This is a genomic window from Archangium gephyra (assembly GCF_049060025.1).
Lineage (GTDB): Bacteria > Myxococcota > Myxococcia > Myxococcales > Myxococcaceae > Archangium > Archangium gephyra_A.
The window spans coordinates 1-113,618 of record NZ_JBMEQQ010000002.1 but is presented as its reverse complement, the minus strand read 5'-3'; the positions used below and the strand labels follow the sequence as shown (position 1 = coordinate 113,618).

Below are 113,618 nucleotides of genomic sequence, written 5' to 3'. Positions count from 1 at the left end.
CCGCTCCATGCCCTTGTACCCGAGCTGCTGCGCGGCCTGCGTCAGCTCGTCGCGCTTCTGGGTGTTGCCCGCGTAGTGGTAGGCGATGGCGAGGTTGGCGGCGATGACGGGATCCTTCTTGTCCAGCGCGTAGCCCTGCTCGCCGAGGGCGACGGCCTCGTCGATGAGGCCCAGCTTGATCGCCACCACCGTCATGCTCGAGTAGGTTTGGGCGTAGGACGGGTCGACGGCGAGCGCCTGCTGGTAGGTGGCCATGGCCTTGTCGTACTGCTCGCGCAGGCGGTAGAGCCGCCCCTGGCCGGTGATGGCCTCGATGCGGCGGGGATTGAGCTCCAGCGCCTTCGCGTAGGCCGTCTCGGCCTCGTCCAGCTTGTTCTGGTCCAGCAGGGCATGGCCGAGGATGGTCCAGGCCACCTCGTCGCGCGGCGCGTCCTGCAGGTGCGCGCGAAGACGGGTCACCGCCTCCTCCACCTGGCCGCTCGTGTACAGCGCCGAGATCTCGCTCAGCCGTTGCTCCGGGGACTTGCCGGGGCAGGAGTCACACGCGGCAAGCAGGAAGACACAGGCCAGGACCAGCAAGCGCTCAGCGGACATGACGGACTCGGAGGAACGAGAGACGGGAATGGGCGGGGACTATCGCGCCGGGGTGTGGTTCCACACAATGCAAGGGCTGGCCCCGAGGACAAGGAAGCTGTCGGCCATGTGCCATCCGCACCCGCGGGCTGGGAAAAGATTTCACCCTCGCGGGAGATCCCTCCACCCCGCGCCCCCACCCCCGGCCCGCAACCCCGCGAATCCACGAGGCCCGGCGCTGGCACGCGCGCTGCTTTGAGCCGGAGCAGGAAGGTGACTGGTTGGGGGAGGCGGGGAAATGAAGGAAGTGGCGAAGCGACACCTGGATCCGGTCTGTGGCAAGCACCTGGAGGCGCCCGAGGGCCGTCCCTCCACGGAGTACAAGAAGCGCCGGTATTTCTTCTGCTCGGAGCGGTGCCGCACGGCGTTCCAGCAGCGGGCGGAGCGCTTCCGGATGAACGACCTGGCGCGAGCCGGCGCGTTGCTGACGCCGGGCCGGGTGCGCTGGGGCATCGCCTGAGCCGTCAGGCCGCGATGCGCAGATCCTTGAGCTTGAGCGACAGCCGCCGCTGACCGCGGAAGGTGTCGAAGCTGGCCTGGAAGGCCAGGTCCACCGGGCCCTCGGTGAGCGCCAGCCGGTCCGCCATGCCGAAGCCGATGGCATCCACGGCGGGCGCGTCCACCAGGGCCAGCTTGAGGTGGCCGGCGCCTCCGGACTTGTGCGGGAGCACTCGCGGGCGGGCCACCTGGTGGCGCAGCACGAGCACGGGCTCGGGATTGCCCTGACCGAAGGGCCCCAGCTTCTGCAGCGCCTCCACGGCGCGCTCGTCCAGCTCCTTCACGCCCACCACCGCGTCCACCTTGCAGCGGGGGATGAGGTCCTCGGGCGTCAGCCGCTGCCGGGCAATGCGCTCGAAGGACTCGCGCAGGGCGGGCAGGTGCTGCGCCTCGATGGTGAGGCCGGCGGCGTGCTTGTGCCCACCGAAGCGGGCGAGCAGATCCGAGCAGCCGCTGAGCGCGTCATAGAGGTGGAAGCCCTCGATGCTGCGCGCCGAGCCCTTCCCCACCCCGTCCTTCACGCCGACGATCACCGTGGGACGGTGGAAGCGCTCCACCACGCGCGAGGCGACGATGCCGATGACTCCCGGGTGCCAGCCATCCGCGTAGAGGACGAAACCGCGCGTGTGCTCGGCCCGCTCCTGCGCCTGGGCGAGCGCCTCGGTGAGGATGCTGCTTTCGATGCCCTGCCGCTCGGCGTTGGCCCGGTCCAGCACCTGCGCCAGCGAGCGCGCCGCGTCGAGTGACTCGGAGCACAGGAGCTGCAGGCCCAGCGAGGCGTCATGGAGCCGGCCGGCGGCGTTGATGCGGGGCCCGAGTCGGTAGCCCACCTGCCCGGCGGTGACGGGGCTGTCCGCCTCCAGGCCGGCGACCTCCTTGAGGGCGCGCACGCCGAAGCGGCGGCCCGCGGACAGCTCCTGGAGACCGTGGTGGACGAGGATGCGGTTGGCGCCGGTGAGCGGCACCACGTCCGCCACGGTGGCCATGGCCACCAGGTCCATCAGCGCCTTGAGGTTGGGCTCCTTGCGGGTGGCGAACCAGCCGTCCTCGCGCAGCTTCTTGCGCAGGCCCATGCAGAGGTTGAAGGCCACGCCCGCGGCGCACAGGTGCTTGGTGGGGTACTCGCAGCCGGGCTGGTGCGGGTTGAGCACCGCCACGGCCGGAGGCAACGTGGCCGGCACCGTGTGGTGATCCACCACCACCACATCCAGGCCCAGGTCCCGAGCCCGGGAGATCTCCGCCACGGAGGTGATGCCGCAGTCGAGCGTCACCAGCACCCGGGTGCCGTCCGAGGCGATCTTCTCCACCGCCTGGAGGTTGAGGCCGTAGCCCTCGTCCATCCGGTGGGGGATGTAGGTGGCCGGCCGCGCGCCCAGCTCCCGGAGGAACAGGGCCATCAACGAGGTGGAGCACACGCCGTCCACGTCATAGTCGCCGTAGAGGGTGATGTGCTCCTTCTCGCGGATGGCGCGGAAGAGCCGCTCCACGGCGGCGACCATGCCCTTCATCCGGAACGGGTCGGGCAGATCGGCGAGCTTGTCGGACAGGAAGGCCGAGGCGGCCTCGGGGGTACGCAGGCCCCGGTGCACGAGCACGCGCGCGGAGAGCGGATGCAACCCGAGCTCAGCGGCCAGCGCTGCTGCGTGCTCCTGGGGTACCTCCGGCATCATCCAACGCACGTTCGCCTACCCTCCTGGGATGCCCCGCGGGGGGCTCCGGGCCACAACACCCACAGTCTACTTTGGAAGTCTGTCAGAGGAAACCCGACCTGCCTCTCGTTCCCCTCTCCACACAGCGGACGAGCGGACGAGCGCTCCTGGGATGCCCTCCCGGCGCAGGCGTCGCGCGGGATGAACAGCTTGCGATGCACGACAGTGAACAAGGAGGGCTGCATGGCACGCAGGGGCATCCGGTTGGCGGCGCTGGCGCTGGGGTTGGGGGTGGCGGGTACCGCGATGGCGCAGGACAGGCAAGGAGATGTGAACGTCTTCGTGGACGGAGGCGTGGGCGGGTACACGGGCGACCTGGGCGAGCTGTCGGCGACGGGGCCCACCTGGGGTGTCACCCTCAACCTGCAGCCCTACAAGATGCTGGGCTTCGAGGTGGGGTACGACGGCTCGAAGAACGACGTGACGGACGACCGCTTCCGCGCCGCCGAGGCCCCCTCGTTCATCCGCCACGGTGCGACCACCCTGCTCAAGGTGTCGCCGCCCTTCGAGAAGGTGCGCCCCTTCGTGGGCGCGGGGCTGGGCGTCTCCTACGTATACGTGCGGGGCGCAGGCGCCGGGGACAGGTACAGCTCGGACCTGATGCAGGAGGTGCCGCTGGCGGCGGGCCTCGAGTTCAACTCCGGGGCGCTGACGGCGGGCATCCGCGGCACATGGCGGGTGCTGGTGGACGACAACTTCGCCGACGGAGCGGTGCCGGGGGATGCGAGCGGCGCGCTGGTGGACGGCACCCTCACGGTGGGTGGCCGCTTCTGACGCGGTGCCCCTGAAACGCCGAAGGCCCTCGTCCCCGCGACATCGCGGAGCACGAGGGCCTTGGCGTTCGTCCTGCCCTGCCTGACTCAGGCCGTCTTCGGCTCGTCCAGGTTGGTCTTCTGGCGGGCCTGGCGGGCGGCCTCGCGCTCATCCAGCCAGATGGTGAGCGGGCTGGCGATGTAGATGGTCGAGTACGTGCCCACGATGATGCCCACGAGCATCGCCCAGGCGAAGTCGCGGATCTCTCCCACGCCGAAGATGAGCAGGCCGATGAGGGAGAGGGCCGTGGTGCCGGAGGTGAGGATGGTGCGGCCCAGGGTGTCGTTGATGGCGATGTTGATCACCTCGGCGAACGGCTTGCCCTTGAACTTGGCCATGTCCTCGCGGATGCGGTCGTAGATGACGATGGTGTCGTTGACCGAGTAGCCGACGATGGTGAGCAGCGCGGCGATGGCGGTGAGGCCGAACTCGGCGCGGCTGAACAGGTAGAAGCCGGCCACCATCACCACGTCGTGGAGCATGGCGAGCAGCGCGCCCGGGCCGAACTTGAAGTCGAACCGGAACGCCACGTAGATGAGGATGGCCATCATCGAGTACAGCAGCGCGGCGACGCCGCGGTTGCGCAGCTGCTTGCCGACCTGCGGACCCACGTACTCCACGCGGCGCATCTCGAAGTCCGGCTCGCCCTGCACGCCCGCCGTCAGCGCGGCGCGGATGCGGTCCGCCATGCCGCTGGCGACGACCTGGTAGTCGAAGCCGCCGGCCTGCGCCGCGCCCAGCTCGCGCACCTCCTCCACACCCGTGCCCGTGGCCTCCACCGCCTTGCTGATCTGCTCGGCGGGGAGCGCCTGCTCGGAGCGCAGGTTGATGATGCCGTTGGCCAGGTCCGGGTAGATGCTCTTCATCGGCCCCAGCGCCTGGAGGGACTCCTTGGCCTTGGCCGCGCTCTCCTCGGTGAGCTGGGTGACGCCGCCCAGCCGCAGGAGGAACGAGTTCTCGTCCGCCGCGCCGATGCTCTGCACCGACACGTCGGGCAGCCCGCCCGCCTCGGCGCGCTTGCGCACCTCCGCGGCGCTGGTGGGCTTGTTGAACTGCACCTCCACCACCGTACCGCCGGCGAAGTCCACCCCGAAGTTGAAGCCCCACGTGGCGATGCCCACCAGGATGATCAGGTTGAGCACCGTGGAGATGAAGATCGCGGGCTTGCGCTTGCTAATGAAGTCGATGTTCGTCTTGTTCTTGAGGATTTGCATCTGCTGTTCCCCGGGGCCTTCTAGACGGACAGCGTCTGGGCGTTACGGCCTTGGACCAAGTAGTTCATGAAGACGCGCGTCACGAGGATGGACGTGAAGAGCGAGGCCAGCAGACCGATGATCATCGTGGTGGCGAAGCCGCGCACCGGGCCCGTCCCCGTGAAGAAGAGGATGAAGCCGGCGATGAGCGCGGTGACGTGTGCATCGAAGATGGTCCAGAAGGCCCGGTCGTAGCCCTGCTCCACCGCGACGCGCACCGTCTTGCCATGGCCGAGCTCCTCGCGGATGCGCTCGTTGATGAGCACGTTGGCATCCACCGCGACGCCCAGGGTCAGCGCGAAGGCGGCGAGGCCCGGCAGGGTGAGCGTGGCGTTGAAGAGCGCCAGGCCGGCCAGCATGAGCAGGCCATTGAGCACCAGGGCCACGTCGGCGATGAGGCCGGCGATCTTGTAGTAGATGGCCATGAAGGCGATGACGAGCAGCAGGCCCACGATGGAGGCCAGGCTGCCCTTGCGGATGAGCTCGTCACCCAGCGAGGCGCCCACCTGGCGGATTTCACCGGTGGTCACCGGCGCCGGCAGCGCGCCCGCCTTGAGGGCCAGCGCCAGCGTCTGCGCGTCGGCCAGCCACACCTCGAGGGGACGGCCACCCGAGCGGCCCATGGTGATGCGCGCGCGGCCGCCACCGATGCGCTCGTTGATGCGCGGGGCGGACTGCACGTTGTCGTCCAGCACGATGGCCATGCGCCGGCCCGTGCCCTTCTCGGTGAGCAGCTCGAACTCGCGGGCACCGGCCGCGTCGAAGCTGATGTTCACCTCGGGCTCGTTGAGCTGGCTGATGTTGGCATCCGCGCCCGTCACGCTCTCGCCCGTGAGCGGCACTTCCTTCTCCACCAGGTAGGTGCGGTAGCTGTCGCACACGCCCTTGCGCGTCGCGCTGGGGATGCACTCGAGCAGCACCTGGCGGTCCGCCGGCGTCGTGGGCTGCACGTAGGCCAGCAGCGCCTCGCGGTTGGGGCCCATGAGCTGGGGGAAGCCCTCGGAGGTGTCCAGGGTGATGTTGCTGCCCTCCGGCGGCGGCGTGTTCGTGAAGGTCTGCCGGAAGAAGTCGGTGGTGTCGTCCACCATGCGGAACTCGAGCTGCGCGGTGGTGCCCACCAGCTCCTTGGCCCGCTCGGGATCATTGCGGCCCGGCAGGGAGATCTGGATGGCATCGGTGCCCAGCTTGCGCACGTCCACCTCGGCCACGCCCCACTTGTCGATGCGGCTGCGGATGATGAGCATCGCCTGATCCACGGACTCCTCGCGGAAGCGCGTCACCTGGCCCTCGTCCGGGGTGAGCACCAGCGTCGGCCCGTTGCGCGACACCTTGACGAAATCGGTGAAGGTGGCGAGCACCTCCTTCTCGATGGCGTCCATGGTCTTCGGGTCCGCGGCCGTCAGCGAGAGCTGCAGCGCCTCGGGATCCGTGTTCACGGACACCTGGCCGAGCTGCTTCTCGTTGATGTAGCGGGCGATCACATCACCCCGGCGCTCGGTCCGCTTCTGCAGCGCCGTCTTGGTGTCCACCCGCATCACCATGTGGATGCCGCCCTGCAGGTCCAGCCCCAGGTTGATGCGGTACTTGGCGGGGGGAGCCCACGCGGGCATCCTCTCCTCGAGCAGGGCCAGGTTGTTGCGCTGGCTCCTCTCGAGGACGAACAGCGAATAATAGGAGGGGATGAGGAGCCACACGGTCAGCAGCGTCACGCCGATGACCAGGCCCAGCCTCCAGTACCAGCCGCGATCCATTACTTCTCCTCCTTCTTATCTTCGGTCTTGGCGGCCGGAGCCGTCTCGCCCGGCACCACGTACCGGCCCGCCACGGAAGTCTTGAGCACGCGGATGCGCACCCCGTTGGAGACCTCGAGCGTCACTTCGCGCTCGGCCACCAGGTAGATGCGCCCGATCATCCCGCCCTGGGTGATGACCTCATCGCCCTTCTTCAGCCCGGCGACCAGCTCGCGGTGCGCCTTGAGCTGCTTCTGCTGCGGCCGGATCATCATGAAGTACATGATCGCGAACAGGCCGATGATGAAGACGATGTTCATCGCACCGCTGGGGCCGCCCGCCGCCTGGGCCAGGATCAGAAAGCTGTTAGCCACAAACCGCCTCGTCGATTGGAGAGGGTTCCGCCCACGCCGCCGTCCACCACTGGACAACGGACAAACCGGAAAGGGGGGCCTCTTAGCAGCAGGCGCGCACCCCGGGCAAGTGAACGGCGAGGAAGCCCCGGCCTTTCCGTACCGCGTCAGGCCCGTTTGCCCCCCCTCCGGACCCCAGGAACCGGCCGTCTGGATGGCCGCCGGGGTGTACCGCCAACGCCTACTTCGAGCGGGTGCGCTCGGCCTCCTGGGCCCGGGCCTTGTCCCGGAAGTCCCGGGCGAAGGCGGTGTAGCGGTCCTCGGCGATGGCCCGGCGCACCTCCTTCATGAGGTTGAGGAAGTAGTGGAGGTTGTGGAGGGTGTTGAGCCGCATGGCGAGGATTTCGCCCGCCACGAAGAGGTGGCGCAGGTAGGCGCGGCTGAAGTTGCGGCAGGTGTAGCAGGAGCAGGCGGGGTCCGCGGGCCGGGGATCCTTGGCGTAGGTGGCGTTGCGGATGACGACCTTGCCCTCGGAGGTGAAGAGCAGGCCGTTGCGCGCGCAGCGGGTGGGTAGCACGCAGTCGAACATGTCCACCCCGTGCTCCACGCAGGTGACCAGGTCCACGGGCGTGCCCACGCCCATGAGGTAGCGCGGCTTGTCCCGGGGGAGCAGCGGAGCGGAGAAGGCCACCCCCTCGTGCATGGCCTCGGGCGTCTCCCCCACGGAGAAGCCGCCGAGCGCGTAGCCGGGCAGGTCCACCGCGCACACCTCCTCGGCGTGGGCCTTGCGCAGGTCCTTGTTCAGGCCGCCCTGGACGATGCCGAAGAGCGAGGAGCGCTCGCGGCTCCAGGCCTTCACGCACCGCTGCAGCCAGCGCGTGGTGCGCGCCAGGGACTTCTCCATGTAGGCGCGGTCCTCGGTGGAGGGCGGGCACTCGTCGAAGGCCATGATGATGTCGGCCCCGAGCGTCTCTTGAATCTCGATGGAGCGCTCGGGCGTCAGCATGATGTGGCGCCCGTCCAGGTGCGACTGGAAGGCCGCACCCTCCTCGGTGATCTTGCGCTTCTCCGCGAGGCTGAAGACCTGGAAGCCGCCGCTGTCGGTGAGCATGGGCCGGTCCCAGGAGACGAAGCGGTGCAGGCCGCCCATCTCCCCCACCAGGTCGTCTCCGGGGCGGAGCATCAGGTGGTAGGTGTTGCCGAGGATGATCTGCGCATCCAGCGTGAGCAGATCATCCGGGCCCACCCCCTTGACGCTGCCCACGGTGCCCACGGGCATGAAGATGGGCGTCTCCACCATGCCATGGGGGGTGTGCAGCCGCCCCCGGCGAGCACGCGAGCCCGAGGCATCCTCGTGCAGCAACTCGTAACGCACCAGACTCGGTGGGACCCGGGTGTCACCCTTCTCCTTGCGCGGCTCTCCCATTGCGTCGTGTCTCCTACTCCGTCACCAACATCGCGTCGCCGTACGAGAAGAACCGGTAGCCGGCGGCGACCGCCTCCCGGTAGGCCGCCAGGGTCTGCTCCCGGCCGAGCAGCGCGCTCACCAGCACCACCAGCGTGGAGCGCGGGAGGTGGAAGTTGGTGAGCAGCACGTCCACCTGCCGGAAGCGGAAGCCGGGGCGGATGAAGAGCGTCGTCTCGCCGGGCCCGGCGCGCAGGGCGCCCGAGTCCGGGTCCGTGGCCGATTCGAGGGTGCGCACCACGGTGGTGCCCACCGCCACCACGCGGCGGCCCTCGGCCTTGGCGGCATTCACCGCCCGGGCGGTGGCCTCGGGGACGAAGTAGCGCTCCGGGTGCATGTGGTGCTTCTCGAGGTTCTCCTCCCGGACGGGGAGGAAGGTGCCGGGCCCCACGTCGAGCGTCACCTCGACGCGGTGGATGCCCCGGGCGGCCAGGGCCGCGAAGGTGGCCTCGGTGAAGTGCAGCCCCGCGGTGGGGGCGGCCACCGCGCCCGAGGCCCGCGCGTACACCGTCTGGTAGCGCTCGGCGTCGGCGGCCTCGGGGGCCCGGGTGATGTAGGGCGGCAGCGGCAGGCGGCCAGCCTTCTCCAGGGCCTCGGCGAGCGAGGTGCCCGGCGCGGCGAGGAAGCGCACCCGGTACTCCCCTCCTCCGAGCGCCTCCAGCACCTCGGCCTCGAGGCCCTCGGGGAAGGACAGCCGGGCGCCGGGCTTGAGGCCCTTGGAGGCCTGGCCGAGGCAGATCCACTCGAGCGCCTCGGTGGCGCCGCTGAGGGCCTGCGAGGTGAGCGTGGAGGCCGCCGGACGGACGACGAGCAGTTCCACCCGGCCGCCGGTTCCGCTCTTGCTCCCGAGCAGGCGGGCGGGGATGACGCGGGCGTCGTTGACGACGAGGAGGTCGCCCTCGCGCAGCAGCTCCGACAGGCCGGAGAAGTGGCGGTGGGCGCGGGTACCCGAGGAGCGGCTCACCACCAGGAGGCGGGAGGCATCGCGGGACGCGAGGGGCGCCTGGGCGATCTGCGCCTCGGGGAGCTCGAAGTCGTAGTCGGAGAGCAGGGAGGACACGGGAGGAGGCGCTTGTAACAGCCTGGGCGCCCCGACGAAACGGGATGTGTCAGTAGAGCTGCTGGAGCTCGGTCCCCGGGTAGTAGTGCAGGAGGATGTCGCGGTAGGTGAGGCCCTCGTCGGCGAGCGCCTTGGCGCCCCACTGGCAGAAGCCGGCGCCGTGGCCGTAGCCGCGGCCGATGAAGTGCCAGGAGCCGCCGGTGCGCTCAACGTCGAACTCCAGGCTCTTGAGCTTCGTGTAGCCGAGCTTGCGCCGGAATGTCACCCCATCGAGCGAGGCGCCTCCGGAAGTGGCCACCCGGTTCACCCGCTCGGTGGAGGTGCGGGAGGTGACGCGGAAGCCCTCGGTGGACTGGCCGAGGGCGGCCTGTAGCTCCGAGTCGGAGACGGTGGCGCTCCAGCGGCTGGCGGGCAGGCTGCCGCACGGACAGTCCACGGCCCGCAGGTAGGGGAGATTGCGCTGGAGGGCATCCTGGCCGGACTCGGTGCGGCCGCCGCAGGAGGCGTGGAAGTAGGCCTCGATGGGGGCGAGCTCGTAGGTGAGCACCTCGCCGCGGGTGGCCTCGACGGCGGCGAGGGAGCGCGGGTCCTCGCGATTGACGCCGCCGTAGACCTGGTGGAGCACGCTGCTGCCCATGTGGAAGGGGGCGCCGTAGGTCTCCAGCTTCTTCTGGAGGGCGTAGGTACGGGCGGCCACGGCCTGGGCCTTGAGGGCCTCTGGGGGGAAGGAGACGGGCATCTCGCTGCCGAGCACGGCGGCGAGGTAGTCCTCGAGGGGGATGACGTTGATGAGCTGGAGGCCGTCCTTGTAGAGGCGCACGACGACATCGCCGCGGACCTGCATGTCACCGGCGCGCAGGGGCGAGGAGCCGGGCACGCCGGCGTCCCGGGCCTCCAGGCCGGCGCGGAAGCGGACCGCATTGCCCATGACGGGGGCGCCGTTGAGCTCCAGGCGGGAGCCGCGGCGGCGCACGACGGCGCTGTCCTGATTGAGCGGGGTGAAGCGGGCGTCCTCGGTATCGGAGCCGAAGGACAGGCCCTTGCCGCTCACCCGCACCTGGCCCTGGGAGTCGCTCATGGAGATGCGCATGGTCTCCACGGCGAGGGCGTGGAGGGGCGAGAGCAGGAGCAGGAGGAGTGCAACAGGACGCAACATGCGGCAAGTGTAGGGGGTGGTGCTCGTGGCTCAAGAAATCAGCCGGGGGATGACGGAGAATGCCGCCCCCGTGTCCCCTGCCCCCGACGCTTCCCGTCTTTCCACCGCCGAGCTCGTCGCGGCGCTGCGAGCGCTGCCGTATCGCCCGTCCGCCTTTCTCATGACGCGGCTGGTCCAGGGCCGTTCGCTGAAGGAGAGCGCGGCCTTCTACGGCATCACGCCGGAGGCCTTCCGCGTGCACCTGCTGCGTGCGGGGCTGGCGCTGACCGCCGCGGCGGCCCTGCCCTCCCGGGAGCCGGAGAGCGACGTGGAGGAGGACGTCTGGGCGCGAGGGTTGACCGAGGCATTGGAGCGCGAGACGTCGGCGGTGCCTCCGGCGTTGGCGGAGACGGTGGAGGTGTGCCGGAGGCTGCGAGCGTTGGGGCCGGAGGTGGCGAAGGCGTTCGAGGAGGCCGAGCGCGAGCAGGAAGAGTCACCGACGGGGCAGCGGGAGGAGTGGCTGAGACGGCTGGCGGTGCTGGTGCTGGTGGGGCTGACGGCGTTCCTGTACTGCAACCGCCCCGAGGAGACGCCGGAGCGGCGTGTCCAACCGCGGTCCATGGAGCGCTGAGGCCCTGGACGGAGGGGGTGGTGACGCATAAGGGAGGGGCATGCGCATAGCCACCCTTGCCCTGCTCACTCTGGCCCTCGTGGGATGTCCCAAGCAGGTGGACACCCGGGTGGCCGGCTCGGACGATGACCAGCTCACCACCTACGAGGCGCGGCTCGAGGAGCTGCTGACGCGGGGCGCGGGGGAAGAGCTGTCCTGTTCGGAGCAGTGCACCCTGTCCACGCAGACGTGCGACGTAGCGGAGGGCCTGTGCGCGGTGGTGGAGCGCCATCCGGATCGGATGGATCTGCCGCGGCGATGCGCCCGGGCGAGGGAGTCGTGCGCGGAGAAGACGGACGGCTGCACGCGCTGCCGGAACCGCTGAATCCACCTGCCCGGAACCGCCTGTTCCCCTCCCGGCCCCCTCTCCCCTCTCCCCTCGGGAGAGGGACGGGGTGAGGGTGCCACGAATCCCGGGTTGGCCCCGTGGAGTCGAGCCTCGGGCCACCGGATTACCCGTGGGCCCCGGACCTCCCGTACGATGGAAGGGCCCATCCAGGAGCCCTCATGTCCCGCCGTCTGTCCGTGCTGTTGCTGTCGACCTGGCTCATCACGCCGAACCTCGCGCTCGCGGGGGAACTGACCCCCGAGCAACTCGCGCGCATCCGCCGGGCCGAGAAGGCGGCGGTGGACAAGGTGAACGCGGCGCACGGAAACAAGAAGTCCTCCGAGCTGAGCGCGGCCGAGCGGCGGGAGATGATCCGGGAGCAGCAGGAGGCCGTGCAGAAAGTGATGGACGAGCACGGGGTCACGGCGAAGGACTACGCGCGCCAATCAGCCCGGATGGGACCGAAGCAGAACGAGCAGGTAGCGGCCGCGGAGAAGGCGCTGGAGGAGAAGGAGAAGGCAGCGGCGAAGTCCCCGCGGGACAAGGAGCCGGGGGAGATCCAGATCCAGCAGGGGATCAACGAGGAGAACCCGGTGATGCTGGAGGAGCAGGAAGGCGCGGCGCCGGTGGTGGAGCACGGCCTTCCGGTGGGAGAGGAGCAAGCCCCGCCCGTGGAGGAGTGAGCGCCCTGCCCTACCCCCAACGCCGGGCCTGCCACACGGAGTCGTAGGGGCAGGAGCAGTCGGTCTGCTCGGGCTCGGGGTAGGCGTAGCGCTCGCCCTTGTAGTTGCGGAAGACGGTCTCGTGCTCGCCGCGCTCCAGGACGTAGTCGGGCTGGAGCGTCACCTTGCCGCCGCCGCCGGGGAGGTCCACGGCGAGGTGGGGAACGGCGAGCCCGGTGGTGTAGCCGCGGAGCTGCTGAAGGATCTCCATGCCCTTGGAGATGGGGGTGCGCAGGTGCTCGCAACCCTGGGCCACGTCCATCTGGTGGAGGTAGTAGGGGCGGACGCGGATGCGCAGCAGGGCGTGGGAGAAGCTCCCGGATGATGCGGGCATCCGAGTTGAGCTGCCGCATGAGGACGGCCTGGTTCTCCACGGGGACGCCGTGGTCCACGAGCCGCTCGCAGGCCTCGCGGGCCTCGGGGGTCACTTCCTTCGGGTGGTTGAAGTGGGTGACGACGTAGATGGGGGCGTAGCGGCGCAGGAGCCGGGCCAGCGAGTCGGTGACGCGCATGGGCAGGCACACGGGCACGCGGGTGCCGATGCGCACCATCTCCACGTGGGGAATCTCGTGGAGGGGGGCGAGCAGCTCCTCCAGCCGCTCCTCGGAGAGGAGGAAGGGATCTCCGCCGGAGATGAGGACATCGCGCACCTCGGGGTGGCGGCGGATGTACTCGAGGCCGCGGCGCATCTGCTCCTTGGTGAGCTCGGCCTCGCCGCCCTTGGTGATGCGGCGGCGGGTGCAGTGGCGGCAGTAGACGGAGCAGGTGTCGAGCGCGAGGAAGAGGACGCGGTCCGGGTACTTGTGGACGATGGCCTCTTCGGGCCGGGTCTTGTCCTCGCCGAGGGGGTCCGCGAGCTCACCGGGGCGGATGCGGGCCTCGGCGCGCACGGGGATGGACTGCATCCGGATGGGGCAGAACGGATGGTCCCGGTCGATGAGCGACAGGTAGTACGGGCTGATGCCGATGCGGAACAGCTCGGAGGTCTCCTGCACGCCGGCGCGCTCGTCGGGGGTGAGGAGGACGTACTTCTCGAGCTGCGCGAGGCTGCGCACGGCGTGGCGCTGATGCCAGCGCCAGTCGGACCACTCGGCGTCGGTGGCGTCGGGAAAAAGGGAACGGCGCCCGGCCTCGGAGGCCGGACGCGCGGGAGCGCCCTTGGAGGGCGGCACTGGGGGGAGCATTACGCCGCCTTGGCCTGATCACGCCACCACTGCTGACCGGACTCGGGCAGCGTGTAGATCGGGTCGAAGTACTCGTACTTGCGCGAGAGGGCGTCGGGGTCATTGCCCTCGATGCCGGTGCGGTAGTTCTTGGTCCAGTAGGAGATGCCGCGCTCGTGGTCGTACTCGGAGATCTGGTGGATCCACCGCTTCCCGACGAAGGGCACGTCGCAGACGATGCGCGGGGTGGCGAAGCCGGGCATGTACCCCATGATGTCGTGCTGGAGCTTCTGGGCCTCGGCCACGCTGAGCCGCCAGTGCTCCGAGTTGGGGATCATGTCGCACATGTAGAAGTAGTACGGGAGGATCTTCGCGTGATCGAGCAGGGTGAAGCACAGCTCGAGGAGATCCTTGGGGGTGCTGTTGACGCCGCGCAGGAGGACGCCCTGGTTGCGCACGTCGCGGAAGCCCATGTCGAGCAGCTTGCGGACGGCCTTGCCGACGAGCGGGGTGAGCTGACGGGCGTTGTTGACGTGGGTGTGGAGCGCGAGGTCCACGCCGCGCTCATTGGCCTTCTTGGCGAGCCGCTCCAGCCCCTGGAGGACGGAGTCCTGGAGGAAGTGCTGGGGGATGGCCATGAGGCCCTTGGAGGCCAGGCGGATGTCGCGGATGTTGGGGATGTCGAGCAGGGCGCTGACGAAGGGCTCGAGGGCCTGGATGGGGAGGTTGGCGATGTCCCCGCCGCTGACGACCACATCGCGGACGGTGGGCGTCCGGCGCAGGTAGTCGAGCATCTGCTCGTAGCGCTCCTTCTGGCCGATGTTGAAGCGGTGCTTCTGGACCTGGGGAACGTCGTTGCCCACGAGGTCCATGCGGGTGCAGTGGCCGCAGTACTGGGGGCAGGTGGGGAGCATCTCCGCCAGCACCTTGGTGGGGTAGCGGTGGGTGAGCCCTTCCACGGCCCACATGTCGGCCTCGTGGAGGCTGTCGCGGCTGGCCTTGGGGTGGTTGGGCCACTCGGGGTGCCGGTCGTCGAAGGCGGGCAGCATGTAACGGCGGACCGGGTCGTTCCACAGGTCCGTCTCGTCCATGGTGTTGAGCATCTGGGGCGGGACGAGGATGGACATCGTCGCCCGCTCCTGCTGGTCGCGCTCCATGCTGGCCAGGAGGTCATCCGGCAGGAAGTGGCCGAGGGCGGCCTTGAGCTCCTTGAGGTTCTTGACGGTGTTCTTGCGCTGCCAGACGGAGCTTCTCCCACTCGGCCTGGGTGACGGCCTTGTAGCCGGGGAGGCGACGCCAGTCGGGCTCCACGAATTCACGGCGGAGCGGATAGGAGAAAGGCTGCTCTGCGGGTCCGGCCGAGGCGGCCTTGCCGCGGATGGGCGTCGTGGTCATGGCGATCCACCTTGAAAGGGAACCGGGGCCCGGAAGCCGGAAGCCCGGATGGAGGTCCCTCTTTACCCAACATTGGAAAGAGGGCAACGAATGCGTGACTACTCGAGGGGGATGTTGATGAGCTTGGCCACATCCCCCTCGGAGATGGTGACCTTCTGGGGCTTGCTCTGCTTGCCGCCGAGCTTGAAGACGACAGTGCGGCTGCCCACCGGGAGGAGCAGCGGATTGCCGAGCGCCACGGGGGTCTGCCGGCCGGTGTTCTTGCCGTCCACCCAGATCTGGGCACCCGGAGGACGGGAGCTGCAGGCGAGCTTGCCCTTGGCCACCGAGCGGGAAGAAGACCGGGTGCTCTTCTCCTGGGAGGACGGCCTGGAGACGGTGCGCTCGGGGGCGGGGGCGGGCTCCTCCTTCTCGAGCTCGAAGGGCACCTCCACCTCCGTGTCGCCCTCGGAGCGGAACTTACCGGAGAACCGCTTGTAGCCGGCGCGCGTGACGGTGAAGGCGTAGGTCTTCCCGATGGTGAGGTTGGCGAGCTTCGCATCGGGCGTCTTACCCACGCGCTTGCCGGCCACCTCGATCTCCGCGCCGGAATCCCCCACGAACACGGCCTCGAAGGTGGTCGGCTTGGGCGGCTCGACGGCCGCGGGCCGGGTGTCCGTCCCCTGCTCCGGAGTGGAGCCGGTGGCGGACGCGGTCTGGGGAGCGTTCTGCTCGGACGGGGAACCGGATGGCGGTTCCTCCTGGGTGCCAGTTCCCGTACCGGTCCCCGTGGCGCTGGCGACCTGGGGATCGTTGGCCGCTGGCGTGCCGGTCTCATCGGGTGGAGGCTCGGCCTCCAGCCTCACGGTCAACACCTGGGCGCGCTGGCCCTTGGTGACGGTGACCATCTGCTCCGAGCGCAGATGGCCTGGGGCGGTGGCGGTCAGCTTGTGAGCGCCCTCGAGCAACTCGATGACCTGGTTCTGGGCGACCAACTTCCCGTCGATCCGGACCTCCGCGCCCTGGGCGGGCTGGACGGAGATCATCACGCTGCCAGTGTTGGGTCCGGAGAACACCACGGCGCCCAGGATCGCGAGCACGAACAGCACGGCCCCCGCGGCGATGCCGATGATGGCCTTGGAAGGCAGCTTCTTGCCGCCCGGGGCCGCGGCGGCACGCGGAGCCTTCTTCTGGGGCGTGGGCTTCGACTTCTGGGGAGCGGGCTCCTCTGCCTCCTGTGGGAGGGTGATGGGGCCGGTCGTCTCCACTTCCTGGGGATCGTCCACCTCACCAGGAGAGTGCTGCTCTCCGTACTCGTCCGAAGCCTCTTCCTCGGACAGGTGCTGCTCGTCCTCGTGATGGGAGGAGTCCTGCTCCTGCTCCAGGGTCAGCCGCCTGCGATGGCCGGTGGGCATCGGGCTGAGCATGGTGCTCCCCGATTCGACCTGCCCGACGCGGGTGGCATTGGACTCCTGGGGCTCGGGGCGCGCCGTGGGAGCGGGTCCGACGACGGTAGCGCCCGCGTAGCCCTCCCCTTCTTCGTCGCCGATGACGACCTGCTGCCTGCCGCCACGGCCTCTGTCGCGAGCAGAAGGGGCCGGGGCGTCATCCTCGGGGGGGTAGCTCGTCTCACCCGTCAGGGTGTCGTCGACCAGCACGCTCGACGAGGACCCGGAGCTGGAGGAATCCGGCCGTGGGACCACCAGGGACGGGTCGAAGATCTGCGTCTTGTCGCCCGCGCCATCGAGCTCCGCCAGCTCGTCCTCGGAGGGGGGAGGCACGTAACCGCTGCTCACCGCGGGCTGGGCCGGCGCCGTGGGAGCGCGGCCAGTCAAGGGCATCGCGGGGAGGGACTGTTGCCGGCGCGGCGCGCGGGACAGTTCTCCGGTGACGCCGGTGGTCTCGATCTGCTCCGGGCGCTCGACGGAGGCGTAGCGCTCCATCTTCTCGGCCTCGCGAACGATGTCCTCCGCGAAGGCCTCCTTCATGTAGGCCGAGAGATGTTTGGACGAGTAGATGGCATCGCCGGCCAGGAGGAAGCGCATCAGATCCTCCTGGAGATCCGAGGCCCACTGGTAGCGATCCTCCGCATCACGGGCGAGGCCCTTCATCAGGACCTTCTCGAGCCCCGCCGGGATGTTGGGGTTGAACTGCCGCGGCATGGGCACGTCGGCGTTGCGAACCTTCTCCAGGGTGGAGAAGTCCGACTCACCGACGAAGAGCCGCTCGCCCGTCAACATCTCGTAGAGGATGACGCCCACGGCGAAGACATCGCTGCGGCGATCGATGGGCAGGCCGCGGACCTGCTCCGGGCTCATGTAGCCGAACTTGCCCTTGAGGATGCCGGCCTGCGTCTTTTGCGACCGGTTCGCCGCCTTGGCGATACCGAAGTCGATGATCTTCACCTCGCCTTCGTACGAGATGAGGATGTTCTGCGGAGAGACGTCGCGGTGGATGATGCCCAGGTCCTGTCCGCGCGCATCCTTCTTGCGGTGCGCGTAGTCGAGGCCCTCGCACATCTTCGAGGCGATGAAGACGGCCTGGGCGGTGGGCATGATCTCCTTGCGCCGCCGGTAGCGCTCCAGGAGCGTGCGCAGATCCCGCCCGGCCACGTACTCCATGGCGATGAAGTAGGTGTCCTCGTGCTTGCCGAGCTCGTCGATGCGCACGACGTTGGCGTGGTTCAGCTCGACGCTGATCCGCGCCTCGTCGATGAACATCGTGATGAACTCTTCGTCCTCGGCCATCGTCGGGAGGATCTTCTTGATGGCGAGGATCCGCTCGAACCCCTCGACGCCGAAGGCCTTGGCCGTGAAGACCTCCGCCATGCCGCCAACGTTGATGCGCTCGAGGAGGAGGTACTTCCCAAATGAGGTCGGCTTCTTCATTGCGTGGATCCGCCCGCACCCGGAAGGCCACAGTTCCGCTCAGGGGGGAGCAGTGGGTGGAAAACCGGACGAACCCGGGACTTTAGACGGAGCACGGACGGGGAGTCAAACCACCCCCGACGGCAGATTCCTCAAGAGTTCCAGCCACTTGAACCATTCAAGCTGTCTTGTGAGGACTGCCGCGCGACTGCCGGCCGGCCGCTGTGCCCGGCCCCTCTCAAGCAGAGTCACGAGCTGCCGGACCTGGCCCAAGCCCAAGCGCCACGGAGCACCGGGCAGGAGCCCGCAAAGGCGAAGGCCCCGAGTCCTCACGTGTGTGAGGACTCGGGGCCTTCAAAAAAAATCCGGCAGCGACCTACTCTCCCGCGCGGTTTCCCGCGGAGTACCATCGGCTCTGGAGGGCTTAACTTCCGTGTTCGGGATGGGAACGGGTGGGACCCCTCCGACATTGCCACCGGAAAACATGTGACGCGTGCATACAAAGGGTAGTTTTCAATTTCTAGCTGGAGAAGCTGGTGCCTTCTTCCGGGCCCGGCGCCGCTCTTCGGGAGCGCGCTCGGGGCCTCGACCTTGGACTCGAATCCCTTGTTGCCCCCCCGTTGAGGTGGAGCTCGTGAGAGATTGAGGTAAAGTAAGCCGCACGACCAATTAGTACCGGTTAGCTCAACGCGTTACCGCGCTTACACACCCGGCCTATCAACGTCGTAGTCTTCGACGGGTCTTCAGGGGCTTGCGCCCGGGATACCTGTTCTTGAGGTCGGTTTCCCGCTTAGATGCTTTCAGCGGTTATCCAATCGACACATGGCTACCCAGCGATGCCTCTGGCGAGACAACTGGTACACCAGCGGTGTCTCCAACCCGGTCCTCTCGTACTAAGGTCAGAGCCTCTCAAGTATCCTACGCCCACAGCAGATAGGGACCAAACTGTCTCACGACGTTTTGAACCCAGCTCGCGTACCGCTTTAATTGGCGAACAGCCAAACCCTTGGGACCTGCTCCAGCCCCAGGATGCGATGAGCCGACATCGAGGTGCCAAACCTCCCCGTCGATGTGAACTCTTGGGGGAGATAAGCCTGTTATCCCCGGAGTACCTTTTATCCGTTGAGCGATGGCCCTTCCATTCAGGACCACCGGATCACTATGACCTGCTTTCGCACCTGCTCGACCTGTCGGTCTCGCAGTCAAGCTCCCTTATGCCATTGCACTCGACGCCCGGTTTCCAATCGGGCTGAGGGAACCATCGCGCGCCTCCGTTACATTTTGGGAGGCGACCGCCCCAGTCAAACTACCCACCAGACAGTGTCCCAACTCCCGCTAAAGGAGCATGGTTAGACACCAGAATCCGACAGGGTGGTATTTCACCGTTGCCTCCACCGAACCTAGCGGCCCGGCTTCAAAGGCTCCCACCTATCCTACACAGTCGAACCCTAGTGTCACTGTCAAGTTGTAGTAAAGGTTCACGGGGTCTTTCCGTCTTGCTGCGGGTAAACTGCATCGGCACAGCTATTTCAATTTCGCTGAGTCCCTCTCCGAGACAGTGCGGAAGTCGTTACTCCATTCGTGCAGGTCGGAACTTACCCGACAAGGAATTTCGCTACCTTAGGACCGTTATAGTTACGGCCGCCGTTTACTGGGGCTTCGGATCATCGCTTCGCCTTGCGGCTGACGAATCCCCTTAACCTTCCAGCACCGGGCAGGAGTCAGACCCTATACGTCGGCTTCTTGCCTTCGCAGAGTCCTGTGTTTTTGGTAAACAGTCGCTACCGCCATTTCTCTGCAACCTCTCTCGGCTTCGGCTGTACGCCTACACCTACCAGAGGCCCACCTTCTTCCGAAGTTACGGTGGAAATTTGCCTAGTTCCTTGGAGGAGAGTTCTCTCAAGCGCCTTAGGATTTTCTCCTCACCCACCTGTGTCGGTTTGCGGTACGGACACCCTGTAGACTCCCCGCGGAACTTTTCTTGGAAGCCGAGCATCAACGACTAATCCCTTGCGGGACGCCATGGGGTCTCGGGGATAGCTGCCGCGCCTTTTCATCGTACGCGACACCCCTACGCCTTTGGACTGGCACAACCACCGGCCAGCTCGTCTAGCTTTCTCCGTCCTTCCTCGGTTCAACGTCTACAAGATGGCGCAGGAATATTAACCTGCTTTCCATCACCTACGCCTTTCGGCCTCGGCTTAGGTTCCGGCTAACCCTGGGAAGATTAACTTGACCCAGGAAACCTTGGGTTTACGGCGAGGGGGTTTCTCACCCCCTTTATCGCTACTCATTTCGGCATCAGCACTCGCAACCACTCCAGCAGCCCTTGCGGTCTACCTTCGCCGTAGTTGCAACGCTCCCCTACCACTGCATACGCCTGACGTATGCAATCCGAAGCTTCGGCGCTAGTCTTGAGCCCCGTTACATTTTCGGCGCGGCCTGTCTCGACCAGTGAGCTATTACGCTTTCTTTAAAGGATGGCTGCTTCTAAGCCAACCTCCTGGTTGTCAATGACCTGCCACATCCTTTCTAGTGTTCACTTAGACTAGACTTGGGGGCCTTAGCTGTCGGTCTGGGTTATTCCCCTCTTGCCAATGGACGTTATCACCCACTGACTGCTTCCCGGGCTAACAATTACTGGCATTCGGAGTTTGGTACGGTTTGGTAATCTGGTGAGACCCCTAGCCGTTCCAGTGCTCTACCTCCAGTATTGAATTACCCAAGACGATACCTAAATATCTTTCGGGGAGAACCAGCTATCACGGAGTTTGATTGGCCTTTCACCCCTACACACAGCTCATCCCAGAAATTTTCAACTTTCATGAGTTCGGTCCTCCATGAGGTGTTACCCTCACTTCAACCTGGCCATGTGTAGATCACCCCGCTTCGGGTTATAATGCACGCAACTGTAGTCGCCCATTTAGGACTCGCTTTCGCTCCGGCTCCACCTATCGGCTTAGCCTCGCTACGTACATTAAGTCGCCGAATCATGATGCAAAAGGTACGCCCTCGCACTGGGTTGCCCCGTAGTGCTCGGACTGCTTGTAGACATGCGGTTTCAGGTTCTTTTAATTCCCCTCACTGGGGTTCTTTTCACCTTTCCCTCGCGGTACTAGTCCACTATCGGTCGCCAAGGAGTATTTAGCCTTACCGGATGGTCCCGGCTGATTCAGGCAGGATTGCACGTGTCCCGCCCTACTTGGGTAACCCGCTCGGCCTCCACCAGTTTTCGCGTACGAGACTGTCACTCTCTTTGGTGTACCTTTCCAGGTACTTCCGCTAACCGGCAAAGGTCCTACCGCGGACCCGCAACCCCGCTGCCACTTGCGTGACATCGGTTTAGGCTGTTCCCGTTTCGCTCGCCACTACTCCGGGAATCACTCATTGTTTTCTTTTCCTCAGGGTACTGAGATGTTTCACTTCCCCTGGTTCGCTCCTTCGGCCCTATGTATTCAGGCCGAGGTAATGCGGTTTTCACCGCACTGGGTTTCCCCATTCGGACATCTCCGGCTCAACGTTCGGTTGGCAACTCCCCGGAGCTTTTCGCAGCCACCCACGTCCTTCTTCGCCTCTTGGCACCTAGGCATCCACCGCACGCCCTTAGTAGCTTACTTACCTTAATCTCTCGCAAGCCCGCCTCACGGCGAGACTTCAACTGACTCGAGACCAAGGTCCAGGCCCCAGCTCTTCGCTGCGGACCCGGAAGAATGCATTTGCTTGAGCCCACCTGCTTCCAGCGCGCCTGGCCTCTCGGCTCAGTCTCGCTTTCGGCTGGTGAGTCGAACTTCTCTCAGCAGAAATTGAATTCTACCCTTCGTATGCACTTGTCAAAGAACGCTCTGAGGACTTCTCAGAAACTTGTGGAGCTGATCGGGATCGAACCGACGACATCTAGCTTGCAAAGCTAGCGCTCTCCCAGCTGAGCTACAGCCCCGGAAATGCGTCGTGGTACTCCAACCTGCCGGCTGTCATCGCTTCACCCGTCTTCCCCGCTGGGAAACTGGTGGGCCTAGGTGGACTTGAACCACCGACCTCGCGCTTATCAGGCGCGCGCTCTAGCCAGCTGAGCTATAGGCCCAGTTGGTGAGTTACCCGTTCAGCTACTTCTCTTTCAAAGAGCCAAGTCGCGTGGACTCGGTCCCTCAAAACCAAACAGCAAGCCCAAAACGATTGCGAAACGTTGACCTGGTCGACCTATGGCAGCTTGCGCTGCTGGTGCACCCTGCTGCGCCGAAGCGCGCGCCGTGCACCCGGTCTCCTTAGAAAGGAGGTGATCCAGCCGCAGGTTCCCCTACGGCTACCTTGTTACGACTTCACCCCAGTTACCGACCACTCCTTGGGCACCCCTTGGTGGGATGACTTCTGGAGCAATCGACTCCCATGGTGTGACGGGCGGTGTGTACAAGGCCCGGGAACGTATTCACCGCGGCGTGCTGATCCGCGATTACTAGCGATTCCGCCTTCATGGAGTCGAGTTGCAGACTCCAATCTGAACTGAGACCGGTTTTATGCGATTAGCTCCCCCTCGCGGGTTGGCGACGCGTTGTACCGGCCATTGTAGCACGTGTGTAGCCCTGGTCATAAAGGCCATGAGGACTTGACGTCATCCCCACCTTCCTCCGGTTTAACACCGGCAGTCCCTCTAGAGATCCGCTTGCGCGGCAACTAAAGGCGAGGGTTGCGCTCGTTGCGGGACTTAACCCAACATCTCACGACACGAGCTGACGACAGCCATGCAGCACCTGTCTCTTGGTTCCCTTGCGGGCACTCCCTCATCTCTGAGGGATTCCAAGGATGTCAAGACCAGGTAAGGTTCTGCGCGTTGCGTCGAATTAAACCACATGCTCCACCGCTTGTGCGGGCCCCCGTCAATTCCTTTGAGTTTTAGTCTTGCGACCGTACTTCCCAGGCGGAGAACTTAATGCGTTAGCTACGGCACCGCGGGGGTCAACACCCACGACACCTAGTTCTCATCGTTTACGGCGTGGACTACCAGGGTATCTAATCCTGTTTGCTCCCCACGCTTTCGCGTCTCAGCGTCAGTTACCGTCCAGGTGGCCGCCTTCGCCACCGGTGTTCCTCCCCATATCTACGAATTTCACCTCTACTTGGGGAATTCCGCCACCCTCTCCGGCACTCAAGCTCTGCAGTTTCGGGCGCACTTCCTCAGTTGAGCTGAGGGCTTTCACACCCGACTTGCAAAGCCGCCTACACGCGCTTTACGCCCAATAATTCCGAACAACGCTTGCACCCTCTGTATTACCGCGGCTGCTGGCACAGAGTTAGCCGGTGCTTCTTCTCCCGGTACCGTCAAGCCTGAGGATGTTAGCCTCAGGGTTTTCGTCCCGGTCGAAAGTGCTTTACAATCCGAAGACCTTCATCACACACGCGGCGTTGCTGCGTCAGGCTTTCGCCCATTGCGCAAAATTCCCCACTGCTGCCTCCCGTAGGAGTCTGGACCGTGTCTCAGTTCCAGTGTGGCTGATCGTCCTCTCAGACCAGCTACCCGTCGTTGCCTTGGTGGGCCATTACCCCGCCAACTAGCTGATGGGCCGCGGACTCATCTGGATGTGATAGCTTGTATACAGAGGCCACCTTTTCCCTCAGGAGCCGAAGCTCCCGGGGGCTTATCCGGTATTAGCCAATCTTTCGACTGGTTATCCCAGACACCCAGGCAGATTATCCACGTGTTACGCACCCGTGCGCCGCTCTACTAGGATTGCTCCATTCGCGCTCGACTTGCATGTGTTAGGCACGCCGCCAGCGTTCGTTCTGAGCCAGGATCAAACTCTCCAATTTTAATTTGAAGTGTTTTGAACCGGCATCGTCAGGGTCCGGCTAAGGAACTCCCGACTTCGCTGTTCAGGGCACCCCGGAATCGACTCACGCCGACTCTCTTGAGGCGCCATTTAGAATTGACTGCGGTTTCCGCAATCGTCTTCTTCTTGGGCTTGCTATTTGGTTTTCAAAGACCGAGCCGCTTGTTGCTGTTGCGACTGTGTGCTACCGTCCTGCTTGCTGCTGCGCTGCACCCCATTCAACCCCGGGGGCTGCACTCTTTATTTCGAAGCGGCTTTTCTGTCAAGCGGCCGTTGCCGCTTCGTTTTCACCGCTTCGCCTCGTCTGGATTCAACACCGCGCTTTCGCGCTTTGCTTCTTCCTTTCGAAGGGGCGCGGAATCTACTTCGCTTCCGCGTCTCTTGTCAACTCGCTTCGTCGACTCTTTCTTCCACCTCACTGCGACTTTCGCCGTTTCGAGGGGAGGCGGCTTCTACCACCACCGCGTTGGGAGTCAACTTCGCTCGCCGACTTCGTATTTCGTCTTTCACTGCTTCGTCCGGGGCCTCCGTCGCCAGTGCGACTTCGCCTTTCCGTCCGAGGGGCGCGGCTTCTACCGCCTCGCCCGGTCTGGAGTCAACCGCTGATTTCCGCCGGTTGATTCCGCTCGCCGTCCGCTTTTTTCAGCGGTGCTGGCGAGGTTCTCAGTATCTATGACCGCCTTGTGGACTTGTCAACTTCATCGACCCGTCCCATCCGGCTCCGGCTAGCCGCTGCAACCATCATCTGGCGCGGCGATGCCGACCTTCGGTCTTATTGCTGATCAAAAGAACAAGCCCCGCTTCGCTGGAGTGTCACCTGGGTGACACCGCGCCGTGGGGTGAGGCGGCTTATCCACCAACCGATCAGGCGGCGCAAGCTATTTCACCTGCGCCCTCCCGTATGCCCCGAGTTGGACTCTCCGTCGCAGTCTCGACGGCACCATCCAGAGCCAGGACTTCCCGCTCCGAATCCCGGCGGTGTAGGGGAAACCCTCCCGGCCGCTCGCGCCATTCCCGCCGGTCAGCCCCAGAAACTCAGGGCGTGGCCTTCTCCAACTTCAGCTTCGAGAGATCCACCCGCCCCCGCCGGCTGCGCTCGGCGATGACCACCGCGTGCAGGTCTCTATAGGCGCGCTCGAAGTCGTCGTTCACGATGATGTAGTCGTACGAAGCGACTCCCCGCTCGATCTCCGAGCGGGCAGCCAGCATCCGGCGGCGGATGGTCTCCTCCGCATCCGTCCCGCGATCGCGCAACCGCCGCTCGAGCTCATCCATCGCCGGAGGAACGACGAAGACGAGCACCGTGTCAGGCTGCTTGCGCTTGATCGCAAGCCCGCCCTGGACGTCGATGTCGAAGATGGCCACGCCCTTCCGGGCTCGCGCCTCGTCCACCACCGACTGGGAGCTGCCGTAGAAGTGCCCGTAGACCTCGGCCCATTCGACGAACTCCCCCCGCTCGATCCGCTCCTGGAAGGCGGCGACGTCCACGAAGTGGTAGTCCACCCCATCCTGCTCCCGGCCTCGGGGTTTCCGGGTGGTCACGCTGACGGAGAAAATGGCGTCCGGCAGCTCGGCCAGCAGGCGGCGCGCCAAGGATGTCTTCCCCGTCCCCGATGGCGCGGAGAGGACGAGCAGGAGACCGGGCTGGAGAGGAGTGGGCTCGTTCATTCGACGTTCTGGACCTGTTCGCGGATGCGCTCGACTTCTGCCTTCATCGACACTACGCGCGAGGAAATCTCCGCGTGCTGGCTCTTCGAGCCCGTGGTGTTCACCTCGCGGTGCATCTCCTGCACGAGGAAGTCCATGCGGCGGCCGGACGGCTCGCTCCCCGCCATGAGCTGACGGAACTGCTCGAGGTGACTCGCCAGCCGCGTCATCTCCTCGGCAATGTCCGTCCGCTCGGCGAAGACGGCCACCTCCTGGGCGAGCCGCTGCTCGTCCACGGAGATGCCTCGCGCCAGCTCGGCCACGCGCTCGGCCAGCCGCTGGCGGTATTCGTCCACCGACCTCGGCGCCAGTTGGGCCACCTCATGGCTCCAGCGCTCGATGAGCCCGAGCCGCGCCTCCAGGTCCGCACGGATGGCCTCGCCCTCCACCTGGCGCATCTGCTCCAGCGCTCCAATCGCCTGGGCCAGCGCCTCCTGCACCGCCTGCGTGGCCGCCTCCACGTCCATCCCCCGCTCCTCCAGCCGCATCACCCCCGGCTGGTTGGCCACATGCGTCCAGGACACCTCCGCCATCATCCCGAGCGCCTCGGCCACCTGGCGGTAGGCCCGCGCGTACTCCCGCGCCAGCCCGATATCCACCACCGGCACCGTCCCGGCCGCCGTCGCCGTCTGCCTCTTGATGAAGACCTCCACCGAGCCGCGGGCGAGCCGGTCCTTCACCTGCTTCACCAGCACCGACTCCAGCGCCGCCAACTCCCGCGGCAGCCGCGCCTTCACCTCGCAGAACTTGTGGTTGAGTGAGCGCAGCTCGACGGAAAACTCCTCGTCACGCACCCGCGCGCGCCCTGCTCCGAATCCAGTCATGCTCTTCAGCATTCGCGGCTTGCTAGGCGCTTCCGGCCAACAGGTCAAGCCACCTGCGCGGATCCTCTCTGCTATGGTCCGCCCCCCGATGGTCTGGCACAAGCGGCTCGAGTTGTGGGCGAAACTGGCACTCGCTCTGGTGGCGTCCGCCCTCCTCTGGCGTCCCGGCCGGCGGCGGACGCCGGGAACTCCCCTCCCCTCCCCCCGGCGCGTCCTCCTCGTCCGGATCGACAACCGGGTGGGGGAGGCGCTCCTCACCACTCCCCTCCTCACGACCCTCAAGGCGGCCCCCCAGCCCCCGGAGGTCCACGTCCTCGTCCACTCCAAGGTCGCCCGCGTCATCGCCGGCCATCCCGAGGCGGATCGCATCATCCCCTTCGACCGGCGCCGCCTCTGGCTCGGCGCCCTCGCCCCCGGCATCCGCGCCCTCCGGCGCGAGCGCTATGACGTCGTCGTCGACTGCTCCAACTGGTCCACGCCCTCCGTCACCTCCGCCCTCATCTCCCGGCTCGTGGGGCCTCGCGCCATCGTCATCGGCCCCCACCAGTGGCCCGTCCGGTATCTCCACTCGATCTCCGTCCCCGCCCGCTCCGATACCACCCGCGAGGTGCTCCAACGCGTGCACCTGCTCTCGCCCCTCGTGCCAGGCGCTCCCCGCGAGTCGATGTCCTTCCGCACTCCCCATGTCAGCGACTCGTTCCGCTCATGGCTCGAGGCCGGCTCCGGCTCGCCCCGTGCCGTAGTCAATCCCGGAGGGAGACTGGGATGGAGACGCATTCCTCCCGAAGCCTTCGCCGCCGCAGCCCGCGCCTTGGTCGCCTCCGGGCGTACCCCCATCGTCACCTGGGGCCCCGGTGAGGAGGAGCTCGCCCGCTCCGTCGTCGCCTCCGCCCCGGGCTCCCAGCTCGCCCCTCCTACCAATATCGATGAGCTGGCCGCCCTCATGCGCTCCGCAGGCCTCACCGTCTGCAACAACACCGGCCCCATGCACCTGTCCGTCGCCGTCGGCGCCCCTACCCTCGGACTCTTCTTCCGCATGGACATGGCCCGCTGGGGTCACCCCCTCCCGCCCCACCGCATGGTCGACCTGACTCCCGTCGTCGACTCCGGTGGAGACCTGCCCGCACGCGTCTTCGAGGAGGTGAGCGCCTTCGCGCAGGGGCTCACGACCCGGAATTCAGTTTCCTGAGCCGGGATGAGGACGGGATTCCTCGGGTAGGAGCACCGGGACTCCGTCACGGATGGGATACGCGAGGCTACAGGCCGCGCAGCACAGCTCGGCCGGAGTGGTGCTCCCGGAATTGGAACCCGGGGGACCGATACCCTCACCCCGACCCTCTCCCTGAGGGAGAGGGAGGGTTGTTGGGCGGGTTGTCGTGGGTGGTGTTGGCGTGAGCGGACCCTTGCACCGGGGGCACGCCAACGTCGAGAGCAACCAGTCGGGGAGCCTCATTTGCCTCACCCCTACTTCGTTCCGCGTTCCGCCTGCAGCCGCTGCGCGAGATCCGTCGTGCTGTGATTCTTCGGGTCTCCCGCCACCGCGACCCGGCCCCCGTAGGCCCTCACCTCATCGCCCTCGGGAATCGTGTCCGGCGTGTAGTCCGTCCCCTTCACGTGCACGTCCGGCTTCAGCGCCCGGATGATGTTCCTCACGTTCGGCTCGTCGAACACCATCACCCGATCCGTACACGCCAGCGCCGCTACCATCTCCGCCCTCTCCCCCTCCGGAATGTGCGGCCGGCCCGGCCCCTTGTACGCCCTCGTGGATGCGTCCGAATTCACCGCCACCACCAGGCAGTCCGCCAGCTCCTTCGCCCCCTCCAGATAGCGCACGTGCCCGACGTGGATCAGATCGAACACCCCGTTGGCCAGCGCCACCGTCTTCCCCTCCGCCCTCCAGCGCTCGCGCTGCTCCACCACCTCCGCCAGCCGCTGCACCTTGTCCAACGTCCTCACCGCGCACCCCGCAGCTCACCCAACAGCTCGTCCCTCGCCACCGTCGCCGTCCCCGGCTTCTGCACCGCCAGAGCCCCCGCCACGTTCGCCAGTCTCGCCGCGTCCCCGAAGCTCCCTCCCGCCGCCAACCCCAGCGAAAACGCCGCGATCACCGTGTCCCCAGCCCCCGTCACGTCCACCGCCTCCTTCGCCCCATGCACCGGAATCACGTCCAACCCACCCTTCGCATCGAAGAGCGCCATCCCGTGCCGGCCCCTCGTCACCAACAGCGCCTGGCACTTCAGCCGGCGCACCACCTCGTGCCCCGCCTCCACCAGGTCCGCGTCCGTCCTCAACGGCCTCCCCACCAGGGAGTGCAGCTCCGGCTCGTTGGGCTTGCACACCGTCACTCCGGTGAACGCCGACAGGCTGTAGCGGCTGTCCACGCACACCGGCAGCCCGTCCGCCGCCAGCTTGCGCAACGCCTCCCTCATCTCCTCCCCCACCACCCCCGCTCCATAGTCCGACACCACCACCGCATCCGCGTCCTTCGCCGCCTCCTCCACCCGCTTCACCAACGCCCTTCTCAGCTTCGGCGGCAACGGTCCCCTCTGCCCGCGATCCAGCCTCAACATCTGCTGCCGCGTCGTGTTCACCCCTCCCGCCAGGATGCGCGTCTTCGTCTCCGTCTCCACGCCCTTCGCACTCACCGCGCTCAGCTCGATCCCCGCTTCATCGAACAGCTTCCGCAGCGCCCTCCCCATCTCGTCCACGCCCAGCAGCCCCACCGCCGTCACCTGCCCCGACAGTGAACGCACGTTCGCCGCCACGTTCGCCCCGCCCCCCAGCTTCACCTCCGAGGACTCGTGGCGCACGATCAGCACCGGAGCCTCCCGGCTCACCCGGTCCGTCTGTCCGTAGATGTAGTGGTCCGCGACCAGGTCCCCCACCAGCAGCACCCTCCGGCGCGCGAAGGCCAATGCAAACTGAGCCAAGGGGGGAGATGTCACTCGGGCGGGCAGGACGGCAGCCATGGCGGCGCGTTGTCCCACAGCAACTTCCCTTCCACAAGCCGACCTTTTCCTACCCGAGCCCGAGCGCCCGGCGAAGGTGCGACTCGCCCTCGAGCACCTCCACTCCCAGCCGCACCGTCCACGTCTCGAAGCCCCCAGGCAGCCGCACCCGGTCCTTCTCCGTCGTCACCACCCGCGCCCCCAGGCTCGCCGCCCGGCTGCTCACCTCGTGGAGCTCCCGCTCGCTGAAGCGATGGTGGTCCGGAAAGAAGGCCGTCCCCCTCACGTCCGTCCCCAACTCCCCCAGCGTCCGCAGAAAGCCCCCCGGCCGAGCAAGCCCCGCCAGTGCCAGCACGGGTTCTCCCGACAGCGCCTCCACCGGGTGGAGCACTCCCGCCGGATCCACCCACGCCGTGGGCCGGTAGCGCGTCCTCACGCTCGGCGCCGGTAACGGCGGCAACTCCGGCCCGGGCACCGCCGCGGCTCGCACCCAGAAGAGCGTCGCCCGGCTCAACCCCGAGAGCGGCTCGCGCAACGGGCCTCGCGGCAACATCCGTCCGTTGCCGAAGCCCACCGCCTCGTCCACCACCACCACGTCCTCGTCCCTCGCCAACCTCCGGTGCTGGAAGCCGTCGTCGAGCAGCACCACCTCCACCCCGAACTCGTCCCTCGCCCGCTTCGCCAGCCCCCGCCGATCCGCCCCCACGAACAGCCTCGCCTCCGGGCACCGGCGCGCCAGCAACAACGGCTCGTCCCCCGCCTCCTCCACCGAGGGCAACGGCCCCGCTCCCGTGAAGGTCAGCGGCTCCTTCGAGCGCCGCCCATACCCTCGCGTCAGGATGCCCACCCGCTTCCCCTCCCGCACCAGCAGCTCCGCCAGGTACAGCACCGCCGGCGTCTTCCCCGTCCCTCCCACGTTCAGGTTTCCCACCGAGATGACCCGCAGCCCCTCCACCCGCTCGCCTCGCAGCACCCCCGCGTCGTAGAGCGCTCCCCTCAGCCTCACCCCCGCCCCGTAGCCCCACGCCAGTACCCCCAACGGCGCCAGCATCGCCTTCCGGCTCCAGGGCTCCGGCCTCTCCGGGTAGAACACCCGCTCGATGGCCGTCGGCCCCTGCTGTCCCGGGGACTCCGCGCTCACCGCTCCGCCCTCGCCTGCTCGTACAGCGCCAGCACGTCCGCGGCGATCCTCGCGTTGCCCGGGTGCTCCACCAACGCCCTCGCCCCCGGCTCCGAGGCCGCGGCCACCGCCTCCGGCGTCAGCTCCTCCACCAGCGCATCCGCCAACGCCGGCAGGTTGCCCTCGTCCACCGCCACCACCCTCACCCCACACGCCCTCGCCTGCGCCGCCGCCCTCGCGCTCCAGTCGTTCCCCAACCCCAGCACCCACACCTCGTCCAGCGCCTTCAGCCAGCGCGCGAAGGCCTCCCCCTTCTGGTACCCCGCGAACGTCACCCCCTCCTCCAGCCCCAACCTCCTCACCTGCTCGCGCACCGGCTCCACCAACCCTCCATCCCCCACCAGCACCAGCCTCGCTCCCGCGTTCTTCTCGCGCAGCCTCGCGAAGGCTCCCACGGCCAGCGCATGTCTCCTCGAGGCCTGGAAGGTCGACACCATCCCCACCAGCGGCGTCCCCGTCAGCCCCAGTTCCCTCCGGAGTCCCTCGCGGTCCTCCGCGGGCCGGAACATCGCGTCCACCAGCGGCGGCAACACCCGCACCCGCTTCCCCACCAGCTTCGTGATCAGCGACGACGACGGCACCGTGTACGCGTCCGCCGCCGGCAGCGACGCCCTCAGCGACCTCGGCGCGTGCACCGACCGGATCAACACCGCGCCCCCCGGCCTTCCCCACCTCGCCACCAGGTGATCGTGCGTGAAGTGCGCGTGCACCACGTCCACGCTCCTCCCCTTCAGCCTCCTCGTGTCTCCCCACACCCTCCACGGCCTCGACTTCACCGACAGCTCCAGCCCGCCCTCGTCCAGCAGCCCCATGGCCTGGAACCTCGGCACCGAGGGCTCCTCCGACGTGACCTCCGTCCGCAGGCGATCCACCGCCACCGTCACCTCGTGCCCCGCCTCCCGCTGCGCCAACGCCAACAGCGCCACGTTCTCCGCGGGGCCACTCCAGAACGGGCTCGCGAGCAGATGCAGGATTCTCATCGCCGGTCTCGCTCCTTGCTCTCAGTGGCCATCACGGTGACGGGCACCCTCACCCCGTCCCTCTCCCGGAGGGCGAGGGGTGATTGGGCGCAGTGGGAGGATTGGGCGCAGGGGGCGGATTGGGGGACTTCGCCAGTGCGCTCGCCATGTGCTCCACGTTGCGCTGACTCGCTCCGGAGATCTGTCTCACCGTCGCCCTCGCCAGCTCCCCCAGCGAACCCACCGTCTCCGGCTTCGCCAACAGCTCCGTCATCACCCGGTAGAGCTGCTCCCCATCCTTCACCTGGATGCCTCCCCTCCCCACCAACACCTGCACGCTGTCCCGGAAGTTCTCCATGTGCGGCCCGAACAGCACCGGCTTCCCCTGCCCCGCCGGCTCCAGGATGTTCTGCCCACCTCTCGTCGTGAACGACCCGCCCACGAATACCAACGTCGCCAGCCGGTACGCCCTCGACAGCTCCCCAATCGTGTCCAGCACCACCACCTGCCCGCCCTCCTCGTTCCCCTTCGAGCGCAACCCCACGCTCAGCCCCGCCTCCTTCACCAACCCCGCGATCCGCCCCGCCCGCTCGATGTACCTCGGCGCGATCACCAGCCTCAGGTCCGGGTGCGCCTCCAGCAGCTTCCGGTACACCTCCAGCAGGTGCTCCTCCTCGCCCTCGTGCGTGCTGCCCGCGATCCACACCCGCTCCCCCACCCGCAGCCCCAGCGCGCTCCGCAGCGTCTCGTCCTCCTGCCCCTGATCCGCCGCCGCCAACGCGTCGAACTTCGTGTTCCCCGTCACCATCACCCGCTCGCCCGGCGCCCCCAGCCCCAATACCCGCTCCGCCTCGTCCTCCCCCCGCATCAGGAACAGCTCCATGTCCTTCAGCGGGTTGCCGATCAGCCCGAACAACAGCCGGTACTTCCCCTGGTGCGCCGGCGAGAAACGCCCGTTCGTCAGCACCACCCGCCCTCCCGCACGGCTCGCCGCCCGGATGAGGTTGGGCCAGATCTCCGTGTACTCGAGCACCAACAGGTCCGGGCCAATGGCCTTCACCGCCCGCCGCGTCGCGCCCCACAGGTCGTACGGCGCGTACACCACCCCGTCCACCTGCTTCGCCAGGCGCTCGCGCCCCATCATGTAGCCCGAGTTCGTCATCGTGGAGAGCACGATGCGGCACCCCGGAAAGCGCGCCCTCAACGGTCCGAACATCGGAGAGAGCGCCAGCAGATCTCCCGCGCTCGCCCCGTGCATCCAGATGGTCGGCCCGGGCCCTCGCGCCGGCAGCTCTCCCTCCGCGTAGAAGCCCAACCGCTGCCGCAGCCCGTGCCGCGTCTTGCGGTGCAGCGACAACACCGGAAACAGCACGGCGAACAGCACATAGCTGGCGAGGACGTAGAGCAGGCGCATGGCAGCCTCAGCCGCGTCCCTCTACCAGATGCCGCCCCTCCCCACAGCACACATCCCCTCCGGATTCCGCCTCCCCTGAAAACCTTGAACTCTAAATCTTTCTTACAATTTATTAAAACATGAAAGATGTAATTTGTCAGGAATCCTTGAAAATGTCAGCCCCATCAGGCACACTGATTTCATCCTTGAGGCACAGGGATCAGGAGGCAGCACAGTGGCAAATCGCATCCGTGGAGTGATGGGAGTCGCGGCCCTGTCGTTGATGATGGGCGCCTGCACCGAAGGCAGCACGACCGACAACAACAAGCCCGGGGCGGTCCGGACGCTGGCGTCCGCACTCGGCAACAATGTCGTGGACGCGGATGAGTCGGGCACGGCCCGCTTCATCACCGGTGACCTGGGCAGCCTGCCCGAGCTGGCCTCCCCCGAGGCGGCCTTCACCGCGGACCTGGGCCCGGCCCTGGCCGGCATCGCGCCCCAGTTCAAGCTGGACGCGGGCAACCTGACCCTCACGCGCGCCTACACGGATGCGCAGGGTGACACCCACTACCGCTATGCCGTGAGCCACAACGGCCGCGCCATCTACGGCGGTGAGCTGCGCCTGCACGCCCGCGGCGGGAAGATCTTCGCGGCCAACACCAACGTTCGCGGTGACCTGGTGGGCCCGGCGAAGGCCACCGTGGCCCCCGAGGCCGCCATGGTCGCGGCGGAGCAGGACCGCGAGGCTCCCGAGGGTTCCCGCATCGCGGGCTCGCCGGAGCTCTTCTACTACCGCAACGGCGACAAGCTCGAGCTGGTCTACGAGGTGCGCCAGACCGGTGAGCAGGCCGACGGTACCCCCGTGGACGACTCGGTGCTGGTGAACGCCGCCGACGGCTCCGTGCTGCTGCGCGTCCCCCACGTGCACACCGGCATGAACCGCAAGCTGTACGACGGCAAGACGCTGTCCACCCTGCCCGGCACCCTGACCCGCAGCGAGGGCCAGGCCCCCGTGGCCGACCCGGTCGTCAACACCAACTTCGACCACCTGGGCACCGTCTACGACTGCTACAGCAGCCTGTACGGCCGTGACTCCATCAACAACGCGGGCGCCACGCTCATCAGCACCGTGCACCACCGCGTCAAGTACGTGAACGCCTTCTGGGACGGCACCCAGATGGTGTACGGCGACGGCGACAACGTCACCGCCTCCAACCTGGCCAACTCGCTGGACGTCACCGCCCACGAGCTGACCCACGCCGTGACGGACAACGAGTCCGACCTCATCTACTCGGGTGAGTCCGGCGGCCTCAACGAGTCCATGTCCGACATCTTCGGCGCCGTGTGCGAGTGGTACGGCGACGGCAAGGTCGTCAGCACTCGCACCTGGCTCATCGGCGACGACGTCTGGACGCCGGCCACCCCGGGCGACGCCCTGCGCTACATGGCCAACCCCACCCAGGACGGCGTGTCCCTGGACTACTACCCGGACTACTCCTCGGGCGTGGACGTGCACTACAGCTCCGGCATCTCCAACCTGGCCTTCTACCTGCTGAGCCAGGGCGGTACCCACCCGAAGGGGAAGACCACCCAGGTGGTGGCCGGCATCGGCATCGAGAAGGCCTCGCGCATCTTCTACAAGGCCAACGTGGACCTGATGACGCCGAGCACCACGTTCGAGCAGGCCAAGATCGCCACCGAGCAGGCCGCGCAGCAGCTCGGCTACGACGCGGCCACCATCGCCTCCGTCTCCAACGCCTGGAAGGCCGTGGGCGTGGGCGTGCCCGTGCCTCCCCCGGTCAACACCCCCGTGGAGAAGAACACGCCGGTGACGGACATCTCCGGTGCCCGCGGCGCCAAGGCGTACTACAGCTTCCAGGTGCCCGAGGGTGCGTTCGACCTGAACGTCAGCATCGCCGGTGGCACGGGTGACGCGGACATGTACGTTCGCTACGGCAACGCGCCGACCACCACCCAGTACGACTGCCGTCCCTACAAGTCCGGCAACGCCGAGAGCTGCGCCTTCGCCGCTCCCGCCCAGGGCACCTGGTACGTCATGCTCAACGGCTTCAGCGCCTACTCCGGCGTGACGCTGACCGTCACCTGGAAGGGTGGCTACATCCCCATCGAGGGCGGCGTGCAGCTCGACGGCCTCTCCGGCGTGCCCGGCTCCGATCAGGTCTACAAGCTGGTGGTTCCCGCCCGGAAGAACGGCGACACCAACAACGTCCACGTCCGCATCTTCGGCGGCACCGGCAACGCCGACCTCTACGTGCAGCACGGCTCGGCGCCCAGCCTCTTCGAGTACGACTGCCGCGACGTGAAGGAGCACAACTCCGAGAACTGCAACCTCAACAACACCCGCCCCGGCACCTACTACATCAAGATCTTCGGGGCTCGCGGCGGCTACCAGAACCTCTCGCTGCGCGCTGACTACAACTGAGTTGATCGCGCGGTGACACAGCGGCCGCTCCCGTTCACCCGGGGGCGGCCGTTTCACTCTTGCGGGTCAGGGAACCTTGGGGCTCGGCAGGACCTTCACCGGACTCGGGACCAGCCAGGGTCTCCACTGCGTTCCGAAGAAGCGTCCCGGTGCTTCCACCCACGCCTCCACCTGCACCGCCCCCTCCTCCACCAGCTCCACCGACCTTCCATCCGGTCTCAGCCGCCCCGCCCCTCGGACTTCGACTCGGACCTTCTCACTGGCTCCTGGCGGCAGGCGCACCGTGAGCACGTCCCCCACGTGGGCCTCCCGGCGCTCCGCCTTCAAGCCCTCCAGCGCGAAGCCCTCGGGCTCCCCCAGCGCCCGGAAGGCGCAGAGCGCCCCGCCACCCGCCAGCCCCTTCACCACCTGCTCCGCCGCGGCCCGCGCGTCCTCGGGGAGTTTCCCCACGTCCGGCAGGTACATCGCCAACGCCCGGAAGACATCCTCGTAGCGCGGCAGGCCGTGCGCGTCGTGTGAGCACAGCGCCACCCGCGGCTTCTCCCGCTCGAGCGCCAACAGCTTCTCCATCGGCTCGGGGCCCGGCTCGACCAGAAGCATCACCCCGTGCACGCCATTGCCGAAGGACGCGCCCACCGCCGGCAGCAACCGGCTGAACGGGTTGCGCATCGCGTCCCGGAAGAACGTGTCCGCCGAGTACAGCTCGAAGCCATCCGCCCGCCGCGCCGACTCCTCGTGGAGCCACGGGTTGCGCTTCTGCACCGGGTGCGCCAGCACGCTCACCCCACCCGCCTTCTCCACCGCCGCCTCGGCCTCCCCTCCGTCCATCCACTTCTGGAAGCCCTCCAGCGGGCGCCGCAGGCCGAACGCCACGAGGTGCCCATGCGCCGTGGACAGCTCCACCCCCGGCACCATCAACACCCCGTCCACGAAGACGGGCTCCCTCGGGCCCACGTCGTTGTGGTCCGTGAGCACCACGAAGTGCAGGCCCGCCGCCTTCGCCGCCGCGGCCACCTCCTCCACCGTGCCCCGCCCGTCCGAGCGCAGCGTGTGCACATGGAAGGCTCCGCGCACCCACCCGGCTCCCTCCGCCGGGGACGCCACCACCGGGTACTCCGCATACGAGGCCGCCAGCGTGAAGAAGCCGGCCACCCCCAGCAGCAGCAGCACCAGCCCCAGCAACGCCCGGAGCAGCTTGCCCACCACCACCGCGGGCTTCACGCCGCGCCCCGCTCCGGTGCCGCCGTCTGCAGCGCCCACAGCGCCGCGTAGCGGCCTCCGGCCTTCAGCAGCTCCGCGTGGCTGCCCCGCTCCACCACCCGCCCCGCCTCCACCACGCAGATGAGGTCCGCCTCCACCACCGTCGACAGGCGGTGGGCGATCACCAGCGCCGTCCGCCCCGGCAGCACCGCCGCGAGCGCCGCCTGCACCTCGCGCTCACTCTCCGGATCCAGGCTGCTCGTCGCCTCGTCCAGCACCAGCACCGGCGCCTTCGACAACACCGCCCGCGCGATGCACAGCCGCTGCCGCTGGCCTCCGCTCAGCTTCACTCCGCGCTCACCCACCCGCGTCTCGTAACCCTCGGGCAGCGCCCGGATGAAGCCGTCCGCGTTCGCCACCCGCGCCGCCGCCTCCACTTCCTCTCGCGTCGCGTCCGGCCGCGCATAGCGCAGGTTGTCCAGCACGCTCCCCGAGAAGAGCAACGGCTCCTGCGTCACCAGCGCGAACTTCGCCCGCACGCTCGCCGCCGTGTAGCCGTCCACGTCCACCCCGTCGAAACAGAGGCGGCCCTCCTGCGGACGCTCGAAGCGCAACAGCAGGCTGGTGAGCGTGCTCTTCCCTCCGCCGCTCGGCCCCACCAGTGCCACCACCTTGCCCACCGGCAGCTCCAGCGTCAGCCCGTCCAGCGCCCGCCGCTCCCCGTAGGAGAAGCGCACGCCCTCCACCTGGATGCCCCGCCGCGGCGCCGGTGCCTCCACGGCCCCCGGCACGTCCTCCACCGGATGGCGCAGATCCAGCAGCGAGAAGAGCCGCTCGCCCGCCGCGCCCGCCTGCATCGCGAACTGCGTCACCCGCCCCAGGTCCTTCACCGGCTGGTACACCAGCACCACCGCCGTGAGGAACGACAGCAGGGACTCGGGCTCCATCGCATGCGTGGCCGCCGCGTAGGCCAGCGCTCCCGCCAACGCCGCAGCCGCCAGCACCTCCATGATTCCCGGCACTCCGCCTCTCGCCCACGCGGCCCGCACCAGCGCCTCCTCGTGCGCCTTCGCGTGCGCCGAGAAGCGCTCCAGCTCCGCCGCCTGGCCGTTGAAGGCCTGGATGGTGCGCATGCCCCCGAGGCCCTCCTGGAGCTGCCCCGCGAGGTGGCCCAACTGCACCTGGCCCTCCCGCGTGCCCTTCAGCGCCTTGCGCGTCAGCTTCGAGGCCGGCAGCGCCGCCAGCGGCAGCACGCACAGCATCAACCCGCCCAGCACCGGACTGATGGACAGCGCCACGCCCGCCAGCACCACGATCTGCACCGTGTCCCGCAGGTACGAGCCCACCGTGTACATCGCCGCCTGCTCCACCGCCTGCACGTCCGAGGAGAAACGGCTGAGCAGATCTCCCATCCGCTCGCGCGCCAACTGCGCGGGAGACAGCGCGGTGAGGCGGACGAAGAGCGCCCGCCGCAGGTCCGCCACCACCTTCTGGGCGAAGAGGCCCATGAAATAGAACTGCCCGAGATACCCCACGCCCTTCACCAACCCCACCGTCAGCACCACCACGGGGAAGCCCCAGAGCACGGCCTCGCGGGGGAGGCCCGACAGCCACGGCACCGGCTGCGCGCCACCAAAACCCTCCGCGCCACCCGACAGCAGGAAGCGCAGCGCCGGGCCCATCAGGTACGCGTACGCCCCCGTGGCGAGCCCCAACACCGCCATGCACGCGAAGGCCGCCACCAGCACCCCCACGTGCGGCCGGGCGTACCCCAACAACCTCCACAACGACTTCCCCATCACGAAATCACCGGCCCACCTTGCGCAGCGCGGCCTTGGCGAGCTGGGCATTGGGATTGAGCTCGAGCACCTTCAACAGCTTCTTGCGCGCCCCGGACGCGTCCTCCATCTCGCTGTCGATGATGGCCGAGATGATGAGCGCCCGCTCCAGGTACGGGTTGAGCGAGAGCGCCTTGCGCAGCACCTTCTGCGCCGCCTTCGCCCGGTCCTCCTTCGGCCCCGTGCCGGCCAGGAACGTGGCCCACGCCAGGTACGAGTAGTACTCGGGCTCCTGCGGGTTGAGCGTCACCGCCTCCTCGAAGTGGATGAGCGCCGAGCGGAACTGCTTGCGCTTCAGCGCCGCCTCCCCGCGCCGCAGGATGATCTCCGCGTCCACGTTCACCGTGGTGGAGCGCCCCACGTCCATGCGCGACATGAGGTACTGCAGGTACGCCTTGCGCTTCTCCTCCACCGACAACACCCGGTACGCCGCCGACAGCTTCTCCTGCACCGACTCCAGCAGGTCCTTCATCTCCGAGGTGTCGAACTCGGCGTAGCTGTCCGGATGGAAGTGCGTGGCGAGCTCGTGGTAGGCGCGCTCCACCGCCTCCGTGTCCGCGGCGATGTCCAGCCCCAGGCAGCGGAAGTAGCTGCCGGTGATGATCTTCACCGCGCCGTCCCGCAGGCTCGTCTCCGTCTCCGGCGGCAGCGGCTTGCGCTTGCGCGGGGCGATGGACTCCGGCACCGCCACCACCTCGCCGGGACCGCTCGCCACGGGCGTGGGCGAGAAGCTCACGCAGCCCACCAGCTTGAGGAACCACAGCAGCGAGTACCCGCGCCGCAAGTCCCCCCGCCCGTGCGCCAGCAGATCCCTCAGCGGGATGCGCCCGTTCACCTGCATGGCGATCTTCAGATCGTCCGTGTTCAGCCCCAGCTCGGCCAGATCCTTGCCGAACTCGGGCGTACGCACCGGGTACTCCGCCTGGTGCGCGCGCAGCGGCGCGGCCATCACCTTGAGCGGAATGGCCCGCCGCGCCCCATCGAGGATCGGCGCCAGCGCCGGCGTCTCCACCGTGGCCACCTCGGCCTGGAACTCGTCGCCCGGATAGAAGGCGTAGCGGCCCTCGCGCATGCCGATGACCTGGGCCAGCCGGTCCGTCGTGTAGTCGCGCAGCAGGTGCAGCAGCTCCTCGCCCGCCGCCTCCACCCCCGCCTCCGCCAGCGCCGAGCCAATGCGCATTCCCGAGCCCAACGCCTGCACCACCCGCTCCGCCTGCGCCTCCGTCACCACCTGGCGCTGCAGCAGGTAGCTGGGCAGGGCGTCCTGCCGCGCGCTGGAGTCGTAGTTCACCGCGCCGCCCCGGGCGAAGAACACCCGCCGCGTCAGATCCCTGTACGCCACCACCAGCACGCCATCGCGATGCAACCGGTGCAGCGACACCAGCAGCGCCGGCAACGGGAAGCCCTTGAGCTCGCCGCTGACCACCGCCGGACGCGCGAGCAGCGCCCGCACGCCCTTGAGCGGCGCCCCGTTCTGCGCGGCCACGTTCGCCAGCGACTGCAGCTTGCCCACCAGCTCGCCGGGCTTGAGCGGATCCGCCACGTAGGCGTTCACCTTCAAGTCCAGCACCGAGGCCACTCCACGCGCCCGGCCCAGGTGGCCCTTGTCGATGGCCACGATGGGCACCCGCGCGCCCTGGCTGTGGTTGCGGATGAGGTGGCCCACGTGCGAGCCCTCCAGGCGCGGCAGGTCCACGGACACCACCACCATGTCCGGGTTGTCGGCGACGAAGTGCTCCATCGCCGAGCCGGGGTCACTCACCGCTCGCACGGTGTACCCGGCTTGAGACAACAACCCGGTCAGATGCTCCAGAGTGGGCGGATGGCTCTCGGCCAGAAGAAGCGTCTTCAAGGGCCGCCGAGTGTACACATTCGGCCCGCTCGCATCAGGGGTATCCGTGCTCCCTCGCTCCCGGCGCCCTCTTTCTCCGTCGCGGGAACCGCTTACCCGGTTGCCCAGGAAGAAGCCGGACGCTCCCAGAGTGAAAGAGTTCAGGGAGAGCACCGCGCGGACCGTCCATGTGCAGGAGTACGGGCTGCTTGAAAGTGCCACCTGGACACCCCCACCTGCGAAAAGCTGGATGGCGGACAGCGAGCAGCCGAGCGACTGAACCCGGAGCGAGAGATGGAGACGGAGAGCACCCCCTGGCGCGGCTACACCCTGCGGCGGGCCCGGCCCGAGGAACTGGCCGTGCTGCCGGAGGTCGAGCACCTCGCCGCGCAGCAGTTCCTCCAGTCAGCACATCCCTTCGCGGCCCGGTTGGAGAGCCAGTCCCTCGAGCAGCTCCGCGAGTACCAGCGGCACGGAGGCGTCTGGGTGGCCGCCACAGCGGAGGGAGGCATCGCGGCCTTCGTCCTCGGCAAGGAGGTGGATGGCGCGGCGTACATCGCGGAGCTGGACGTGCACCCGGCCCATGCGCGCCAGGGACTGGGCCGCGCCCTCTTCGAGGTGTTGAAGCGCCACGCGCGCGAGCGGGGCTACCGGGCGATGCTGCTCACCACCTTCCGGGACGTGCCCTGGAACGCGCCCAACTACGAGCGCTGGGGCTTCCGCATCATGCGGGACGACGAGGTGGGCCCCGGGCTGCGCGCCATCCGCGAGCACGAGACACGCATGGGACTCCCCGAGGCGAGCCGCGTCTGCATGGTGCTCCCGCTGGAGACGGCCCCCGGCGCGTGACGGGCTCCCTCGCCTGATTCACCGGCAGAGCAGGCTCCCGCCCTGTCCCGCCGGGCAGCCCTCGCCAGCGCAGTACTTCGGTCCGCTGTCCACCGCCGCGGTGCCGGACTGATCATGCGGCACGCTCACGCGGCAGCTTCCGGCACGGCTGTTCCCCGAGGCATCCGCGACGGTGTAGTGCACCGTGTACACGCGGCCGTCGGACCTACCCTCGCGCTCGGCACGCAGCCGCACGGACGTGGTGCCCCCGGTGACGTCCACGTCATCGCAGGTGCGGCCGTCTCCATTCCCAAGACCGTCCTCCACCTCGTCCGAGGTGACGCGGGTGATCCGCCCGTACTGCTCCAGGGGCAGCTCTCCCGAGCACGCATCGCGGGCACTCGCGGCGCACTGGGCGAGCGAAACGGTGACGTACTGGTGGTTGGGTGGCCACAGCGTGAGCCCCTTCTCCGCACCCGGCGTGGGCGGCTGGGTGTCCCGCACCGTCACCGTGAAGCCACACGAGGCCTTGTTGCCAGAACCATCCATGGCCGAGCAGACCACGGGCGTGGTGCCCCCGGGGAAGGTGGAGCCCGAGGACGGAACGCAGGAGGGGACCACCGGGCCGCAGTTGTCGGAGGCCTTCGCCGCGTAGGTGGCCACGACGCCACCCTCGGCGCACTCCAGCACCCGTGACGCCGGACAGGACAGGGACGGAGGCGTGCCGTCCACCACGGTGACGGTTCCCACGCACCGGGCGCTCTCTTCTCCATCCGAGGCCACCAGCGTCACGGCGTGCGCGCCGAGCCCGAATGGGCCGGGAGGCGACTCGGAGACAGTGAGCGGCGCGGGCCAGTCGTCCGGGTCGTAGCTGCCCGCGTCGACGCTGGCGCTCCCCTGACAGGCCGCATTGGCGGGCACCGAGACGTCCCGGCACAGCGCCACCGGCGCCTCATTGAAATCACACGAGAGGTCCACCATGCCGGAGTCGAGGTTGTTGTGCTCGTTGCACTCACTGTCCCGGCCCACGCCGGTGCCGTCGTCGTCCACCACCACGGTCACCTCCACGAAGCTCTCCATGGGCGTGTGCAGGGACATCGTGCGCTCCGTGGAGGTGTACGGCTCCAGCGGCTCCGTCAGGGTGACCACGTCCAGCAGCGAGCCCATCGCGTAGAAGGCCACCTTCAGTCCCGCTGGGGCCACGGCGTCGCCCAGGTTCTCCACGCGAGCCTCCAGCTCGAGCGCCCGGGTGTCGCGATTGCAGAAGGCGCTCACGAGGGACACGGTGAGGTCCGGAGCGGCGACCATGCGGGGACTCCAGGCATTGGAATGAAAGGTGTCGAGCCCCACGGCGTACGCCGGTTGGTTCCACACGTCCCGGGTGTCCCTCCAGCCCTCGTTCCGATCCCGGAACACGGCCGTGGCCACCACAATCTCCGCGCTGCCATCCGCATCCACGTCCGCCACGAGCGGCGTCTTCTGGTGGACCGTCGCCCCGAGCGGAGACTGGAAGCGCAGGGCTCCCGTCGCACCGTCGCGGATGTACAGGGAGCCCTCGTCGTTGAGCACCACCTCCACCTGCCCATCCCCCTCGAAATCGAAGGTGGTGGACCAGACCTGGCCCTGGCTGTCGAGCGCCACCGTCCACTTCAGGGTGCCGTCGGTCTCGAAGACGGCGTAGGACTCCGCGCCGCCCACGCCCACCTCGGGCAGGCCGTCACCATCGAAGTCCGTGATGTTGGGGGCATAGAAGCTGGCGCCCTCGAGCGTGGCCGTCCACCGGTGAGTGCAGTCCGTGTCGAACAGGGAGACCTGCTCGCCGTGCGCCACGACGATCTCCCCCTCGGGATCCGCGTCGAAGTTGCCCACCCCGGCCCAGGCGTTGCTCACATCCGCCGTGATGCACTGGAGGCTCCCGTCGAAGCGGTACACCGCGGGGCCGTTGAGCACCTCCTGCGTCCCATCGAGGTCGAGGTCCACGCCGAAGGCCGTGGTCCCCGGGATGGAACCGGTCCACTTCAACGCCCCGGTGTGGCCGTACACACGATGCCCGTCGAGGATCTCCAGGAGCCCGTCCCCCTCGAGGTCCGCGAGCGACAGCTCGCCCCCGTACTCCACCCGCGAGGGCTCCGGGATGCGGAACAGGAGGGTGCCGTCGCCACGGAAGCAGAGGATGTCCAGCGAGCTCTCCGCCAGGGTGCACAGCTCCACGCCGCCGTCCCCGTCGAGGTCGCCCGCCGCGAGGCTCCGCGCGGCCTGGGTCCTCAGAGAGGGCTCCGCCACCGCCCACAGCTCCTGGCCGGTATCCCCCCGGATGGCGCGGAGGACCGCCGGCCCGGAGCCAGAGAGCACCGCCTCTGCCGGGGCCGAGTTGAACACCACCTCCGGAATCCCATCGGCGTTCACATCCACCACCACCGGATGCGCCAGCACGCGGTGGAAGTCGGGCAGCACGGTGCTCCCGGTCCACTCCCACTGCGGCTCCGGCTGGAAGCTCGGCGTGTAGGGCGCGTCCACCACACAGGCCGGGCCCGTCTCCTCGGGCTGCCACTTCTGGGACTCCGGAACCGGCGCCTCGGTCCTGCAGGCGGCCAACAGGGACGCGGCGAGCACTCCGGCACAGCGTGTCTCCCAACGCATGGAATCCGCCTCCGGCTCCGCCCGGCGATGCACGTCCCGCCAGGGCGCGGGCACGCAGGCTGCTCATGCGTTCCGGAGCCCCCTACTGGCTGGAAGTCCGAGGCTCACGTGCACGGCCAGACGTTGCGCACGGGACGCGGAAGTTTCCAGACGGGACAGCCGTACCGGAGGCGTGTAGGACTGTCCCCAGCACCCATGATCGAGCTCCTCCTCCACAACCCGCTCCTGCTGCTGTTCGTCGTCATCGGTATCGGTTACCCGCTGGGACGTGTGCGCGTGGCGGGCAGCTCGCTCGGCGTCGCCGCGGTGCTCTTCGTCGGCATCGCCATCGGCGCGCTGCACCCCGACCTCAAGCTGCCGGAGATCATCTACCTGCTCGGCCTGGTGCTCTTCGTCTACACCATCGGTCTGAGCAGCGGCCCGTCCTTCTTCCGCTCCTTCGGGCCCCGCGGGTTGAAGTCCAACCTGCTCGTGCTGGGCATGCTGGCCCTGGGGCTCGGGCTCACGCTGGCCGCGCAGCGCGTGCTCGGGTTGCGGCCCACGCTCGCCGGTGGCCTGTTCGCGGGCTCTCTGACGAACACCCCCGCGCTCGCCGCCGAGCTCGAGTTCCTCAAGCTGCGCGCTCCCCACGACGCGCAGGCCCTGGCGGATCCGGTGGTGGGCTACTCCATCTCCTATCCGTTGGGCGTCATCGGCGTGCTGCTGGCCATCGCCCTCACGCAGCGACTGTGGAAGGTGGACTACCGCGCCGAGGCCGAGCGCACCCGGGAGCCCGGCTCCGTCAACCAGCCGCTCGAGACGCGGGTAGTGAAGGTGCTCCGCGCGCCCGACGAGCCCCTGGGCGCGCTCATGCAGCGCCTGGGCTGGGACGTCGTCTTCGGCCGGCACCAGCGGGGCAGCGAGCTGGACATCGCCGACCTCTCGACGCGGCTGCAGCCGGGGGACCTGGTCACCGTGGTGGGCCCCGCGCAGGAGCTGGACGAGGTCACCGCGGGGCTCGGCGAGGTGAGCCAGGAGCCGCTGGCGCATGACCGGAGCGTGCTCGACTACCGGCGCATCTTCGTCTCCAACCCGGAGGTGGTCGGGCGGCGGCTGGCCGAGCTGGAGGCTCCCGGGCCGCTTCAGCGCGGTGGCCACCCGGTTGCGGCGCGGCGACGTGGACATGCTCGCCCAGGAGGACACCGTGCTCGAGCCGGGCGACCGGCTCCGCGTGCTCACCCGGCGCGACAAGCTCGACGAGGTCAGCCGCTATCTCGGCGACTCGTACCGCGCCATCAGTGAGATCGACATCCTCAGCTTCAGCCTGGGGCTCGCCCTGGGGCTGCTGCTGGGCTCGGTGCCCATTCCCCTGCCCGGCGGCGTGGACCTGAAGCTGGGCTTCGCGGGCGGCCCGCTCGTGGTGGCGCTGGTGCTCGGCTGGCTGGGACGCACGGGCCGCTTCGTCTGGGGCCTGCCCTACAGCGCCAATCTCACCCTGCGGCAGATCGGCCTGGTGATGTTCCTCGCCGGCGTGGGCACCCGCTCCGGCCATGCCTTCGTCTCCACCCTGACGCAGGGCGGAGGGCTCGCGCTGCTCGTCGCGGGCGGACTCATCACCTTCACCGTCTCGATGGCCACGCTCGTGCTCGGCCACAAGGTGCTCGGCATCCCCATGAGCGTGCTCACGGGTCTGCTGGGCGGCCTGCAGACCCAGCCCGCCGTGCTCGGCTTCGCGCTGGAGCAGACGAAGAACGATCTGCCCAACGTGGGCTACACCACCGTCTATCCGCTGGCCACGGTGGCCAAGATCATCCTCGCCCAGGTGCTGCTGGCGATGCTGCTGTGAGGCCTCATCCCCAGGAGATCTCGTACTCGCTATCGAGCGGATCCACCTGGTGGCCGCGCACCCTCAACCGGTGGACCTTCGTCTTCTCTATCAGTTCCAGCAGCACGCCTTCGTGGAACGGATAGGGAATGAAGGTGCGCTTCACGCCGAAGCGGGCATGCGCCGGCGCCACCCAGGTCAACTCGTACCTGCCAAAGCTCAACGCGACCCGGTACACCACGGGCAGGCAATCCAGCAGGCGCCGGGCATCGCCCCCGTGCATCACCCCCATGGCCCTGCCCGCCGAGGACTCCCGGAAGTCCGCCGCCGCCCTCCGGCCGATCCGCCGCAGCGCCTCCTCGATGTCTCCATACTTCGCCGCGAGCAGCTGCACGGCGGTGGAGACCATCCGGAGATAGGTGGCGATGGGGTAGTTGAAGAGCTCCACGAAGCTCTTCTCGCCACTGGCCTCCAGACAGTGCCGCGCCGTCTCCGCGCCCCCGAAATCCTCCATGGCCTTCAACAGGCCGATGCAGAACACGCCACGCGCGGTGTCACTCGGCGTCGCGAGGGAGATCCGCCGCGCGAAGTCCCGCTCCCAGTGCTCGCGGGTGAACCGCGGCACGGTCCCCTGACCCTCCTGGCTCATGCGTCGTCCCCCATGAGTTGACGAATCGGGTACCCCACCCCACATGTGGGGGCATATCGGAGCGCATCAAACCGCGATTTCCCAGGACCGCGTCACGGAGTCAGGAAGCGGCGATAAGCAAAACTTCAGCGATGCGTCAGGTGCTCCCGCTCAGAGCGCGAGGTACATCAATTCCTCGTCGACGAACCTGTCGCCAATCCGCAGGGCGCGCTTCTCCACGCCGTAGGACTGGAAACCCAAGGCGAGGTACAGGGCCCGGGCCGGGCCGTTGTCCACCACCACCTCGAGGTGGAGCTGATCGACGCCGCCCATCTTCCTGGCCGCGTCGATCGCCGCCTCGAGCAGGCGCCTGCCGATGCCTCGCGACTGGTGCTCCGGCGCGACGTACATGCCCCAGATGCGGGCCTTGTGCGCCGCCTTGCGGAAGGAGTCGCGCCGCAGGCCCGTCATGCCCACCAGCTTGTCGTCCACGAAGGCGCCGAGCACGAGGTTCGTCGAGGGAGACTGGCTGTCGAGCCGGGCCCGTACCACGTCGAGGGGGACGTTCTCCTCTTCCTCGGGGGAGGAGGCGAAACAGGCGGGGTGCTCCCGGAGGGCCCGGAGCCGGAGCGACCAGAAGGCCGCCGCCTCCGCGGGGAGCAGTGTCCGGATGATCGGGTCGGTGGGAGGCGCCATGACCGGGAGCCTGCTGCGTCCGGGGGGGCGCCGTCTACCCTGGCCGTTTCCCGTGCGACACCTGGGTAACGGGAGCCTCCGGGCGCGGGCGCCGACACGGTTGGAGCCTACCGGAAGTTCCGCCGATCCTGCCTGAATCCCCGCTCTCCCATTCATCGGGGTCCCGACGCATCCTTTGAATCAATCGCCCGCCTCCCGCGGGCCGCCCGAGGACACGTCATGGCTCACGAACACCCTGCCCACTCCGTCCACCACGTCGTGCCGGGCTTTGGCGCCGACCGCGCCGCCCACTACGACGCCCAGGCGTCCGTCAACCTCGCCGGCGCCCAGGCGATGTACGAGCTCGGCGTCAGCGCGCTGACCGCCCAGCTCGACGGCCAGGACACCGCGTCGCTGCTCTTCGTGGGAATGGGCACGGGCGCGGAGTTGATGCCCTATTCCCGCTTCGGCGTGCCGGGCTGGCGCTTCACGGGCGTGGATCCCTCCGACGCCATGCTCGCCGTCGCCCGCCAGCGCCTGGAGGCCGAGGGACTGCTCTCGCGCACCCACCTGCACGTGGGCGAGCTGCACACCTTGCCGCCCGGCCCCCCGTTCGACGGCGCGCAGATGATGGGAGTCCTGCACCATGTGGAGGGCGAGGAGGCCCGCCTCGAGCTGCTGCGGGAGGTGACCCGGCGGCTCAAGCCCGGAGCGCCCCTCGTCCTGGGCTGCCGCGTCGGCAAGGATCCCGAGCTGACGAACGTGGAGCTGCGGCGGTTGCGGGCCTATGGAGTCCCCCCGGACCAACTGGAGCGTCGGCGCCAGCTCTTCTCGGTGATACGGCCCATCGAGTCCGAGGCCGCCCTGTTCGCGATGTTGGCCCGGACCGGACTGGTGGCGCCGCGGACGATCTTCGTGTCGCTGCAGTTCAAGGTCTTCCTCGCGCGCTTCGAGCCCGGAACCGCGGGCTGAGACTCCGGCGACTTCTTCTGGCCCCGTGGAACGCCGGCAGAAGATGGAGAAGCTCCTCCTGCTCAACGCGGGCCTGGACGTGGGCTACATCGCCTTCGGGGGCTTCCTCCTGGAGCGAGGGTTGCGCACGGACTCGGCGCAGTTGCGCGGGTGGGGCAAGAGCCTGCTGCTGCAGGGCGGTTTCCTGCTGCTCTTCGACGCGGTGCTGTGGGGACTCAACTGGCGCCTGAACTCGCAGCTCACGGCGCGGCTGGTGCCCGCCCCGGACGGCGTGGGGCTCCTGCTGACGTGGCCTTGAGCGGCGCTTCGGGTAGGATGCGCGCCGCTTCTCATGTCCACCGCCCCCCAGATTCTCGTCGTGGCCGGCGAGGCGTCCGGTGACGCCCACGCCTCCGAGCTCGTCGCCGCCCTCAAGGCCCAGCGTCCGGACCTCTCCTTCTTCGGCATGGGAGGCTCGCGTCTGGCCGCCCAGGGCGTGGAGCTGCTCTACGGCGCCCACGAGGTCAACGTCATGGGCATCACCGAGGTGCTGCCCAAGATTCCGCGCATCCTCCAGGTGATGGGCGGGCTGGCCCAGGCCGCCGCCGAGCGCCGCCCCGTCTGCGCCATCCTCGTGGACATCCCCGACTTCAACCTCCGGCTCGCCGCCCGCCTCAAGAAGCTCGGCATCCCCGTCGCCTACTACGTCTCGCCGATGATCTGGGCCTGGCGCCGCGGCCGGGTGAAGACGATCGCGAAGCTGGTGGACCGGATGCTCTGCATCCTCCCCTTCGAAGAGGACTTCTACCGGGAGGCCGGCGTCTCCGCCCGCTACGTGGGCAGCCCCGTGGTGGAGCAGGTCCCCGCCCCCGCCAGTGCCGCCTCCTTCCGCCAGAAGCTCGGCCTGCCCGTGGAGACACCCACCCTCGCCCTGCTGCCGGGCAGCCGGATGAGCGAAATCCGCCGCATCCTCCCCAGCATGGTGGGCGCGGCGAAGCAGCTCGTGGCCGAGCGCCCCGGACTCCAGGTGGTGGTGCCCGTGGCCCCCACCATCCCGCGCGAGGAGATCCTCTCCCGCTTCGAGGGCAGTGGCGTGCAGCCGGTGCTCGTGGAGGGCCGGGCCCCCGAGGTGGTGGGCGCCAGCGACGCGGCCATCGTCGCCTCGGGCACCGCGGCCCTGGAGGCCGGGCTGATGCAGCGGCCCCTGGTGGTGGTGTACCGCGTCTCGCTCGTCACCTACCTCGTGGGCCGGATGATGTTGAAGGTGGCGCACGTGGCCCTCGTCAACCTGCTCGCCGGCCGCCGGGTGGTGCCCGAGCTGCTCCAAGGCGACATGACCCCCGAGCGCATCGCCGGGGAAATCCGTCGCCTGTGGGTGCCAGGCACACCACGCGAGGAGATGCTGCAAGGGCTGGAGGAGGTGCGCACCCGGCTCGGCCAGCATGGCGCCGCCGCCCGGGCCGCCGAGGCCGTCCTGGAGCTGCTCCCCCCCGCCCAAAAAGTCTAGGAGCGGACCCCCTGCCGCTCTGGTATGTCCCGCCGCGCGATGAATCCAGCGCTGGTCTGCATCCCCACCTACAACGAGCGGGACAACCTCGAGCCGATCACCCGGGCGGTGCTCGCGGCCGATCCCCGCGTGGACATCCTCGTCGTCGACGACAACTCCCCGGATGGGACGGGGAAGCTCGCCGACGAGCTGGCGGCCAGGGAGCCGCGCATCCGCGTCCTGCACCGCGAGAAGAAGCAGGGCCTGGGCCGCGCCTACCTCCATGCGTTCCGCGTCGCGCTCGAGGCGGGCTACCAGTACATCATCGAGATGGACGCGGACTTCAGCCATGACCCGCGCTACCTGCCCACCATGCTGGACATGGCGCAGGGGGGCGTGGACCTGGTGCTGGGCTCGCGCTACGTGAGCGGCGGCGGCACCGTCAACTGGGGCGCGGGCCGCAAGGTCATCAGCCGGGGCGGCTCGCTCTACGCACGCACCATCCTCGGCGTGGGCGTGAGAGATCTCACCGGCGGCTTCAAGTGCTTCAACCGCCGGGTGCTCGAGGGCATCGACCTGGGCGCGGTGAAGAGCACCGGCTACGCCTTCCAGATCGAGCTTACCTACCGCAGCCTCAAGAAGGGCTTCACGGTGAAGGAGACGCCCATCATCTTCGAGGACCGCCGCGTCGGGCAGTCGAAGATGAGCCGGAAGATCTTCCTCGAGGCCCTCACGATGGTGTGGAAGCTGCGTCTCACCGTGTAGAGAGGCGCATGCTTTCCGAGCATCTCTCCCTGTTCCTCATGGCGCTCCCGGCGGTCCTCTTCGTGGTGGACCCGATCGGCGTGGTGCCCATCTTCCTGGCGATGACGTCGGGGGACTCGGAGGAGAAGATCCGCAGCACGGCGCGGCGCGCGTGCATCGTGTCGTGCGCGCTGCTGCTGTTCTTCGCCGTCTTCGGCGGGCTCATCTTCAAGGTGTTCGGCATCTCGCTGGGCGCCTTCCGGGTGGCCGGCGGCATCCTGCTGCTCATGACCGCGCTGGACATGCTGCGGGCCCGGCCCTCGGAAACGCGCACCACTCCGTCCGAGCAGGCGGAAGGTGAGCGCAAGGAGGACGTGGCGCTGGTGCCGTTGGCGATGCCGCTGCTGGCGGGGCCGGGCGCCATCGCCACCGCCATGGTGCTGATGGCCAAGGGCGGCGACAACCTGCTGTCCGCCGTGCCCGTGCTGGTGGCCATCGTGCTCACCTTCGTGACGAGCTACTTCGTGCTGCGCGCCGCCGGCTTCGTGCAGCGGGTGCTCAAGCAGTCCGGCGTGGCCATCCTCGAGCGCGTGATGGGGCTCATCCTGGCGGCCATCGCGGTGCAGTTCATCGCGGACGGCGGGAAGGACCTGCTCCGCTAGAGGCAGGAGCAGGCCCGCACGGCTCAGATGCTGGAGGACACCCAGGCGCCGCCTTCGTTCTTCATGATGGCGCCCTTGGCCTCGCCGCCCAGCGACAGCTCGTCCGGGGCCGCGCGCACGGCGTCGTAGATGTAGCCCCCCACCCGCGGCTGGAGGAAGAGCACCACCGCGTCCGAGGTGCTCGACTGCACCACCTGGTAGTTGGGCCCGCCGCACCTGGGCTCATCGCCCGCGAAGAGGCGCTCCAGCATGGCCTCCTCGGGCCGGCGCACGAAGACGAGCACCTGCGAGGGCCCGTCACGGCCGTCCGCCGCGATGCCGGCCAGCAGCGCCTGGGGCACCTGCTCCCGCATCAGCGTCTGGACCAGCTCGCACTTGCTGGCCTCTTCGTCCGGCTTGATGAGGGACGCACGCGAGTGCATGCAGCCGGGGGCGGCGAGGGCGAGCAAAGCGGGCAGCACGAGTCGCTTCATCCGTCGGTTCTCCTTGGGGGGGTGCATCACAGCTTCCGCCACTGGGGCGGGATGGGGGTGTTGGCCAGGGCCGGAGGCTCCACGGCCAGGATGTATTCGGCGCGCCGGTTGGCGGCCTCGTCCGTCTCGTCCTGCGTGGCCACGCGCGGGGACTGCTCGCCGAGGCCCTCGTAGAAGATGGGCAGCTTCAGGCCCCGCTTGCGCAGGTAGGCCGCGATGCTCCGGGCCCGCTCGAGCGACAGCTTCCGGTTGGAGTCCGTGTCCCCCACCGTGTCGGTGTGCCCGAGGATGTAGAGGCGCAGCTCCGCGAAGCGGCCGTAGCGCGTCACCGCGTCGGCGATGAGCGCGTGGCTGGCGTCCAGCTTCCGCCGCTCCGCCGCCGGCACCTCCGCGCGGCCCGAGGGGAAGTTGACCTCCTCATGCGGGATGTCCACCCGCCACGGGAAGAGGTCCATCGCCGTGTAGAAGTCCGAGGTGTCGAAGGCCTTGAGCGAGATGCGCAGCACCCTGCCCTCCGCCGCCGGCCACGTCACCTCCAGCGGCTTGCCCGCGGGCGCGCCGTCGAAGGGCACCTCGCCGTCGAAGGCCGTCTTCCCGGTGTCCATCAGCACCGTCACCTGCGCGCGCGCCGCGGGCCGGGACAGGGTAAAGCGCAGCTTGCGCCCCTCCACGTCCACGTCCTCGGGCACCACCGTCAGCTTCAGCGGCCCCAGCAGCTCCGTGTCGAAGGACAGGGGGATGGAGGCCTCCTCCGCGTCCGGGAAGCGCACCACCAGTTCCCCCTCGTAGTGGAAGCGGCCCTCGGGCTGCTCCAGCGGGAGGGCTCGCGTCACGCCCGGCTTGCCTCCGCCCTTCACCCGCACCTGCTGGCCGTCACCGCGCTCGAGCTTCAGCTCGAAGCCGGCGATGGGCTCCTCGATGTGCACCCGCAGCTCCGGCAGCCCCTTGCCCAACGCGGCCTGGGGCTGGAGCGACACGCGCACCGCATCCGCGAGCGCGCACAAGGGGGACAGGGTGAGGCACAGCAGCAAGAGGCGGGCGTTCATGCGTGGTGGCTACCTCCGGGGACGAGGCCAACCCTGGCCGGGGCGCGTGGCTCGTTGCAACGCGTACCCGGATCGAGACCCGGAGTAGTGTCCGGAACAGGCTCTTGGGAGGCGAGCATTCCACACAGGCGTGGAATGTGACGACCCTCACCCCAGCCCTCTCCCGGAGGGAGCGGGTGCAGGCACGGAGGGCAGCCAGGGGGCCGCGGGGCTCAGGGGACTCCGACGAGGGTGATCCCCGCCTTGTCCGCCCCCCGGAAGAGCTTCCGGCGCATCCAGCAGCACCGTCTTGCCCGCTTCCAGGGCCAGCACCTTCGCCCCCACTTCCTGCATGACCTCCAGGGTGCGCGGGCCCACCGCCGGGAGATCGAACCGCAGGTCCTGCCCCGGCTTGCAGCGCTTCACCACCACCGCCCCCGCTCCTCCGTACTTCCCACCCCGGCGGATGGCCTCGTCCGTGCCCTCCACCGCCTCCAGCGCCAGCACGTGGCCGTTGTGCACCACCACCGTCTGGCCCACGTCCGCCTGGCCCAGCAGCGTGGCCACCTCGCGCCCCAGCGTCACGTCCTTCTCCTGCGCCGCGTTCAGCCGCGGCCCCGCCAGGTGTCCCTCGGGGCACAGCGCCTGCGCCAGCCAGTCCGTGGGCGCCACGATGGTGATGCCGTGGGACTCGAAGTAGTCCGCCACCGCTCGCAACAGGGCGTCATCCCGGAAGCTGCGCAGGCGCGAGATGATGCGCACCGCGCCCAGATCCGGCCTCGCCTCCGTCAGCGCGCGCACCCGGCCGATGCCTCCGGCCATGGCCGCCCGCTTCACGCCTCCCTTCCGGAAGGCGCGGACGATGCGGTCCACCTGCCCCAGCCGCACCCACGTCAGCTCGGCGACCTCGGCCTCGAGCGAGGGCTCCGCCTCGCCCCGGTGGGCCACCGCGACGACCTCCAGCCCCTGCTGCCGGGCGGCGCTCGCGAACAGGAAGGGCAACCGTCCGTTGCCCGCGATGAGGCCGATGCGTTCCACGTTCACGTCAGCGTGTCAGCCCGCGCTTGCTCTGACTGACGAAGTTCACCAGGTACTCGATCTCCGAGTGCCCACCCATCTCCGTCTTGAGCTGGGCCACCGCCTCCGCGAGCTGCAGCTTCGAGCGGAAGAGGATCTTGTAGGCATCCTTGATGCGGCCGATCTGCTCCTCGGAGAAACCGTGCCGCTGGAGGCCCACCACGTTGAGGCCGGCCAGCTCCGCCCGGTCTCCCTGCGCCGTGCAGTACGGGGCCACGTCCATCACCACCATGGAGCCGCCCGCGACGAAGGCGTGCTTGCCCAGCCGGGTGAACTGGTGCACCGCGGACAGGCCTCCGAGGATGACGGCATCCTCCAGCACCACATGTCCGGCGAGCGCCACGCTGTTGGCGATGACGCAGCCATTGCCCACCACGCAGTCGTGGGCCACGTGGCTGTAGGCCATGAAGAGGTTGTTGTCACCCACCCGCGTCACCCCGCCTCCACCGGCCGTGCCGATGTTGAGCGTGGTGGACTCGCGGAAGGTGTTGCCATCCCCGATGATGAGCTGGGTGTCCTCACCGGCGTACTTCAAATCCTGCGGCGCCCCGCCGACCGCGGCGAACGGGAAGATGCGGTTGCGCGCACCAATCGTCGTCCGCCCGTCGATGACGACGTGGGGACCCACTCGCGTCCCCTCGCCAATCGTCACCTTCTCGCCGATCACGGCGTAGGGACCCACCTCCACCGTCTCGTGGAGGCGAGCACCGGGGTGGACCACCGCCATGGGGTGAACCTGAGCCATGGTGTCTCCTCCTTAGCCTCTCAGGACGCCTCGGCCGTGGAGCCGCCGCCGCCCGTGTCCTTCGTTTTGTTCTTGTCCACCACCGTGGCGAGGAATTCGCCCTCGGCCACCTTCACCCCATCCACCGTCGCCGTGCCCTTCGTCTTCCAGATGGCGCCCTTGTGGCGGATGACCTCGATGTTGAGCTGCAGCCGGTCTCCGGGGACCACCGGCTTGCGGAAGCGCGCCCCATCCACCCCCATGAGGTACGTCACCATGTCCTTGGGGTCCATGTTCTCGGTCTTGTACGCGAGAATGGCCGTGGCCTGGGCCAGCGCCTCCAGGATGAGCACTCCCGGCATCACCGGGTGCCCCGGGAAATGGCCGTTGAAGAAGTCCTCGTTCATGGTGACGTTCTTGTACGCCACCAGCTTCTGGCCGGGGACGATCTCCACTACCCGGTCCACCAGGAGGAACGGATAGCGGTGGGGCAGCAACTGCTGGATCTCCACGATGTCCATCATCCGCCCTTCTCCTTCTTCTCGAGCGTCTCGACCCTGCGGCGCAGGGTACGCACTTCCTTGAGCAGATCGCTGATCTGCCCGAGTGCGGCCGACATGCGCAACCATTCCCTGTGGGGTACGGCCGGGCTGCCACTGACCACCTGCCCGTCCTCCACGTCATGGGCCACGCCGGACTGAGCGCCCACCTTGGCCATGTCTCCCACGCGGATGTGGCCCACCACCCCCACCTGCCCCGCCAGCACCACGCCCATGCCCAGCTCCGCCGAGCCGGACACGCCCGCCTGCGCGCAGATGAGCGACAGCGGGCCCACCTTCACGTTGTGAGCGATCTGCACCAGGTTGTCGAGCTTGGAGCCACGGCCGATGACCGTTTCGCCGATCGTCGCCCGATCGATGGTGGTACAGGCGCCGACCTCCACGTCGTCCTCGATGCGGACGATGCCGGACTGGGGCACCTTGTAGTGCTCCGGGCCGTTGTCGCCCTCCGGGTTGAACGCGAAGCCGAAGCCGTCCGCGCCCACCACGCACGAGGCGTGCAGGATGACGCGCGCGCCCACCTGGCAGTGCTCGCGCACCGTGACGTTGGGGTAGAGCAGGCTGTCCTCGCCAATGCCCGCCCCCTCGCCCACGTAGACGCCGGGGAAGAGCACGGCGCGAGCCGCCACCGTGGCGCCCTTCTCCACCGTGGCGCCCGCCATCACCGTGGCCTGCGGGTGCACGCGGGCCTCGGGGTGCACGTGCGCCCCGGGCTTCACGCCCGCCTCGTGGGAGGGCCGAGGGTGGAAGAGGCTGGAGATCTTCGCGAAGGCCAGGTGCGGATTGGCCACCCGCACCAACGACACGCCCTCGCGAGGCTCGGCGTCCAACGTCACCAGCACGGCCGAGGCCCGGGTGGCCTCGAACTGCCGGCGGTAGCGCGGATTGCCGTAGAAGGAGAGCTCTCCCGGACCCGCCTCGGCGAGTCCGTTGAGCCCCGTAATCAAGAGGCCGGCATCCCCGAGAAGCTCACCGCCCACATGGGTGGCGAGCTCCTGGAGCCGGCGCGGGCTGGGTGCGTGCACGAAGAGGCCTTACTTCTTGGGAGCGTCCTTGGCGACCGGAGCGTCCTTCGGCTTGCCCGAGCCACTGTTGTAGGTGCGGATGACCTCGTTCGTCAGGTCATACTGGCTCAGCGCGAACACCAGGCCGGAGTCCCGCTTCTCGAAGACCAGGCCCAGGCCCTCGCGCTGCGCGATGCGGCCGATGACGTCATCGATCTTCCCGATGATGGGCTCCATCTCCTTGCGCTCACGCTCGGCGATCTCCGCGCGGCTCTTCTCGAACTTCTGCATCAGCTCCATGTACTTCTTCTGGAAGTCGGCGGCCTTCTGCGCGCGCACCTCCTCGCTCATGGCGCTGGCCTGCTTCTCCAGCGTCTCCTTCTCCTTCAGGAGATTCTGCTGCTCCTGGGCGATCTCCTTCTCACGGCCCTCCACCCACTTCTGGAGGCGGCTCTTGGCGGCCTTGCCGTCGGCCACCTCCAGGAGGACCCGCTGGTAGTCCACGTAGCCGACCTTCAGGTCCTGAGCGGTGGCCAGGGTCGGCACGGCGAGCGAGAGGGCAAGGGCCAGAACCGACAGTGTGCTTCGAAGCGACATGTGCGACAGCTCCTCGAGGGAAGGTTTGGAAAGTCCGACGTCCCGCCCCGCTCCCATGTTCAACAGCCGTGAAAACGGCCGCTTGGGAAGCGGGCGGGCCGCGTATCAGAAGAAATTGCCGATCGTAAACTCGAAGAGGACGGGCTCGTCTTCCGCACGCTTGTTGAGCGGGATTCCCCACTCGAAACGCAAGGGACCGACCGGCGAGAACCAGCGGAAGCCGAAGCCCACCGAGGTGAACAGGCCCAGCGGCAGTTTGTCCACACCCCGGGGATTGCGGATCTGGAAGAACGGCTCGTTGGTGGCGAAGGCGTTGCCCGCGTCGAAGAAGACGACGCCGCGGATGCCGGCCTTCTCGAAGACGGGGAACTCCAGCTCCAGGTTGAGGATGAGCTGCTTGTTGCCGCCCACGTTGAGCCGCTCGATGGAGGCGTCAGGAGAGCCGGAGCTGGGCGCCAGCAGCGAGGGGCTGATGCTGCGCAGCAGGTAGCCGCGCACCGAGTTGATGCCACCCAGGTAGTAGAGCTCGGAGATGGGCAGGGGCCGGTTGGGATCCAACTGCTGGATGTAGCCCACGGTGGCGTTCGTCTTGAAGACGGCGCCCAACGGCAGCGGGAAGTAGAGGCGCGAGTAGGCCGTGTAGCGGGTGAAGAGGAACGGCGAGCCGCCGATACCCAGGAAGGGCGGCGCGTACTCCACCGAGCCGTAGTGGATGAAGCCCTTGGAGGGGAAGAGGCGGTTGTTGCGCTTGTCGTAGGTGAGCGACAGGCGCACGGAGCTCGTCACGCCGCTGAGGAAGCGGTTGGCCAGCAGCACGCCACCGAAGTCCTGCGAGGCCGACACGTTCACGTGCTCTTGCGAGTAGCCCACGTTGACGAGCAGGTCCTCGAGCACCTGGTAGCCCAGCGACAGATTGCCGCCGGTGGACTGACGGGTGAAGTCGACGTAGTCCGCCTCCACGCGGAAGAAGTCGGCGGACAGCAGGAACTTGGTGTCCAGGAAGTACGGATCGAAGAACGAGAGCTGGACGAGCGAGCGCAGGCTGGAGATCTGCGCCGAGGCCGACACGCTCTGGCCCCACCCCAGGAAGTTGTTCTGCGACACCTGGGCCGTGAAGATGAAGCTCTCCACGTTGGAGAAGCCGAGGCCCACCTGGAAGGTACCGGTGGCCTTCTCCTTCACCTCCGCCTGGATGATGATGGAGTCCTCGCGGCTGCCGGGCCGCTGCGTCACTTCCACCGTCTCGAAGAAGCCGAGCGCCGTCACGCGCTCCTTGGAGCGGCGCACACCGGTGCCGCTGTAGAGCTCACCCTCGTAGACGCGCATCTCGCGGCGGATGACCTTGTCGCGCGTCTTGGTGTTGCCGACGATGTCGATGCGCTCGATGGTGACCTGCGGGCCCTTCTGCACGTCGAACGTCAGGTCCACCGTCTTCTCGTCCGCGTTGACGGCGGTGACGGGGTTGATGTTGGCGTAGGCGTAGCCGCGGTCGTAGTAGACGTCCGTGATGGCCTGGATGTCCTGGCCCAGCTCGGTGCGGCTGAAGTGCCGGCCCGTGCCGGACTTCATCAACGCGGCCAGCTCCTCCTTGGGGACCACCAGGTCACCGGAGAAGTCGATCTTCCCGATGTCGTAGCGCTCGCCCTCGGTCAGCTTGATGGTGATGAAGATGTCGCGCTTGTCGGCGGAGAGCGCCACGGTGGGCTTGTCCACCCGGACGTTGATGAAGCCCTCGTCGTAGTAGGTGGCCTGGATGACGGCCAGGTCGCGCTGGAAGGCCTCCTCGCGGTAGGTGCCCTCGCCGGTGAGGAAGGAGAGGTAGCCCCCCTCCTTGGTGATCATCACGTCCTTGAGCTGGGAGGCGGGAACCTTCTCCGCGCCCAGGAAGACGATGTCCTTCACCATCACCTTGGAGTTCTCGTCGATGACGAAGATGACATCGACCTGGCCGCCCTCCACGGGGGAGATCTGGTGGCCGACCTCGGCGAGGAAGTAGCCCTTGTCGATGTACTTCTCCTGGATCTTCTTCTGGGTGCGGCGCACCGCGTCCATGTCCAGGATGGTGAGGGCCTTGAGCTCGATGGCCTCCTTGAGGTCGTCCTGGTTGAGCTCCTCGTTGCCGCGCAGCTTCACGGCGCGGATGGAGGGACGCTCCTGGACGCGCACCACGTAGACGACGCCGCCGTTGGGCAGGCGCTGCGTCAGCAGTTGAACGTCGCTGAAGTAGCCGAGCGCCCAGACGGCCCGGAGATCCTCGGGGGTGAGGTCTTCGTCGAAGAGCGAACCCACCTTGGTGCGCAGGGCGCGGCGGACGGCCTCGGCCTCGACGCGGCGGTTGCCCTCGATGCGGATGTCGGTGACCTCACCCTCCCGGACCTCGCGGTCGGGGGCGGCGGGTGCATCGGAGGCGGGGGGCTCGGAGCCGGGCGTGGCGGGAGCGGGGGGAAGCGCCTCGGAGGGAACGGAGGCCGGTGGGGCGCCCCTGTCCGCCTGCGCGAGCACGCGACCGGGCATCACCGTCCATGCGGCGACGAGGAGCGGGACCAGGAACCTGAGAGTCAGAACGGGGAGCCTCAAGAGAGCGTTCGGCCAGTGAAGGGCGGGGCAATCTACGGGAGGAATTCGACGGGTCTCAATGAGAAATCGCGGAAAGGGTGGCCGGGACGTCAAGCCTCGGTCACCTGGCCGGCCACCAACCTCAGCCGGCGGGGCATGGAACGGGCCAGGACCTCGTTGTGGGTGACCACCACGGCGGTGATGCCCAGGTCCCGGTTCACCTCGCGCAAGAGCTGGTGGATGCCCTCGCCGGTGGCGGGGTCCAGGTTGCCGGTGGGCTCGTCGGCGAGCAGGACCGCCGGCTTGAGTACCAGGGCCCGGGCCAGGGCCACGCGCTGGGCCTCGCCGCCGGACAGCTCCCCGGGACGGTGCTCCACCCGGCTCCCCAGCCCCACCCGCTCCAGCAGCTCCCGCGCGTAGGCGTAGGACTGGGTCCGGTCCCGGCGCTGGATGAGGGCCGGCATGGCCACGTTCTCCAGCGCGGTGAACTCGGGCAGCAGGTAGTGGCTCTGGAAGACGAAGCCGATGGTGCGGTTGCGGAAGTCGGCGATCTCCGCGTCGTTCATCGCGAAGACGTTGCGGCCGTCGAAGCGCAGCTCGCCCGCGGCCGGAGTGTCCAGCGTGCCGAGCACGTGCAGGAAGGTGCTCTTGCCCGCTCCGGACGCACCGATGAGGCTCAACAGCTCGCCCTTCTCGATGTCCAGCGACACGCCGCGCAGCACGTCGATGCGCTTGCCGTGCAGGAAGTAACTCTTGAAGACGTTGTGGATGGAGAGCAGCGCCATCGTCCTCACTCCGCCTTCAGGCCTTCCACCGGCTCCACGCTGCTCGCCTTGAGCGCGGGATAGATGGATGCCAGGTAGGTGACCAGTACCGCGATGACCACCGCGAGCGCGGTCTGCACCGGCTCGATCTTCACCGGCAGCGCGGGGATGTAATAGACGGACGGGTCCAGTTTGATGCCCACCTTCAGGATGAAGTAGCACCACGTCAGGCCGGACAAGAGCCCCAGCAGGCCGCCCGCCACGCCAATCTGCAGGCCCTCGGCGAGGAATATCTTCACGATGCCGCCATCGGAGACGCCGAGTGCCTTGAGCACGGCGATCTCCTTGCGCTTCTCCAGCACGAGCATGATGACGGTGGCCACGATGAGGCCGGCGGCCACCACGATGATGATGGACAGGATGATGCCCATCACCAGCTTCTCCAGCCGGAGCGCGGAGAAGATGTTGCGGTGGATCTCTCCCCAGTCGCGCGAGCGGTAGGGGTAGCCGCCCAGCTCGCGGGACACCGCCTGGGAGATGCGCCGGGCGTCATCCACGTCCGCCACCTTCAGCTCGATGCCGCTGGGGCCATCGGTGCCGAAGAGCTTCTGCGCCTCGGCCAGCAGGATGTAGGCGAACTTGGCGTCGTACTCGTACATGCCCGAGTAGAAGATGCCCGCCACGCGGAAGGCGCGGCTCTTGGGGATGAGACCGGCGGGGCCCAGCTCGGCGCCCTGCGGGGAGATGACGTTCACCCGGTCCCCCACCACCACGCGGAGGATGGTGGCCAGCTCCCGGCCGAGGATGATGCCGGGCAGCACCTTGTCCGAGGCGCTCTTGGTGGACTTGCCGATGATCGGATCCTCGGCCTCTTCCTCCTCCTGCTCCTCGGGCTCCTTGCCGAAGCCGAGCGAGCGCCGGGGGGCGATCTTCGTGGGCTCCTCGAGGTGATCCAGGCTGCCGCCCGGCAGCATGTTCTGGCGCAGATCCAACACCGAGCCCACCGTCTCCGGGTCGATGCCCTTGAGGACGATGCCCTGCACCTCGTCGTCGGCGAGCACCATCACCGGGTTGTCGATGGACGGCGTCTGGCCCTCCACCCCGGGAACCTTGGCGATCTGCTCCATCAGCCGCTTGTACTCGGGCAACTGGCCCGCGTACTTCGACACCACCACGTGCGAGTGCGCCCCGAGGATCTTCTTCTGCAGGTCCTCCTCGAAGCCGCTCATCACCGACAGGACGATGATGAGGGCCATCACGCCCACGCCCACGCCGCCCACCGAGAGCGCCGTCATCATCATGGTGGGTGACTGCTCGCGCAGCTTGAGGCGGTTGAGCGCGGACGCGGCGGCGAGCGGATCCTTCAGGCCCAGGGTGCGGATGCGCGTGCGCTCCACGGCCGCCTCCACCGCGCGGATGATGCCGTAGACGATGAGCGGCGGGATGATGCCGAACATCAGCACCGCCAGCGTGCCCAGCAGCAGCGAGGGGCGGAAGACGCCCACGTGACGGCGCGCGACGAAGAGCTCGAAGCCGAGCCGCAGGTCCAGGCGCCCGCTGCCCGCGGCGATGAAGCCGGTGTTGATGCCCAGCACCAGCATGAGCACCAGCAGCGAGAAGACGAGCCAGTAGCCGATCATCGGGCGGCCCAGCATGTCCGCCAGGTACGTCACCTCCCGCAGCCGGTAGCCCAGCGAGAGCTGGAGATCCGGATTCTGGTCGATCAGCGTCAGCAGGATGGGCACGGGCAGGCCCAGGTAGATGACACCGATGGTGGCCTCGGGCATGGCCACCCGCCGCGCGCGCGAGGCCCCCACGAAGCCGCACGCGAAGGCGACCAGGGACGAGATGATCAACGACAGGGCGAAGGCGACCGTCGGCGCCAGCCCCTTCTCCCCGGCCGCTCCGGAGCCCCCACCACTGGACAGGAACGTCTGCAGGAGGATGAGCACCAGCTCGGCCAGCAGGATGCCGCCGCCGTAGGCGCCCAGGGTGCTCCAATAGAAGTCCCGGTACTGGGCCAGCCGCGGGTACAGCGTCGCTCCGGCGGATGGGCTCGGCCCCTCGGTGGAAGCCGGGGCACGCCGGATGCCGGAGGCGATGAGCGCCCAGCCCACCAGCCAGGCGGCCGCGCCCGCGATGACGTACTCCGGCCCGGCGAGCCCCACCGAGGCGGGCATGGCGGACTGCACCGTCGTCAGGCTCAGCGCGCTGAGCGTCTGCAGGAGCCCGCCCCAGCTCAGGGCGGTCAGGCCGAGCGCGGTGGATACCCGCGCCCAGGCATCCGTGAGGGTGATGGCGTAGCCGAGCAGCACGGCCCCCACGAGGGCCACGAGGGCGCCGCTCCAGATGAAGCTCCAGCGGTAGACGGTCTGCCGTTCGGCGTTCACGTGATTCCTTGCCTACTTCGCCAGCGGCTTGAGGAGGGGGAAGAGGATGACGTCGCGGATCGACGGCGCGTCCGTGAACAGCATGGCGAGCCGATCAATCCCGATGCCCTCACCGGCCGTGGGCGGCATGCCGTGCTCGAGGGCGCGGATGTAGTCCTCGTCGTAGTCCATCGTCTCCTGCTGGCCGCGCTGCTTGGCGTCCAGCTGGGCGAGGAAGCGCTCCTTCTGGTCGAGCGGATCATTCAGCTCGGAGAAGGCGTTGCCGATCTCCCGGCCGGCGACGAAGAGTTCGAAGCGGTCGGTGATGTCCGGGTTCTGGTCGTTGCGGCGCGCCAGGGGGCTGACGGCGGTCGGGTAGTGGGTGATGAAGGTGGGGTGCACCAGCTTCTGCTCCACGTGGTGCTCGAAGAGCGCTCCCACCAGCTCGCCGTGGTGCATGGTCTCCACGGCACGGCGCTCGGCGTCGCCATGCGACGTCTTGAGCAGCTCACTGCGCAGCCGCTCCGGGTCCGCCATGTCCTTGTCGCTCAGCGAGGGAACGACTTCCCGGATGGCCTCGGCCATGGGGATGCGCTTCCACCCCTTGCCGAAGTCCAGCACGTGCCCCTGGTAGGTCACCTTGGTGTCGCCCGTCACCGCCTTCGCCGCGCCCGAGAGCATCTCCTCGGTGAGGTCCATCAGGTCCTCGAACGTGGCGTAGGCCTGGTAGAACTCGAGCATCGTGAACTCGGGGTTGTGCCGGGTGCTGATGCCCTCGTTGCGGAAGTTGCGGTTGATCTCGTAGACGCGCTCGATGCCGCCCACCACCAGGCGCTTGAGGTACAGCTCCGGGGCGATCCGCATGTACAGATCGATGTCCAGGGCGTTGTGGTGGGTACGGAAGGGCCGGGCCGCCGCGCCGGACACCAGCGGGTGCATCATCGGCGTCTCCACCTCGACGAAGTCACGCGTGTCGAGGAAGTCCCGGATGAAGCGCACCAGCTTGTTGCGCTTGAGGAAGACCTGCTTCACGTCCGGGTTGGACACCATGTCGAGGTAGCGCTGGCGGTAGCGGACCTCGACGTCCGTGAGGCCGTGCCACTTCTCGGGCAGGGGCCGCAGGGACTTGGTGAGCGGCACGAACTTCGTGGCGGACAGGGTGAGCTCGCCCGTCTTCGAGCGGAACACGGCGCCCTGGGCGGCGATGAAGTCCCCCATGTCGGTGAGCTTGAAGAGCTCGTAGGCGTCCCCGAGGGCGTCCTTCTTGAGGTGGACCTGGATCTCCCCCGAGCGGTCGCGCAGCTTGACGAAGGCGGCCTTGCCGAAGCTGCGCACGGCCACGATGCGGCCGGCCACGTCATAGACGGCGGGCTCGGCCTTCTCGATGTCCTCCATGGACTGGCTGCCGTGGCGGGAGAGGATCTCCGCGGCGAGGTGCTGGGGGCGGTAGCCGTTGCCGTACGGGTTGAAGCCGGAGTCCCGCCATTTGCGCCCCTTCTCGAGGCGCTGGTCGTAGATCTCCTGCTCCTTGGACCCGAGGTCCGCTTCCGCGTTCTTGTTCTCTGGAGTGTCAGCCATGGGCGTAGGGGCGCGGCACCGTAGCCAAGCCCACCCCGGGACGCAACGAATGGCTGGAAGGGATGTTCCCGAAAAGACCCGCCCCCGCCCGTCTCAGGGCGCGGACATGATGAGGAAGGCCCCCACCGCGGCCGCGATGAGCAGCGGGATGAGGATCTCCACTGGCAGCCGGTAGTACGCGTGCATCTGGTGCAGCCGCTTGAGGCCGAAGCGCCGCTGGCGCTTCACCCGCGTCATCACCAGGGAGGCCAGCGCCGGCGGAGCCTTCTGCCTCCCCACGTTGCGCACCCGTATCACGGTGGCCGAGTAGCGCTGCCACCCCTGCGCGCACTCGCCGCACCCGTCCAGGTGCGAGCGCACCGCCTGGGCCTTCTCGGCGGGAAGCTCCTCATCGGCGAGGGCGATGAACAGGGCCTTGGTCTCGCGGTGGCTGAGCTGTGCTGGCATATCCCGGAGTCTCCGCTGAAAACCGTTCATTCCTCAAGCCGCCCCAGGAGATCCGCCAGCTTCTCCCGCGCCCGGTGGAGCCGGCTCTTCACGGTTCCCAACGCGAGCTCGGTGATGTCGACGATCTCCTCGTACGAGAGCCCCTCGATGTCCCGGAGGGCCACCAGCATCCGCGCGTCCGGCTCCAACTGTGAAATGGCCCACTGCACCCGGGCCTGTTCCCTCGCCGACTCCAGCGCCGCGTCCGGCCCCGGCGGCGAGCCCAGCAGCTCCGTCAGCGCCCCCTCGTTCTGCTCGCCATACTCCTCCGAGCGTCCCCTCCCCCGCCGCTTCAGGTACTTCAACCGGTTGATGCAGTGGTTCTTTCCAATCCGGAACAACCACGTGGACAGCTTCGAGTCCTCCCGGAAGCGCGACAGGTTCTGGTGGGCGCTCACGAAGACGTCCTGCACCAGATCGTTCGCCTCCTCCCGGTCCCCCAGCATCCGCACGCAGAAGTCGTAGAGCCGGTCCTGGTGCGTGTTCACCAGCGATTCGAAGGCCTCCGGATCGCCCCGCCGCAGGCGCGCCAGCAGCAGACGCTCCTCGCGCGCGGCGGCCTCGGCCTCGGCGGACACCGGCGTTCCCTCTGTCTCCATGCCGAGCACCCCGCTCGAGGACACCGGTGACCTCCCCACGTGGCCTACACCGCGCGCTTCCATCCTACCCTGACCCGCTTTCCCCTGTTCCACGGCCTAGGACAACGAGGCCGTGGAAAGGTTCCGCGGGTCTTCCGGGCAACTACTCCGGGGCGTTGCGGTTGGGGTTCTTCACGCCCATGAGCTGGGCGGTGACGAACTCCTCCAGGCTGCCGTCGAGCACGGCGTCCACGTTGCCCGTCTCCACGCCGGTGCGCAGGTCCTTCACCATGCGGTAGGGCGCGAGCACGTAGGAGCGGATCTGCGAGCCGAAGGAGATGTCCTTCTTCTGGGCCTCGGCGGCGGCCTGCTCGGCCTCGCGCTTCTTGAGCTCCAGCTCGTAGAGGCGGGCGCGGAGGATCTTGAAGGCCATGTCCTTGTTGGCCGACTGCGAGCGCTCCGTCTGGCAGGTGATGAGGATGTTGGTGGGCAGGTGGCGGAGCTGCGCCGTGGACGAGGTCTTGTTGACCTTCTGACCGCCCGCGCCACCGCCGCGGATGAACTTCAGCTCGTAGTCCTTCTCCGGGATGTCGATCCTGATGGTGTCATCGACCTCCGGATAGACGTCCACCGAGGCGAAGGCCGTCTGCCTGCGCGCGTTGGCGTCGAAGGGGCTGATGCGCACCAGCCGGTGCACGCCCACCTCGGCCTTGAGGTAGCCGTAGGCGAACTCGCCTTCAATCCGCAGCGAGACGTTCTTGAAGCCCGCCTCTTCGCCTTCCACCGCGTCGTTGATCTCGACCTTCCAGCCCTTCTGCTCGCAGTAGCGCGTGTACATGCGCATGAGCATGGCGGCCCAGTCCATGGAGTCGGTGCCGCCCGCTCCCGCGTTGATGTCCATGAAGCAGTTGGAGCGGTCCTGCTCGCCGGAGAGCATCCGCGCCAGCTCCAGCTTCGCGACCTCCGACTCGAGCGAGACGAGCGACTCCTCGGCCTCCTTGGCGCTGGACTCGTCGTTGAGCTCGGCGGCCAGCTCGAAGAGCACCTGGGCGTCATCCAGGCCGCGCATCGTCTTCTCGTAGGCGCCCACGCTCGACTCGAGCGTGGTCTTCTCCTTGAGCATCGCCTGCGCCTTGGTGTTGTCGTCCCAGAAGTTGGGGAGCGTGGACTCACGCTCGATCAGCGCGATGCGGGACCTCTTGCGATCGAGGTCAAAGATGCCCCCGGAGCGCAAGCAGACGCTCCCGAAGTCCGTTGATCTTCTCCATCGAATCGTTGGCCATGTGTGTCGTGTCCTCGGTGTGCGCGCGAGGTGTGCCCGCGCGCGATTGCCGGATGATCAGCTACCGGAAGCCTTCAGGGAAGGAGTCATTGGCTCGGCGGGCTTGGAGGCCGCTGGAAACCGGAGCCGGGCCAGGGTGCACGCCCCCTCCAGGCCCATGGACAGGGGCAGGATGAGGGCGATGAGGCGCCAGTTGTCCTGGTCGAACATGGGCAGCAACTTGAGCACCAGCCCCAGGACGCCCAGCGCCGACATCACCCGCCACAGGCGCCACAGCCGCGCGAGGGCCCGGGGCGAGCCGCGCATCAACTGGATGCCCAGGGGTACCGCCAGCACGGTGAGCGGGTTGGCCAGGAAGAGGTTCTCGTTGCGGTACGTCACCGTGTGGTCGGTGAACAGCCACATGATGAACAGCGCGAGCCCCGGAATCCCGAACACCAGCCCCACCAGCAGGTTCTGCAGGCCGAGCAGGATGCGAGGCGCCCGGGCCCCGGTCCGGCGGATCCACAGCCCCAGGCCCGCCGCGCCCCCCCCCAGCAGGAGGCCCAGCACCAGCAGCATGGGCGCGTACTTCGGCGGCTCCGCGGGCGTGACCGGGCGGCCCTCCGCCGCGTAGATGTTCAGGTTCTTCGCCACCAGCGGGCGCTTCTGCCCGTCCTCCCCCACCACCTGCATGTCCGCCACCTGGCGCTCCAGCTCGTCCGGGAGGAAGGCCTCCTGCCAGCGGGTGACGGGCTGGTCGATCTCATCGTTCATCAGGAAGTCGAGCAGCAGGCCCATGGCCGGGCCGACGTCCGAGTAGCGGCGCGTGTGGTCGCGCAGCGTCATGCGCCCGGGGCCGCTCATGGCCTGCTTGAACTGGCCGCCCACCACCTTGTCGATGGCGTCGCGCAGCCGCGTCACGCAGTTGTCGTTGTAGTGGTGGTACAGGTAGTGGCTGTTCTCCGGCAGCACGTTCACCGCCAGCAGATTCCCCAGCTCCACCTTCTGCGCCGGCGTCAGGTTCAGCTCCTGCAGCCGCACGTCCCGGTTCAGCGAGCGGTAGAAGCGGAAGGTGGCTCCGGGGCTCGCGTCGTCCACCCAGAACTCGAGCCGGCCCATCGCGTAGCGGGCCAGCATGCTCGAGTCGAAGGAGAACATGCCGTAGTTGTAGAGGCGCGACTGCTTCTGCCGCTGATCCTCCACCACCAGCGAGCCGTGCCCGAACCACGACGCCACGTCATCCCCGGGCCCGAAGGTGACCAGGTAGATGGACAGGTCCTCGCCCTGGCTCTCGCCCGTCCCCCAGGGAGGCATCTCCTGGGAACGCGCCGGGGTGGCGGCCAGCAGCAGCAGGCCGAGCAGACAGGTCATCAATGGAGCAAGGCGAGGCATTGTCCGTCCCAACAAATGAGGGCGGGCCTACCTATCATGCGCACTGCCCGACTCAACCCCGAGAGTGGCTGGCAGGAGAGCGGGCGTTCAGGGCATGAAGGGCCCCACCCCTTCCCGAGGAGTCTCCCATGTGGCGCGGCGTCCTGCTCAGCACCCTCTGCCTCATTGCCTGCCACCGCCCTCCTGCCGCCCCGCCGGAAGCGCCCACGTCCACCGCGGCGGCCCCCCGCCCTCCTCCTCCAGCCGCGACGGAGCCACGGGCCGGTGGACCGGACGAGGTGAAGGGCGAGGCGGAGGCCCGGTGCACGCGCGATGAGGACTGTGCCCTGACGCAGCTCGCCACCGAGGGGTGCTGTCCCCAGTGCACCCCGCGGGCGCTCTCCACCGCCGCGCTCGCCCGCCTGAAGCAGTCCTGCGCGGGCGTCCCGGAGGCCTCCTGCCCGATGCCCGTCTGCCGCCCTCCTCCGGGCGCTCCCGCCCCGGCCTGCGCGGGGGGACGCTGCACGGTGCGCTTCACCTCCATGGAGTGAGCGGCGAGGGCCCTCACGTCATGAGCTTGCGGGCCCGGGGGGCCACGGCGTCGCCCACCATGCCGCTCTCGCCCAGCAGCCGCTCCTCGGTGCGCGCCATCTTCTGCGCGTCCTTGGGGCGCTCGTGGTCATAGCCCAGCAGGTGCAGCAGCCCGTGCGCCAGGTAGCGCGCCACTTCCGAGTCGAGCGTCCGCTCGTACTCCTTGGCCTGCTTCTTCGCCGTGTCCAGCGAGATGACCACGTCCCCGAGCTGCCTCGGCCCGGGCGTGCCCTTGGGCGCGTCCCCCGCCGGGAAGCTCAGCACGTCCGTCGCCTTGTCCTTCTTGCGCCACGTGCGGTTGAGCCGGCGGATGGCATGGTCGCCCACCAGGGAGATGGACAGCTCGCACCCCGTCAGCTCCAGCTTCCGCAGGAACGTCTCGGCCAGGTCCGTCACCTGCTTGGAGAAGCGCTTGCCCTGGGGGTGCGCCACCTGCACCGTCACCCGGTTGGCCTGCTCCTCCTCGGGCGCCTCCTCGATGTGGGCCAGCTCCACCCGGAAGGCGGGCGCGCACATGGAGTAGTAGTCACACGCGCCCTGCCCATCGTTGCGGTACACCACCCGCTGGCCCCGCGGCACCATCCCCAGCTCCCCTTCCCCGATGAGCTGGCGCCGGCCCTCCACCACCAGCGTCAGCTCCCCCTTGAGGACGATGACCACCTCGTCGAACTCGGGAGTCTGCGCCGGCTCGGACCAGCCCGGCGGCGCCAGCATCCGCGCCACCGACATGGAGTCGGTGCCCGTCGTCGCCGCACCCACGAACTCCTCGATGCGCTTCCCATCCTCGCGCGGGATGATCTTGCCCTTGCGCAGCTTCACCACGTTCAACCTCCTCCGCCGCCTCAGGTACCCGTGCCCGCCGGGCGCGCCTTGCCATCCTGCTTCGTCGTCCCCGCCACCGTCAGCGCCGCCCCCTTGGGGCCCGCCTGCAGCGCTCCCGCCGGGTACTCCGGGCGCGCATGGTAGATGCCCTCCAGCGTGTGCAGGAAGGACTGTGAGATGAGGTTCAAATCCCTCAGCGTCAGGTCACACTCGTCCAGCTGCCCCTCGGAGAAGATGAGGTTGATCATCTTCTGCACCTGGGCGTGCAGCCGGGGCGTGGTGGGCTCGGGCAGCGCGCGCGTCGAGGCCTCCACCGCGTCGGCGATCATCACCAGCGCCGCCTCGCGGAACTGCGGCTTGGGGCCCGGGTAGCGGAAGATGCTCTCGTCGATGGGCGGAGCGCCTTCCTTGCCCTCCTGCTCCTTGACGGCCTTGTGGAAGAAGTAGCCCACCAGCCGCGTGCCGTGGTGCTGCGGAATCGCATCCGCCACCAGCTTGGGCAGCCGGTACTGGCGCGCCATCTCCAACCCCTCGGTGACGTGGCGCTTGATGATGACGGCGCTCATCGCCGGGGCGAGGCTGTCGTGCTTGTTCTCGCCCTTCTGGTTCTCGCCGAAGTAGAGCGGATTCCGGCCCTTGCCGATGTCGTGGTAGTACGCGCACGAGCGCGCCAGCAGCGGGTTGGCCCCAATCGCCTCCGCCGCGTTCTCCACCAGCGTGCCGATGATGATGGAGTGGTGGTAGGTGCCCGGCGCCTGGACGATGAGCTCCTTGAGCGCCGGGTGGTTGAGGTTGGCCAGCTCCAGCAGCTTCAGGTCCGACGCGTAGCCGAAGATGGACTCGATGAGCGGCGTGAGCGCCATCACCATCACCGGCACCGCCAGCGAGGTGCCCGCGAAGGCGAACAGCGCCGTGATGAGCGTGTCCGGGGTGAGGCCCTTGCCCTCCGCCAGGAAGAGGCAGAGCACCGCCAACAGGTTGATGGCACCGGTGGCCAGGCCCGCCTTGAAGAGGCCCACCCGGTCCTTGGCGCTGGCGACGCGGTCCGCCGCCACCAGCGCGCCCACCAGCGCGTAGATGCCGAAGGACAGCGAGTTGCCCAGCATCACCCCGCACAGACTCGCCAGCACCAGCGCGAAGAAGAGCGCCAGCTCATCGGAGAGGACGAAGCGCACCAGCATGGCCCCGGCCGCCACCGGGAAGGCGTAATAGAAGGCCTCCAGGGGAATCGCCGTGTACCGGTCCTGCACCGCGTCCGCGATGGACACCCACACCTGCAGCAGGCCCAGCATCGACACCAGCAGCAGGCCCAGCAGCATCGCGTCCTTGCGCGTGGGCCGGAAGCGCCGGAAGGCCGCCCGGCAGAAGAGGTACGTGGCCGAGACGAGCAGCGCCACCAGCCCCGTGCCGCCCACCTGCAACTGCACCAGATCCAACCGATCCGTCTGGGCCCGCATGCCCCGGGTGGCCACCAGATGCGCCTCGTTGACGAGCTCCCCGTCCCCGATGACCCGCTGGCCCTTCTTGATGGAGATGACGGCGTCCTTCACCGCCGACGCCGCCTGGCGCCGCCGCGCGTCCGTCTCCGCCAGGTTGATGGTGAGGTTGGGCCGCACCAGCCGCTTGGCCAGCCGCAGCACCGCCCGCCGCTGCACGCCCGGCGAGTCCGGCAGCAGGTTGCCCGGAATGGAGGCGAACCGGTCCATCTCCATGTGCGCCTCGCGCACGTCCACCACCGTGGGCGCCGCCCCCGGCAGCGTCTGCTCCCCGTTGTGCCTCAAGTCCCTCACGGTGAGGCCCTGGGGCCCCTCCCGCGACAGCTCCTCGCGCGAGTTGGTGATGTACACCGGGGTGGGCTCGGCGAAGCCGTACGCCCGATCCACCAGCGCCACCGTGGCCTGCTCCACCGACTCGGAGAAGCGTGCCGCCGCCAGGGCCTGCACGTCGTCGGGATCCAACGCCACGTCCTTGCGCCCGAACAGCAGCTCCTGGAAGTGCTCGCGCTCCTCGGGTGCCAGGAGCGGCTTGCGCGGCTGCGCCTTGACGGGCACCTCGGGGGCCGCGGCCTCCTGGGCGGCCTCCTTCGCCGCCAGCCGCTGGCGCATCTCCTGGAAGGCCGTGCCCACCGACGCGCGAATATCCATCAGCACGCCCGGGCTCAGGTCGTACACCGGCCGCACCGCGCCGCGCGCCTCCAGGCGCCGCTGCTCGGTCATCGCCTGGTGGATGATCTCGTAGTCCCGCCCGGCCTTGAACCCCGCTGGGGAGTTCGCCCGGAAGGGCTTGCCCAGGTCATCCTCGCCGAGCGCGGGAATCTGCTGGCTGAAGAGGCCCGGGGAAATGACGAAGCCGGCCGCCACCGACACGGTCAGCAGCAGCAACAGACTCGCCAGGCGCCGGCCCCAACGGGGGCCGAGCCGGAAGCGGTGGGCGAGCGCGTCCAGCGGACTGGGTCCGGGGGGCGACGATTCCGGTTCGGCCATGGGGTTGTCCAACCTATGGGAGGCGTGACGGGTTCTTCAAGCAAAGCGGGCGGCGGGAATCCCTTCCGCCGCCCGCCGCTTGCTCACCCGGCTATCGAGCTTGGAAAATCAAGGGGTTGGCTTGTCGGATTCCGGCGCACCGGCTGCCACTTCCGGCGCCGTTCCACCCGCCACCGTCGCCTCCGCCTCCTTGAGGGCCTTGGCGGCCTGCTGCGCCGCGTCGTACCGGTCGTAGGCGCGGATGACTTCCTGCACCAGGGGGTGACGCACCACGTCCACCTCGGTGAACTCGGAGATGCAGATGCCCTCCACGTTCTTGAGGATGGAGCGGGCGTGGTGGAGACCGCTGGCCTTGCCCACCGGCAGGTCCACCTGCGTCACGTCGCCCGTGATGACCGCCTTGCTGTTGTAGCCCAGGCGGGTGAGGAACATCTTCATCTGCTCGATGGTGGTGTTCTGCGCCTCATCGAGGATGACGAAGGAGTCATTGAGCGTGCGGCCGCGCATGAAGGCCAGCGGGGCCACTTCCACCACGCCCTGTTCGATCAGGTGCAGGGCGCGCTCGACGGCCATCATGTCGTGCAGCGCGTCGTAGAGCGGGCGCAGGTAGGGGTTGACCTTCTCGGCCAGGTCACCCGGGAGGAAGCCCAGCTTCTCGCCGGCCTCCACGGCGGGACGCGCCAGGACGATGCGCTTGACCTTGCGCTCCTGCAGGGCGGCCACCGCCATGGCCATGGCGAGGTACGTCTTGCCGGTACCGGCGGGGCCGATGCCGAAGACGATGTCATGGGCGCGGATGGCGTCCACGTAGCGCTTCTGCGCGATGCTCTTGGGAGCGATCTGCTTGTTGCCGGTGCTCTTGAGGACCGGGCTGTTCATCACGTCCTGGAGCGACTCGGCGCCGCCACGGCCCAGGACCTTGATGGCCTGCTCGACGTCCTCGCGGTAGACGGGGCGGCCGGCGCGGATGATGCCCTCGAGGTTCTCCACGAGGCGAACCGTGAAGGCCACGGCATCCGAGGGTCCGGACAGGTGCAGCTCGGTCCCTCGCTGACCGACCCGGACACCGAGTCGGCGCTCCATGAGCTTGAGGTTCTCGTTCTGGTTGCCACACAGCGCCAGGGTCGTCGCGTTATCGCGGACATCCACCTTGGCGGACGTGGGGCTGACGGATGCTTGTGCCTCTACTGTGGCGGGGTTTCGCAATTCGTCTAATCCCTCGGGACGGGTGTCGGACAATTCAGAATCCTCACTGTCAAGCTAACGTCCTCCCACTGTCAGCGAAAGGAGGAAGCGAGCAACCGTCCTAGCGCAGGGGAGACAGGAGGATGAACTGCCGATCTGACGTACGGCGATAGTAATAATCGTCCCGCCAGGGGTAGCGCAGGTCCTCCTGCTGTAGGAGACCCACCTCCACCAGCGCCTCCAGGCGCTCGGGTAGGGCCCCCTTTTCCAGTCGAAACACTTCCAGTGCGGCTTCGATTCGGGCTTGTTGAGCGCGGGCCAGAAGACGCTGGGCCGCCGGGTCCGCGAACGAGGAGGCCGAGTCGTCCCCCAGGTCCCAGGTGTCCGGCCGCAGGCGCGAGCCCACGAAGCCCAGCGCGGCCAGCACCATGACGGTGACGACGGCGCGGGCCACCACGCCCCCCACCCGAACGAGCAGACCGGCGCCACCCACGGAGACGGCCCGGCCCGAGGACTGGTGGGCGCGGATGTACTCGAGGTTGAGCAGATTGACGAGCGCCTTGCTGGTCTCGAACTCGCCCAGGCTGCTGAGGTCCACCAGCTTGCGCACGTCGCGGCCGGGGGCGATGAAGCTCGTAGACGCGGCGCTCGGAGCTGCCGATGGACTTGAACTCGCCCTTGTTCTCGTCCTTCTTCTCCTCGGAGAAGGCGTCGTCGAAGGAGGCGTCGAAGTCGTCTTCTTCCTTCTTCTTGTTCTTGGGGTTGGGGGCGGGCAGCTCCTTGAGGCGCTCGAAGGTCATCGCCTCGTGGGGGAGCTTCTTCCGGACGTGGGGCCACTCGTCCACCATCCGGAAGCCTTCCATCAGCACGCTCTCGGCGCGCAGCGGCGTGATGGATTCGCTGTCCGGCTGCACTTCCTCCTGCTTGAACTCGTAGGTGCCCGCCTTCCAGAGGAAGAGCCCGTAGAGGGTCTCCGTCACCTGGAGCTGCATCATCTGCTTGAGCTTCTGCGCGGAGATGGCACCGGAGGTGGTGAGCACGTCGCCCAGCCGCTTGAGGGTGCGCTTCTGCGTCTCCAGCGCGCTCTCGAGCTGCTGCTCGGTGATGAGCTCGGCGCGCACCAGCATGTTGCCGATGAGGTCCTTCTTCTTCCGCGTGACGCTCTCGGCGCGCACGATGTTGCCTTCCCGGAAGAAGACCTGGACCTCCTGCTCCTTGCTCTTGAGGTACAGGACACCCGTCTTCTGCTGCTGACCGATCAGCTGCAGGATGTCCGCGATACCGAAGTCCTTGAGCGTTCCCGTCAGGGCCATCGTTCGTCCCGGCCTACTCGTTCTGGCGGCGGTACAGCCCGCGCAACGTCAAAAGGTGAAGGGGAATGAGCAGCAGCAGCAGCGGCGCCAGCTTGAGGTACAGCGGGACCTCGCCGTAGGGCGCGCGCAGCACCCCGGAGCGCAACAGCACCCCGGACACCGCGAAGAGGAAGAAGAAGGCGTAGAGGGTGCCGCGCACCGTCAGCCCCTGGAAGAGGTGGCCCGCGCCGGACACCAGCGCGCCGAAGGCGTACGACACGCCACTCTCCCACTGGCGGTTGCGCTCGATTTCAATCTGCTTGCGGGCCCGGACGCGCGCCTCCACCGCGCCCTTGCGCGAGAAGACGTTGACGCACTGCGCGCACATCTTGCTCGCCACGCCCAGCTCCTTGTCGCACCGCCGGCACACCGGGCGGCCGCACTTCTCACACTCGCGCGAGGCCTTCATGGACTGGCCCGCGAAGCCGAGCCCGAAGGCGAGCAGCGCGCCCAGCACCGGCAGGCCCCAGGCGGTGAGCCCCGAGCCGCCGCCGAGCAGCCGGCGCGACAGCTGCGCCTCCACGCGCTGGCCCGCCACCGGATCATCCGTCAGCGGCAGATCCGCCTCGGCGAGCGCCGGGGCGAGCAGGAGGCGGTTCATCAGCAGGCGATCCTCCGGCGGGCGCTGCCACATGAGCAGGGAGGGGTCCACGCGCTGCGCGGCCTGGAGCGCATCACGCGCCTTCTGGTTCTCGGAGCCGATCTCCGAGTCCGGCGCCACCGCGGCGCGGCGGCGGTACACCTCGGCCAGGTTGAAGGCGGCCGCGGCCAGTCCCGGGTCCGCCCGCGAGGCCGCGGTATACATCCCCGCCGCCGCGCTCGTATCCCCCATGGCCAGCAGCACGTTGGCGTGGTTGGTCATCAGCCCCGCATGCTCGGCGTTGCTCATGGCCGCCGCCGCCTTGTAGTGGGCGATGGCCTGCTCCAGCTGGCCGCGGCGGGCCTCGAAGCGCCCGAGCGCGTACAGCTCCGCGAACTCGACCTTCTCCTTCTTCTCGAAGCGCGCGCGCACCCGCTCCGCCACGGGCTCCGCGAACAGGCTCCCGCGCTCCAGCACGTAGACGTCCTCGGCCACCGTCCCGGCGAAGGCCGAGGTCTCGGCGAGCTTCCCGGCGCCGGACGGCACGAAGGCCGCCGCCACCAGCAGCACCGCCGCCACCGCCCGCTCCAGCTTCGAGAGGTAGAGGGCCACCGACATCAGGAGGATGAGCAGCACGGGCACCAGGCCCAGCCGCAGCGCCACCGGCGTGCCGATCAGCAGCAGCACCGCCAGCGCCGCCGACTGCCACTTCGCCGCCGCCCGGGGGAAGAGGTGGTGGAAGTCGTGGAAGAAGTAGCGCGCCCGCCTCAGGAAGAGCACGCCCACCACCACCGCCGCCGTGGCCAGCACCGCCACCAGGAACACCGCGCCCATATCCGCCAGCGCCGGGCGCCGGTAGCGCGGATCCTTCAGCATCACCGTGAGCGCGGCCTTGAGCTCCCGGCTGTAGGCGCCCACGTCACCGGGCGAGCGACGCGCATAGGCCTCGGCCAGCGCGAGCCGCGCATACGGAAGGTTGGGCGAGAGCGACACCGCGTGCTCCACGAGCTGCACCGCGCCGGCGCTGTCGTTGGCCTTGCGCCGCCCCTCGGCCGCGCGGATGAAGCCGATGCTCAGCGACTCCATGTCCAGCGCCGCCACGTCGTCCTTGAGGGACACCAGCTCCTGCTGCGCCTTGCGGGCCGACTCCATGTCCAGCGCCGCCACCGCCTTCTGCCACTTGTCCCAGGCGGCCTGCAGATCCGCGTCCGTCACTCGCGGGGCGAGGATGGGCGGAGGCGGCGGCCGGACCACCGGGGCCGGAGGGGGAGGCTTCGGCTTCTCCACCACGGTGGGCGTGGACGGATCCACCGGGACCGCCTCCTGCGCGGCCTCCTCCTCGTCCTGCGACTTCTGGCCCTTGCGGTTCTTGCCGCGGCCAGCACGCGTGGAGCCCTCGTCCGGCTCCTCCTCGGACGAGTCGTCGATCTCCTCCGGGGAGTCGACGGCCATCTCGCTCGGATCCAACATCGAGGGGTCGTCGTACGTGGGCTTCTCGGCGGGAGCCTGGCGCTGGGACTTCTGCGCGGCGGGACGCTGCGACTTTTGCGCATGCGCCTGCCGCGCGGGCATCCACAGCGCGAGGCACATCATCAACGGCAGGAGGCGCAACAGAGGGAGGCGCGACATTCGGGGTCCCGATGATAGGCGACGGGCCACCCCCACGGAAGTTGTGATCCCCCTTTCGCGGTTCCCCCGTGTTACGGGAACTCGCTCGCTCGCCGGGGGAGGTGGAGGAACCATGAGTGCAGCAGGGGAGCAATTGGACAGGCTGGTGGAAATCATGGCCCGCCTCCGAGCCCAGGATGGTTGTCCCTGGGACAGAGAGCAGGACCTGCGCTCGATGCGTCCCTACCTGACCGAGGAGGCCTTCGAGGTCATCGACGAGATGGACCGGGTGGCCGAGGGCGGCCCGTGGCGGGCGCTGTGCGAGGAGCTGGGGGATCTGCTCTTCCAGATCGTCTTCCACGCCCGGCTCGCCGAGGAGCTGGGCGAGTTCTCCATGGCGGACGTGTCCCGGTCCATCAGCGACAAGCTCACCAGCCGCCACCCGCACGTCTTCGGCGAGCGGCAGGCGGATGGCACCCCGCAGCCGCTGGCCAACTGGGCGAGGCTGAAGGCCGAGGAGCGCAAGAAGAAGACGGGCCGGGAGGGCTCGGTGCTGGACGGCGTGCCCACGGGCGCCCCCGCCCTGCTGCGCGCCGAGCGCCTCACGGAGAAGGCCAGCCGCATCGGCTTCGACTGGCCGAGCCTCCAGGAGGTGCGCGCCAAGCTGTACGAGGAGTTGGGGGAGCTGGACGAGGCCATCGCCTCGGGAAACCGGGACGAGCTGGAGCACGAGCTGGGCGACGTCCTCTTCTCCCTGGCCAACCTCGCGCGCTTCATCCAGACGCCGGCCGAGGATGCCCTGCGGATGGCCAGCCGCCGCTTCACCACGCGCTTCCAGCACATCGAAGCCGCCCTGCGCGCCGAGGGCATCCCCCTGGGCGAGGCCCCCCTCGAGCACATGGATCGCCACTGGGACGCCGCCAAGGCCGTGGAGAAGTCCCTGCCGCCCCCCCTCCGCGTCCCCCGTGCGCCCCTGGTGGCCCTGCGCCTGCCGGTGGCGGACCTCGGCGCCCAGCGGGCCTTCTGGGATCGGCTCGCCCCGCTCCTCGGTTGGAGTGCCGAACGGGGAGCGGCCGGCGAGGCGGCCTACGGTGACGGGTTGTACCGGCTCGTCTTCACTCCGGGCCCGGGTACCCCCTGCCCCACCACCGTGACCTTCGGGGCCCCCTCGGCCGAGGCCGTGGAGCGGTTGCGCACCCTCCTGGAGAGCGCCTCCCCCGGGTGCGTGCTAGAAGGCGGCGGCGGCGCCGGGAGGATCATCTTCCAGGACCCCGCCGGTCTGCGTTGGGAATACGCCTTCGGAGCCCGCTGATTGATCTGTCTCGGGCGTCCAGATGGTGGCACGGATCACGCAAGTCTTGACGCTCAGTGAGCGCCGAAGTAGGTACGGCGCCTCTTTTCCACAGAAGTAAGCTGGAGATCACCTTGGCCAACACCAAGTCCGCAGAGAAGCGTAACCGCCAGGCCCAGAAGCGCCGCGCCCGCAACGTCAACGTCCGCACCACGGTGAAGGACGCCGTGAAGAGCCTGCGCGACACCCTCACCACCAAAGACACGGCGAAGACCGGGGACGCCCTCAAGGCCGCCACCCGCACGATCGCCAAGGCCGCCTCCAAGGGCGTCATCCACAAGCGCGCCGCCTCGCGCCGCATCTCGCGGCTCGCCAAGGCCACGAACCGCGCCAAGGCCGCCGCGAAGTAGTCGTCGCGCGCCTCACCAGTTGCTGGCCAACCGGTCGTACCCCTCGCGCATCAACGTCTCGGCGAGACGGTGCAGCGCGGCCTGCCGGTTGGCCTCCACTTCCAGGACATCCCCCGACAGGCCGTTGTCCGTGCCCGGAAGGAAGTCCTCCGCACCGGAGACCTCCGTCTCCGCCAGTACCCGTCCGTCCCGCTCGAGCCGCAGCAGCACCGTCGCGGAGGCCTGGTGGCTCGCCACCCGCGAAGCGGCGCCCGGCGTGTTGCCCTGAAAGACGGGCACGGCGACGACGGTGGGCCCCGTGCCCACGCTCCTCACCACGCCCACCAGGGTGGCCTCGCAGGCCCCCGTCCCGCCGAGCGTCCTGGCGCGCACCAGCTCCTGGCGCAGGAGCCGGGTGAAGAGCACCTCCAGGCCCGGCTCGGCCGTGTCGTTGCGGAAGACGGGCGCGCACACCGAGCGCACCCCTTCGGGCAACCCCGCGCCCTGGGACGTGAATCGGTAGCCGCACCCAACAGCCGACAGCAAGAGAACGCACCCCATCACGCGCACGCGGGACATGGCGCCCACAGTAGCGGGGTGATCCCAGCGGTCAAGCGCGAGGGGCGCCCCCGTCCGGAGCGGACGAGGACGCGGACTACGCGGAGGGCTCGCTCACCTTCACGCCGCGCGAGCGCACCGCGTCCGCGAGCTTGCGCCAGGCCGAGCGCAGGCGCTGCTCCTCGCTAGAGCCGCGGCGCACGGTGCCCAGCACCCAGCGCGTCTCCACCTGGCCGGTGGACTCCAGGACGAGCGTGTAGCGCCGCCCGGAGAACGCGAGGGACACCCCCACCAGGGCCAGCACGCCGAGCAGCACGCGCACACCCTGCTGAGGAACGAAGGCCAGCAACACGATGGCCCCGGCGGTGAGGGCCAGGGCCTCGTAGAGCGGCCGGTGCACCAGGGAGAGCCGGCGCAGGCTGGACAGCTCGAGGAGGAAGGGCGTGGCGGTAGCACCCGGCCGGTAGGAGAGGCGGTTGCCCTCCCCCACGAGGACACGCCCGCCCGGGAAGCTCCGCCGAGAGGAAGCGCTCCGCGGACGAGGCGCCCACGGGCGAAGGCAGGGGGGCGTCGGGCAGCTCTCCCCCGCACGCGGCACAGCGGCCCGTCCCCACATGCTGGGGACGGCCGCACCGCTTGCACATGACGAGGACCTCGGTGGGCACCCGGCTCCCGTCTCAGCCGACGACGAAGTTCACCAGCCGCTTGGGGACGAAGACGAACTTGCGCAGCGTCTTGCCCGCCATGGCCGCCTGCACCCGCTCGTCCGCCTCGGCCGCGGCCCTCACGTCCGCCTCGGCCGCGTCCACCGGCACGCGGATCTCCGCGCGCAGCTTGCCGTTCACCTGCACCGCGTACGGAATCACGTCGTCCACCACCAGGGCCGGGTCGAACTCCGGCCAGCCCTGCGTGACGGTGAAGTCCTTCGCGCCGTAGGACTCGGCGATCTCCTCGGCCACGTGCGGGGCGAACGGCGTGAGCACCGTGGCCAGGAAACGCATGGCCTCGGCCATGGCGGCCTTCTCCGCGGGCGTCTCCGGCGTGCCCAGCGCGTACAGCGCGTTCACGTACTCCATGATGCCGGCGATGGCGGTGTTGAAGGACAGCCGCTCGATGGCCTCCCCCACCCGCTTGAGCGCCTTGTGCGCCGCGCGCCGGATCTCCAGCGCCTTGCCCTCGTAGGCGCCCGTGTGCGTGGCCTCCGCCGCCGCGCCATGGTGGGTGCTGGCCAGCGTCCACACCCGCTTGAGGAAGCGGAAGACGCCCTCCACCTGCTCGTGGGACCAGTCGAAGTCACGCTCGGGCGGGCCGGCGAACAGCACGTAGGCCCGCGCGGTGTCCGCGCCGTACTTCTGCACGATGGAGGACGGGGCCACGCCGTTGCCGTAGCGCTTGCCCATCTTCCGGCCGTCCGCGCCGTTGACGATGCCCTGGGTGATGAGCCGCTTGACGGGCTCGTCCACCGGGCTCAGCCCCAGCAGCTTCATCACCCGCGTCCAGAACCGGAAGTACAGCAGGTGCATCACCGCGTGCTCGGGGCCACCCACGTACACGTCCACCGCCAGCCAGCGCTCGGCCTCCTTCGGATCGAAGGGTGCCTGGTCGTAGTGCGGCGACAGGTAGCGCGCGAAGTACCAGCAGGAGTCGACGAAGGTGTCCATCGTCTCCGTCTCGCGCCGCGCGGGGCCCTGGCACTTGGGGCAGGTGGTGTTCACCCACGAGGCCACCTTGGCCAGGGGCGGCTCGCCCTTGCCCGTCAGCACCGCCTGGGTGTCGATCTCCGGCAGGCGCACCGGCAGCTGCTCCAGCGGCACCGGCTGGCCCCGGCGCTCCGGGTCGCACGTCTCGCAGTAGACGATGGGGATGGGCGTGCCCCAGTAGCGCTGGCGGCTGAAGCCCCAGTCCTTCTGGCGGTACGTCACCTTGGGCTCGCCCCGGCCCTCGGCCCGCAGCTTCTCGCCCATCTTCTTGCGCGCCTCGGCCGACGGCAGGCCCGAGAACTCGCCCGAGTCCACCAGCACGCCGTCCTCGGTGGACGCCTTCTCCAGCGCGTCACCCGCGGGCAGCTTGTCCCCGGCGGCCGGCTGCACCACCACCTTGATGGGCAGGGCGTACTTGCGCGCGAAGTCGAAGTCGCGCTCGTCGTGCGCCGGCACGCTCATCACCGCGCCCGTGCCGTAGTCGGCCAGCACGAAGTTGGCGATCCAGATGGGCACCGGCTGGCCGGTGAAGGGGTTGATGGCGTGCGCCCCGGTGAAGACACCCTCCTTCGTCACGCCCTCGGCGGTGCGATCCGTCTTGGAGATGGAGGCCATCCGCTTCACGAAGGCGTCCACCTCGGCGCGCTGCGCGGGCGTGGTGAGCTGCGCCACCAGCTTGTGGTCCGGCGCCAGCACCACGTAGGTGCAGCCGTGGATGGTGTCCACGCGCGTGGTGAAGACGCGGATGCGCGCCTCACTGCCCTGGACGTTGAAGTCCGCCTCCACGCCCTCGGAGCGGCCAATCCAGTTGCGCTGCATCGAGGTGATGCGCTCGGGCCACTCCTTCAGCTCGTCCAGACCGTCCAGCAGCGCCTGCGAGTACTGGGTGATGCGGAACGCCCACTCGGGCTGCTCCCTGTCCACCACCGGGGACTCGCAGCGCTCGCACGTGCCTTCCTTCACCTGCTCGTTGGCGATGACCGTGTGGCAGCCCGTGCACCAGTTCACCTTGCTGAAGCGGCGGAACACCAGGCCCCGCTGCAACATCTGGATGAAGAACCACTGGTTCCACCGGTAGTACTCGGGATCGCTGGTGTTGACCTCGCGCGTCCAGTCGTAGCTGTAGCCCAGCGTGCCCATCTCCTTCTTGAAGGAGTCGATGTTCTCGCGGGTCCGCACCGCCGGGTGCACGCCGTCCTTGATGGCCGCGTTCTCCGCCGGCAGGCCCAGGGCGTCCCAGCCCATGGGGTGCAGCACGTCATAGCCGCGCATCTGGAAGTAGCGGGCGTAGACGTCACCGATGAGGTAGTTGCGCACGTGCCCCATGTGCATCTGGCCACTGGGGTACGGCAGCATCTCGAGGATGTACTTCTTCGGGGCTCCAGGGCGCTTGCCCGCCCGGAACACACCCGCCTCGTCCCAACGGGTCTGCCACTTCTGCTCGATTGCCTGCGGCTCGTAACGCTCGTTCATGGCCATGACGGGGTGCGTCTTAGTGGGGCGCACGTCTCCAGGCAACAACAAACGCCCGGGTCCGTTTCCCTCTGACGCTTGCCGTCCAGGCACGAGCGGGCCAGAGGCCGGCCCGGCGCCAGGCGCCCGCCAGGCTGTCCGCCACTACTCCAGGCGCAGCAGGCTCTTCACCGTGTCCTGCACCACCTTGGACTGCACGGGCTTGACCAGGTAGGCGCTCGCCCCGAGCGCCATGGCGCGCTCCCGGTCCTCCACGGCGGACTCGGTGGTGATGACCACGATGGGCACCGTGCGGTACGCGTCCGTCTGCCGGATGTGGCGGATGAGCTTGAGCCCGTCCATCAACGGCATGTTGATGTCCGTCAGCACGAGATCGTAGCGGCCCAGAGTCAGCTTCTTGAGGCCCTCGGCCCCGTCCTGCGCCTCGTCGGTGTGGAGCCACGGGCCCAACCGCTGCAGCGCATACATGAGACTGCGCCGCATGGCCTGAGAGTCATCCACCACGAGCGCCCGGATCTGCTGCGTCATGGCGCCGAACCATAGCACCGCCGCATCGCCGGGCACCCGCGCGATTCGAGGACCCGGTCCGGAGAAAACGACGCTCATGCTCCCATATCGGCCGGACGGGCGGGCGGGCCCGAAGCGCGACGAGACAGGTCATGCGCCCGGCGTTACCTCGGAGGAATGCCCGAAGGGAACATCCTCCACCGTATCGCCCGCATCCACGGCCAGTGGCTCGTGGGGCGGAGCTTCACCGCGGACTCACCCCAGGGGCGCTTCTCGGCCGATGCCCGGCGGCTGTCGGGACGAGCGCTCGTGAGCGTGGACGCGCATGGCAAGCACCTCTTCCACCACTTCGAAGGCGGAGTGCGGCTGCACATCCACCTGGGCCTCGTCGGCCACCTGCGGCACTTCCGCTTCAGGGCCCCTCCCCCTCCTCCGCGTGCAGGCTGCGGCTCGCCTCGCCCCAGGTGACGCTCCACCTCGCCGGGCCCCAGGCCTGCGAGCTGCTCAGCCCCGAGGACGAGGCCACCCTCCGCTCCCGGCTGGGGCAGGATCCGCTGCGCCCGGACGCCTCGCCCGCACGCGCCTTCGAGGCCCTCCGCCGGGGACGGCTTCCCCTCGCGGCCGCGCTGCTGGACCAGGAGCGCATCGCCGGCGTGGGCAACATCCTGCGCGCCGAGGCCCTCTTCCTCGCGCGGCTGCCGCCCCTGCGCCCCGCCTCGGAGCTGAGCCTCGCGGACTTCGAACGCCTGTGGGAGGCCCTCCAGCGGCTGATGGAGGACGCGGCCCGCGATGGGCGCATCGTCACGCCCGGGGCGCCCCCCGCTCCCTGGGAGACTCCCGGCAGGCGCCGCGAGGACCGCTTCTGCGTCTATGACCGCGAGGGCCAGCCCTGTCCCCGGTGTGCCACCCCCATCTCGCGCGTGGCGCTGGCCGGCCGCGGACTGTTCTTCTGCTCCGGCTGCCAGACTCCCGGCGCCCACGGGAGACCGGCCCGCCGTCCTCGAGCCAAGGCCTCGGGACGCGCCCGGCCCCGAGCCCCCTGACTGTCCCCATGCGCCAGGGCGCCCGGTCGGCTACAACCCGCACATGTTCCGCCGCGCCGCCCTCGCCGCCTTCGGCCTCTCGCTGGCCGCCTGCACCACCCCCCTGCACAACACCCGGGAGGTGCTCCACCGCTCCGACACCCGCTTCTTCATCCGCGAGCAGTGCCAGCCCAAGAGCACCGCCGCGCTCTCCCGCACCCAGGTCTCCGGACTCGACGAGCTGCCCGCGGCCCTTCGCGACCGCCTCCTCGCGGACCTCCCCCTGGAAGCCTCCGGGAGTAGACCGTTCATCCAGTGCCAGGATGTCGCGGCCCGGCTCCTCGAGGAGCGGCTTCACGCCCTCTGCTGGCCGGAAGCGCGCGTGACGTGGCAGGCGGATAAAGCCCCCGGGGCCTCCGCCTCCACCCCCGCTGCGCAGCCCCGGCTGAGCGTCCAGCTCGGGGCGCGCTACCAGGTGGACGCCATCTGGGTCGTCCAGCGCAAGAACGCGACGGTGCCCGCCTCCCGCATCATCAAGGCGGCCCAGAGCGCGATCCCCAAGGACAAGGCGTGCACGGCCCGCACGTTCGAGGACATCCACGCCCAGGTCTCCAAGCTCGGGACGTTCCACCGGGTGCTGGTGGTCCCGGGCCCCCCACCGGGTGGCGAGCAGAAGAAGGTGCCCGTGGTCGTCGACATCAGCGAGAAGCCTCCCGCTCCCCGCGGGAAGTAATCTACCGCGGAGAGTGGGAGAGCTGGCGGAACAGCTCCGCGTGCTCGGGATGGCGGGCGGCCAGCTCCTCGCCTCGGGGCATCTCCCAGTCCGCGAAGTCGAAACCGGGAGCCACCGTGCAACCGCACAGCGTGTACTCCCCTCGAGGCACCGCCGCCTGCAGCACTCCGGCCGGCACGAGCACCTGGGGCCGCTCGCCCTTCGCGACGTCCCGGCCCAGCATCACCGTCTCCAGGCGGCCGTGCTCGTCGAGCAGGAACATCGTCAGCGCGTGCCCATCGTAGAAGTGCCACAGCTCGTCCGAGCTCACCCGGTGCCAGGCCGCGAACGTGCCTCGTGGCAGCAGGTAGTAGATGGCCGTGCCCACCGAGCGCGTGCCTCGCGGCGTCTCCACCGCCACCGTCGAGCGCCAGGTCTCCCGGTAGAAGCCTCCCTCGGGATGCGGCGCCAACCCCAGTGTTCTCACCAGTTCATCGACCATGCCGGTGAGTGTAGCGCCACCGCCGCGTGGGGTACGGTGAGGAAGCGCCACGGCTCGTCGGCGCTCGCCCGGCTGGCGGAAGGCGAAGGGCCTGTCTATCTTGCGCCCCCACCACTGATTTCCGCAGCGGCCCCATGGGACACGTTCACATCATCCGAGACTTCCCCTCCCCTCACGAGGGCCGCTCCCGCACCGTGCGCATCTACACGCCGGAGGCCTACGACTCCGCTCCCGCCGGGCACCGTTTCCCCGTCCTCTACATGCTCGACGGGCAGAACGTCTTCGCCCACCCGGAGTCCGCCGTCTACGAGACCTGGTGCGCCAACCTCACCCTGGAGCACCTCGTGCGCGAGGGCAGCCTGGAGCCGTGGCTCATCGTCGCCGTGGACTCCACGCACAACCGGCTCGCCGAGTACTCCCCCTGGGACGAGCCGCGCGGCAACGTGCGCGCCCAGGCCCAGCCCTATGTCCGCTTCCTCGTCGAGGCCCTCAAGCCCTACGTCGACAGCGTCTACCGCACCCGCCAGGGTCCCGAGTGGACGGGCGTCATGGGCTCCTCCCTCGGCGGCCTGATGTCGCTCTACCTCGGCAGGCGCTACCCGGAGCTGTTCGGCCGCATCGGAGGCCTGTCGCCCTCGGTGATGTGGGGGTGGAACCGGATCTTCTCCGAGTGGACGAACCACACCCGGAAGTGGTCGCGCATCTACCTGGATGCCGGTGCCCAGGAGACCATCGATCCCGTCGGCTACACCATGTACTACGGCGACGCCACGCGCGACTTCTACCACCACCTCAAGCACCTGGGTTACGCCGACCACGAGCTGCTCCTCGTGCTGGATCCGGGCGGCCACCATCACGAGCTGGACTGGCAGCGGCGGCTGCCCTTCGCCATGCACTGGCTGCTGCGCTGAAGAGGCAGCGCGCCTCGCTCAGGCGTGCGTCTGGATGAAGCGCAGCGCGTCCAGCATCGCCGGCAGCTCCTGGTGGCGGGTGAGGTACATCTCATCCCCCAGGGCACTCTGGTAGACGCTGGGCATCGCACGGTGCAGGAGCAGCGCATCGCCGAGCCGCTTCACCACATCCTGGTGGCCGTAGCGGTACTGGCGGCCCGAGCGCCGGGACGCGTGGCACACGTGGTACTTGGGCGCGTAGCGGAAGCCGCGCACGTCCTCCCCGGCCATCATCCGCGCCCAGAGGAGGTACACGTCGATGTCGCACGCGTAGTTCATCATGTCCGGCAGATAGGCCCCGGGCGGACGCAGGTTGGCCTCCAACGCGACGTAGCTTCCATCCGAGAGGCGGAAGAACTCGAGGTGGAACCAGCGCTCGCGCAGGCCGAGCACCGACACCGCCTTGCGCCCCAGCTTGTCCAGCGCGGCGGGAATCTCCTTGTGGCTCCAGATGGCCAGATCGCGCCGCTCGAGCACCGACTCCATGATGCCGTCGCTGTACTCGTGGCTGAAGACGAAGACGATCTGCCCGTCCCGGTCCACGAGCCCGTCGTAGGTGACGATGGTGCCGCGAACGAAGGCCTGGGCCACGTAGCCGGACAAGGAGGACTCACCGAAGGCCGCATCCACCTCGGCGTCCGTGGACACCTTGAAGGTGCGCGCGGCGCCGACTCCCACGTCCGGCTTGAGGACGAGGGGGTAGCCCACGTTCCGGGCGAAGGCCTTCACACCCGCCGCATCCCGGACGGGGATGGCATCCGGGTGGGGCACGCCAGCCCCCTTGAAGACGTCATGCATGCCCTGCTTGGAGCGCAGGCGGGAGATGTCAGTGGGCAGGAGGCCCGGGACATGGAAGTCCTCGCGCAACCGCGCCTCGACCTCGAGCCACGTCTCGTTGAGCGAGTCGATGCGATCGATGCGGCCGTGGCGCCAGGTGAAGTAGCCGGTGGCGCGCAGCAGGGCGTCGTAGTCGTCGAGGCGGGGCGTGAAGAAGTACTCCGTCAGTTTCTCGCGCAGCTCGGGCCGGAGGGTGTCGTAGGGAGCATCGCCAATCCCCAACACGTTGATCCCCAGCGAGCGCAGTGCGCTGACGAAGTGGACGAACTGGGGTGGGAAATGCGGGGAGATGAAGACGACGTTCATGGTGGCACTTCCGGCAGGGAGACTGGCGCGCTCCCAACGCCGTGGATGATGACGCAGGGCGGCGAGAAGTGAAGAGGAGATCTCAGGGACAGCCGCACCACGTGCGGGCCAGCGCCTCCGGTGCGCCTGGCCCCGGCTGGTAGAGGTACGGGCCGCCCGAGAGGTAGTGGCACAGGGGCTCGGCCGAGGGGTCGTAGCCCGCCGGGCCCGTCCCCACCCGCAGGTGCCGGACGGCGAACTCCGAGCACACCTCGCAGGCCGCCGCCCGCGTCGGCGCGTCGAGCGATATGTCCGAGGCCCTCGCCCTCAGCGCCTCGAGCCCGTCCGCCGAGCTCGTGCGGCACCAGTCCGCCGAGTGTCCCCGGTGGAACACACGCGCGAGCGCCAGGGCCCGGTTGCCCGCCTCGGGCATCGTGTCCGGCGTCGACGGCCACGGCAGCACCGGATCGATGTACGAGGCCAGCACGCCCCCGCTCGCGTACTGCCCATTGGGCCTGGCGCCCAGGAAGGAGCCGAAGCGCCCATCCGCCAGCTCCGTGCCCTCGGGCCGCTCCTTCGCCATCAACCGCGTGAGCGAGACGATTCGCTGCATCTCCAGCCGGAACTCGTTCTTCAGCCGCGCCGGGACCGGCACCTCGCCCGTCTCGTGCGCCACCGTGGGGATGATCCACCCCACCACCCGCGAGTCCAACCCGAGCGTCACCTGCTGTCCGACGATGCGGAACTGCACCGCCGCCGCCTCCAGCATGGCCCGGTTGGTGGCCCGCTGCCCGAAGCACTCCGGGCCCGTGGGCTCCAACGTCCGCAGTCCGTCCGCCGGGGCCCCGAGCGCGCCATGGTTCTCCCCCGCCGCCGCGTACACCTCGCGCATCCCCGAGACGGCACACGACAGCAGGCGCTCGGACTGCGGCGCGTACGTGCTCCCCGTCCCCATGGGCGGCAACAGGTGCAGGTAGTCGTCGCCGATGGCCGGGTAACGCGCGCCTCCCGGGCTGACGAACTCGACCGAGGGGTGCGGAGCGCAGAGCGCGTCGTTGACGTCGTAGCTCGTCCACTCGGGCAGCCGCTGGAGCACGCCGCGCGCTCCGTGCAGCAGCCCGGAGGCGAGCGCGATGAGCACCGCCCTGTCCCGGGGATCATCCCCTCCGCTGGGGAAGTCCGAGAGCCTCCGGCGAGCCCCAGCGCTGCCACATGTGCCCCATGCTCCAGGCATCCTGCAGGTAGTGGTGGCCCACCGCCTCGAGTGCCAGGGCCTCGGTCTCGCACGCCCGGAGATAGTCCCCGTAGCGGCCGGCCGCCGCGCCCAGCAGGTCCTTCGTCGCCTTGCACTCCCGCGCCCGGGCGAGCGCCAGCCCGTGGTAGTGCGCGTAGAAGCGCCCCGCCTGCGGCAGGAAGTGGTTCGAGTTCACCGGACCCATGTGGGTGGCGAAGTCGTGGCACCGCGTCGCATCCGCGCCGATTCCCGGCAGCGGGCACGTCTCGTGGCCCGTGGCCCAGTCCCACAGCGCGTACGAGAAGTCGGGGAGCTGCGCCAGCTCGCCGGGCGTGAAGGCACGCACCTGCACCCGCGCGGTCTCGGCGAAGGGCACCGGCAACAGCGAGGTGAGCGTCTGCCCATCCACGTTCAGCGGCTGGCTCGAGGTGAAGACGCGCAACCGGGCCGTCGCGGAGGCCTCCGCTGGCAGGCCCGCCTTCTCGCGGGTCAGCTCCCAGAGTTGCCGGTGCTCGTCGAGCTGCACCCACCCAGCGTTGGCGCGCGGTGTTGGGGCCGGCCGCGGGCGCGCAGTAGGTGCCGGAGCCCCGAGGGTACTCCCCCACCTCCTTCGTCGTGTCCTTCTGCTCGTAGCAGACGGACTCCCAGGCGGCGGCGGGCAAGGACAACAACAGCACCGAGGACACGAGGAGCCCGCGCATCACTTGACCTCCAGCAGCGCGCGGACGCCGGGGAAGCAATCCGGTTGGAGGAAGAAGGTCTGCTCGAAGGCGGAGATGGGCTCCTGTCCCTTGTCACGGGCCTTGGCGTAGGCATCGGCGCAGGCCGCCGGGCAGCACTCCTTCTCCTGCCAGGGCTTGGAGGTGGTGCACTGGGGCACCGCCGCCACGCACTCGTCCAGCGAGCGCGCTCCGGGCTGGAAGCAGTAGGTGACGAGGTCCGAGCAGGCGCCCAGGGCCGTGAGGGCGTCGCTGCCCGTCGGATCGAGCTGGAGGCCGCCCGAGGGCGTCTTGATGAGGACGAGGTTGCCGGTGTCCACCTTCGGCAACGGGATGTTCGGGAGATCCACCTTCGGGAGTTCCGGGAGCTGAAGCTTCCCGTCCTCGCAGGCGAGTCCCACGGGGAGCATCGCCACGAGAAGCACTGCACGGAGGATGCGGAGCAAGTCACTTCCCCTTTCCGGCCCTGGGAGCCGAAAGGCCCCCCTGTGACATCGAGTCACGCACAGGACAGGAAAAGGAGGCAAGGGCCCCCGCGAGCTTCGCCTCCGGGGCTAGTAGCCCACGTAGCCCTGGCCCTGGCGGAGCGCCTTGAGGCCCGGCACGTCGGACACGGAGCCGTAGCGCTCCACCGCGTAGCGGACGCCCGCGATGATGTTGTCCACGGGATTGCGGATGTTGTCGTGTCCCGGGAGCTTGTTCGCGTCGAACGTCGGCTGGATGGTCTGCATCAGGCCGATGGACGGGTGGCCCGCCGCGGCGTTGGAGTCCCAGAGGTTGATGGCGTTGGGGTTGCCGCTGGACTCGTGGTGGATGATGGAGGCGATGTCCTGCGGGTTCATCTTGTCGGCCGGCACGCCCGCGGCGCTCAGCTTCGTCATGGCCTCCTTGATCCAATCACCCACCTGCCCCTGCGGAACGTTGCCCACGGGAGCGCTGGACTGCGCGCCCTTGGTGGAGGCTCCCCCGTCGAGGTTCACGCCCTTGGGGCCCGAGGTGGACGACACGAACTCGTCCTTGCTGCCCGGGATGTTGAGCTTCGCGCCCGAGTAGATGAGGTTGGCGTCCTTGATCTGCGGGTTGGCCTTCATCAGCTCGCCCACGTTGGTGTGGTAGCGCTGCGCCAGCTTGTTCAGCGTGTCCCCGGCCTTGATGCTGTAGTTGCCCATGTGCGTGCCCTCGGAGTTTTGGAAGCGAAGTGGATGCCGATGCACCGGCACAAAGCAGGAGGCGTGCCATGCACCGAGCCCTCCTGCCCGGGCTCGCAAGCCCTTGATTCCACTCGGTTCCGCCCCGGCTTCAGCCGCTCGTGATGACGGCCGTCACCACCTCACGCGGGTTGCCGCTGGTGACAACGCTCATCCCCTGGTGACTGCGGTCACCACCCGGAGACAGGACATCATCCGGGCCCCACGGCGGACAGGGCCGGCTCGATGGCCGAGCCCTGGCGGCGCTCCCTGGGCGCGTCCAGGAAGGTGCCCAGCAGCACCCAGCGCCGCGCGTCCTCCGAGGCACCCGGCTTCGCCATCAGCGGCGTCGTGTAATGCCAGAAGGGCAGCCGGTACACCGTGATGCCTCCCACGGTGTTCACGCTCTGCATCTCCGAGAAGTGGCCGCCCTTCGAGTAGACGAGCCACTGGTGCGCCACCGCGGGCGTGGCGAACGTGAGGTGCATGTCCACGTAGCCGTCGAAGGCCTCGGCGTCCTCGGGGTGGTGATCATTGTGCGGGCCCGTGTAGTCCCCCGGGCCGTAGCACAGCGCCTGGATTCCCCACTTGCGCCGCAGCGGCCGTCCGCTCACCGACGCCGCGAACGCCGCGAAGCTCTCCGAGCGCAGCATGGCCACCAGCCCCGCCGCCTCGGCCGCCTTCCACGAGCGCGAGCGCCGGCTCTCCAGCAGCGCCGTCCTCACCCGCACCGTCTTGGGCAGCAGCTCCGCGTAGTTCTCCGTCATCCCCCAGATGCTTTCCGGGGGAATCGGGTCCTCCATCTGCGTCAGCGTGTCCCGCAGCGCCGTCTCCAGCAGCTCGCGGCACGCCACCGCCTTGCGCGCGTCCAGCACCCCGCCGAGCGCCACGAAGCGCTGTCCCGGCCGCAGCAGCGCGCCACACGCCTCCGGGTCACGCCCTTCCAGGATGCGCCGCCCCTTCGGGGTGAGCAGCTCCGCGAACTCCGTGGGAAACGTCTTCATGTCCTCGCCTCTAATGTCACCGGCGCTTTCGCGCCAGTTCCACGAGCGCCGGGCCGATCTCCCCCAGCGGCAGGATCCGGCTCACCGCGCCGGTGGCCACCGCCTCCTGGGGCATGCCGTAGATGACCGCCGTCTCCTCGGACTCGGCCCACACCTCGCCGCCCGCCTTCCGGATGACCTTGGCGCCCACCGCCCCGTCCGAGCCCATCCCCGTCAGCACCACGCCGATCGTCCTGGAGCCGAACACCTCGGCCAGGCTCATGAAGAGCCGGTCCACCGAGGGCGCGTGCTTGTCCTGCATCGTCGGAGGCGGCGTGCCCAGCACGTACTGCCCGTTCTGCCGGTACACCACCAACTGTCTGCCGCCCGGCGCGATGAAGACATGGCCCGGCGCCAGCAGGTCTCCCTCCTGGGCCTCGCGCACGGTGAAGGGCCCCAGCCTGTCCAGCCGCTCCGCGAAGGCGCGGGTGAACTGCTTGGGCATGTGCTGGCACACCAGCAGGCTCATCGACGGCTCCGGCGCGAGCGCCTCCAGCAGCCGCTGCACCGCCGGCGGCCCGCCCGTGGACGCGCCGATTCCCACCACGAACGAGGGCTCCAGCGGCAGCACCTTCGGCTTGCGCGACACCGGCTTCACTTCCGCCGGGCGGATCAGCCGCGCCGCCTGCACCTTCTCGTGCAGCTCCTTGCGCAGCTTCTCCAGCACGTCCGGCGTGGGCTTGGCCGGCTTGGCGATGAAGTCGAAGGCCCCCAGCTCCAGCGCCTTGAAGACGTCCGTCTTGTGCGCGTAGCTGGAGATGACGATGACGGGCGTGGGCGCCGAGCTCTTCAGCAGCCGCAGGAAGGAGTATCCGCCCAGCCGCGGCATCTCCAGGTCCAACGTCACCACGTCCGGGTGCAGCGCCAATACCTGGCGCAGGCCCTCATTGCCGTCGCACGCCGTGCCCACCACCTTCACGTCCGGCGAGGACTCGAGCAGATCCGTCAACAGCCGCCGGTTGTGGGCCGAGTCGTCCACCACCAGCACCTTCACGGGCTCCAGGGCGCTCACGGGTGACCTCCCCCGCCGAGGCTTCCGGCTTGCGGTAGACGAGATCGCTGCGCAGGTGCACCAGCTCGAAGTCAGCGCTGAGGTTGATGAGGTTCTCCGAGTGCCCCAGTAGCAGGTAACCGCCGGGCACCATCTTGTCGTAGATGAGGCGAAGCACCCGCTGCCGTGCGGGCGTGTCGAAGTAGATCATCACGTTCCGGCAGAAGACGACATCCGGCCGGGAGATGAGCAGGGCCGAGTCCGGCTCCTGCAGGTTGTGGTGCCCGAAGGAGACCCAGGCGCGGATGTCGTCGCGCACGCGCACCCGGTTGGGCCCCACGTGGACGAAGTAGCGGGCGACCTTGTCCGGCGGCGTGGCCCGGAGCGCGGAGGGCCCGTACTCGCCCTGGCGCGCGGCGGCCAGCACCCGGCGGGAGATGTCCGTGCCGTGCACCTCCACGTCCCAGCCCTCGAAGCGCCCGCTGTCCTTGAGGAGCATGGCCACGGTGTAGGCCTCCTCCCCGGACGAGCACCCCGCCGACCAGATGCGCAGCCGCCTCGTGCGCGCGTTGCGGCGCTCCAACTGCGGCAGCACCTCCTCGGAGAAGGCCTTGAGCTGGCGCGGCTCGCGGAAGAAGTACGTCTCGTGCGTGGTGAGGGCCTCGATGGCCGTCTCCAGCTCGGCGCGGCGCTGCGCGTCGAAGCGCAGGTAGCGGTAGTAGGCGCTGAAGTCCGTCAGGCCCAGCGCCTCCAGCCGGGGCCACAGCCGCCGCTGCATGACGTACTTCATGTCCTCACGCACGAGGATGCCGCAATGGCCGTAGACGAAGTCCCGCAACAGGCGGAACTCCTCCGCGGTCATCTCCGGCCTGCCTGTATCGAAAGGCATCAACCCCGAGATCCTCCGCGGCTTCTCAACGCCCAGACAACCGCTCCACCGCGTCCACCAGCGCGCGGCGAGCCAAGGAATCCATCTCCGCCGTCAGGGCGGCCCGTGTCGCGGGCAGGCACTCGGGCCCACCGGAGTCCCCGAGGACTCGCGCCGCCGCGGCCCGCACATCCCAGCTCGCGTGGCCCAGCAGTCCCACCGCCAGCGACACCCCCTCGGCCGAGGCCGCGCCCGCCATCAGCGCCGCCTTCACGACTTCATGGTCTCCATGGGACACCGCGCGCCGGAGCACCTCGTCCCGCAGGGCGCCCAACCGCGCCAGGGCCTGCAGCGCCCGCCAGGCGATGGCTCCGTCCGGATGCGGCACCAGGCCCTCCAGGTCCTCCACCCGCTCCATGGCCCCGCACTCCCCCACCGCCTCCAGGGCCGCGAGCCGCACCTCCAGGGTCTCGTCCGTCAGGGCCTGCTTCAGCAGCCCCGCCATCGACCCATCCCCCACCTGGCCCAGCACCCGCACCGCCGCGGTGCGCACCCGCGGGGACTCGTCCGTCAGCGACTGGCGCGCCAGCTCCAGGCCGCCCGCCGGGTCCACCGCGGCCAGCACCTCCACGGCGGTGGCACGCAGCGCCACGGAGGCCTCGCGCGCCGTCCGCCGCACCAGGGGCAGCATGGCCGTGCCGCCCACCCGCACCAGGGCACCCAGCACCACCGGCTCCGCCCCGCGCTCCAGCGCCGACTCCAGCGCCTGCGCCACCTGCCGCGGGAAGTTGGCGGCCAGCGTCACCAACGCACGCGCCGCCGGCCCGGCCAGCTCCGGGTGCGAGAGCAACTGCGCCAGGGGCTCCACCGCCTCCAGCGAGCTCGTCCGCCCCAGGGCCTGCACCGCCACCGCCTTCAAGTCCACCTCGCCCCAGTCGAGCATCTGCACCAGCTCGGGGACGAAGGTGGCGTCCACCAGCTCCACCAGCACGTGCCCCGCCGCCTCGCGCGCCGGGAAGGAGAGCCGGTCCATGCACGCCAGCAGCTCGCGCCCCGTCTCCGGGCCGAAGTGCGCCAGCGTGCGCATCACCTCCGGCATCAATCGCTCTTCCTGCGCCACCTCCGCCACCAGGGGCGCCAGTTGCGGCTCGCGCAGGGACGCCGCCGCGACGAGCGCTCCGGCCTTCAGCTCGATGTCATCCGACTCCAGCGCGTTGGCCACCCAGCTCACCGCTTCCGGCAGCCGCTTGAGCGCCAGCCGCACCGCCGCTTCCATCTCGGGCCGCAGGGACGGCTCGGCCAGGCCCGCCTGGGTGCCCAGCGCCACGAGCGCCGCCTCGCGGGTGGAGCGCGACTCCGCGCCCAGTCCCCGGCACACCAGCTCCGTGGCCGCCACCTGGGGAATGAGGCCCAGCACCCGGTAGGCGCTGCGCTTGAGCGTCGGATTTCCCAGCAGCCGCACCAGCTCCGGCAGGGGCGGCGGGTGGCGCAGCGTCGCGAGCGACTCCAGCGCGCTCAACTGCAGCAGCGGCTCGGGATCGTACAGGATGCGCTCCAGCGCGCGGGCCGCGACCTTGCCGCCCACCCGGCCCAGCGCCTCCGCGGCGGCCACCCGGACGTTGAGATCCGTGTCCTCCAGCATCGCCTGCACCAGGGCGTCCTCGGCCTGGGGCAGCCCCAGTTGGCCGAGGATGTCCGCGGCGAACTTGCGCTGATCCGGATCCACGTGCCCGAGCAGCCGCACCAACGGCCCCACCGCCTCCGGGCCCATGCCGGCCAGCGACTCGGCCGCCGCGTTGCGCGCGCCCGTCTCGTCCCGCTCGCCGAGCACGGAGATGAGGCGCTCCACCACCTGCTCGCGCCCGGGCACCCGGGTGAGGCCGTCGGCCGCCGCGCGGCGGACCCGCCAGCTCTCGTCATGGAGCCCCGCCACGAGCGTCTCCCGAGCACCCGCGGCGGACACGTCCAGCTCCAGCAGGGCCCGGTAACGCGTCTCCTCGGCGTTCCGCCCCTCCTCACTCATCCGTTCACCCTCCGGCCGCCGTCGCGCACCATCTCCGCCAGCAGCAGTGCCTTCACGTCCAGCAGCAGCTTGAGCCGCTCCTGCCCGCGAGCCTCCGGGGCACGCCGCTCCAGGCCGCGCCGCTCCGGCTCGCGCTTCTCCTGCTTCTCCTGCTCCCGCTTCTCCGGCTCGCCGTACACGCCCACGACGAAGGGCGCCGGGCCCACCGCGCCAATGGCCGGAGCGGGTTTGATCTCACTGCGCCGCAGCCGCACCACCTCGGACACCCGGTCCACGGTGAAGGCCACGCGCCTGCGGCCCAGCCAGCACACCAGCAGCCGCGTCTTGGGGGTGTCCACCGGGGCCTCCACGCCGAGCAGCCGCTTGCGCAAGTCCACCACGGGGATGATGGAGCCGCGCAGGCGGATGACGCCCTCGATGAAGACCGGCGCGCCCCGGATGGGGGTGAGGCGCTGGGGCTGGAGGATCTCCTCCACCCGCATGATGTCCACCGCGTACTCCTCGGGCCCGACGAAGAAGGCGCAAAGCTGGACGAGCGGATCCCTCTCGGCCGCGGCGGACTCGTCGGCGCGGGACTGCGTGAGCTGGGTGAGGACGTTGAAGCGCTGTCTCATGCGAGGGCCTGCCAGATGTCGAGCAGGATGAAGAGTTGCTGTTTGCGCCGCCCGAGCCCCACCACGCAGTCGCGCTCGCCGCCGCCCACGCCGGGAGGGGCCAGCTCCAACATCGAGGGCCGGAGCCGGACCACTTCGGAGACCGAGTCCACCCAGATGCCCGCCAATCCGTCCGCCGTCTGCACCACGATGATGCGCGCGCCGCGCGGAGGCTCCGCCGCTTCCGGGCCCGCCACCAGCGGCGCCTTGTCCGCCAGCCGCAGCTTCACCTTGATGTCGTAGACGGGCAACACCTCACCGCGGAGGTACATCACCCCGAGCAGGTTGGGCGCGGCGCGAGGCACCTCGGTGAGCGGAGGCACCTTCACGATCTCCCGGACGCCGTGGATGGGCACCGCGTAGTGCTCCCCTTCCAGCCGGAAGGCCAGGTACTCCTCGGGGATCTCCTCGGCGACGGGCTCGACCGTTTCATCGGTGCCGGCCACCAGTTCCTGGATGGGGCCGACGTCCTCATCCGGACGGTAGAAGAAGGTGTCGAGAAGGACGGACAGGGAAGGCACGGAACCAAGGATAGCAGCCTCACGGCCGGAGGCATCACGCGCGGCGTCGTTCCAGGCTCATCCCCTCTTCCAGCAAGGCACCGACATCCAGCACCAGGACGGTGCGCCGGTTGGCCAGGTCCGCCGCTCCGGAGATCCCTCGCACGCCCTGCAGGCGGCCACCCAGCGACTTGACGACGATGTCCTGCTGGCCCTGCAGCTCGTCCACGGCGATGCCCAGCCGCTCCTGGGCCAGGCCGGCGACCACCACGAAGTGCCGGTCGTTCTGGCGCTCGGGGTGGCCGAACTGCCGGGCCAGGCGCATCAGGGGCAGCGTGGTGCCCCGGACGTCCAGCACCTCGCGCCGCTCCACGGTGCGGATCTCCGAGGGCTTCACGGACAGGATCTCCAGCACGCTGTTGAGCGGCACCGCGTAGGTGCGCCCGCTCACGCCCACCACCAGGGCGCGGATGATGGCCAGGGTGACGGGCAGCGTGAGGTGGAAGGCCGTGCCCTGCCCGCGCTCGCTCCACACGTCGATGATGCCGGACAGGTTGCCGATGTTGTTCTTCACCACGTCCAGGCCCACGCCGCGGCCGGACAGCTCGGACACGCTGCGGGCGGTGGAGAAGCCCGGCAGGAAGATGAGGTTGAGCAGCTCGCGCCGGCTCATCTCCCGCGCCTGGGCCTCGGTGATGAGGCCCTTGCGCAGGGCCATGTCGCGCACGCCCAGCTCGTCGATGCCCGCCCCGTCGTCGCTCACCTCGATGACGACGTGGTTGCCCTTCTGCTCGGCGCGCAGCGACACGCGCGCCCGCCGGGGCTTGCCCGCCGCCATGCGCGACTCCGGCGACTCCGCGCCGTGATCGATGGCGTTGCGGATGATGTGCATCAGCGGATCACTCAGCTCCTCGACGATGAGCTTGTCCAGCTCCACGTCGCCGCCGCCGATGACGAAGTCGATCTCCTTGCCCGCGTCCCGGGCGATGCGGCGCACCAGCCGGGCCAGCCGGTCGAACACCTGGCCCACGGGCACCATGCGGGCCTCGAGCAGGCCCTGCTGGAGCGCGTCCAGCTTGCGCTCCAGTTGCCGCGTCTCGCGCGACAGCTCCTGCCCGAACAGCTTGCTGGAGAGCATCACCGCGCCCTCCTGCTGCCGCGCGGACTCCACCATGCGCTGCAGGTTGGCCTTGATGAGGAGCAGCTCGCCCACGGTGTTCATCAGCGCGTCCAGCCGGCTGATGTCCACGCGCACCGTCTGGGTGAGCGAGCGCGCCGACTCGTTCTCCAGCCGCGGACCGCGCGGGGAGGCCGGCTCATCCGTCAGCGTGCGCACGGGAGGCCCGGCCAGCTCGAAGCGCGGAGGCGAGGACTCCACCATCCGCATCGTCTCCAGCACCTCCTGCGTGAGCTCCTCCGGGCTGGCCTCCTCGACGGCGCGCAGCTCCGTGACCTTCTGCGTGCGCTCCGTGCCACCCGCGGCGGAAGTCTCCGCGCCGCTGCCCTTGGGGGCCCGCTTCTTGCGCGGCTTCTTGGGCGCGGCGGGCGCCTCGGCGGGAGCGGACTGCCGGAACACCTGGGCCACCGGCTGCGCCGTGAAGGCGGGCGCCGCGGGGGCCTGGGCGCCGCGCACCTTCAGCGCGAAGAGCTGCGCGGGCGTGCCCTGGAGCTTCGCCGCCAGCTCCTGCTCCGCCACCTTGGCGCCGAAGATGAGATCGAACGCGATGCCGGAAGCCCCACCGGGCTCCGACGAGGGCAGCGTGCTGACGACCTCGCCCAGCGGCTTGAGGCGCGAGTTGAGGTCGGCCAGCCCCGTGTCGAAGTCGGACAGGTCGAACGCGGCACGCACGCGGTAGAGGGCCACGCCGCGGCGCACGTTCTCGCGCAGGCGGTGCTCCTCGTACTCGGTGAAGACGGCGCGCACCTGCGCGTCCAGCTCCAGCCGCTCCAACGGATCCTCGTCGACGGCGGCCGCCGTGACGCCCAGGTTCGCCAGCCGCGTGCCCAGCTCCGTCACACGCCCCGACAGCGCGTCCGAGGACACCTCACGCGACGCCTCGGCCAGCAGGGCCTGGAGCACGTCCAGCGCCTCGATGAGCGAGTCCAGCACCTTGTCGTCCAGCGACAGCTTGCCCAACCGCAGCCGGTCCAGCAGATCCTCGGCCTGGTGGGCCAGCTTCGAGATGCGCTCCTGGCCGAAGAGCGCGGACAGCCCCTTGAGCGAGTGCGCGGCCCGGAAGATGCCGTTGATGAGATCCGGGTCCGGGTCCGTGCCGCGCTGTTGATCCAGCACGAGCAGGTCCTTGCCCAGGGCCTCGAGGATTTCGGTCCCCTCGGCGACGAACTCCGCGAGTGCTTTTCCGGCCTGGTTCACGCGAGCTTGAGGTAGCGGCGCACGAGCCCTTCCAGGCTCTGTGGCGAGAAGGGCTTGACGAGGTACTCCGCCGCGCCGAGCGCCAGCCCGCGGTCGCGATCCTTCTCACGGCCCTCGGTGGTGACGATGAACAGCGGCGTGTCGCGGTAGTTCGGGTTCTTCTTGACGAAGTTGATCAGCTCCAACCCGTTGATGTCCGGCATGTTGATGTCGGTGATGATGAGATCGAACCGGTGCCGGGGCAGGAGCTTGAGGGCCTCGAAGCCGCTGCTGGTGACGATGGCCTCCAGACCGGAGATGGACTCCACCGTCGCGGCGATCAGCTCGCGCGATGCCTTGGAGTCCTCCACGATCAGGATCTTGAACTTCATGGGTTGGGAACCGGCCCTCCATCGTAGCAGAACGGAGGGCGGCGGCGAGCCTCAGCCCTTGCGTCCCGGCAGACGGCGCGCCAGTTCCTTGTCCGCCAGGACGGCGACCTTCTTCCCCTTGAAGGCGGGGAGGAACTTGTCCGACAGGGCGGAAGCCCGGGTGGCCTCGTCCAGCGCGCCAGTTCCGGGGATTTCCAGGGCCACGGCTTCCACCTTCGCCCGGGCGAGCACCTGGCCGGCATTGGCGAGCGCCTCGCCCAGCGAGGAGGCATCCAGGCCCTTCCTGCGCCCCAGGCCGATGACGAAGATGCGGGGCACGGGGAAGCGGCCGTCGGTGGGCAGCAGGAGGGAGTCGTCGCGGGCGCCCACGAAGAAGCCGGACTGGAGCACGCGCGACAGGGCGCCGCACAGCCGCCAGTCCACGTAACCGGCCGAGCCCGGCAGGGGCCGGTCGTCCTCGCCGACGAAGAGGCAGAGCGCGTCCACCCCCTCCAGCGAGTCCAGGCCCTGCAGGTTGGCATCGCAGGCGGCGACGTTCACTGCTTCCCCAGCGCCGCGGCCACGCGGTCCAGCAGGCCGTTGACGAAGGCGCTGGACTCCTCGGTGCCGAAGTTCTTGCCCAGCTCCACGGCCTCGTTGAGCGACACCTTCTTGGGGATGTCCGGGCGGTACTTCAGCTCGAAGACGCCCAGGCGCAGCACGTTGCGGTCGATGCGCGACATGCGATCCAACCGCCAGTTGTGGCTGTGCTGTTCGATGAGCCGGTCGATCTCCGCCCGGTTCCCCATGACGCCGTCGACGAAGCTCGCGGGCGAACTTCACCGCCTCGGCCTCCTTGTGGACCTCCTCGGTGGCGGCCCACGCGGACTCCAGGGCCTCGTGGACGGACCCGGGCGTCATCTCCAGTTGATAGAGCGCCTGCAGCGCGCGCTCCCGTGCGGTTCTCCGAGCGCCCATGGCTAGCCCTTCTTCCCGTCCGCGGCCAGCGTGGTGGCCAGCTTCACGTGGAGGTTGACCATCTCGATGCAGGCGGCGGCGGCCTCTGCGCCCTTGTTGCCGGCCTTCACGCCGGCCCGGTCGATGGCCTGCTCCACCGTGTCGCACGTGAGCACGCCGAAGGTGACGGCCGCCTGCGCGTTGAAGGCCACGTTGCCGATGCCCTTGGCGCACTCGCCCGCCACGTAGTCGAAGTGCGGGGTGCCGCCGCGGATGACGGCGCCCAGGGTGATGACACCCACGTAGGCGCGCGACTCCGCCACGCGCCGCGTCAGCGCCGGCAGCTCATAGGTGCCGGGGCAGCGGAAGACGTCGATGTCGCCGTCGGCCACTCCATGGCGCACCAGCGTGTCCACCGCGCCCTTCACCAGCTCCTCGGTGATGAACGCATTGAAGCGGGCCACGCAGATGGCGAAACGGCCCTTGGGAGGAAGAAAGTCACCTTCGATGTAGCGAGGCATGTGCGGCCCCTCTCTACACCAGCCACCCGGCTGGCGTCCTTACAGAGTTTTCCTACGGGGGGGACGGCGAGCGGCCACCCGCCGCACCGGCTCGGCGGACAGGGTGAGCGGAATCTGCTCCACCACCTCCAGCGAGTAGCTCTCCAACCCCACGATCTTCTTGGGATTGTTGGTGAGCAGGCGCAGCCGGGACAGCCCCAGGTCCTTGAGGATTTGAGCCCCCACGCCGAACTCGCGCAGGCGCGTCTGATCGTTGTTGCCCGGCACCGCCTCCTCGTTGGAGACGTGGGTGCACTGCAGGCGGTTCTTCGGGGGCACGTCGCGCTGGAGGAAGATGACCACCCCGCGCCCCTCCTTTTCGATCCGCTGGAAGGCCTGCTCGAGCTGGCTGCCGCAGTCACACCCGGCGCTGCCCAGCAGGTCTCCCACGAGGCAGGCCCGGTGGACGCGGGTGAGCACGGGCTCGCGGCCGGAGATGTCGCCCTTGACGAGGGCCACGTGCACCGCGCTGTCCACGTCGCTGCCGTAGGTGTAGGCCCGGAAGGAGCCCTGCCCGCGGCGCTCCAGCGTCGTCTCGGCGAGGCGCTTGACGAGCCGCTCACGCTCCAGCCGGTAGCGGATGATGTCGGCCACGGACAGCAGCACCATCTTGTGCTTCCGGGCGAACTTCACCAGGTCCGGCCGGCGGGCCATGGTCCCATCCGGGTTCATGATCTCGCAGATGACGCCTGAGGGCGAGAGGCCGGCCAGGCGCGCCAGATCCACGCTGCCCTCGGTCTGGCCGGTGCGCACGAGCACCCCGCCATCGCGGGCGCGCAGCGGGAAGATGTGGCCGGGGCGCGCGAGGTCGCTCGGCTTCGCGTCGGGGGCCACCGCCACCTGGATGGTGTGGGCGCGGTCCGCGGCGGAGATGCCGGTGGACACGCCCTGGGCGGCCTCGATGGAGACGGTGAAGGCCGTCTGGAAGGACGAGGTGTTGTCCTGCACCATGAGGGGCAGGTTGAGCCGGCGGATGCGCTCCTCGACGAGCGACAGGCAGATGAGCCCGCGCCCGTGGGTGGCCATGAAGTTGATGGCCTGCGGCGTCACCTTCTCCGCCGCCATGACGAGGTCTCCCTCGTTCTCGCGGTCCTCGTCATCCGTGAGGATGACCATGCGCCCCTTGCGGATCTCCGCGAGCGCCTTCTCCACCAGGGAGATGCTGTCCGACTCGTGCTGCCTGCCACCGCGCGCCATTGCGTCCTGGCCTTTCCTTCGAATCATCCGCCGAAACCGGCCGCCTTGATGACCGCCTCGGAGAGCCCGCCACCCGGGCCCTGGCGCAGCGACACCAGCCGCGCCACGTACTTGCCAATCATGTCCCCCTCCAGGTTCACCCGCTCGCCCACGGACTTGGCGCGCAGCGTGGTGCGCTCCTGCGTCTCCGGGATGAGCTGCACACTGAAGCGGTCCACCCCCACCGTGTTGACGGTGAGGCTGATGCCGTCGATGGCCACCGAGCCCTTCTCGATGAAGAAGGGCGCCAGCGCCTCGGGAAGCCGGAAGACCATCACCCACGAGCCGCCCTCGGGCCGCGTCTCCAGCACCTCGCTGACGGCGTCCACGTGCCCGCTGACGAGGTGGCCGCCCAGCCGGTCGCCCAGCGCGAGCGCCCGCTCGAGGTTGACGCGCGAGCCCGGCGCCACCGCGCCCAGCGTGGTGCGCCGCAGCGTCTCCGGGGCCGCCTGCACGCGGAACGAGTCCCCGCCGCGCTCCACCACGGTCAGGCAGGCCCCATCCACGGCGATCGACTCGCCGAGCGCGAAGTCCTTCGCGCCCAGCGCCGTGCGGATCCACACGTCCGTCATGCCGCCGGGGATGACGCGCTCCACCACACCGATGTCCTGGATGAGTCCGGTGAACATTTCGGGCAGGCTTATAACGGATCCCGGCCCGCGATTCCGCTGCTTCCCCGATGGCCCTCCCCTACCGGGCAGGCAGCCTCACCGGCCCCATCAATCCGGTTGCCGGGGCCGGGACCCACGAGGTCTCGTGGCGTCATTCCGGCCCTACCTGTCGGGTGACCTCCAACCCCCGCTTTCGCTCGGAGAATCACCCACTGTTCTGCATCGGTGTGGCATGGATTCTGCCTCTGACTTCTCTCGACATCCCAATCAACCGGGACTACTTTCCTGAGCCATGACCGGATCGGGCACTCCTGTGACGACACCCGCGGAAAGCACCGCGCGGACGGCTGACCTCAACCCCGTCAGCCCCGAGAACATGCTGAACCCCATCCCGTTCTACCGGACGCTGCGGGAGACCGATCCGGTGCACTGGGCGCCCGAGGTCCACGGCTGGTTCCTCACCCGGCACGACGACGTGATGAACAGCTTCCGGGACGCGCGCTTCAGCGCCAACCGCGTCAGCCTGATGGAGCAGCAGCTCCAGGGCCTGGATCCGTCGCTGCTCGAGCACTTCACCGGCAACATCAAGCTGCAGATGATGATGTACGACGGGCGGGATCACATCCGCATGCGCCGTCAGGCCAACCCGAGCTTCACGCCCCAGGCGCTCGATAGCTGGCTGCCCGCCATCCGGCGCACCATGCACATGCTGCTGGACCGGGTGCAGAAGGACGGCCAGATGGACTTCGTGCCGTCCGTCTCCTACGAGCTGCCCCCGCGCGTCATCGGAGAGCTGTTCGGCATGCCTCAGGAGGAGCACGAGCTGCTCCTGCAGTGGGCCGCCCCCATCGCCGAGTTCGGCGGCCTCACGGTGGGCATGGACGTGGTGACGATGGCCAAGAAGGCCGACACGGCCATGAAGGAGTTCGCGGCGCACATGACGGCGCTCGCCGAGAAGCGCCGCCACGAGCCCGGCCAGGATCTGCTCAGCCAGATGATGCACGGGCATGATCCCAGGATGGGGCCCGGCATGACCATGGAGGAGCTGGTGGCCAACGCCATCCTCATGCTCAACGCCGGGCACATGACCACCACGGATCAGCTCAGCAACTTGATCCATGATCTGCTGACGCACCCGGAGCAGCTCCGGCTGCTCCAGCAGGATCCCAAGCTGCTGTCGGCGGCCGTGGAGGAGTCGCTGCGCTACCGCCCGGCGGTGCCCTTCCACTACCGGATCGTCGGCGAGGAGATGCAGCTCCGCGGCAAGACGCTGCGCAAGGGAGACGTGGTCTTCATGGGCATCGCCGCCGCCAACAGGGATCCGGCGGTGTTCTCCGAGCCGGATCGCTTCGACATCACCCGCGACCACCTCCACCAGAAGCACCTGACGTTCTCCTTCGGCCCGCACCACTGCCTGGGCGCGGGCCTGGCCCGGCGCGAGCTGGAGATCGCCCTCGAGGTGCTCCTGCAGCGGATGCCCGAGCTGCGGTTGGATCCGGAGCGGCCGCCGCGGCACAAGTGCAGCAGCCTCATCTTCCGCGGCTTCGACTCCATGCACGTGCGGTGGTGAGCGCGTCAGGCGCCCCGGGTCCCCGCCGGAGCGCCCGCCGTGACGCTCAGTCCTCCGCGAGCGCCAGCGCCAGCATTGCGCTCAGCTCGAAGGCGCGATCCATGCGGAAGGGGCAGTACAGCGCCTTGCCGATCCACAAGGGCTCCTGGTTCAGGACGAACGGACGGTAGTTGCTCCGCAGGTACTTGTTGGCCCGCGCCAGCGCGCCGTGGATGCGCTCCTCGTGGAGGCCCTTGCCTCGCAGCGAGTGGAGCACGAGCGCCGCGAAGGCGGTCTCCACCGTCGTCGTGTGGCCGGCGGCGCCCCAGCCGCCGTCCTGCTTCTGCTCATCGAGCAGGGTCTCGACGGAGTTGCGCATCAGGTGGGGATCCGGAATGGAGAGCATCACCTGGGCCGTCGTGTAGAGCCAGGAGATCTGCCACTTGTCCAGCAGCCAGCGGCCGTCCGCCGCCCGCATGTCGAGCATGGCGCGCACCCACTGCTCCGTGTTCTCGCCCACGAGGTTCAACGCCATCACCGCGTGCGCGGTGGTGGTCAGCGAGGGGTGCGTCTCCTGGGGATAGGTGAAGAAGTGCTGCCCACGCTCGTACTGCCTGAGGATCTTCATGTCCGCGGGCCGCTTCGCGGCCTTGAGGACCGCGAGGACGACGGCGGTGTCGTCCCCATCGGGCATGAAGTACTTCGTGAAGCCGATGCCGCCGCGGGAGAGCGCCTTCTCGAGCACGTCGAGGTGCTTCTGCACATTCTCATCATCCGCCAGCAGCGGGTGATCCAGCAGGCCGGCGCACAGCACCGCGAACAGGCCCCACCCCTGCTCCATCAGATCGATGCGCCAGGTGGCGGGCACCACGCCCGGAAGGCGGACATCCGTGCCCGCCTCGGAGGCCTTCAGGTACCGCCGCGCCCGGGCGACGTGCTCTTGCAGCTCGGGACGATCCTTGGCCAGGTCGATCCAGGCGGCGGTGGCCGCGGGGCACGGCCCGATACCGCCGTCCGGATCCATCAGCGCGGGATCCGGCTCCGTGCCCCACCCCTCGAAGGTGAGGGCCGGCGGGGTGCCGGGGAAGAACTGCTTCAGCCGGCCGAGCTTCTCGCGGCGCCGCTTGCCATCCTCGATGACGGCGGCGTACTGGTCCACCGGGACGTCCAGGCCCAGGTCCACGGCGGCATCCAGCAGCCGCGGCAGGTTCATCTCCACGCCCACCAGGAGATCCTCGGGCAGCACCGTCCAGTAGGGGCGCTGCTGGCGGATGAACTCCAACCCGCGCTCCACGGCCCGCTTCGCCCGCTCGTCCTTGCCCCGCACGTGCAGGGCGAGCACGGCGGCGAGCGTCGGCATGTCGCGCGCGCGCAGCACCTTGGGGTTGTCCCAGCCACCATCGGCGTGCTGCTGCTGCAGCAGCCACTCCACGGCCGCCTCGGGACCCTCTTCCGGAGGGGCCAGGCGCACCACCATGGCCGTGTCGTAGACGGAGCCATTGGACAGCCCGCCGTCCTTGCCGAGGTCCGCGATCAGTCCTCGCAGATCCTCCAGGATGATCTTCGCGGCAGGCGTCAGGGCCTTGGAAGCCCCTGACGGGTTCTGATCAGGATTGAGAGGAAGTGCCTGCGTCGAGCTCATTGCCATCCTGCCTCACGAGAACGTGGTGATAGTCGTGGTGGGTATAGAAGTCGCAAACGAAGGCCACGAGGTTGATCATGAAACGCTCGGGGAGCATCGTCTGCGTCTTCTCTCTGCTCTCGGGACCGCCCAGTTCCATGCAGCGCTTCACCGTGAGGGAGAGCTTGTCCTGCACCGCCTCACGGGCGAGCGCCAGGGCCGCCGCCGCATCGGGCGCCTTGCCGTCCTTCAGGAGCACCTGCTGCACGATTCCCAGGGCGTTGAGCTTCCCCTGGGCGAAGCTCCTTCTCGTAGGTCCGGAGATCGTTGGCCAGACGCACGCAGATGGCCACCTGATGCGCCATCTCGAGGAGCCGCGGCAGGTGGGAGCGGATCGACGGATCATCGATCGCGCTGATCATGCACAGGCACACGGGGATGACGCCGGTGGTCTGCAGGGCGCCCTTCTCGAGGTACTCCTCGAGGCTCGGGAACGAGGGCCGCGACGCATCGGAGGAGCCGGCGCTCCAGAGCGCCTCGGCCCGGCATGCCGCTCAGCCCCTCCTCGAGGGCCCTGGCCAGCTCCGGGCTCAACGTCTCGAAGATCGGGTACTGGCGCAGCAGGCCCCGCAGGTCGCTCAGCGCCTCGAGCAGGGGCGCGAGCCGCTCATCCCCCTGGGTGTCGATGGCGTCCTGGCGGCCGGGCGAGAACAGCGCGTGGAGGCCCACGAGCTTGCCCCACTGGGCGGACGAGGTCAGCCCGTGCTCATCGGTCAGCTCGTCCACGACGAAGAACCAGGTGCCCATGCACGTGGCGGGCATCAGCCGGGACACGTCGAGGAACGGGGCCGCGGCGGCCAGGGTCAGGCAGAGCTGCTTGGCCCGGGCGTTGCGCATGATGTCGCGGCTCGTCGTCAGCGAGATCATGCGATCGTGGCGATCCATCCACGGGCGCAGCGCGGCGGAAGCTCCTGGGTGAGCGCGAAGACGTGCGCGCCCTTGTCGGGCAAGCCCTCGAGGTACTTGCTCCGAAGGGCGCTCTCTTTTGAGAAGACATGGGGCTCCGAGGGGGGGAACGCCGCCGGCGATCAGGAGGCGAGCGCCATGGCGGCCCTGCGCCGGTTCACCTTGAGCAGGAACGGAGAAGGCGCGAGCGTCGACGCCGTCAGCGGGCGCACGGGCTGGTCGGACACGAGCGAGAAGCTCACGTTCTGGCACATGTGCGCCACCGTGAGCTGCATCTCCATCAGCGCGAAGTGCTGGCCGATGCAGACGTGGGGCCCGCTGCTGAAGGGGATGTACACGCCGCGCGGCAGCTTCTTCTCGTTCTCGGGCGTGAAGCGCTCCGGATCGAAACGCTCCGGATCCGGGAAGTACTCCGGATGCCGGTGGATGACGTACGGGGAGATGAGCAGGACCTGCCCCTTGCGCAGCCCGTAGCCCTCGACCTCGATGTCCTCCGTGGGCTCGCGGCCGAAGATGTTCGCGGGCGGGAACAGCCGCATCGACTCCTTGATGACCTGGAGCGTGTACGGCAGGCGGGGCAGGTCCGCATGGGTCGGAAGCCTTCCGCCCAGCACACTGTCCAGCTCGGCATGGAGCCGGGCCTGGATGTCCGGGAACCGGGCCAGCGCCAGCCACAGCCAGGACAACGCGTTGGAGGTGGTCTCGTGGCCGGCCAGGTAGAGCGTCAGGGCCTGGTCCAGCAGCTCCTCCGAGGTCAAGCCGACCCCGTCCTCGTCCTTGGACAGCAGGAGCATGGAGAGCACGTCGCCCTTGTCGCCGCGCTCGCGGCCCAGGGCGATCAGGCTCTGGGCCCGGCCGCGCATGAACGCGATGGCCTCGCGGACCAGCTTGTTCTTCGGCGTGGGCACGGACAGCGGGAGCCGGAGCGGGTTGGCCGTGCTCTCGGCGATGAACTCCGCGACGGTGCGCAGGGCCTCGAAGAAGCTGTCCTCCTCGTTGATGTCCATGAGGAAGACGGCCTTGGCGATCATGTCGCGCGTCAGCCGGTGCGTCACCGCGATCATGTCCACGTCCGCACCATCCGCGAGGGTGCGCTGGGCCTCGTCGGTGAGCGTCACCATCTGCTCGCAGTAGCCGTTGAGCCGCTTGGGCGTGAAGGCCGGAGCCATGATGCGGCGGATCTTCCGGTGCCGCTCCCCGTGGATGGCCGGCAGCGCGGTGCGGCCGAGCACCGGGGTGAAGTTCTTGGCGAAGGACTCCGGGCTGAAGACCGCGGCCTTCTCGGACAGCACCACGTGCAGCATCTTGGGGCTGTTGACGAGATAGAGCGGCATGGGCCCCACCCGGAACTCGCCGAACTCGCCACACTCCCGGGCCACCCGCAGCGGCAACCCCATGCGGTCGTCCTTGAAGGCCGACCAGCTCCCAACCAACAACGGCTCACGGAAACGGGGAACGGGCTTGTACGGGGGGGGCATGGCGGATTCCGGGGGGTGTGGGGGGGAGGGACGGACTCAGTTGCTTTCCACGGAGGTTCCGCGAGCCACCGGCCGGGGGGCGGTGGACGACCGGCTCTCGCCCGACATGGCCGCCACCTTGTCCGTCACGTTGCGCACGAGATCCAGGGCCTCGTCGGAGGTGCGGAGCTGCACCATCGTCTGATCCATCAGGCGCGACAGGTCGTTCACCGCCTGGAAGATCTGGGTGATGCCCGTGTTCTGCTGGGTCACCGCCGCGGTGATCTGCCGCACGGAGGCCGCGTTGTCGCGGACGATGCCGGACAGCTCGGTGATGTTGTTACCGAACTCGCGCACCTGGATGAGGCTGCTCTCCACCTTCTCCGAGCCCTTCTCGGTCATGCTCACGGTGGTGCGGATGGCCGTGCTGATGTCCTGGAGGATGGAGCGGACGTTGTTGGTGGCGCGGATGGACTGATCGGCCAGGGTGCGGATTTCACGCGCGACGACGCCGAAGCCCTTGCCGTGCTCGCCGGAGCGCACGGCCTCGATGGCGGCGTTGAGCGCCAGCATGTTGGACTGGTCGGCCAGGTCCTTCACCGTGGTGGTGATGCTGGCGATCTGCCGGGTGCGCTGATCCAGGTTGCGGATCTGCCGGGCCATCTCCTTCACCTGCTCGCCAATCTCCTGCAGGCCGTTGAGGCTCTGCTGGATGGCGGCCTCGCCCGCGCGGCTGATCTGATCGGCCTTCTCGGTCTGCTGCAGGATGCCCTCGGCCTTCTGGGCGGTGAGCGCGGAGGTCTGCTTGATCTCCTGGGCGGTGACCTGCGTCTCCTGGAGGGCCGTGGCCTGATGGGTGAGCGCCTCGGTCTGCTTGCTGGTGGACAGGCCGAGCTGCTCGGCGGAGCGGCGCAGGGCGTGGGCGGACTCACCCAGCGAGGCGGAGAAGGCCTTGAGGCGGCCGAACGCCTTGGCGGTGGCCGCGGCCAGGTCGCCGATCTCGTCGGTGGACACCCACTCGGGGAGCTTGGGCTCACCGGAGGCGAGGGCCTCCACGGTCGTCTGCACGCTCTGGGCGGCCTCGGTCTGGTACCGGGAGAGCTGCCAGGCCGAGAAGGCCGCGCTCACCAGCAGGTAGGAGCCCAGCAGGCCCAGGGGAAGCAGCGCATCGCTGACCATCTTCGCCACGGCGCCGTCGAGCAGGGAGAGGAACTGGTCGGGGGTCACCGGGCCCAGCATCTGCTCACGCAGGTGCAGGAAGTTGTTGTACCCCTCGCGCAGCAGCACGCTCGTGACCGTGGCGATGGTGCAGGCCACGAAGACGCCGAAGGCGTACGGCAGGTACCAGCGCTGACGCACCCAGAAGATGCCGCTGCCCTGCGGAATGGCCTCGGGGTTCTTGTGGAACTCCGCGAGGGCATAGGGACGCAGGATGCGCTCCCAACCCGGACGCAGCTGGATCATCAGCAGGAAGACCAGCAGCGAGACGACGACGAGCGTCCAGGGAATCAGCCACAGGTTCTTGCCGAAGCGAACGACCGGCGCGGCCGTCACCGTGAGGATGGAGAGCACGGACCCGATGGCCAGGCCGACCTCCATCTGGCGGGGAATCTTGAGGATGCGCTCCAGGCGCGCACTGGCGCGCTCACCGGGATTGGTGGCGAAGGCGTTCTCCACCAGCTTCTTGATGAAGACGTAGGGTCCCACGGCCGCGAAGAGCGTGCCGGCGACGGGCAGGGCCCAAATCAACAACCAGATGGCCTCGTCCTTGTTGAGGCCGGTGATCAGCCCCACCATGTAGACCAGCGCGGGAAAAACCGTATAGGAGTTCGAGTTGGCGGCGATGACCAGCCGCACGGGGAGCTTCTTGAGATCAGCCTGCTCGAGGGAGGACATGGGAATCAGGCTCCTGCGGTGACGTCAGAGGGCGACGGGACCGCGCGGTCATGAACGGGACGGGCGGGGAGAAGGGGGAGAGGGCGGAGGAGAGTGGCCATCCGGGAAGCCGGCGCGGCCCGTGGAGTACGCGGGCCGGTGCTGTGGTCACGACCGGGCATGTCGAGATCAGGTGGAAGAGTCTAGTTGGAGCGCCAACCCACTTGGAAGGGCTCGGAGTTGACGTGTCCCTAGCAGTGCCGTCCGTGTGTTTCTTCCATCCCAGCAAGATTCCTACCTCGTCCTACGGAAAGTTCCGTGTGCACTCTAGCAGTGCACCTGCTGGAGGAAAAGAAGCGGCCAGACCCCCTGGGTTTCCCTCATTCAGAGGGCGGATTGTGCTCGGGGACGCGCAAGTTTCCACTGCTGGTGCACAACGGAGCGGGTTGGGCGCCTGGAGAGCGGGCGTGCGGCTTCATGTGAAACGGGCGGAGTTGCCAACGGGCGCGGGCTCCGCTCACCGCGTGCGGCGCGAGGAGCATTGCCGTCCATCAACCGCTCCTGGCAAGGTCGGGCGCCGCAAGCCCATGCCTCTCTCCCAGCAGGCCAGAGCGCGCCTCGCGGTGGTGGCCACCGCCTTCGCCCTCCCCCTCCTCTACTTCCACCGGGCGGCCTTCTCGGAGAAGATCTTCGCCTCGCGCGACATCCTCCGGGTCTACTACCCGCTGGGGAGTTCCGGGCCGAGCGGGTGCCGCGGCTCCAGTTCCCGGACTGGTACCCGTACAACGCGTTGGGTCAGCCCTACCCGGGCATGCTCATCTCCGGGGCGTTCCACCCCGGCCAACCTGCTCTACCTGCTGCTGCCCGTGGGGACGGCGCTCAAGGTCATCACCCTGCTCTCCTACGTGGCGGCGCTGGGCGGTACCTACCTCTTCGCCCGGCTCTGGGGCCTGGGCCGGTGGGCGGCGCTGCTGGCGGGGCTCACCTACGCGCTGTGCGGCTACATGGTGGGCATCAGCAACAACCTGCTCTACCTCATGGCGGCCAGCACCTTCCCCTGGGCCCTCTGGGGCGCCGAGCGCTTCCTGCGTGCGCCCTCGGCGGGCCGTGCCACCGCCGCCGCGCTGCCGCTGAGCCTCGTCCTCCTCAGCGGGGATGCCCAGAGCTTCGCCCTGTGCAACGGCCTGCTGCTGGTGCTCGTGCTGCTGCGCCCGGATCGCGCGGGCGCGCTGCGGACCGCGCCCGGGCCGGCCTGCTCATCGTGCTCGGCGCGCTGCTGTCCCGGTGCAAATCCTCCCCGTCCTCACCACGGTGAAGAACGCCTGGCCCAGCGCCCCGACGCTCCAGTGGGCCACCTACTTCTCGTTCCATCCCCTGCGGCTGCTCAACTCGCCCTCGGGGCGCTCTACCTCGACCCGGAGTCGGGGACGGCGGCCTCCAGCGTGATGGCCGATGAGCTGTTCAAGTCGGGCATGGGGGGCTTCTGGGTGTCCTCGGTGTACATGGGGCTCCCGGCCGTCCTGCTGCTGGGAGGCGCCCTGTGGATATGGCGTCGCCACCCGCTGACGTGGAAGGTGTCCGCGTCACGCTCGCCATCCTCGCCCTGACGATGGCGCACAGGTGCCGCTCTACCGCTGGTTCTACGTCGATTCCCCTCTGGAACGCCTTCCGCTACCCGGAGAAGCTGCTGCCCTACATCCTGTTCCCGTGCGCCCTCGGCGCGGGGGCCGGACTGGAGGCCGTCCTGCGCGAGCCCTCCGTGGCACGGCGCCTCGCCCGGGCCGGGTTCGTCCTCGCGGGGGTCTGCGGGCTGCTCGCGCTGGGCGAGTCGCAACTGCGGCTGTTCTCCCGTGGGGTGCTCCATTCCCTCTGGAAGAGGGCCATCCCACCATCCTGGAGGTGCTCCACGGCAACTTCATCCAGGCCGCCGGGGTGGGCGCCATCACGCTCGGCCTCATGGGCGTGGTGCTCGCGCGAGCCCCCCCCGGCCCGGTGCGCGGCGGCCATCCTCGGGCTCCAGTTCGCCGTCCTCTACCAGGCCAACGAGGGCTCCTACCATGTGACCTTCACGGACGTGCTGGAGCAGCCCACCTCCTTCGTGGAGCTCATCCTGAAGCGGGAGGCGGACGCGAGCCCGGTGCGGCCGCGTGTCTTCGGGGGCGCGGAAATCTCCGCCGCGCCACGTGCCCGAGGGACTCCATCCCGTGGACCTCATGTCCCTCAACTTCGCCGTGGGGCTCCGCGGGACACGCCCGCCCCTCTGGCACCTGGAGAGCGCCGGGCCCTACCTCCCCGCCGCCTCCCGGCGCATGGCCGGGCTGCTCTACACCCCCGACTCCGCCAGCCTCTGGGTGGGACGCCTCTCCCGGCCTCTACCACGTGCGCTACCTGGCCCTGGATGCGCGGGCCTGTCGGCGAATCTCCGGCGACCGGGAGGTCATCCTCGCCAAGGAGCCCCGCGTGGGGGCGGGCGTGGTGCTGCTGCGCAATCCCAACGCGCTGCCTCGTGCCTATCTGGCCACGCCCGTCTGCGTGCCGGACGAGCCCGCCGCGCGTGCCCTCGTGCTCTCGCGCTCCTTCCGCCCCGGCCAGCGGGCCGTCTCGAGTGCCCGCCCGGCACGCCTCGCGACGAGTCACCTCCCGCCGCGGGAGAGCCCGGCCAGGTGCGCGTCGTCCACTACACGCCGAGGTCCGTGAAGGGTCGAGGTGGAGGCACGCACCCCGGCGGCCCTGGTGCTCAACGACGCCTTCTACGACGGGTGGAGCGCGACCCTGGACGGACAGCCCACGCCCGTCCTGCCCGCCAACCTCGCGGTGCGCGGGGTGCGGGTGCCCGCGGGCACCCACCGCGTCTCCTTCACCTACCGCACTCCGCGGCTGGGGCTCGGGGCGCTCCTCTCCCTCGGCACCCTGGGGCTGCTCGGGCTCGCGGTGCTCGTGGAGCGCCGGAGGCGGGCTCAGGCCTTCTTCGGGCCCTCGAGGTAGCCCACCATCGCCTCCAGGTCCGAGACGATAGCCGTCTGAAGCTGCCCAGCATGAGCCGGCCGAACAGCTCCAGGAGGAACCCCATCCCGCCAATCTCCGCCTCCATCGTCAGGGCCGTCTTCCCGCCCGCGGGCTCGAGCCGGTACCGGAAGCGGTAGTGCCCGCGCTTCGAGCTGCCCTGCGTCCCATCCACGTACAGCTCGACCAACTTGTTGGGCTCGAGGCCGGTGACCTCGAAGGTTCGCTGGCCTCCCTGCCGAACATGCGCCGCGTCTCGCGCCACTTCGTCCCCACCCCGAACTTCCCGGGCGAGAGCTTCTCGATGCCCACCAGGTTCGGCATCCACTTGCTCGCGGCATCCAGGTCCTTCAAGGCACTGAAGACCCGCTCCGGCGACGCGGCGATCCTCGCGCACGGTGAACTCGATGGGCATGTGTCCTCTCCGCCAACAGGGACCGGGCACCCTACCGGCCCCGCGCGGACGGGCTCAAGTCCCGTCTCAATCCATCAACCGGTGGAGGCTGAGATCCAACCGGCTGCGCACCAGGCCCAGCAGGCTCTCCAGCTCGGAGCCCTAGAGCTTCAGCCGGGAGGCCAGCTCCCCCGGGTGAGCCTCAGCAACCGCTCGCGGGCCTGCATCACCCGGCGCGCGATGCTGGAGCGGGGCTCGCCGTACATCGTCGCGAGCCGGTCCATGGTGAGGCCATGGATGTGGTGCAGGCGCAACAGGGCCCGCTCCCGCTCGGGCATGACGGCCAGGGCCGTGCGCAGCGCGGTGACGAGCGCCTGGCGTGAGTCCTCCTTGAGGACCTCCTTCTCCGGGTCATCCGGCGCAGCCTCCGCGCGAGCGTCTCCGGCGGCTCGTCGAAGAGGCCCCTGGCGCTCGTCCTGGCTCGCCAGCTCGCCCACGATGCGCACCCCGATGATGCGCACCCAGGCCAGCAGCGGTCCCCGGCCCGAGTAGTCGGCGATCCTCGGAGGCGTTCGCCCCGGCCCAGCAGCAGCCGCTGGCGCATCACCTGCAGCACCTCGTCCACGGTGGACGCGGAGACCTGCCCCAGCCGCGCGGGCACCTTCTGGAGACCTGCTGCTCGAAGGCGAGCAGGGCCTGGCGCTCCCCCACCGCGAGGCGCACGCGAGGTACAGATCGGCCCCATGGAGCTGGCGCAGCACCTCGGTGACACCTTCCGCGGGCAGGTGCCGCGCCAGGTGCCGCACGAAGGTCTCCGCCGTCGAGCGAGACGGCGGGCCACGCTCCCCTCCCCTTCTCCAGCAGCTCCCGCAGGAGCGTCTCCAGGCCCTCCGCTGCCTGCAGTCGGGCGCTCCGTGGGCGCACCTGGGCCGGCCCGCAGCACCGCGAGGAAGTCCGCTCTCCCGGGGCTCGCTCATGGCGTCCCCGCCTTCTGGGCCACCAAGGACGGAGCCGGGTGCCGCTCCTGCCAGTCCATCACCTGCTTCAGCTCCAGGCGCGCCCGCGTGCCCAGGCGGGACATCTGCACCCGGGCCTCTTCCGCCAGCGCGGCGGCACGCGCCAGCCCACGGCGGGCTCCCGCTCTCCGAGGGCCCGGGCCAGCAGGAAGGAGCCCCAGGCCTCGTCAAGCGAATCCCTCGGGGCCCGCGCGTGGACCCGCCGGGCGCGCTCGAGCAACGGCGCGGCCTGCTCCGCGTCACCAACGCCCGCCGGGCCTCGGCGATGCACGTGGAATCCGCCGCCATGTCCGGCGTATCCGTCCCCTGCACCTGCTCATCGTTCCCCAGGGCGCGCTGGCAGTACTCGAGCGCCTTCTGGGGCGAACCCGCCGTCAGCTCGAGCCGGGCCAGGGGCAGCAGCGCGTTGTTGACCGTGGCGCTGTCCGGGCCGTTCTCCTTCTCCCACAGCCGCAGGGCGCGCAGCAGGTGGCGCCGCGCCTCGTCGAGCTGGCCCATCCGGTGCTGGACGAGCCCCAGGTACATCAGCGGCGCGGCGGTCCGCGGGGAGTCCGGACCCAGCGCGCGCTGGATGCGCTCCAGGGCCTGCCGCTGGTAGCCGAGCGCCTCCTCCAGATTCTGGGCGTCGTCGGCCACCATCCCGAGCGCGCAGGCGCGGTCGGCGGTCTTTGGGGTGGTCCGGGCCCTTGCTGCGCTCGAAGATGGCGAGCGCCCGCTGGAGGTACTGCCGGGCCTCGTCCAGCCGGCCCTGAGCGCGCAAGGCCGCGCCGAGGTTGTTGAGCGGGGGGCCGAGGCTGGGATCGTCCGGGGAGCGCGACGTCT

Annotated in this window: 95 protein-coding genes, 2 tRNA genes, 3 rRNA genes and 9 pseudogenes; 26 read left to right on the top strand and 83 right to left on the bottom strand. The window is 68.9% G+C overall.

The features are described from left to right. Positions 1-159 precede the first annotated feature (159 nt). Positions 160-594 (bottom strand): annotated as a pseudogene (locus ACN28I_RS00600) (tetratricopeptide repeat protein); the annotation flags it as partial. Between the two features lie 277 nt (positions 595-871). Here ACN28I_RS00600 and ACN28I_RS00595 point away from each other — a divergent pair. Continuing rightward, positions 872-1,093 (top strand): YHS domain-containing protein, encoded by a 222-nt coding sequence (locus ACN28I_RS00595; RefSeq protein WP_420940245.1) that lies wholly within the window; start codon positions 872-874, stop codon positions 1,091-1,093. Positions 1,094-1,097: 4 nt separating this feature from the next. Here ACN28I_RS00595 and recJ read toward each other — a convergent pair whose 3' ends face one another. Then, positions 1,098-2,801: a single-stranded-DNA-specific exonuclease RecJ gene (recJ, locus tag ACN28I_RS00590; RefSeq protein ID WP_420948534.1), complete on the bottom strand. Its 1,704-nt coding sequence runs from the start codon at positions 2,799-2,801 to the stop codon at positions 1,098-1,100. Positions 2,802-3,023: 222 nt separating this feature from the next. On the opposite strand from recJ, the gene ACN28I_RS00585 reads away from it, so the two are divergent. Beyond that, positions 3,024-3,614 carry an acyloxyacyl hydrolase gene (locus tag ACN28I_RS00585; RefSeq protein ID WP_420940244.1) on the top strand — a complete coding sequence of 197 codons (591 nt, stop codon included), beginning with the start codon at positions 3,024-3,026 and terminating at the stop codon, positions 3,612-3,614. 86 nt (positions 3,615-3,700) lie between these two features. Here ACN28I_RS00585 and secF read toward each other — a convergent pair whose 3' ends face one another. The 6 genes from secF to ACN28I_RS00555 all read right to left on the bottom strand — a co-directional run bounded on the left by secF (position 3,701) and on the right by ACN28I_RS00555 (position 10,670). Further along, entirely contained in the window at positions 3,701-4,867 is a 1,167-nt protein-coding gene (gene secF / locus ACN28I_RS00580; RefSeq protein WP_420940243.1) for a protein translocase subunit SecF, read from the bottom strand. A gap of 20 nt (positions 4,868-4,887) precedes the next feature. After that, positions 4,888-6,657, bottom strand: a complete 1,770-nt coding sequence (secD, locus tag ACN28I_RS00575) for a protein translocase subunit SecD (protein ID WP_420940242.1) — start codon at positions 6,655-6,657, stop codon at positions 4,888-4,890. Then, the gene (gene yajC, locus ACN28I_RS00570; protein ID WP_420940241.1) at positions 6,657-7,010 is read right to left on the bottom strand and encodes a preprotein translocase subunit YajC; all 354 of its coding nucleotides are present in this window, start codon (positions 7,008-7,010) and stop codon (positions 6,657-6,659) included. The genes secD and yajC overlap by 1 nt, the downstream gene beginning before the upstream one ends. 220 nt (positions 7,011-7,230) lie before the next feature. Then, positions 7,231-8,415, bottom strand: a complete 1,185-nt coding sequence (gene tgt / locus ACN28I_RS00565) for a tRNA guanosine(34) transglycosylase Tgt (protein WP_420940240.1) — start codon at positions 8,413-8,415, stop codon at positions 7,231-7,233. 13 nt (positions 8,416-8,428) lie between these two features. Continuing rightward, complete coding sequence (queA, locus tag ACN28I_RS00560; RefSeq protein WP_420940239.1) at positions 8,429-9,514, bottom strand: tRNA preQ1(34) S-adenosylmethionine ribosyltransferase-isomerase QueA; 1,086 nt, start codon at positions 9,512-9,514, stop codon at positions 8,429-8,431. Positions 9,515-9,563: 49 nt separating this feature from the next. Beyond that, positions 9,564-10,670 (bottom strand): SpoIID/LytB domain-containing protein, encoded by a 1,107-nt coding sequence (locus ACN28I_RS00555; RefSeq protein ID WP_420940238.1) that lies wholly within the window; start codon positions 10,668-10,670, stop codon positions 9,564-9,566. Positions 10,671-10,719: 49 nt separating this feature from the next. On the opposite strand from ACN28I_RS00555, the gene ACN28I_RS00550 reads away from it, so the two are divergent. From ACN28I_RS00550 to ACN28I_RS00540, 3 genes are all read left to right on the top strand, one after another. Continuing rightward, the gene (locus tag ACN28I_RS00550; protein ID WP_420940237.1) at positions 10,720-11,280 is read left to right on the top strand and encodes a hypothetical protein; all 561 of its coding nucleotides are present in this window, start codon (positions 10,720-10,722) and stop codon (positions 11,278-11,280) included. Between the two features lie 40 nt (positions 11,281-11,320). Continuing rightward, positions 11,321-11,644, top strand: coding sequence for a hypothetical protein (locus tag ACN28I_RS00545; RefSeq protein ID WP_420940236.1), 324 nt, complete (start codon positions 11,321-11,323; stop codon positions 11,642-11,644). Between the two features lie 182 nt (positions 11,645-11,826). Continuing rightward, the gene (locus tag ACN28I_RS00540) at positions 11,827-12,330 is read left to right on the top strand and encodes a hypothetical protein (RefSeq protein ID WP_420940235.1); all 504 of its coding nucleotides are present in this window, start codon (positions 11,827-11,829) and stop codon (positions 12,328-12,330) included. A gap of 10 nt (positions 12,331-12,340) precedes the next feature. Here the strand turns inward: ACN28I_RS00540 and ACN28I_RS00535 are convergent. The 10 genes and pseudogenes from ACN28I_RS00535 to ACN28I_RS00490 all read right to left on the bottom strand — a co-directional run bounded on the left by ACN28I_RS00535 (position 12,341) and on the right by ACN28I_RS00490 (position 26,138). Continuing rightward, a pseudogene (locus tag ACN28I_RS00535) lies at positions 12,341-13,553 on the bottom strand (KamA family radical SAM protein). Then, positions 13,553-14,927: pseudogene (locus tag ACN28I_RS00530) on the bottom strand (KamA family radical SAM protein). Before ACN28I_RS00530 ends, ACN28I_RS00535 begins: the two co-directional pseudogenes overlap by 1 nt. Before the next feature lie 98 nt (positions 14,928-15,025). Further along, positions 15,026-17,794, bottom strand: coding sequence for a protein kinase domain-containing protein (locus tag ACN28I_RS00525; RefSeq protein ID WP_420940234.1), 2,769 nt, complete (start codon positions 17,792-17,794; stop codon positions 15,026-15,028). 342 nt (positions 17,795-18,136) lie between these two features. Continuing rightward, positions 18,137-18,253 (bottom strand): 5S ribosomal RNA (gene rrf / locus ACN28I_RS00520). A gap of 168 nt (positions 18,254-18,421) precedes the next feature. After that, positions 18,422-21,390 (bottom strand): 23S ribosomal RNA (locus ACN28I_RS00515). A 247-nt stretch (positions 21,391-21,637) separates the two neighbouring features. Further along, a tRNA-Ala gene (locus ACN28I_RS00510) sits at positions 21,638-21,710 on the bottom strand. Positions 21,711-21,777: 67 nt separating this feature from the next. Then, a tRNA-Ile gene (locus ACN28I_RS00505) sits at positions 21,778-21,854 on the bottom strand. A gap of 185 nt (positions 21,855-22,039) precedes the next feature. Continuing rightward, positions 22,040-23,575: ribosomal RNA gene (locus tag ACN28I_RS00500) — 16S ribosomal RNA — on the bottom strand. Together the 16S, 23S and 5S rRNA genes with 2 tRNA genes alongside form the textbook arrangement of a ribosomal RNA operon. 1,055 nt (positions 23,576-24,630) lie before the next feature. Beyond that, positions 24,631-25,263, bottom strand: coding sequence for a guanylate kinase (gene gmk / locus ACN28I_RS00495; RefSeq protein WP_420940233.1), 633 nt, complete (start codon positions 25,261-25,263; stop codon positions 24,631-24,633). Continuing rightward, complete coding sequence (locus tag ACN28I_RS00490; RefSeq protein ID WP_420940232.1) at positions 25,260-26,138, bottom strand: YicC/YloC family endoribonuclease; 879 nt, start codon at positions 26,136-26,138, stop codon at positions 25,260-25,262. Before ACN28I_RS00490 ends, gmk begins: the two co-directional genes overlap by 4 nt. Positions 26,139-26,214: 76 nt before the next feature. Between ACN28I_RS00490 and ACN28I_RS00485 the strand changes: the two genes are divergently transcribed. Further along, positions 26,215-27,315, top strand: coding sequence for a glycosyltransferase family 9 protein (locus ACN28I_RS00485; protein WP_420940231.1), 1,101 nt, complete (start codon positions 26,215-26,217; stop codon positions 27,313-27,315). On the opposite strand, the gene ACN28I_RS00480 is transcribed toward ACN28I_RS00485, so the two are convergent. The 6 genes from ACN28I_RS00480 to ACN28I_RS00455 form a co-directional block, all read right to left on the bottom strand. Beyond that, positions 27,304-27,579 (bottom strand): Trm112 family protein, encoded by a 276-nt coding sequence (locus ACN28I_RS00480; RefSeq protein WP_420940230.1) that lies wholly within the window; start codon positions 27,577-27,579, stop codon positions 27,304-27,306. The genes ACN28I_RS00485 and ACN28I_RS00480 overlap by 12 nt on opposite strands. 11 nt (positions 27,580-27,590) lie before the next feature. Further along, positions 27,591-28,082, bottom strand: a complete 492-nt coding sequence (locus ACN28I_RS00475; protein ID WP_420940229.1) for an adenylyltransferase/cytidyltransferase family protein — start codon at positions 28,080-28,082, stop codon at positions 27,591-27,593. Further along, entirely contained in the window at positions 28,079-29,095 is a 1,017-nt protein-coding gene (locus ACN28I_RS00470; RefSeq protein WP_420940228.1) for a bifunctional heptose 7-phosphate kinase/heptose 1-phosphate adenyltransferase, read from the bottom strand. The genes ACN28I_RS00475 and ACN28I_RS00470 overlap by 4 nt, the downstream gene beginning before the upstream one ends. 49 nt (positions 29,096-29,144) lie before the next feature. After that, positions 29,145-30,125: a tetraacyldisaccharide 4'-kinase gene (lpxK, locus tag ACN28I_RS00465; protein ID WP_420948533.1), complete on the bottom strand. Its 981-nt coding sequence runs from the start codon at positions 30,123-30,125 to the stop codon at positions 29,145-29,147. A gap of 86 nt (positions 30,126-30,211) precedes the next feature. Then, a complete protein-coding gene (locus ACN28I_RS00460; RefSeq protein ID WP_420940227.1) occupies positions 30,212-31,234 on the bottom strand; it encodes a glycosyltransferase in 1,023 nt (340 codons plus the stop codon). 49 nt (positions 31,235-31,283) lie between these two features. After that, positions 31,284-32,627 carry a 3-deoxy-D-manno-octulosonic acid transferase gene (locus tag ACN28I_RS00455; RefSeq protein ID WP_420940226.1) on the bottom strand — a complete coding sequence of 448 codons (1,344 nt, stop codon included), beginning with the start codon at positions 32,625-32,627 and terminating at the stop codon, positions 31,284-31,286. 214 nt (positions 32,628-32,841) lie between these two features. Between ACN28I_RS00455 and ACN28I_RS00450 the strand changes: the two genes are divergently transcribed. Then, on the top strand, positions 32,842-35,049 hold the full coding sequence (locus ACN28I_RS00450; protein WP_420940225.1) for a M4 family metallopeptidase: 2,208 nt from the start codon (positions 32,842-32,844) through the stop codon (positions 35,047-35,049). A gap of 66 nt (positions 35,050-35,115) precedes the next feature. On the opposite strand, the gene ACN28I_RS00445 is transcribed toward ACN28I_RS00450, so the two are convergent. Genes ACN28I_RS00445 through ACN28I_RS00435 form a run of 3 tightly spaced genes read right to left on the bottom strand, consistent with a single transcriptional unit; the run spans position 35,116 to position 39,939 of the window. Further along, the gene (locus tag ACN28I_RS00445; RefSeq protein WP_420940224.1) at positions 35,116-36,270 is read right to left on the bottom strand and encodes a PHP domain-containing protein; all 1,155 of its coding nucleotides are present in this window, start codon (positions 36,268-36,270) and stop codon (positions 35,116-35,118) included. Next, entirely contained in the window at positions 36,267-38,048 is a 1,782-nt protein-coding gene (locus ACN28I_RS00440; protein ID WP_420948532.1) for an ABC transporter ATP-binding protein, read from the bottom strand. Before ACN28I_RS00440 ends, ACN28I_RS00445 begins: the two co-directional genes overlap by 4 nt. Positions 38,049-38,055: 7 nt before the next feature. After that, positions 38,056-39,939 (bottom strand): DUF4388 domain-containing protein, encoded by a 1,884-nt coding sequence (locus ACN28I_RS00435; protein ID WP_420940223.1) that lies wholly within the window; start codon positions 39,937-39,939, stop codon positions 38,056-38,058. A 273-nt stretch (positions 39,940-40,212) separates the two neighbouring features. On the opposite strand from ACN28I_RS00435, the gene ACN28I_RS00430 reads away from it, so the two are divergent. Continuing rightward, positions 40,213-40,767, top strand: coding sequence for a GNAT family N-acetyltransferase (locus ACN28I_RS00430; RefSeq protein ID WP_420940222.1), 555 nt, complete (start codon positions 40,213-40,215; stop codon positions 40,765-40,767). Between the two features lie 18 nt (positions 40,768-40,785). Here ACN28I_RS00430 and ACN28I_RS00425 read toward each other — a convergent pair whose 3' ends face one another. Further along, entirely contained in the window at positions 40,786-43,386 is a 2,601-nt protein-coding gene (locus ACN28I_RS00425) for an HYR domain-containing protein (RefSeq protein ID WP_420940221.1), read from the bottom strand. A gap of 195 nt (positions 43,387-43,581) precedes the next feature. Between ACN28I_RS00425 and ACN28I_RS00420 the strand changes: the two genes are divergently transcribed. Together ACN28I_RS00420 and ACN28I_RS00415 are read left to right on the top strand one after the other, a co-directional pair. Further along, complete coding sequence (locus ACN28I_RS00420) at positions 43,582-44,667, top strand: hypothetical protein (protein ID WP_420940220.1); 1,086 nt, start codon at positions 43,582-43,584, stop codon at positions 44,665-44,667. Further along, entirely contained in the window at positions 44,549-45,211 is a 663-nt protein-coding gene (locus tag ACN28I_RS00415; protein WP_420940219.1) for a hypothetical protein, read from the top strand. The genes ACN28I_RS00420 and ACN28I_RS00415 overlap by 119 nt, the downstream gene beginning before the upstream one ends. 4 nt (positions 45,212-45,215) lie before the next feature. Here the strand turns inward: ACN28I_RS00415 and ACN28I_RS00410 are convergent, their stop codons facing one another. Together ACN28I_RS00410 and ACN28I_RS00405 are read right to left on the bottom strand one after the other, a co-directional pair. After that, a complete protein-coding gene (locus ACN28I_RS00410; protein WP_420940218.1) occupies positions 45,216-45,839 on the bottom strand; it encodes a TIGR02265 family protein in 624 nt (207 codons plus the stop codon). A gap of 150 nt (positions 45,840-45,989) precedes the next feature. Then, positions 45,990-46,514 (bottom strand): GNAT family N-acetyltransferase, encoded by a 525-nt coding sequence (locus tag ACN28I_RS00405; RefSeq protein WP_420940217.1) that lies wholly within the window; start codon positions 46,512-46,514, stop codon positions 45,990-45,992. Between the two features lie 219 nt (positions 46,515-46,733). On the opposite strand from ACN28I_RS00405, the gene ACN28I_RS00400 reads away from it, so the two are divergent. The 5 genes and pseudogenes from ACN28I_RS00400 to ACN28I_RS00380 all read left to right on the top strand — a co-directional run bounded on the left by ACN28I_RS00400 (position 46,734) and on the right by ACN28I_RS00380 (position 50,336). Beyond that, positions 46,734-47,465 carry a class I SAM-dependent methyltransferase gene (locus ACN28I_RS00400; protein ID WP_420940216.1) on the top strand — a complete coding sequence of 244 codons (732 nt, stop codon included), beginning with the start codon at positions 46,734-46,736 and terminating at the stop codon, positions 47,463-47,465. 19 nt (positions 47,466-47,484) lie between these two features. Then, positions 47,485-47,763: pseudogene (locus ACN28I_RS00395) on the top strand (DUF6992 family protein); the annotation flags it as partial. A gap of 33 nt (positions 47,764-47,796) precedes the next feature. Next, entirely contained in the window at positions 47,797-48,951 is a 1,155-nt protein-coding gene (lpxB, locus tag ACN28I_RS00390) for a lipid-A-disaccharide synthase (protein WP_420940215.1), read from the top strand. Positions 48,952-48,990: 39 nt separating this feature from the next. Then, positions 48,991-49,695 carry a polyprenol monophosphomannose synthase gene (locus tag ACN28I_RS00385; protein ID WP_420940214.1) on the top strand — a complete coding sequence of 235 codons (705 nt, stop codon included), beginning with the start codon at positions 48,991-48,993 and terminating at the stop codon, positions 49,693-49,695. A gap of 8 nt (positions 49,696-49,703) precedes the next feature. Beyond that, positions 49,704-50,336, top strand: a complete 633-nt coding sequence (locus tag ACN28I_RS00380; RefSeq protein WP_420940213.1) for a MarC family protein — start codon at positions 49,704-49,706, stop codon at positions 50,334-50,336. Positions 50,337-50,359: 23 nt separating this feature from the next. Here the strand turns inward: ACN28I_RS00380 and ACN28I_RS00375 are convergent, their stop codons facing one another. The 15 genes and pseudogenes from ACN28I_RS00375 to ACN28I_RS00305 all read right to left on the bottom strand — a co-directional run bounded on the left by ACN28I_RS00375 (position 50,360) and on the right by ACN28I_RS00305 (position 66,783). Next, positions 50,360-50,809 (bottom strand): hypothetical protein, encoded by a 450-nt coding sequence (locus ACN28I_RS00375; protein ID WP_420940212.1) that lies wholly within the window; start codon positions 50,807-50,809, stop codon positions 50,360-50,362. A 26-nt stretch (positions 50,810-50,835) separates the two neighbouring features. Beyond that, a complete protein-coding gene (locus tag ACN28I_RS00370) occupies positions 50,836-51,855 on the bottom strand; it encodes an OmpA family protein (RefSeq protein ID WP_420940211.1) in 1,020 nt (339 codons plus the stop codon). Between the two features lie 212 nt (positions 51,856-52,067). Continuing rightward, positions 52,068-52,872 (bottom strand): annotated as a pseudogene (locus ACN28I_RS00365) (LpxI family protein). 7 nt (positions 52,873-52,879) lie between these two features. Continuing rightward, a complete protein-coding gene (gene lpxA, locus ACN28I_RS00360) occupies positions 52,880-53,656 on the bottom strand; it encodes an acyl-ACP--UDP-N-acetylglucosamine O-acyltransferase (RefSeq protein WP_420940210.1) in 777 nt (258 codons plus the stop codon). A gap of 20 nt (positions 53,657-53,676) precedes the next feature. Then, entirely contained in the window at positions 53,677-54,159 is a 483-nt protein-coding gene (fabZ, locus tag ACN28I_RS00355; RefSeq protein WP_420940209.1) for a 3-hydroxyacyl-ACP dehydratase FabZ, read from the bottom strand. Next, entirely contained in the window at positions 54,156-55,220 is a 1,065-nt protein-coding gene (gene lpxD / locus ACN28I_RS00350; RefSeq protein ID WP_420940208.1) for a UDP-3-O-(3-hydroxymyristoyl)glucosamine N-acyltransferase, read from the bottom strand. The genes fabZ and lpxD overlap by 4 nt, the downstream gene beginning before the upstream one ends. Before the next feature lie 9 nt (positions 55,221-55,229). Then, the gene (locus tag ACN28I_RS00345; protein ID WP_420940207.1) at positions 55,230-55,796 is read right to left on the bottom strand and encodes an OmpH family outer membrane protein; all 567 of its coding nucleotides are present in this window, start codon (positions 55,794-55,796) and stop codon (positions 55,230-55,232) included. A 105-nt stretch (positions 55,797-55,901) separates the two neighbouring features. Continuing rightward, complete coding sequence (gene bamA, locus ACN28I_RS00340) at positions 55,902-58,310, bottom strand: outer membrane protein assembly factor BamA (RefSeq protein WP_420940206.1); 2,409 nt, start codon at positions 58,308-58,310, stop codon at positions 55,902-55,904. A gap of 152 nt (positions 58,311-58,462) precedes the next feature. Beyond that, on the bottom strand, positions 58,463-59,137 hold the full coding sequence (locus tag ACN28I_RS00335) for an ABC transporter ATP-binding protein (protein WP_420940205.1): 675 nt from the start codon (positions 59,135-59,137) through the stop codon (positions 58,463-58,465). 5 nt (positions 59,138-59,142) lie between these two features. Then, positions 59,143-61,506, bottom strand: a complete 2,364-nt coding sequence (locus ACN28I_RS00330; RefSeq protein ID WP_420940204.1) for an FtsX-like permease family protein — start codon at positions 61,504-61,506, stop codon at positions 59,143-59,145. Between the two features lie 12 nt (positions 61,507-61,518). Next, positions 61,519-63,063 (bottom strand): lysine--tRNA ligase, encoded by a 1,545-nt coding sequence (lysS, locus tag ACN28I_RS00325; RefSeq protein WP_420940203.1) that lies wholly within the window; start codon positions 63,061-63,063, stop codon positions 61,519-61,521. A gap of 93 nt (positions 63,064-63,156) precedes the next feature. Beyond that, positions 63,157-63,510, bottom strand: a complete 354-nt coding sequence (locus tag ACN28I_RS00320) for an anti-sigma factor family protein (RefSeq protein ID WP_420940202.1) — start codon at positions 63,508-63,510, stop codon at positions 63,157-63,159. A gap of 26 nt (positions 63,511-63,536) precedes the next feature. After that, on the bottom strand, positions 63,537-64,172 hold the full coding sequence (locus tag ACN28I_RS00315; RefSeq protein WP_420940201.1) for an RNA polymerase sigma factor: 636 nt from the start codon (positions 64,170-64,172) through the stop codon (positions 63,537-63,539). Positions 64,173-64,290: 118 nt separating this feature from the next. Beyond that, positions 64,291-65,410 (bottom strand): peptide chain release factor 2 gene (prfB, locus tag ACN28I_RS00310; protein WP_420940200.1). Its coding sequence is split into 2 segments (ribosomal slippage): positions 64,291-65,340 and positions 65,342-65,410, totalling 1,119 coding nucleotides; the frame shifts between segments, so codons are not numbered across the junction. 56 nt (positions 65,411-65,466) lie between these two features. Then, positions 65,467-66,783: a DUF4105 domain-containing protein gene (locus tag ACN28I_RS00305; protein ID WP_420940199.1), complete on the bottom strand. Its 1,317-nt coding sequence runs from the start codon at positions 66,781-66,783 to the stop codon at positions 65,467-65,469. Positions 66,784-66,911: 128 nt separating this feature from the next. On the opposite strand from ACN28I_RS00305, the gene ACN28I_RS00300 reads away from it, so the two are divergent. Continuing rightward, the gene (locus ACN28I_RS00300; RefSeq protein WP_420940198.1) at positions 66,912-67,313 is read left to right on the top strand and encodes a hypothetical protein; all 402 of its coding nucleotides are present in this window, start codon (positions 66,912-66,914) and stop codon (positions 67,311-67,313) included. 13 nt (positions 67,314-67,326) lie between these two features. On the opposite strand, the gene ybeY is transcribed toward ACN28I_RS00300, so the two are convergent. The 5 genes and pseudogenes from ybeY to ACN28I_RS00275 form a co-directional block, all read right to left on the bottom strand. Beyond that, entirely contained in the window at positions 67,327-68,172 is an 846-nt protein-coding gene (gene ybeY, locus ACN28I_RS00295; RefSeq protein WP_420940197.1) for an rRNA maturation RNase YbeY, read from the bottom strand. 23 nt (positions 68,173-68,195) lie between these two features. After that, complete coding sequence (locus ACN28I_RS00290) at positions 68,196-70,658, bottom strand: HD family phosphohydrolase (RefSeq protein WP_420940196.1); 2,463 nt, start codon at positions 70,656-70,658, stop codon at positions 68,196-68,198. A 108-nt stretch (positions 70,659-70,766) separates the two neighbouring features. After that, positions 70,767-71,864 carry a PhoH family protein gene (locus tag ACN28I_RS00285; protein WP_420940195.1) on the bottom strand — a complete coding sequence of 366 codons (1,098 nt, stop codon included), beginning with the start codon at positions 71,862-71,864 and terminating at the stop codon, positions 70,767-70,769. Positions 71,865-71,964: 100 nt separating this feature from the next. After that, positions 71,965-73,156: pseudogene (locus tag ACN28I_RS00280) on the bottom strand (DUF4388 domain-containing protein). A gap of 13 nt (positions 73,157-73,169) precedes the next feature. Beyond that, complete coding sequence (locus ACN28I_RS00275; protein WP_420940194.1) at positions 73,170-75,404, bottom strand: hypothetical protein; 2,235 nt, start codon at positions 75,402-75,404, stop codon at positions 73,170-73,172. A 112-nt stretch (positions 75,405-75,516) separates the two neighbouring features. Between ACN28I_RS00275 and mazG the strand changes: the two genes are divergently transcribed. Both mazG and rpsT read left to right on the top strand, forming a co-directional pair. After that, entirely contained in the window at positions 75,517-76,695 is a 1,179-nt protein-coding gene (gene mazG / locus ACN28I_RS00270; RefSeq protein ID WP_420940193.1) for a nucleoside triphosphate pyrophosphohydrolase, read from the top strand. A 113-nt stretch (positions 76,696-76,808) separates the two neighbouring features. Further along, the gene (gene rpsT, locus ACN28I_RS00265) at positions 76,809-77,084 is read left to right on the top strand and encodes a 30S ribosomal protein S20 (protein WP_420940192.1); all 276 of its coding nucleotides are present in this window, start codon (positions 76,809-76,811) and stop codon (positions 77,082-77,084) included. 12 nt (positions 77,085-77,096) lie between these two features. Here rpsT and lptE read toward each other — a convergent pair whose 3' ends face one another. The 4 genes from lptE to ACN28I_RS00245 form a co-directional block, all read right to left on the bottom strand. Beyond that, positions 77,097-77,642 carry an LPS assembly lipoprotein LptE gene (gene lptE, locus ACN28I_RS00260; RefSeq protein WP_420940191.1) on the bottom strand — a complete coding sequence of 182 codons (546 nt, stop codon included), beginning with the start codon at positions 77,640-77,642 and terminating at the stop codon, positions 77,097-77,099. A gap of 76 nt (positions 77,643-77,718) precedes the next feature. Beyond that, positions 77,719-78,111 (bottom strand): hypothetical protein, encoded by a 393-nt coding sequence (locus ACN28I_RS00255; RefSeq protein ID WP_420940190.1) that lies wholly within the window; start codon positions 78,109-78,111, stop codon positions 77,719-77,721. A gap of 187 nt (positions 78,112-78,298) precedes the next feature. Then, a complete protein-coding gene (leuS, locus tag ACN28I_RS00250) occupies positions 78,299-80,800 on the bottom strand; it encodes a leucine--tRNA ligase (protein WP_420948531.1) in 2,502 nt (833 codons plus the stop codon). A 138-nt stretch (positions 80,801-80,938) separates the two neighbouring features. Beyond that, entirely contained in the window at positions 80,939-81,322 is a 384-nt protein-coding gene (locus ACN28I_RS00245) for a response regulator (RefSeq protein WP_420940189.1), read from the bottom strand. Between the two features lie 156 nt (positions 81,323-81,478). Between ACN28I_RS00245 and ACN28I_RS00240 the strand changes: the two genes are divergently transcribed. The 3 genes from ACN28I_RS00240 to ACN28I_RS00230 are packed head-to-tail and all read left to right on the top strand — an operon-like array spanning position 81,479 to position 83,056. After that, a complete protein-coding gene (locus ACN28I_RS00240) occupies positions 81,479-81,769 on the top strand; it encodes a DNA-formamidopyrimidine glycosylase family protein (protein WP_420940188.1) in 291 nt (96 codons plus the stop codon). After that, positions 81,766-82,344 carry a zinc finger domain-containing protein gene (locus ACN28I_RS00235; protein ID WP_420940187.1) on the top strand — a complete coding sequence of 193 codons (579 nt, stop codon included), beginning with the start codon at positions 81,766-81,768 and terminating at the stop codon, positions 82,342-82,344. The genes ACN28I_RS00240 and ACN28I_RS00235 overlap by 4 nt, the downstream gene beginning before the upstream one ends. Before the next feature lie 43 nt (positions 82,345-82,387). Then, positions 82,388-83,056 carry a hypothetical protein gene (locus tag ACN28I_RS00230; protein WP_420940186.1) on the top strand — a complete coding sequence of 223 codons (669 nt, stop codon included), beginning with the start codon at positions 82,388-82,390 and terminating at the stop codon, positions 83,054-83,056. A gap of 1 nt (position 83,057) precedes the next feature. On the opposite strand, the gene ACN28I_RS00225 is transcribed toward ACN28I_RS00230, so the two are convergent. Next, the gene (locus ACN28I_RS00225) at positions 83,058-83,522 is read right to left on the bottom strand and encodes a cupin domain-containing protein (RefSeq protein WP_420940185.1); all 465 of its coding nucleotides are present in this window, start codon (positions 83,520-83,522) and stop codon (positions 83,058-83,060) included. 149 nt (positions 83,523-83,671) lie between these two features. Here ACN28I_RS00225 and ACN28I_RS00220 point away from each other — a divergent pair, with 149 nt between their 5' ends. Further along, positions 83,672-84,448 (top strand): alpha/beta hydrolase, encoded by a 777-nt coding sequence (locus tag ACN28I_RS00220; protein ID WP_420940184.1) that lies wholly within the window; start codon positions 83,672-83,674, stop codon positions 84,446-84,448. Between the two features lie 18 nt (positions 84,449-84,466). Here ACN28I_RS00220 and ACN28I_RS00215 read toward each other — a convergent pair whose 3' ends face one another. From ACN28I_RS00215 to ACN28I_RS00130, 18 genes and pseudogenes are all read right to left on the bottom strand, one after another. Then, positions 84,467-85,630, bottom strand: a complete 1,164-nt coding sequence (locus ACN28I_RS00215) for an ATP-grasp domain-containing protein (protein WP_420940183.1) — start codon at positions 85,628-85,630, stop codon at positions 84,467-84,469. Between the two features lie 82 nt (positions 85,631-85,712). Continuing rightward, complete coding sequence (locus tag ACN28I_RS00210) at positions 85,713-86,750, bottom strand: hypothetical protein (protein ID WP_420940182.1); 1,038 nt, start codon at positions 86,748-86,750, stop codon at positions 85,713-85,715. Between the two features lie 16 nt (positions 86,751-86,766). After that, a complete protein-coding gene (locus ACN28I_RS00205) occupies positions 86,767-87,369 on the bottom strand; it encodes a hypothetical protein (RefSeq protein ID WP_420940181.1) in 603 nt (200 codons plus the stop codon). A gap of 174 nt (positions 87,370-87,543) precedes the next feature. Further along, positions 87,544-88,008 (bottom strand): hypothetical protein, encoded by a 465-nt coding sequence (locus ACN28I_RS00200; RefSeq protein ID WP_420940180.1) that lies wholly within the window; start codon positions 88,006-88,008, stop codon positions 87,544-87,546. A 108-nt stretch (positions 88,009-88,116) separates the two neighbouring features. Then, a complete protein-coding gene (locus ACN28I_RS00195; protein ID WP_420940179.1) occupies positions 88,117-88,731 on the bottom strand; it encodes a LysM peptidoglycan-binding domain-containing protein in 615 nt (204 codons plus the stop codon). 230 nt (positions 88,732-88,961) lie between these two features. Further along, a complete protein-coding gene (locus ACN28I_RS00190; RefSeq protein WP_420940178.1) occupies positions 88,962-89,753 on the bottom strand; it encodes a hypothetical protein in 792 nt (263 codons plus the stop codon). Positions 89,754-89,769: 16 nt separating this feature from the next. Further along, the gene (locus ACN28I_RS00185) at positions 89,770-90,795 is read right to left on the bottom strand and encodes a protein-glutamate methylesterase/protein-glutamine glutaminase (protein WP_420948530.1); all 1,026 of its coding nucleotides are present in this window, start codon (positions 90,793-90,795) and stop codon (positions 89,770-89,772) included. After that, positions 90,677-91,675: a CheR family methyltransferase gene (locus tag ACN28I_RS00180; protein ID WP_420940177.1), complete on the bottom strand. Its 999-nt coding sequence runs from the start codon at positions 91,673-91,675 to the stop codon at positions 90,677-90,679. Before ACN28I_RS00180 ends, ACN28I_RS00185 begins: the two co-directional genes overlap by 119 nt. A 22-nt stretch (positions 91,676-91,697) precedes the next feature. Further along, entirely contained in the window at positions 91,698-93,674 is a 1,977-nt protein-coding gene (locus ACN28I_RS00175; RefSeq protein WP_420940176.1) for a HEAT repeat domain-containing protein, read from the bottom strand. Further along, a complete protein-coding gene (locus tag ACN28I_RS00170; RefSeq protein ID WP_420940175.1) occupies positions 93,671-94,288 on the bottom strand; it encodes a chemotaxis protein CheW in 618 nt (205 codons plus the stop codon). The genes ACN28I_RS00175 and ACN28I_RS00170 overlap by 4 nt, the downstream gene beginning before the upstream one ends. Continuing rightward, positions 94,285-94,848, bottom strand: a complete 564-nt coding sequence (locus tag ACN28I_RS00165) for a chemotaxis protein CheW (RefSeq protein ID WP_420940174.1) — start codon at positions 94,846-94,848, stop codon at positions 94,285-94,287. The genes ACN28I_RS00170 and ACN28I_RS00165 overlap by 4 nt, the downstream gene beginning before the upstream one ends. Before the next feature lie 34 nt (positions 94,849-94,882). Next, complete coding sequence (locus ACN28I_RS00160; protein ID WP_420940173.1) at positions 94,883-97,201, bottom strand: chemotaxis protein CheA; 2,319 nt, start codon at positions 97,199-97,201, stop codon at positions 94,883-94,885. Further along, positions 97,198-97,572 (bottom strand): response regulator, encoded by a 375-nt coding sequence (locus ACN28I_RS00155; RefSeq protein WP_257461214.1) that lies wholly within the window; start codon positions 97,570-97,572, stop codon positions 97,198-97,200. Before ACN28I_RS00155 ends, ACN28I_RS00160 begins: the two co-directional genes overlap by 4 nt. A gap of 51 nt (positions 97,573-97,623) precedes the next feature. Beyond that, positions 97,624-98,112: a M17 family peptidase N-terminal domain-containing protein gene (locus tag ACN28I_RS00150; protein WP_420940172.1), complete on the bottom strand. Its 489-nt coding sequence runs from the start codon at positions 98,110-98,112 to the stop codon at positions 97,624-97,626. Continuing rightward, positions 98,109-98,529: pseudogene (gene nusB / locus ACN28I_RS00145) on the bottom strand (transcription antitermination factor NusB). Before nusB ends, ACN28I_RS00150 begins: the two are co-directional and overlap by 4 nt. A 2-nt stretch (positions 98,530-98,531) precedes the next feature. Beyond that, a complete protein-coding gene (ribE, locus tag ACN28I_RS00140) occupies positions 98,532-99,029 on the bottom strand; it encodes a 6,7-dimethyl-8-ribityllumazine synthase (protein ID WP_420940171.1) in 498 nt (165 codons plus the stop codon). Positions 99,030-99,068: 39 nt separating this feature from the next. Continuing rightward, positions 99,069-100,265, bottom strand: a complete 1,197-nt coding sequence (ribB, locus tag ACN28I_RS00135) for a 3,4-dihydroxy-2-butanone-4-phosphate synthase (RefSeq protein ID WP_420940170.1) — start codon at positions 100,263-100,265, stop codon at positions 99,069-99,071. Positions 100,266-100,288: 23 nt separating this feature from the next. Further along, positions 100,289-100,933: a riboflavin synthase gene (locus tag ACN28I_RS00130; RefSeq protein ID WP_420940169.1), complete on the bottom strand. Its 645-nt coding sequence runs from the start codon at positions 100,931-100,933 to the stop codon at positions 100,289-100,291. Positions 100,934-101,291: 358 nt separating this feature from the next. Between ACN28I_RS00130 and ACN28I_RS00125 the strand changes: the two genes are divergently transcribed. Then, positions 101,292-102,485 carry a cytochrome P450 gene (locus ACN28I_RS00125; RefSeq protein ID WP_420940168.1) on the top strand — a complete coding sequence of 398 codons (1,194 nt, stop codon included), beginning with the start codon at positions 101,292-101,294 and terminating at the stop codon, positions 102,483-102,485. Positions 102,486-102,531: 46 nt separating this feature from the next. Here the strand turns inward: ACN28I_RS00125 and ACN28I_RS00120 are convergent, their stop codons facing one another. The 6 genes from ACN28I_RS00120 to ACN28I_RS00095 form a co-directional block, all read right to left on the bottom strand. After that, positions 102,532-104,106: a hypothetical protein gene (locus ACN28I_RS00120; protein WP_420940167.1), complete on the bottom strand. Its 1,575-nt coding sequence runs from the start codon at positions 104,104-104,106 to the stop codon at positions 102,532-102,534. Further along, on the bottom strand, positions 104,072-104,353 hold the full coding sequence (locus ACN28I_RS00115) for a hypothetical protein (RefSeq protein WP_420940166.1): 282 nt from the start codon (positions 104,351-104,353) through the stop codon (positions 104,072-104,074). Before ACN28I_RS00115 ends, ACN28I_RS00120 begins: the two co-directional genes overlap by 35 nt. Then, positions 104,286-104,543, bottom strand: a complete 258-nt coding sequence (locus ACN28I_RS00110) for a hypothetical protein (protein WP_420948529.1) — start codon at positions 104,541-104,543, stop codon at positions 104,286-104,288. Before ACN28I_RS00110 ends, ACN28I_RS00115 begins: the two co-directional genes overlap by 68 nt. Next, complete coding sequence (locus ACN28I_RS00105) at positions 104,488-105,012, bottom strand: hypothetical protein (RefSeq protein ID WP_420940165.1); 525 nt, start codon at positions 105,010-105,012, stop codon at positions 104,488-104,490. The genes ACN28I_RS00110 and ACN28I_RS00105 overlap by 56 nt, the downstream gene beginning before the upstream one ends. 161 nt (positions 105,013-105,173) lie before the next feature. Then, complete coding sequence (locus tag ACN28I_RS00100) at positions 105,174-106,529, bottom strand: cytochrome P450 (protein WP_420940164.1); 1,356 nt, start codon at positions 106,527-106,529, stop codon at positions 105,174-105,176. Positions 106,530-106,565: 36 nt separating this feature from the next. Beyond that, entirely contained in the window at positions 106,566-108,404 is a 1,839-nt protein-coding gene (locus tag ACN28I_RS00095) for a methyl-accepting chemotaxis protein (protein WP_420940163.1), read from the bottom strand. A 566-nt stretch (positions 108,405-108,970) separates the two neighbouring features. Here ACN28I_RS00095 and ACN28I_RS00090 point away from each other — a divergent pair. From ACN28I_RS00090 to ACN28I_RS00080, 3 genes are all read left to right on the top strand, one after another. After that, positions 108,971-109,990 carry a hypothetical protein gene (locus tag ACN28I_RS00090; RefSeq protein WP_420940162.1) on the top strand — a complete coding sequence of 340 codons (1,020 nt, stop codon included), beginning with the start codon at positions 108,971-108,973 and terminating at the stop codon, positions 109,988-109,990. Positions 109,991-110,762: 772 nt separating this feature from the next. Further along, positions 110,763-111,080: a hypothetical protein gene (locus ACN28I_RS00085; protein WP_420940161.1), complete on the top strand. Its 318-nt coding sequence runs from the start codon at positions 110,763-110,765 to the stop codon at positions 111,078-111,080. A 9-nt stretch (positions 111,081-111,089) separates the two neighbouring features. Continuing rightward, positions 111,090-111,368 carry a YfhO family protein gene (locus ACN28I_RS00080; RefSeq protein ID WP_420940160.1) on the top strand — a complete coding sequence of 93 codons (279 nt, stop codon included), beginning with the start codon at positions 111,090-111,092 and terminating at the stop codon, positions 111,366-111,368. A 108-nt stretch (positions 111,369-111,476) separates the two neighbouring features. Here the strand turns inward: ACN28I_RS00080 and ACN28I_RS00075 are convergent, their stop codons facing one another. The 4 genes and pseudogenes from ACN28I_RS00075 to ACN28I_RS00060 form a co-directional block, all read right to left on the bottom strand. Beyond that, complete coding sequence (locus tag ACN28I_RS00075) at positions 111,477-111,773, bottom strand: hypothetical protein (RefSeq protein ID WP_420948528.1); 297 nt, start codon at positions 111,771-111,773, stop codon at positions 111,477-111,479. Between the two features lie 177 nt (positions 111,774-111,950). Then, the gene (locus tag ACN28I_RS00070; protein WP_420948527.1) at positions 111,951-112,118 is read right to left on the bottom strand and encodes a sigma factor-like helix-turn-helix DNA-binding protein; all 168 of its coding nucleotides are present in this window, start codon (positions 112,116-112,118) and stop codon (positions 111,951-111,953) included. 1,005 nt (positions 112,119-113,123) lie between these two features. Beyond that, positions 113,124-113,450, bottom strand: a pseudogene (locus ACN28I_RS00065) (tetratricopeptide repeat protein); the annotation flags it as partial. Positions 113,451-113,475: 25 nt separating this feature from the next. Next, positions 113,476-113,618: pseudogene (locus ACN28I_RS00060) on the bottom strand (tetratricopeptide repeat protein); the annotation flags it as partial.

What these genes read in the sequence shown, in the direction of transcription:
- ACN28I_RS00215 (WP_420940183.1), bottom strand. Translation starts at nt 85,630, where the DNA reads ATGAACGTCGTCTTCATCTCCCCGCATTTCCCACCCCAGTTCGTCCAC.
- bamA (WP_420940206.1), bottom strand. Translation starts at nt 58,310, where the DNA reads ATGCCCGGTCGCGTGCTCGCGCAGGCGGACAGGGGCGCCCCACCGGCC.
- ACN28I_RS00415 (WP_420940219.1), top strand. Translation starts at nt 44,549, where the DNA reads ATGCTCGCCCAGGAGGACACCGTGCTCGAGCCGGGCGACCGGCTCCGC.
- lpxK (WP_420948533.1), bottom strand. Translation starts at nt 30,125, where the DNA reads ATGCTGGCGCCGTTGGGGGTACTGGCGTGGGGCTACGGGGCGGGGGTG.
- leuS (WP_420948531.1), bottom strand. Translation starts at nt 80,800, where the DNA reads ATGGCCATGAACGAGCGTTACGAGCCGCAGGCAATCGAGCAGAAGTGG.
- ACN28I_RS00100 (WP_420940164.1), bottom strand. Translation starts at nt 106,529, where the DNA reads ATGCCCCCCCCGTACAAGCCCGTTCCCCGTTTCCGTGAGCCGTTGTTG.
- ACN28I_RS00245 (WP_420940189.1), bottom strand. Translation starts at nt 81,322, where the DNA reads ATGACGCAGCAGATCCGGGCGCTCGTGGTGGATGACTCTCAGGCCATG.
- ACN28I_RS00170 (WP_420940175.1), bottom strand. Translation starts at nt 94,288, where the DNA reads ATGAGACAGCGCTTCAACGTCCTCACCCAGCTCACGCAGTCCCGCGCC.
- ACN28I_RS00550 (WP_420940237.1), top strand. Translation starts at nt 10,720, where the DNA reads ATGACGGAGAATGCCGCCCCCGTGTCCCCTGCCCCCGACGCTTCCCGT.
- ACN28I_RS00410 (WP_420940218.1), bottom strand. Translation starts at nt 45,839, where the DNA reads ATGAGCCAGGAGGGTCAGGGGACCGTGCCGCGGTTCACCCGCGAGCAC.
- ACN28I_RS00125 (WP_420940168.1), top strand. Translation starts at nt 101,292, where the DNA reads ATGCTGAACCCCATCCCGTTCTACCGGACGCTGCGGGAGACCGATCCG.
- ACN28I_RS00440 (WP_420948532.1), bottom strand. Translation starts at nt 38,048, where the DNA reads ATGGGGAAGTCGTTGTGGAGGTTGTTGGGGTACGCCCGGCCGCACGTG.
- gmk (WP_420940233.1), bottom strand. Translation starts at nt 25,263, where the DNA reads ATGAACGAGCCCACTCCTCTCCAGCCCGGTCTCCTGCTCGTCCTCTCC.
- ACN28I_RS00155 (WP_257461214.1), bottom strand. Translation starts at nt 97,572, where the DNA reads ATGAAGTTCAAGATCCTGATCGTGGAGGACTCCAAGGCATCGCGCGAG.
- ACN28I_RS00345 (WP_420940207.1), bottom strand. Translation starts at nt 55,796, where the DNA reads ATGTCGCTTCGAAGCACACTGTCGGTTCTGGCCCTTGCCCTCTCGCTC.
- ribB (WP_420940170.1), bottom strand. Translation starts at nt 100,265, where the DNA reads ATGGCGCGCGGTGGCAGGCAGCACGAGTCGGACAGCATCTCCCTGGTG.
- ACN28I_RS00230 (WP_420940186.1), top strand. Translation starts at nt 82,388, where the DNA reads ATGTTCCGCCGCGCCGCCCTCGCCGCCTTCGGCCTCTCGCTGGCCGCC.
- ACN28I_RS00190 (WP_420940178.1), bottom strand. Translation starts at nt 89,753, where the DNA reads ATGAAGACGTTTCCCACGGAGTTCGCGGAGCTGCTCACCCCGAAGGGG.
- ACN28I_RS00485 (WP_420940231.1), top strand. Translation starts at nt 26,215, where the DNA reads ATGGTCTGGCACAAGCGGCTCGAGTTGTGGGCGAAACTGGCACTCGCT.
- ACN28I_RS00120 (WP_420940167.1), bottom strand. Translation starts at nt 104,106, where the DNA reads ATGAGCTCGACGCAGGCACTTCCTCTCAATCCTGATCAGAACCCGTCA.
- ACN28I_RS00375 (WP_420940212.1), bottom strand. Translation starts at nt 50,809, where the DNA reads ATGAAGCGACTCGTGCTGCCCGCTTTGCTCGCCCTCGCCGCCCCCGGC.
- ACN28I_RS00095 (WP_420940163.1), bottom strand. Translation starts at nt 108,404, where the DNA reads ATGTCCTCCCTCGAGCAGGCTGATCTCAAGAAGCTCCCCGTGCGGCTG.
- ACN28I_RS00545 (WP_420940236.1), top strand. Translation starts at nt 11,321, where the DNA reads ATGCGCATAGCCACCCTTGCCCTGCTCACTCTGGCCCTCGTGGGATGT.
- ACN28I_RS00400 (WP_420940216.1), top strand. Translation starts at nt 46,734, where the DNA reads ATGGCTCACGAACACCCTGCCCACTCCGTCCACCACGTCGTGCCGGGC.
- lysS (WP_420940203.1), bottom strand. Translation starts at nt 63,063, where the DNA reads ATGGCTGACACTCCAGAGAACAAGAACGCGGAAGCGGACCTCGGGTCC.
- ACN28I_RS00460 (WP_420940227.1), bottom strand. Translation starts at nt 31,234, where the DNA reads ATGAGAATCCTGCATCTGCTCGCGAGCCCGTTCTGGAGTGGCCCCGCG.
- ACN28I_RS00195 (WP_420940179.1), bottom strand. Translation starts at nt 88,731, where the DNA reads ATGGGCAACTACAGCATCAAGGCCGGGGACACGCTGAACAAGCTGGCG.
- ACN28I_RS00420 (WP_420940220.1), top strand. Translation starts at nt 43,582, where the DNA reads ATGATCGAGCTCCTCCTCCACAACCCGCTCCTGCTGCTGTTCGTCGTC.
- ACN28I_RS00490 (WP_420940232.1), bottom strand. Translation starts at nt 26,138, where the DNA reads ATGCTGAAGAGCATGACTGGATTCGGAGCAGGGCGCGCGCGGGTGCGT.
- ACN28I_RS00105 (WP_420940165.1), bottom strand. Translation starts at nt 105,012, where the DNA reads ATGATCTCGCTGACGACGAGCCGCGACATCATGCGCAACGCCCGGGCC.
- ACN28I_RS00220 (WP_420940184.1), top strand. Translation starts at nt 83,672, where the DNA reads ATGGGACACGTTCACATCATCCGAGACTTCCCCTCCCCTCACGAGGGC.
- ACN28I_RS00585 (WP_420940244.1), top strand. Translation starts at nt 3,024, where the DNA reads ATGGCACGCAGGGGCATCCGGTTGGCGGCGCTGGCGCTGGGGTTGGGG.
- lptE (WP_420940191.1), bottom strand. Translation starts at nt 77,642, where the DNA reads ATGTCCCGCGTGCGCGTGATGGGGTGCGTTCTCTTGCTGTCGGCTGTT.
- lpxA (WP_420940210.1), bottom strand. Translation starts at nt 53,656, where the DNA reads ATGGCTCAGGTTCACCCCATGGCGGTGGTCCACCCCGGTGCTCGCCTC.
- ACN28I_RS00290 (WP_420940196.1), bottom strand. Translation starts at nt 70,658, where the DNA reads ATGGCCGAACCGGAATCGTCGCCCCCCGGACCCAGTCCGCTGGACGCG.
- ACN28I_RS00385 (WP_420940214.1), top strand. Translation starts at nt 48,991, where the DNA reads ATGAATCCAGCGCTGGTCTGCATCCCCACCTACAACGAGCGGGACAAC.
- ACN28I_RS00425 (WP_420940221.1), bottom strand. Translation starts at nt 43,386, where the DNA reads ATGCGTTGGGAGACACGCTGTGCCGGAGTGCTCGCCGCGTCCCTGTTG.
- recJ (WP_420948534.1), bottom strand. Translation starts at nt 2,801, where the DNA reads ATGATGCCGGAGGTACCCCAGGAGCACGCAGCAGCGCTGGCCGCTGAG.
- ACN28I_RS00370 (WP_420940211.1), bottom strand. Translation starts at nt 51,855, where the DNA reads ATGAACGCCCGCCTCTTGCTGCTGTGCCTCACCCTGTCCCCCTTGTGC.
- ACN28I_RS00525 (WP_420940234.1), bottom strand. Translation starts at nt 17,794, where the DNA reads ATGAAGAAGCCGACCTCATTTGGGAAGTACCTCCTCCTCGAGCGCATC.
- ACN28I_RS00555 (WP_420940238.1), bottom strand. Translation starts at nt 10,670, where the DNA reads ATGTTGCGTCCTGTTGCACTCCTCCTGCTCCTGCTCTCGCCCCTCCAC.
- ACN28I_RS00130 (WP_420940169.1), bottom strand. Translation starts at nt 100,933, where the DNA reads ATGTTCACCGGACTCATCCAGGACATCGGTGTGGTGGAGCGCGTCATC.
- ACN28I_RS00430 (WP_420940222.1), top strand. Translation starts at nt 40,213, where the DNA reads ATGGAGACGGAGAGCACCCCCTGGCGCGGCTACACCCTGCGGCGGGCC.
- secF (WP_420940243.1), bottom strand. Translation starts at nt 4,867, where the DNA reads ATGCAAATCCTCAAGAACAAGACGAACATCGACTTCATTAGCAAGCGC.
- mazG (WP_420940193.1), top strand. Translation starts at nt 75,517, where the DNA reads ATGAGTGCAGCAGGGGAGCAATTGGACAGGCTGGTGGAAATCATGGCC.
- secD (WP_420940242.1), bottom strand. Translation starts at nt 6,657, where the DNA reads ATGGATCGCGGCTGGTACTGGAGGCTGGGCCTGGTCATCGGCGTGACG.
- ACN28I_RS00335 (WP_420940205.1), bottom strand. Translation starts at nt 59,137, where the DNA reads ATGGCGCTGCTCTCCATCCACAACGTCTTCAAGAGTTACTTCCTGCAC.
- ACN28I_RS00480 (WP_420940230.1), bottom strand. Translation starts at nt 27,579, where the DNA reads ATGAGGCTCCCCGACTGGTTGCTCTCGACGTTGGCGTGCCCCCGGTGC.
- ACN28I_RS00175 (WP_420940176.1), bottom strand. Translation starts at nt 93,674, where the DNA reads ATGAGTGAGGAGGGGCGGAACGCCGAGGAGACGCGTTACCGGGCCCTG.
- lpxB (WP_420940215.1), top strand. Translation starts at nt 47,797, where the DNA reads ATGTCCACCGCCCCCCAGATTCTCGTCGTGGCCGGCGAGGCGTCCGGT.
- tgt (WP_420940240.1), bottom strand. Translation starts at nt 8,415, where the DNA reads ATGGGAGAGCCGCGCAAGGAGAAGGGTGACACCCGGGTCCCACCGAGT.
- ACN28I_RS00240 (WP_420940188.1), top strand. Translation starts at nt 81,479, where the DNA reads ATGCCCGAAGGGAACATCCTCCACCGTATCGCCCGCATCCACGGCCAG.
- ACN28I_RS00455 (WP_420940226.1), bottom strand. Translation starts at nt 32,627, where the DNA reads ATGCGCCTGCTCTACGTCCTCGCCAGCTATGTGCTGTTCGCCGTGCTG.
- ACN28I_RS00540 (WP_420940235.1), top strand. Translation starts at nt 11,827, where the DNA reads ATGTCCCGCCGTCTGTCCGTGCTGTTGCTGTCGACCTGGCTCATCACG.
- ACN28I_RS00405 (WP_420940217.1), bottom strand. Translation starts at nt 46,514, where the DNA reads ATGGCGCCTCCCACCGACCCGATCATCCGGACACTGCTCCCCGCGGAG.
- ribE (WP_420940171.1), bottom strand. Translation starts at nt 99,029, where the DNA reads ATGCCTCGCTACATCGAAGGTGACTTTCTTCCTCCCAAGGGCCGTTTC.
- ACN28I_RS00275 (WP_420940194.1), bottom strand. Translation starts at nt 75,404, where the DNA reads ATGTCGCGCCTCCCTCTGTTGCGCCTCCTGCCGTTGATGATGTGCCTC.
- ACN28I_RS00595 (WP_420940245.1), top strand. Translation starts at nt 872, where the DNA reads ATGAAGGAAGTGGCGAAGCGACACCTGGATCCGGTCTGTGGCAAGCAC.
- ACN28I_RS00320 (WP_420940202.1), bottom strand. Translation starts at nt 63,510, where the DNA reads ATGCCAGCACAGCTCAGCCACCGCGAGACCAAGGCCCTGTTCATCGCC.
- ACN28I_RS00380 (WP_420940213.1), top strand. Translation starts at nt 49,704, where the DNA reads ATGCTTTCCGAGCATCTCTCCCTGTTCCTCATGGCGCTCCCGGCGGTC.
- ACN28I_RS00300 (WP_420940198.1), top strand. Translation starts at nt 66,912, where the DNA reads ATGTGGCGCGGCGTCCTGCTCAGCACCCTCTGCCTCATTGCCTGCCAC.
- fabZ (WP_420940209.1), bottom strand. Translation starts at nt 54,159, where the DNA reads ATGATGGACATCGTGGAGATCCAGCAGTTGCTGCCCCACCGCTATCCG.
- ACN28I_RS00090 (WP_420940162.1), top strand. Translation starts at nt 108,971, where the DNA reads ATGCCTCTCTCCCAGCAGGCCAGAGCGCGCCTCGCGGTGGTGGCCACC.
- ACN28I_RS00305 (WP_420940199.1), bottom strand. Translation starts at nt 66,783, where the DNA reads ATGCCTCGCCTTGCTCCATTGATGACCTGTCTGCTCGGCCTGCTGCTG.
- ACN28I_RS00470 (WP_420940228.1), bottom strand. Translation starts at nt 29,095, where the DNA reads ATGGCTGCCGTCCTGCCCGCCCGAGTGACATCTCCCCCCTTGGCTCAG.
- ACN28I_RS00070 (WP_420948527.1), bottom strand. Translation starts at nt 112,118, where the DNA reads ATGCCCGAGCGGGAGCGGGCCCTGTTGCGCCTGCACCACATCCATGGC.